At 65.3% G+C, this 112104-nt stretch carries 109 protein-coding genes and 1 tRNA gene; 60 read left to right on the forward strand and 50 right to left on the reverse strand.

Annotation, left to right across the window (positions count from 1 at the left end; genetic code table 11):
• Positions 1–854, forward strand: an 854-nt coding sequence (locus EKH81_RS08325) for a hypothetical protein (RefSeq protein ID WP_202935094.1), incomplete at its 5' end; no start/stop codon positions are given.
• A 19-nt stretch (positions 855–873) separates the two neighbouring features.
• On the opposite strand, the gene EKH81_RS08330 is transcribed toward EKH81_RS08325, so the two are convergent.
• Positions 874–1326: a hypothetical protein gene (locus EKH81_RS08330; protein WP_132059514.1), complete on the reverse strand. Its 453-nt coding sequence runs from the start codon at positions 1324–1326 to the stop codon at positions 874–876.
• A 405-nt stretch (positions 1327–1731) separates the two neighbouring features.
• Between EKH81_RS08330 and EKH81_RS08335 the strand changes: the two genes are divergently transcribed.
• The 4 genes from EKH81_RS08335 to EKH81_RS08350 all read left to right on the forward strand — a co-directional run bounded on the left by EKH81_RS08335 (position 1732) and on the right by EKH81_RS08350 (position 8284).
• Entirely contained in the window at positions 1732–2568 is an 837-nt protein-coding gene (locus EKH81_RS08335; protein WP_132059839.1) for an RAD55 family ATPase, read from the forward strand.
• Positions 2569–2670: 102 nt separating this feature from the next.
• Positions 2671–4482 carry an LEA type 2 family protein gene (locus EKH81_RS08340; RefSeq protein ID WP_132059512.1) on the forward strand — a complete coding sequence of 604 codons (1812 nt, stop codon included), beginning with the start codon at positions 2671–2673 and terminating at the stop codon, positions 4480–4482.
• 409 nt (positions 4483–4891) lie between these two features.
• Entirely contained in the window at positions 4892–6328 is a 1437-nt protein-coding gene (locus EKH81_RS08345) for an NAD(P)/FAD-dependent oxidoreductase (RefSeq protein WP_132059510.1), read from the forward strand.
• A 66-nt stretch (positions 6329–6394) separates the two neighbouring features.
• Positions 6395–8284, forward strand: coding sequence for a formate/nitrite transporter family protein (locus EKH81_RS08350; RefSeq protein ID WP_132059508.1), 1890 nt, complete (start codon positions 6395–6397; stop codon positions 8282–8284).
• A 10-nt stretch (positions 8285–8294) separates the two neighbouring features.
• Here EKH81_RS08350 and EKH81_RS08355 read toward each other — a convergent pair whose 3' ends face one another.
• Entirely contained in the window at positions 8295–8888 is a 594-nt protein-coding gene (locus tag EKH81_RS08355; protein ID WP_132059506.1) for a DUF6149 family protein, read from the reverse strand.
• Between the two features lie 104 nt (positions 8889–8992).
• Between EKH81_RS08355 and EKH81_RS08360 the strand changes: the two genes are divergently transcribed.
• From EKH81_RS08360 to EKH81_RS08365, 3 genes are all read left to right on the forward strand, one after another.
• Entirely contained in the window at positions 8993–10243 is a 1251-nt protein-coding gene (locus EKH81_RS08360) for an NAD(P)/FAD-dependent oxidoreductase (RefSeq protein ID WP_132059505.1), read from the forward strand.
• 199 nt (positions 10244–10442) lie between these two features.
• Positions 10443–10565, forward strand: coding sequence for a hypothetical protein (locus tag EKH81_RS19735; protein ID WP_274380487.1), 123 nt, complete (start codon positions 10443–10445; stop codon positions 10563–10565).
• Positions 10555–12213, forward strand: coding sequence for a Na+/H+ antiporter NhaC family protein (locus EKH81_RS08365; RefSeq protein ID WP_132059504.1), 1659 nt, complete (start codon positions 10555–10557; stop codon positions 12211–12213). The genes EKH81_RS19735 and EKH81_RS08365 overlap by 11 nt, the downstream gene beginning before the upstream one ends.
• A gap of 63 nt (positions 12214–12276) precedes the next feature.
• Here the strand turns inward: EKH81_RS08365 and EKH81_RS08370 are convergent, their stop codons facing one another.
• The gene (locus tag EKH81_RS08370; RefSeq protein ID WP_132059503.1) at positions 12277–12627 is read right to left on the reverse strand and encodes a hypothetical protein; all 351 of its coding nucleotides are present in this window, start codon (positions 12625–12627) and stop codon (positions 12277–12279) included.
• Between the two features lie 243 nt (positions 12628–12870).
• Here EKH81_RS08370 and dnaG point away from each other — a divergent pair, with 243 nt between their 5' ends.
• Positions 12871–14052 (forward strand): DNA primase DnaG, encoded by a 1182-nt coding sequence (gene dnaG, locus EKH81_RS08375; RefSeq protein WP_162224585.1) that lies wholly within the window; start codon positions 12871–12873, stop codon positions 14050–14052.
• Positions 13998–14462: a hypothetical protein gene (locus EKH81_RS08380; protein ID WP_162224586.1), complete on the forward strand. Its 465-nt coding sequence runs from the start codon at positions 13998–14000 to the stop codon at positions 14460–14462. Before dnaG ends, EKH81_RS08380 begins: the two co-directional genes overlap by 55 nt.
• Before the next feature lie 42 nt (positions 14463–14504).
• On the opposite strand, the gene EKH81_RS08385 is transcribed toward EKH81_RS08380, so the two are convergent.
• From EKH81_RS08385 to EKH81_RS08395, 3 genes are all read right to left on the reverse strand, one after another.
• On the reverse strand, positions 14505–14957 hold the full coding sequence (locus EKH81_RS08385; protein WP_132059493.1) for a GNAT family N-acetyltransferase: 453 nt from the start codon (positions 14955–14957) through the stop codon (positions 14505–14507).
• Entirely contained in the window at positions 14954–16264 is a 1311-nt protein-coding gene (locus EKH81_RS08390) for a DUF92 domain-containing protein (RefSeq protein ID WP_132059492.1), read from the reverse strand. The genes EKH81_RS08385 and EKH81_RS08390 overlap by 4 nt, the downstream gene beginning before the upstream one ends.
• Positions 16265–16379: 115 nt before the next feature.
• Positions 16380–16850 (reverse strand): DUF7384 family protein, encoded by a 471-nt coding sequence (locus EKH81_RS08395; protein WP_132059491.1) that lies wholly within the window; start codon positions 16848–16850, stop codon positions 16380–16382.
• 243 nt (positions 16851–17093) lie between these two features.
• Here EKH81_RS08395 and EKH81_RS08400 point away from each other — a divergent pair, with 243 nt between their 5' ends.
• The gene (locus tag EKH81_RS08400) at positions 17094–17972 is read left to right on the forward strand and encodes a homoserine kinase (RefSeq protein ID WP_132059490.1); all 879 of its coding nucleotides are present in this window, start codon (positions 17094–17096) and stop codon (positions 17970–17972) included.
• A 45-nt stretch (positions 17973–18017) separates the two neighbouring features.
• On the opposite strand, the gene pdxS is transcribed toward EKH81_RS08400, so the two are convergent.
• A complete protein-coding gene (gene pdxS / locus EKH81_RS08405) occupies positions 18018–18926 on the reverse strand; it encodes a pyridoxal 5'-phosphate synthase lyase subunit PdxS (RefSeq protein ID WP_132059489.1) in 909 nt (302 codons plus the stop codon).
• 159 nt (positions 18927–19085) lie between these two features.
• Between pdxS and EKH81_RS08410 the strand changes: the two genes are divergently transcribed.
• Positions 19086–20099: an N-acetyltransferase DgcN family protein gene (locus EKH81_RS08410; protein ID WP_132059488.1), complete on the forward strand. Its 1014-nt coding sequence runs from the start codon at positions 19086–19088 to the stop codon at positions 20097–20099.
• The gene (locus EKH81_RS08415; protein WP_132059487.1) at positions 20096–21136 is read left to right on the forward strand and encodes a dipeptide epimerase; all 1041 of its coding nucleotides are present in this window, start codon (positions 20096–20098) and stop codon (positions 21134–21136) included. Before EKH81_RS08410 ends, EKH81_RS08415 begins: the two co-directional genes overlap by 4 nt.
• Before the next feature lie 44 nt (positions 21137–21180).
• On the opposite strand, the gene EKH81_RS08420 is transcribed toward EKH81_RS08415, so the two are convergent.
• From EKH81_RS08420 to EKH81_RS08435, 4 genes are all read right to left on the reverse strand, one after another.
• Positions 21181–21675, reverse strand: a complete 495-nt coding sequence (locus tag EKH81_RS08420; protein ID WP_238392145.1) for an HVO_A0114 family putative DNA-binding protein — start codon at positions 21673–21675, stop codon at positions 21181–21183.
• 3 nt (positions 21676–21678) lie between these two features.
• Positions 21679–21999 carry a toxin-antitoxin system TumE family protein gene (locus EKH81_RS08425; protein ID WP_132059486.1) on the reverse strand — a complete coding sequence of 107 codons (321 nt, stop codon included), beginning with the start codon at positions 21997–21999 and terminating at the stop codon, positions 21679–21681.
• 90 nt (positions 22000–22089) lie between these two features.
• Positions 22090–23541, reverse strand: a complete 1452-nt coding sequence (arcD, locus tag EKH81_RS08430) for an arginine/ornithine antiporter ArcD (RefSeq protein ID WP_132059485.1) — start codon at positions 23539–23541, stop codon at positions 22090–22092.
• 229 nt (positions 23542–23770) lie between these two features.
• Positions 23771–25771 carry a threonine--tRNA ligase gene (locus EKH81_RS08435; protein ID WP_238392146.1) on the reverse strand — a complete coding sequence of 667 codons (2001 nt, stop codon included), beginning with the start codon at positions 25769–25771 and terminating at the stop codon, positions 23771–23773.
• Here EKH81_RS08435 and EKH81_RS08440 point away from each other — a divergent pair.
• Positions 25770–26210, forward strand: a complete 441-nt coding sequence (locus EKH81_RS08440) for a DUF7975 family protein (RefSeq protein ID WP_132059484.1) — start codon at positions 25770–25772, stop codon at positions 26208–26210. The genes EKH81_RS08435 and EKH81_RS08440 overlap by 2 nt on opposite strands.
• A 13-nt stretch (positions 26211–26223) precedes the next feature.
• Here EKH81_RS08440 and EKH81_RS08445 read toward each other — a convergent pair whose 3' ends face one another.
• The 9 genes from EKH81_RS08445 to EKH81_RS08485 all read right to left on the reverse strand — a co-directional run bounded on the left by EKH81_RS08445 (position 26224) and on the right by EKH81_RS08485 (position 37396).
• The gene (locus tag EKH81_RS08445) at positions 26224–28509 is read right to left on the reverse strand and encodes an amino acid permease (protein WP_132059483.1); all 2286 of its coding nucleotides are present in this window, start codon (positions 28507–28509) and stop codon (positions 26224–26226) included.
• Positions 28506–28940, reverse strand: a complete 435-nt coding sequence (locus EKH81_RS08450) for a universal stress protein (RefSeq protein ID WP_132059482.1) — start codon at positions 28938–28940, stop codon at positions 28506–28508. The genes EKH81_RS08445 and EKH81_RS08450 overlap by 4 nt, the downstream gene beginning before the upstream one ends.
• Positions 28941–29159: 219 nt before the next feature.
• Positions 29160–29390 carry an Lrp/AsnC ligand binding domain-containing protein gene (locus tag EKH81_RS08455; RefSeq protein ID WP_132059481.1) on the reverse strand — a complete coding sequence of 77 codons (231 nt, stop codon included), beginning with the start codon at positions 29388–29390 and terminating at the stop codon, positions 29160–29162.
• A 64-nt stretch (positions 29391–29454) separates the two neighbouring features.
• Positions 29455–30792 carry a Trk system potassium transporter TrkA gene (gene trkA, locus EKH81_RS08460; RefSeq protein ID WP_132059480.1) on the reverse strand — a complete coding sequence of 446 codons (1338 nt, stop codon included), beginning with the start codon at positions 30790–30792 and terminating at the stop codon, positions 29455–29457.
• A gap of 102 nt (positions 30793–30894) precedes the next feature.
• Positions 30895–31446, reverse strand: a complete 552-nt coding sequence (locus EKH81_RS08465; RefSeq protein WP_132059479.1) for a universal stress protein — start codon at positions 31444–31446, stop codon at positions 30895–30897.
• A gap of 48 nt (positions 31447–31494) precedes the next feature.
• Entirely contained in the window at positions 31495–32508 is a 1014-nt protein-coding gene (locus tag EKH81_RS08470) for an amidohydrolase family protein (RefSeq protein WP_132059478.1), read from the reverse strand.
• Positions 32509–32690: 182 nt separating this feature from the next.
• Positions 32691–34949, reverse strand: coding sequence for an NADP-dependent malic enzyme (locus tag EKH81_RS08475; RefSeq protein ID WP_132059477.1), 2259 nt, complete (start codon positions 34947–34949; stop codon positions 32691–32693).
• Between the two features lie 82 nt (positions 34950–35031).
• Positions 35032–36138 (reverse strand): M24 family metallopeptidase, encoded by a 1107-nt coding sequence (locus tag EKH81_RS08480; RefSeq protein ID WP_132059476.1) that lies wholly within the window; start codon positions 36136–36138, stop codon positions 35032–35034.
• Positions 36139–36439: 301 nt separating this feature from the next.
• Positions 36440–37396 carry a formate/nitrite transporter family protein gene (locus tag EKH81_RS08485; protein WP_132059475.1) on the reverse strand — a complete coding sequence of 319 codons (957 nt, stop codon included), beginning with the start codon at positions 37394–37396 and terminating at the stop codon, positions 36440–36442.
• A gap of 344 nt (positions 37397–37740) precedes the next feature.
• Here EKH81_RS08485 and EKH81_RS08490 point away from each other — a divergent pair, with 344 nt between their 5' ends.
• The 4 genes from EKH81_RS08490 (at position 37741) to EKH81_RS08505 (ending at position 40926) form a co-directional block, all read left to right on the forward strand.
• Positions 37741–38214 carry a COX15/CtaA family protein gene (locus EKH81_RS08490; RefSeq protein WP_238392147.1) on the forward strand — a complete coding sequence of 158 codons (474 nt, stop codon included), beginning with the start codon at positions 37741–37743 and terminating at the stop codon, positions 38212–38214.
• Between the two features lie 205 nt (positions 38215–38419).
• Positions 38420–39331, forward strand: a complete 912-nt coding sequence (locus tag EKH81_RS08495; RefSeq protein ID WP_368407705.1) for a basic amino acid ABC transporter substrate-binding protein — start codon at positions 38420–38422, stop codon at positions 39329–39331.
• 6 nt (positions 39332–39337) lie between these two features.
• The gene (locus EKH81_RS08500) at positions 39338–40165 is read left to right on the forward strand and encodes an amino acid ABC transporter permease (RefSeq protein WP_132059472.1); all 828 of its coding nucleotides are present in this window, start codon (positions 39338–39340) and stop codon (positions 40163–40165) included.
• Entirely contained in the window at positions 40162–40926 is a 765-nt protein-coding gene (locus EKH81_RS08505) for an amino acid ABC transporter ATP-binding protein (RefSeq protein WP_132059471.1), read from the forward strand. Before EKH81_RS08500 ends, EKH81_RS08505 begins: the two co-directional genes overlap by 4 nt.
• A gap of 10 nt (positions 40927–40936) precedes the next feature.
• On the opposite strand, the gene EKH81_RS08510 is transcribed toward EKH81_RS08505, so the two are convergent.
• Together EKH81_RS08510 and EKH81_RS08515 are read right to left on the reverse strand one after the other, a co-directional pair.
• On the reverse strand, positions 40937–41593 hold the full coding sequence (locus tag EKH81_RS08510) for a hypothetical protein (protein WP_132059470.1): 657 nt from the start codon (positions 41591–41593) through the stop codon (positions 40937–40939).
• A gap of 80 nt (positions 41594–41673) precedes the next feature.
• Positions 41674–42711, reverse strand: a complete 1038-nt coding sequence (locus tag EKH81_RS08515; RefSeq protein WP_132059469.1) for a helix-turn-helix transcriptional regulator — start codon at positions 42709–42711, stop codon at positions 41674–41676.
• Between the two features lie 263 nt (positions 42712–42974).
• Here EKH81_RS08515 and EKH81_RS08520 point away from each other — a divergent pair, with 263 nt between their 5' ends.
• Positions 42975–43346, forward strand: coding sequence for a HalOD1 output domain-containing protein (locus tag EKH81_RS08520; RefSeq protein ID WP_132059468.1), 372 nt, complete (start codon positions 42975–42977; stop codon positions 43344–43346).
• A gap of 19 nt (positions 43347–43365) precedes the next feature.
• Here EKH81_RS08520 and EKH81_RS08525 read toward each other — a convergent pair whose 3' ends face one another.
• Both EKH81_RS08525 and EKH81_RS08530 read right to left on the reverse strand, forming a co-directional pair.
• Complete coding sequence (locus EKH81_RS08525) at positions 43366–44856, reverse strand: replication factor C large subunit (RefSeq protein ID WP_132059467.1); 1491 nt, start codon at positions 44854–44856, stop codon at positions 43366–43368.
• A gap of 43 nt (positions 44857–44899) precedes the next feature.
• Positions 44900–45124 (reverse strand): AbrB/MazE/SpoVT family DNA-binding domain-containing protein, encoded by a 225-nt coding sequence (locus EKH81_RS08530; RefSeq protein ID WP_132059466.1) that lies wholly within the window; start codon positions 45122–45124, stop codon positions 44900–44902.
• 156 nt (positions 45125–45280) lie between these two features.
• Here EKH81_RS08530 and EKH81_RS08535 point away from each other — a divergent pair, with 156 nt between their 5' ends.
• The 3 genes from EKH81_RS08535 to EKH81_RS08545 all read left to right on the forward strand — a co-directional run bounded on the left by EKH81_RS08535 (position 45281) and on the right by EKH81_RS08545 (position 46771).
• Positions 45281–45877: a GNAT family N-acetyltransferase gene (locus tag EKH81_RS08535; RefSeq protein WP_132059465.1), complete on the forward strand. Its 597-nt coding sequence runs from the start codon at positions 45281–45283 to the stop codon at positions 45875–45877.
• Positions 45874–46104 carry a DUF7385 family protein gene (locus EKH81_RS08540; protein WP_132059464.1) on the forward strand — a complete coding sequence of 77 codons (231 nt, stop codon included), beginning with the start codon at positions 45874–45876 and terminating at the stop codon, positions 46102–46104. The genes EKH81_RS08535 and EKH81_RS08540 overlap by 4 nt, the downstream gene beginning before the upstream one ends.
• 67 nt (positions 46105–46171) lie before the next feature.
• On the forward strand, positions 46172–46771 hold the full coding sequence (locus EKH81_RS08545) for a DUF7978 family protein (protein WP_132059463.1): 600 nt from the start codon (positions 46172–46174) through the stop codon (positions 46769–46771).
• Positions 46772–47065: 294 nt separating this feature from the next.
• Here EKH81_RS08545 and EKH81_RS08550 read toward each other — a convergent pair whose 3' ends face one another.
• Both EKH81_RS08550 and EKH81_RS08555 read right to left on the reverse strand, forming a co-directional pair.
• On the reverse strand, positions 47066–47650 hold the full coding sequence (locus tag EKH81_RS08550; RefSeq protein ID WP_368407704.1) for a GNAT family N-acetyltransferase: 585 nt from the start codon (positions 47648–47650) through the stop codon (positions 47066–47068).
• Positions 47651–47674: 24 nt separating this feature from the next.
• Positions 47675–48337 (reverse strand): metal-dependent hydrolase, encoded by a 663-nt coding sequence (locus EKH81_RS08555; protein ID WP_132059462.1) that lies wholly within the window; start codon positions 48335–48337, stop codon positions 47675–47677.
• A 106-nt stretch (positions 48338–48443) separates the two neighbouring features.
• On the opposite strand from EKH81_RS08555, the gene EKH81_RS08560 reads away from it, so the two are divergent.
• Positions 48444–49157: a helix-turn-helix domain-containing protein gene (locus EKH81_RS08560; RefSeq protein ID WP_132059461.1), complete on the forward strand. Its 714-nt coding sequence runs from the start codon at positions 48444–48446 to the stop codon at positions 49155–49157.
• Positions 49158–49203: 46 nt separating this feature from the next.
• Positions 49204–49590: an Ig-like domain-containing protein gene (locus EKH81_RS08565; protein ID WP_132059460.1), complete on the forward strand. Its 387-nt coding sequence runs from the start codon at positions 49204–49206 to the stop codon at positions 49588–49590.
• Positions 49591–50167: 577 nt separating this feature from the next.
• On the opposite strand, the gene hmgB is transcribed toward EKH81_RS08565, so the two are convergent.
• The 4 genes from hmgB to EKH81_RS08585 all read right to left on the reverse strand — a co-directional run bounded on the left by hmgB (position 50168) and on the right by EKH81_RS08585 (position 56291).
• Complete coding sequence (gene hmgB, locus EKH81_RS08570) at positions 50168–51505, reverse strand: hydroxymethylglutaryl-CoA synthase (protein WP_132059459.1); 1338 nt, start codon at positions 51503–51505, stop codon at positions 50168–50170.
• A 92-nt stretch (positions 51506–51597) separates the two neighbouring features.
• Positions 51598–54678 (reverse strand): hypothetical protein, encoded by a 3081-nt coding sequence (locus EKH81_RS08575; RefSeq protein WP_132059458.1) that lies wholly within the window; start codon positions 54676–54678, stop codon positions 51598–51600.
• A 61-nt stretch (positions 54679–54739) separates the two neighbouring features.
• Positions 54740–55321 (reverse strand): DUF2150 family protein, encoded by a 582-nt coding sequence (locus EKH81_RS08580; RefSeq protein WP_132059457.1) that lies wholly within the window; start codon positions 55319–55321, stop codon positions 54740–54742.
• Between the two features lie 97 nt (positions 55322–55418).
• A complete protein-coding gene (locus EKH81_RS08585) occupies positions 55419–56291 on the reverse strand; it encodes a TatD family hydrolase (RefSeq protein WP_132059456.1) in 873 nt (290 codons plus the stop codon).
• Between the two features lie 414 nt (positions 56292–56705).
• Here EKH81_RS08585 and EKH81_RS08590 point away from each other — a divergent pair, with 414 nt between their 5' ends.
• Positions 56706–57134, forward strand: a complete 429-nt coding sequence (locus EKH81_RS08590; protein WP_132059455.1) for a DUF8009 family protein — start codon at positions 56706–56708, stop codon at positions 57132–57134.
• Here EKH81_RS08590 and EKH81_RS08595 read toward each other — a convergent pair whose 3' ends face one another.
• Positions 57135–57578, reverse strand: coding sequence for an NYN domain-containing protein (locus tag EKH81_RS08595; protein ID WP_132059454.1), 444 nt, complete (start codon positions 57576–57578; stop codon positions 57135–57137).
• A 186-nt stretch (positions 57579–57764) separates the two neighbouring features.
• Here EKH81_RS08595 and EKH81_RS08600 point away from each other — a divergent pair, with 186 nt between their 5' ends.
• Positions 57765–59402 carry a S8 family serine peptidase gene (locus EKH81_RS08600; protein ID WP_132059453.1) on the forward strand — a complete coding sequence of 546 codons (1638 nt, stop codon included), beginning with the start codon at positions 57765–57767 and terminating at the stop codon, positions 59400–59402.
• Positions 59403–59571: 169 nt separating this feature from the next.
• Positions 59572–59829 carry a hypothetical protein gene (locus tag EKH81_RS08605; protein WP_132059452.1) on the forward strand — a complete coding sequence of 86 codons (258 nt, stop codon included), beginning with the start codon at positions 59572–59574 and terminating at the stop codon, positions 59827–59829.
• On the opposite strand, the gene EKH81_RS08610 is transcribed toward EKH81_RS08605, so the two are convergent.
• Entirely contained in the window at positions 59805–60254 is a 450-nt protein-coding gene (locus EKH81_RS08610; protein WP_132059451.1) for a hypothetical protein, read from the reverse strand. The genes EKH81_RS08605 and EKH81_RS08610 overlap by 25 nt on opposite strands.
• 64 nt (positions 60255–60318) lie before the next feature.
• Here EKH81_RS08610 and EKH81_RS08615 point away from each other — a divergent pair, with 64 nt between their 5' ends.
• From EKH81_RS08615 to gcvPB, 6 genes are all read left to right on the forward strand, one after another.
• The gene (locus tag EKH81_RS08615) at positions 60319–60507 is read left to right on the forward strand and encodes a hypothetical protein (RefSeq protein ID WP_132059450.1); all 189 of its coding nucleotides are present in this window, start codon (positions 60319–60321) and stop codon (positions 60505–60507) included.
• Positions 60508–60601: 94 nt separating this feature from the next.
• Positions 60602–60781: a hypothetical protein gene (locus EKH81_RS08620; RefSeq protein ID WP_132059449.1), complete on the forward strand. Its 180-nt coding sequence runs from the start codon at positions 60602–60604 to the stop codon at positions 60779–60781.
• A 73-nt stretch (positions 60782–60854) separates the two neighbouring features.
• Positions 60855–61949, forward strand: a complete 1095-nt coding sequence (gcvT, locus tag EKH81_RS08625; protein WP_132059448.1) for a glycine cleavage system aminomethyltransferase GcvT — start codon at positions 60855–60857, stop codon at positions 61947–61949.
• A complete protein-coding gene (gene gcvH / locus EKH81_RS08630; protein WP_132059447.1) occupies positions 61949–62332 on the forward strand; it encodes a glycine cleavage system protein GcvH in 384 nt (127 codons plus the stop codon). The genes gcvT and gcvH overlap by 1 nt, the downstream gene beginning before the upstream one ends.
• A 142-nt stretch (positions 62333–62474) precedes the next feature.
• A complete protein-coding gene (gene gcvPA / locus EKH81_RS08635; RefSeq protein ID WP_132059446.1) occupies positions 62475–63809 on the forward strand; it encodes an aminomethyl-transferring glycine dehydrogenase subunit GcvPA in 1335 nt (444 codons plus the stop codon).
• Positions 63806–65254 carry an aminomethyl-transferring glycine dehydrogenase subunit GcvPB gene (gcvPB, locus tag EKH81_RS08640; RefSeq protein ID WP_132059445.1) on the forward strand — a complete coding sequence of 483 codons (1449 nt, stop codon included), beginning with the start codon at positions 63806–63808 and terminating at the stop codon, positions 65252–65254. The genes gcvPA and gcvPB overlap by 4 nt, the downstream gene beginning before the upstream one ends.
• Positions 65255–65279: 25 nt before the next feature.
• Here gcvPB and EKH81_RS08645 read toward each other — a convergent pair whose 3' ends face one another.
• From EKH81_RS08645 to EKH81_RS19305, 3 genes are all read right to left on the reverse strand, one after another.
• Positions 65280–65636 (reverse strand): response regulator, encoded by a 357-nt coding sequence (locus EKH81_RS08645; protein ID WP_132059444.1) that lies wholly within the window; start codon positions 65634–65636, stop codon positions 65280–65282.
• 88 nt (positions 65637–65724) lie between these two features.
• Positions 65725–67653, reverse strand: a complete 1929-nt coding sequence (thrS, locus tag EKH81_RS08650) for a threonine--tRNA ligase (RefSeq protein WP_132059443.1) — start codon at positions 67651–67653, stop codon at positions 65725–65727.
• 435 nt (positions 67654–68088) lie between these two features.
• Entirely contained in the window at positions 68089–68259 is a 171-nt protein-coding gene (locus EKH81_RS19305; protein ID WP_202935095.1) for a DUF7838 family putative zinc beta-ribbon protein, read from the reverse strand.
• A gap of 447 nt (positions 68260–68706) precedes the next feature.
• Here EKH81_RS19305 and EKH81_RS08655 point away from each other — a divergent pair, with 447 nt between their 5' ends.
• From EKH81_RS08655 to EKH81_RS08670, 4 genes are all read left to right on the forward strand, one after another.
• Positions 68707–68952, forward strand: a complete 246-nt coding sequence (locus EKH81_RS08655) for a glutaredoxin family protein (RefSeq protein ID WP_132059442.1) — start codon at positions 68707–68709, stop codon at positions 68950–68952.
• A 68-nt stretch (positions 68953–69020) separates the two neighbouring features.
• Positions 69021–69554, forward strand: coding sequence for a cob(I)yrinic acid a,c-diamide adenosyltransferase (locus tag EKH81_RS08660; RefSeq protein ID WP_132059441.1), 534 nt, complete (start codon positions 69021–69023; stop codon positions 69552–69554).
• A 327-nt stretch (positions 69555–69881) separates the two neighbouring features.
• A complete protein-coding gene (locus EKH81_RS08665; protein WP_132059440.1) occupies positions 69882–70433 on the forward strand; it encodes a hypothetical protein in 552 nt (183 codons plus the stop codon).
• A gap of 103 nt (positions 70434–70536) precedes the next feature.
• The gene (locus EKH81_RS08670) at positions 70537–70737 is read left to right on the forward strand and encodes a hypothetical protein (RefSeq protein WP_132059439.1); all 201 of its coding nucleotides are present in this window, start codon (positions 70537–70539) and stop codon (positions 70735–70737) included.
• A 56-nt stretch (positions 70738–70793) separates the two neighbouring features.
• Here EKH81_RS08670 and EKH81_RS08675 read toward each other — a convergent pair whose 3' ends face one another.
• Positions 70794–71747: a zinc-dependent metalloprotease gene (locus EKH81_RS08675; protein ID WP_132059438.1), complete on the reverse strand. Its 954-nt coding sequence runs from the start codon at positions 71745–71747 to the stop codon at positions 70794–70796.
• 1006 nt (positions 71748–72753) lie between these two features.
• Here EKH81_RS08675 and EKH81_RS08680 point away from each other — a divergent pair.
• The 6 genes from EKH81_RS08680 to EKH81_RS08705 all read left to right on the forward strand — a co-directional run bounded on the left by EKH81_RS08680 (position 72754) and on the right by EKH81_RS08705 (position 80429).
• Positions 72754–73983, forward strand: a complete 1230-nt coding sequence (locus EKH81_RS08680; RefSeq protein WP_132059437.1) for a Cdc6/Cdc18 family protein — start codon at positions 72754–72756, stop codon at positions 73981–73983.
• A 350-nt stretch (positions 73984–74333) separates the two neighbouring features.
• Entirely contained in the window at positions 74334–77087 is a 2754-nt protein-coding gene (locus EKH81_RS08685; RefSeq protein WP_132059436.1) for an AAA domain-containing protein, read from the forward strand.
• Positions 77088–77167: 80 nt separating this feature from the next.
• Positions 77168–78013 carry an NAD(+)/NADH kinase gene (locus EKH81_RS08690; RefSeq protein ID WP_132059435.1) on the forward strand — a complete coding sequence of 282 codons (846 nt, stop codon included), beginning with the start codon at positions 77168–77170 and terminating at the stop codon, positions 78011–78013.
• 121 nt (positions 78014–78134) lie between these two features.
• Complete coding sequence (gene mptA / locus EKH81_RS08695) at positions 78135–79064, forward strand: GTP cyclohydrolase MptA (RefSeq protein WP_132059434.1); 930 nt, start codon at positions 78135–78137, stop codon at positions 79062–79064.
• Positions 79065–79516: 452 nt separating this feature from the next.
• A complete protein-coding gene (locus EKH81_RS08700) occupies positions 79517–79723 on the forward strand; it encodes a hypothetical protein (protein ID WP_132059433.1) in 207 nt (68 codons plus the stop codon).
• 49 nt (positions 79724–79772) lie between these two features.
• On the forward strand, positions 79773–80429 hold the full coding sequence (locus EKH81_RS08705; RefSeq protein ID WP_132059432.1) for an HAD family hydrolase: 657 nt from the start codon (positions 79773–79775) through the stop codon (positions 80427–80429).
• On the opposite strand, the gene EKH81_RS08710 is transcribed toward EKH81_RS08705, so the two are convergent.
• Both EKH81_RS08710 and EKH81_RS08715 read right to left on the reverse strand, forming a co-directional pair.
• A complete protein-coding gene (locus EKH81_RS08710) occupies positions 80403–80798 on the reverse strand; it encodes a DUF7993 family protein (protein ID WP_132059431.1) in 396 nt (131 codons plus the stop codon). The two genes, EKH81_RS08705 and EKH81_RS08710, sit on opposite strands and share 27 nt — an antisense overlap.
• 24 nt (positions 80799–80822) lie before the next feature.
• The gene (locus tag EKH81_RS08715) at positions 80823–81275 is read right to left on the reverse strand and encodes a DUF2240 family protein (RefSeq protein ID WP_132059430.1); all 453 of its coding nucleotides are present in this window, start codon (positions 81273–81275) and stop codon (positions 80823–80825) included.
• Between the two features lie 126 nt (positions 81276–81401).
• On the opposite strand from EKH81_RS08715, the gene EKH81_RS08720 reads away from it, so the two are divergent.
• On the forward strand, positions 81402–81773 hold the full coding sequence (locus tag EKH81_RS08720; RefSeq protein WP_132059429.1) for a 30S ribosomal protein S8e: 372 nt from the start codon (positions 81402–81404) through the stop codon (positions 81771–81773).
• A gap of 14 nt (positions 81774–81787) precedes the next feature.
• On the opposite strand, the gene radB is transcribed toward EKH81_RS08720, so the two are convergent.
• A complete protein-coding gene (gene radB / locus EKH81_RS08725; RefSeq protein WP_132059428.1) occupies positions 81788–82483 on the reverse strand; it encodes a DNA repair and recombination protein RadB in 696 nt (231 codons plus the stop codon).
• 577 nt (positions 82484–83060) lie between these two features.
• Between radB and EKH81_RS08730 the strand changes: the two genes are divergently transcribed.
• Positions 83061–83828 carry a RuvC family protein gene (locus tag EKH81_RS08730; RefSeq protein WP_132059427.1) on the forward strand — a complete coding sequence of 256 codons (768 nt, stop codon included), beginning with the start codon at positions 83061–83063 and terminating at the stop codon, positions 83826–83828.
• Positions 83829–84049: 221 nt separating this feature from the next.
• Here EKH81_RS08730 and larC read toward each other — a convergent pair whose 3' ends face one another.
• Complete coding sequence (gene larC / locus EKH81_RS08735; protein ID WP_132059426.1) at positions 84050–85465, reverse strand: nickel pincer cofactor biosynthesis protein LarC; 1416 nt, start codon at positions 85463–85465, stop codon at positions 84050–84052.
• Positions 85466–85741: 276 nt separating this feature from the next.
• On the opposite strand from larC, the gene EKH81_RS08740 reads away from it, so the two are divergent.
• Complete coding sequence (locus tag EKH81_RS08740; RefSeq protein ID WP_132059425.1) at positions 85742–87967, forward strand: CDC48 family AAA ATPase; 2226 nt, start codon at positions 85742–85744, stop codon at positions 87965–87967.
• Positions 87968–88440: 473 nt separating this feature from the next.
• Here EKH81_RS08740 and phoU read toward each other — a convergent pair whose 3' ends face one another.
• The 5 genes from phoU to EKH81_RS08765 form a co-directional block, all read right to left on the reverse strand.
• Complete coding sequence (gene phoU, locus EKH81_RS08745; protein ID WP_132059424.1) at positions 88441–89118, reverse strand: phosphate signaling complex protein PhoU; 678 nt, start codon at positions 89116–89118, stop codon at positions 88441–88443.
• Positions 89119–89357: 239 nt separating this feature from the next.
• Complete coding sequence (gene pstB, locus EKH81_RS08750; protein ID WP_132059423.1) at positions 89358–90236, reverse strand: phosphate ABC transporter ATP-binding protein PstB; 879 nt, start codon at positions 90234–90236, stop codon at positions 89358–89360.
• A 3-nt stretch (positions 90237–90239) separates the two neighbouring features.
• Complete coding sequence (gene pstA, locus EKH81_RS08755; RefSeq protein ID WP_132059422.1) at positions 90240–91883, reverse strand: phosphate ABC transporter permease PstA; 1644 nt, start codon at positions 91881–91883, stop codon at positions 90240–90242.
• Between the two features lie 16 nt (positions 91884–91899).
• On the reverse strand, positions 91900–92820 hold the full coding sequence (gene pstC / locus EKH81_RS08760; RefSeq protein WP_132059421.1) for a phosphate ABC transporter permease subunit PstC: 921 nt from the start codon (positions 92818–92820) through the stop codon (positions 91900–91902).
• Between the two features lie 53 nt (positions 92821–92873).
• Positions 92874–93896: a PstS family phosphate ABC transporter substrate-binding protein gene (locus EKH81_RS08765; protein WP_132059420.1), complete on the reverse strand. Its 1023-nt coding sequence runs from the start codon at positions 93894–93896 to the stop codon at positions 92874–92876.
• A 318-nt stretch (positions 93897–94214) separates the two neighbouring features.
• Between EKH81_RS08765 and EKH81_RS08770 the strand changes: the two genes are divergently transcribed.
• Positions 94215–95213 (forward strand): phosphate uptake regulator PhoU, encoded by a 999-nt coding sequence (locus EKH81_RS08770; RefSeq protein ID WP_132059419.1) that lies wholly within the window; start codon positions 94215–94217, stop codon positions 95211–95213.
• A gap of 37 nt (positions 95214–95250) precedes the next feature.
• On the opposite strand, the gene EKH81_RS08775 is transcribed toward EKH81_RS08770, so the two are convergent.
• The gene (locus EKH81_RS08775; RefSeq protein ID WP_132059418.1) at positions 95251–96396 is read right to left on the reverse strand and encodes a CBS domain-containing protein; all 1146 of its coding nucleotides are present in this window, start codon (positions 96394–96396) and stop codon (positions 95251–95253) included.
• Between the two features lie 114 nt (positions 96397–96510).
• On the opposite strand from EKH81_RS08775, the gene EKH81_RS08780 reads away from it, so the two are divergent.
• From EKH81_RS08780 to EKH81_RS08790, 3 genes are all read left to right on the forward strand, one after another.
• A complete protein-coding gene (locus tag EKH81_RS08780; protein WP_132059417.1) occupies positions 96511–96804 on the forward strand; it encodes a lycopene cyclase domain-containing protein in 294 nt (97 codons plus the stop codon).
• Between the two features lie 199 nt (positions 96805–97003).
• Positions 97004–97672, forward strand: a complete 669-nt coding sequence (locus tag EKH81_RS08785; protein ID WP_132059416.1) for a DUF7344 domain-containing protein — start codon at positions 97004–97006, stop codon at positions 97670–97672.
• Between the two features lie 2 nt (positions 97673–97674).
• Complete coding sequence (locus tag EKH81_RS08790) at positions 97675–98241, forward strand: DUF7504 family protein (RefSeq protein ID WP_132059415.1); 567 nt, start codon at positions 97675–97677, stop codon at positions 98239–98241.
• 39 nt (positions 98242–98280) lie between these two features.
• Here the strand turns inward: EKH81_RS08790 and EKH81_RS08795 are convergent.
• Positions 98281–98354, reverse strand: a tRNA-Val gene (locus EKH81_RS08795).
• Between the two features lie 202 nt (positions 98355–98556).
• Between EKH81_RS08795 and trpD the strand changes: the two genes are divergently transcribed.
• The 4 genes from trpD to trpG are packed head-to-tail and all read left to right on the forward strand — an operon-like array spanning position 98557 to position 102444.
• Positions 98557–99561 carry an anthranilate phosphoribosyltransferase gene (gene trpD, locus EKH81_RS08800; protein ID WP_132059414.1) on the forward strand — a complete coding sequence of 335 codons (1005 nt, stop codon included), beginning with the start codon at positions 98557–98559 and terminating at the stop codon, positions 99559–99561.
• The gene (locus tag EKH81_RS08805; RefSeq protein ID WP_132059413.1) at positions 99558–100208 is read left to right on the forward strand and encodes a phosphoribosylanthranilate isomerase; all 651 of its coding nucleotides are present in this window, start codon (positions 99558–99560) and stop codon (positions 100206–100208) included. The genes trpD and EKH81_RS08805 overlap by 4 nt, the downstream gene beginning before the upstream one ends.
• Positions 100205–101866, forward strand: a complete 1662-nt coding sequence (trpE, locus tag EKH81_RS08810; protein ID WP_132059412.1) for an anthranilate synthase component I — start codon at positions 100205–100207, stop codon at positions 101864–101866. The genes EKH81_RS08805 and trpE overlap by 4 nt, the downstream gene beginning before the upstream one ends.
• Positions 101863–102444: an anthranilate synthase component II gene (trpG, locus tag EKH81_RS08815; RefSeq protein WP_132059411.1), complete on the forward strand. Its 582-nt coding sequence runs from the start codon at positions 101863–101865 to the stop codon at positions 102442–102444. The genes trpE and trpG overlap by 4 nt, the downstream gene beginning before the upstream one ends.
• 268 nt (positions 102445–102712) lie before the next feature.
• On the opposite strand, the gene EKH81_RS08820 is transcribed toward trpG, so the two are convergent.
• Positions 102713–102892, reverse strand: coding sequence for a DUF8029 family protein (locus EKH81_RS08820; RefSeq protein ID WP_132059410.1), 180 nt, complete (start codon positions 102890–102892; stop codon positions 102713–102715).
• 405 nt (positions 102893–103297) lie between these two features.
• Here EKH81_RS08820 and EKH81_RS08825 point away from each other — a divergent pair, with 405 nt between their 5' ends.
• The 4 genes from EKH81_RS08825 to EKH81_RS19960 all read left to right on the forward strand — a co-directional run bounded on the left by EKH81_RS08825 (position 103298) and on the right by EKH81_RS19960 (position 108121).
• On the forward strand, positions 103298–106414 hold the full coding sequence (locus tag EKH81_RS08825; RefSeq protein ID WP_132059409.1) for an adenosylcobalamin-dependent ribonucleoside-diphosphate reductase: 3117 nt from the start codon (positions 103298–103300) through the stop codon (positions 106412–106414).
• 96 nt (positions 106415–106510) lie between these two features.
• The gene (locus tag EKH81_RS19740) at positions 106511–106639 is read left to right on the forward strand and encodes a hypothetical protein (protein ID WP_274380488.1); all 129 of its coding nucleotides are present in this window, start codon (positions 106511–106513) and stop codon (positions 106637–106639) included.
• The gene (locus EKH81_RS08830; protein WP_238392148.1) at positions 106627–107928 is read left to right on the forward strand and encodes an aryl-sulfate sulfotransferase; all 1302 of its coding nucleotides are present in this window, start codon (positions 106627–106629) and stop codon (positions 107926–107928) included. Before EKH81_RS19740 ends, EKH81_RS08830 begins: the two co-directional genes overlap by 13 nt.
• Before the next feature lie 103 nt (positions 107929–108031).
• Entirely contained in the window at positions 108032–108121 is a 90-nt protein-coding gene (locus tag EKH81_RS19960) for an HVO_2523 family zinc finger protein (RefSeq protein ID WP_303646701.1), read from the forward strand.
• A gap of 50 nt (positions 108122–108171) precedes the next feature.
• Here EKH81_RS19960 and EKH81_RS08835 read toward each other — a convergent pair whose 3' ends face one another.
• Positions 108172–109656, reverse strand: coding sequence for a molybdopterin-dependent oxidoreductase (locus EKH81_RS08835; protein ID WP_132059407.1), 1485 nt, complete (start codon positions 109654–109656; stop codon positions 108172–108174).
• 76 nt (positions 109657–109732) lie between these two features.
• Positions 109733–110377: a TVP38/TMEM64 family protein gene (locus EKH81_RS08840; RefSeq protein ID WP_132059406.1), complete on the reverse strand. Its 645-nt coding sequence runs from the start codon at positions 110375–110377 to the stop codon at positions 109733–109735.
• Positions 110378–110506: 129 nt separating this feature from the next.
• Between EKH81_RS08840 and EKH81_RS08845 the strand changes: the two genes are divergently transcribed.
• Together EKH81_RS08845 and EKH81_RS08850 are read left to right on the forward strand one after the other, a co-directional pair.
• Entirely contained in the window at positions 110507–111010 is a 504-nt protein-coding gene (locus EKH81_RS08845; RefSeq protein WP_132059405.1) for a CBS domain-containing protein, read from the forward strand.
• Between the two features lie 71 nt (positions 111011–111081).
• On the forward strand, positions 111082–112005 hold the full coding sequence (locus EKH81_RS08850; protein ID WP_132059404.1) for a DMT family transporter: 924 nt from the start codon (positions 111082–111084) through the stop codon (positions 112003–112005).
• Positions 112006–112104 lie beyond the last annotated feature (99 nt).

Consider the following 112104-nt stretch of genomic DNA (forward strand, 5'->3'; position numbering starts at 1 on the left):
CGCGCCCGGCGCTTGGGGGGGGCGGCGCCGGCGCCGGGGCCGCCCGCCACGCGCCCGACCGCGTCACGATTCCCGAGTCGGGCGACCCCTCGTACCGTCGGTGGCTCCCGGCTCCGAGCGCGATGGACTCGTTCGATAGTGACCACTACCGGAGTCGATACCTCGACCTCGCCGCGCTACGGAAACACTCAGACCGGACCATCTCGACGTTCCACCGCGAGCGAGTCGGCGCTCACCTCGAATTTTTGGGCGTCGGCGACTCCGCCGAAGGGATGGTGAGTCTCTCCGGCGTCGGTTCGACGGAGGCCTACGTCGTGTTCGGGTCGTACGAAACCGACGCGGTCTTCGAGTCGGTTCGCGAGAGCGACTTCTCGGAGACCGGCACCGACGGGGAGTACCGGTTCCTCCACCGGAACGACCCCTCCCGGACCGTTGCGGTCGGCGAGGATGGGGTCGTGTACGCCCGTGACACCGACTCCGAATCGTTCGTAAAGGCGATTCTCGACGCCGAGCGCGGCGACGAGTTGCGATACCACGAGACCGACGAGGCGTTCGCGTCGATGACCGACGTTATGGGCGCACCGGCGGTCGCGACGGCGGAGACGACCGACCCTACATCTCGCCCGAACCCCGAAACCCTTCGGTTCGAGGGAAGCGTCGGCCACGCGACTGGGCGGTCGCTGGCGGACGGCACGGAGTACGTTCGACACGCGATTCGATTCGCTGACGCGGCCGACGACCGCACCGAAACCGTCCGCGAGACGGTCGGTGACGACGATTCGTTCGCGGAGGCGTCGGTGTTCGCCGAGGACGAGACGGTGTTTCTGGACGCCGAACTCGAATCCGAGGGCTGACGACCGAGCTCGCACCCAGTCAGTACGTGGACCGCCTCGCCCCCGGTTCGCCCCGGACGCGCGCTTTGAGGTAGTCTATCGCGACGATGGAGGCGGGAGCCGAGAGGCAGAACCCGGCCAGCAGGCTCCGGTCGTGGGCCGAGAGTTCGACGCCGAGCGCGGACATGACGACGACGAACGCCGCGACCGCTCCGGCGACCGCCCCGACCTTCCGGGTCGCTCGCTCGAAGTCGAACCGTTTGGCGGGCCGGTAGAGCAGATTCTCGGCCGCGACCGCGAGACCGACGCCCTCGGCGACCCCGACGAGGGCGTAGGCTCCGGCGGGGTACTCCGGAAGCGGGTGCGGGAGCGCGACGACGCCGAGGACGACCGCGATTGCGAGGACGCCCGCCGTGCGCGTGCGGATGGCCCCGAGCAGGCGCGCGAGGTGGGACGACTCCTCGCGGAACGGGTCAGTTGGCTGAGAGGGCATGGTGTCCAATCGTGCGGTTTGCGTTATCAATCTCTTGGACGCGACGGCGTTCGAAGCAGTTCGCGAACTCGACGAACGCGAATTCGGTGAGAGCTATCCCAGCGAAAGTCACAGCGACGAACGCGGATTCGGCGAAAATCACAGCAACGCTACCTACTCCCGGTACCTATGAGAGACCGCACCGCACAGCACCGCGCCCCGTGCCTCCCCGCCTGCGCGCTCGGTCGCGCCTACGGTGCGCGACCGAGCGCGCGGCGCATCCCGTGGTCGGTGTCGTCTTCGAAACCCCGTGGTCGGTCACACCTCCGGACCTCCGTGGTCGGTGTCGCCTCCGAGACCGCTCACACCGCGTTTCGCCAGACGAAAGACCCAAGCACCCCGCACGAGACGCCCAAGACGAAGCGCATGGACCGAATCCCCTTCGGCGTCTCTCGACTCGACTCCATCATCGGCGGCGGCGCGCCGCCCGGAAGCGTGGTCCTGCTCGTCGGCGAGACCGGAGCAGGTGCCCGCGAGTTCCTGTTCACCAGCGCGACCATCAACGGACTCGCCCGTACCGACGCCGAGCAGTTCGACCTCCACTACGGCGACGTGGACGACCGGGCCGCGATTCCCGACGAGATACATTACATTTCGTTCACCCACAGCGCCGACGAACTCGCGCGCGAAATCGCGTACACCATGGACGAGGAACTGGTCGGGGCGGGCATCGAGGCGGTGACGTTCGAGGACCTCAGTCAGGAGTACTTCCAACTCTCGACGATTCCGCGCGAGTGGTACACCCGCCGGACCCAGACCATCACCGACCTCGGGGAGGGCGGCGACCGCCGGGACGTGCTGGAGGCGCTCGGCGAGTACTTCAATCGTCACGCCGCGGGCAATCTCGTCCTGCTCGACTCGCTGACCGACCTCGCGCGCGCCCCGAACGAACACCTCGACTGGAACGACGTGACGCTCCTCGTCAAGGGTCTCCAGAAGGCCTCCCGCCAGTGGAACGGTCTCGTCCTCGTGTTGGTCAACGGGGACGCTCTGACCGACACCGAACTGGGGAGTCTGATGAGCGCGGCCGACGGCACCATCGCGTTCGAGTGGGAGACCGGCGGGAGCGAACGCGACCGGGCGATGTTCGTCCGGAACTTCCGGGGAGTCCTCCCGCGACTCGAAGCCGAGGACATCATCCGCTTCGAGACCGAGGTTCACGAGGGCGGGTTCGACATCTCCAACGTCCGGAAGATTCGGTGACTGCGGCCGGGTTCCGGCGTCGGGTTCGGCGCGGGAAAACTACTTAATGGTGGTAGCGAAACGCCACCGCATGGCACGCGAACAGCAGGGGCGGGTGAGGCGATGAGCGTCCTCGGCGGCACGCTCGGAAAGGTCGCGGCCGCCTTCGTGGTCGGAACGGTCCTCACGAGCGCGGGTCTCGGTGCGGCGTTCGCGACCGGAACGCTGACCCTCGACCCGCCGACGGTCGAATCGATACAGAACGAATGGGGCGAGGTGACCGACGAGACGACAGGCATCGAGACCCGACTTGTGGTGACCAACCCCAACGGGGTCGCCATTCCGGGGGTCGCTGGCGTCGAGTACGACGTGAACATGAACGACGTGACCGTCGCGTCCGGGTCGAGCGGCGGTATCGGTCTCTCGCCCGGCGAGAACGAGGTCACGCTCCGGACCGACATCGACAACGGAAAGATACCCGCGTGGTGGGCGACCCACATCAACAACGGCGAGGAGACCACGATTTCGATTCGGCCGTCGCTCGACGCGCCGCTTTTCTCCTCGGAGTTGCCCGCCCAGGACCGGACGTTCTCGACCGACCTGCTCTCGTCGTTCGAGAGCGACTCGGGCGAGTCGGTGACCGCTGGCGGTCGCACCCTCCTGACGGTCGAGTCCACTGACGCGTCGTGGGGCGAGGCGACTGCCGAGGAGACCCCGCTCCAGTTCTCGGGCACCGTGACGAATCCGAACGACGAACCCCTCGAATTCGCCGAAATCGGCTACACCGTCTCGATGAACGACGTGACGCTCGCGGAGGGGACCACCGGCGACCGCGTCGAAATCGGGGCGAACGAGACCGAGACCATCCGCATCGACTCCGCGCTCGACAATCAGCGCCTCGACGAGTGGTGGGTCAGCCACCTGAACCGCGGCGAGAAGACCGACCTCGAAGTCGAAGCGTTCGCGGAAGTCGAGACCGACGACGGGACCCAGCGCGTTCCCCTCTCGTTCCTCAGCAAGCGCGTCGTCTTCGAGACTGACATCCTCGGCGGCGGCGCGGCGACAACCCGCGCGGCCGATGGCGACGGTTCGGAATTCGAATCGCCCACGATAGAGTCGGTCGAGCGCGACTGGGCGAGCACGGATTCGGGCACCCGATTCGCGACGACCGTCGTCGTCAACAACCCCAATCCGGCGAACGCGACCCCCGGCGAACTCGCGCTCGACGCGACCTACCGCGTCGCGCTCAACGACGTGGGCCTCGTCAACGACAGCCAGCGCGCCACCCTGACGGAGGGCCGCAACGAACTCGGATTCGAGAGCGACGTCAGCGACCGAACCATCACGGAGTGGTGGGTCAGCCACATCGAGCGCGGCGAGCGAACCGACCTGACGACCGAGGCCGACGTGTCCGCGGACCTCGGATTCACGAGCGTCCCGGTCGAGGTCCCCGACCAGAGTCGGTCGTTCGAGACCGACGTGCTCTCGGGCTTCGACGACTCCGAGCAGGAAGTCAGCGTGCAGGGGCAGCATCTCGCCACGATGGACGACATGACTTCCGAGTGGGGCGACCCCACGATGAACAAGACTCCGATGGTCGTCTCGGGCGAGGTGACCAACGAGCGAACGTTCCCGCTCACCATCGAGCGGTTCGGCTACGAGGTCCGGATGAACGACGTGGTGCTGGCCGACAATGAGAGTCACGTCGGCACGACGGTCCCCGGACAGTCCACGCGCGACATCGAGACGACCGGCTACCTCGAAAACGACCGGATTCCCGAGTGGTGGGTCAGCCACCTCGACAACGACGAGCGCTCGGAGCTCTCGGTGTCGTACTACGCGGTCGTGTCGTTCGGCGGGCAGGAGTACACCGTCGAACTCGATTCGATGAGCTACGAGGACGTCATCGAGACGAACGCTTTCGGCGACGAGTGAGCGAGTCAGTCTTTTTGATGATTTTTGCGTCGAATCGAGTAACTGAGTGACGCCATTCTTCGAGGGTCGTTGTCCGGTCGGTACGAATCGCAGATGCTTGCAGCAGGAACAGCCAGAAAGCCCCCGCCCGGTCGCGGTCGCTGACCGACATATCCGCGCCTCACCGCAACGCACCGTATCGGCGCGGATAGAGGTCGGTCAGGCGACCAAGCGTTGCGCGACCGGGCGGCCCCTTTCAGTCCCACCCCGTGATTTGTGTCACCGGGCGAACTACCGTGATTTGTGTCACCGGGCGAATTACGGTGGACGATTCGCGTAAATAGCATCTCGCCAACGCGCGAACACGATTCACCAAACTGAGAACGTTCGAGTAACAAGGCATTTGCCGACCCATCCCGAATCGAGTCTCATGATAGGTGTCGTCGGTGGGGGAATCGCGGGTCTCGCGACCGCCCACCGCCTCCAGCAACACGGCCACGACGTGCAGGTGTTCGAAGCCAGCGACCAAATCGGGGGTCTCGCCGCGGTGTACGACACCGCGGGCGACCCCGTAGAGAAGTTCTACCACCACCTCTCGGCGTCCGAGGAGACAATCATCGACCTCATAGAGGAGTTAGGACTCGGCGACGACCTCGTCTGGCCCATCGGCAAGAACGCCTACTACATGGAGGGAACGGTCCACCCGATGGACAAGCCGTGGGAGATTCTGGCGTTCCCGTACATGAGCGCGTACGACAAATTCCGGCTCACGATGCTGACCCAAGAAATCGACGTGCGCGGCGGGGTTCCGAAGTTCGACACGTACGAGACCCTCGAAGATTTCGAGGACGTTCCCATCGAGGAGTTCCTGCTCGAACACACCTCTCGGGGCGTCTACGAGGGCTTTTTCGAACCCCTTCTCGACGCGAAGTTCGGCTCCCGGAAGGGCGACGTGAGCGCGGCGTGGCTGTTGGGTCGCATCAAATTCCGGGGCGAGCGCGACCTGCTCCGGGGCGAACCCCTCGGCTACTTGAAGGGCGGGTTCGGCCAACTCCTCGACGCCTTGGTCGAGTCAGTCGGCCGCGAGAACATCACGACGAACGCCCGCGTCGAGGAAGTCGGCATCGAGAATGGCGCGGTGGAGAATCTGACGGTCGCGGTCTCGTCGTCGGCGACCGCCGACGACGAGACCGAACGGACAGCGGCCGAAGCCGAGGCCGACGGCGGTCGCGAAGCGTCCGGCAGTGGTGCCGAGCAGTCCGACGGCGGCGTCACCACCGAGACCCACGACACCGACGGCGTGGTCGTCGCCGCGATGCCCAACGTCCTCGAAGCGCTCACGGGCTACGAGTGCGACATCGACTTTCAGGGCGCGGTCTGCGCGCTCGTGACGATGGAGGAGTCGCTGACCGACACCTACTGGCTCAACATCGGCCACGACGCGCCCTTCGGCGCGCTCATCGAGCACACCAACTACGTCCCGCCCGAGAACTACGGCGGCGACCACCTGCTCTACGTCGCGAGCTACATCCAGGACTACGAGGAGGACCTCTGGCAGATGGACGACGACGAAGTCGAGGACCGCTGGCTCGGCCACATCGAGGAGATGTTCCCCGACTGGGACCGCTCGCAAGTCAAGCAGTTCCGACTCGCGAAAAATCCCCGCGCCGCACCAATCTACGAACGGGGCTACCTCGACATGGTGGTTCCCTACGACCTCGCCGACGAAGTCGCCGAGGGCGTCTACTACGCAGGGATGGCGAGCAGGGCGCAGTACCCCGAGCGGAGCCTGAACGGCGGCATCGTCGCGGGCTACGAGTGTGCCGACAGAATCGCGGGCCGGAAGGAAGTCATCCGACCGGAGTGACCCGCCGGACGGCGACCCCGGCCGAGATGCCAAGGGTTTAGTTTTTCGGGCGAGGTACCCCGCATAATGTCCGACTCCGGCCCAAACTCCGACGCCGGCCCCACCTCCGACTCCGAGTTCGATTCCGGTCGCGAATCCGGCCCCGGACCGAACGCCGACGGCGACCCGAGCGAATCGGCGGAAGTCGTGCGGGAGGCGGTCGAACGCTCCCGGAGCGGCGCGCCCGCGGTCGGTGCGGTCGTCCGCGACCGTTTCTCGTCCGACGAGGTGTTCCAGCGAATCGTCGCCGCGGCCGACGAGGAGATAACGTCGGGAAGCCGCGAACTGTTCTTCAGCGCGCTCGCGGGCGGGTTCGCCATCACCATCACGTTCATGCTGTACGTCTCGATGACGGCCTCCACCGGGAACGACCCCGTGTTGAGCGCGCTGCTGTATCCGCTCGGATTCATCTACATCATCATCGGCGGCTACCAACTCTACACCGAGAACACCCTGCCCCCGGTCGCGCTGACGCTCGAACGGGTCGCCAGCATCCCGGCGCTGCTCCGGAACTGGACGGTCGTGCTGGCCGGAAACTTCACCGGCGGCGCGGCCGGTGCCGCCGCGCTCGCGTTCGGCGGCGTCCTCTCGCCGGAAGCCGCGACGGTGGCCGCCGACCTCGCCGAGAAGGGAGTCGCGACCGGGTGGTGGCCGCTGTTCTCGAAGGCGGCGTTCGCGGGCCTTATCGTCGCGGGCGTGGTCTGGGTCGAGTACGCCGCACGCGACACGATTTCCCGAATCGTCGTGGTCTATCTGGCGTTTCTGGCGATTCCGCTCGGCGGCCTGTACCACTCGGTCGTCTCGTTCACCGAGATGTTCTACCTCGTCCTGCTCGGCGACCTCGCCGTCCTCCCCGGACTGACCGATTTCGTCCTGCCGGTCCTGCTCGGGAACACCATCGGTGGCGTCGTGCTGGTCACGGTCGTCAACTACTTCCAGACGACCGAGGAGCGAATCGAGTCCGCGCGGTTCGAGGGTGCCGACCGACAGCTCTCGATGCGCGAGTGGTTCCTCGGCGGTCTGGCGGGCCGGTCGTACGTCCCGCTCGTCGACACCGCCGAGACGCACGGCGGAAGCGCGGACTTCCGCGTGGTGGTCCCCATCGACAACCCCCGGGCTGAGTCGAGGCTGGTGGACCTCGCGTGTACGGTCGCCGCCAGACACGACAACGCGAGCGTTCACGCCGTCCACATCGTCCAGACGCCCGCTCGGGCGTCTCGGGGGTACGGCGGTCGCCGGAACGAGCGCATCGTGGCCGAGTCCGACGAACTACTCGAAAACGTTCGCGAGACCGCCCGCGACTACGACGTGGCGTTCGAAACCTCGACGGTCGTCTCCCACCGGTCGTTCGAGGAGATTTTCGACATCGCCGAGCGAAAGCGGGCAGACCTCGTGGTGATGGGTTGGGGCGACGACCGAATCTGGTCGGCGGGTCGGGCCGAGCGCACGCTCGACGACCTCACCAGCGCGCTCCCCGCCGACTTCCTCGTGTTCAAGGACCGCGGACTCGACCCCTCGAAAATCCTCCTACCGACCATCGACAGCCCCCACTGCGGACTCAGCGCCGAAGTCGCCGCGGCGTTCCGCGACGCCATCGGGTCGGACATCACGCTCCTCCACGTCGTGGACGACCCCGAAGAGCGCGACGCGGCCGAGGAGTTTTTCGCCGACTGGGCCGCCGACAACGGACTCGACAACGCCGAAATCGTGGTCCACGACTCGGGCGACGTGGAGGGTGCAATCGCGAGCGAAGCCGCCGACAGCACGCTGTTGCTCCTCGGTGCGACCGACCGCGGACTGCTCTCGCGCCTCGCGACCGACTCGCTCCACCTCGACGTCGTCACCGAGGTGGACTGCTCGGTGGTGCTCGCCGAGCGAGCCACCCAGCGGAGCCTCCGGGAGCGTCTGTTCGGGTAGACCTCTCGACTTACGTCTCCTCGTCTCGCGCGCCGGGCGCGTGCGAGACATCTACGTCTTCGGGGTCGGGTTCGTCGCGGCCCCCGACGTGGACGTTCCCGTCGGCGTCCTCGACGTACACGTCGTCGGCGAACCCGCCCTCCGCGTAGGGGTGTTCGGGCTCTTCGAGCTTTTCGGGCGTTGAAGGAGCGTCGGGGATGCCGCCCGCGGGCGCGAACTCGCCGAGCGGGTCGTCAATGGAGATACCATGACGCTCGAAGAAGTCGCTGTAGCGGTCGTAGTGGTCGCCGAGTTCGTCGGCCGGGAACTCCATCATCTCGGTCCACCCGTGGTTGTAGAAGTCGAAGTTGGCCTGAATGTGGGTGATTTCGCGGGCCTCGGCTTCGGGCGCGCCTTGTTGGAGCGCCACGAGGTAGGTGTCCATCGTGGCGTCGAAGAAGGCGTCGAGGCGGTCGCGCCGGGCCTCGCGGTGTTCGGCGTCGGCCTTCCCGAGGAAGATGTCGGTGTGCATATCGACCAGTTTGTCTTTCACGAGGTCGGAGACGACTGGAAGTTCGAGCGCCTTGCGCGACGCGAAGTGACGGACGTTCTGGCGGATTTTCATGTGCGGGGGTTGGGGACGAACCGTGAAAAGCTCGTTCGTTCGTGAACCGCTAACACGATTGCGAGATAGCAATCCACTTTAACCCCGACGCAGAAGATTCGGTTATGAGCGAGTCGTACGTGATAATCGGTGACGGAATCGCGGGGAGTTCGGCGGCCGAAACCCTCCGCGAGGAGGCTCCGGACGCCGACGTAACCGTCATCACAGACGAAGGTGAGGCCCTCTATAACCGCATCCTCATCAAGGAGTTCGCCAAAGGCAAACTCCCGGAAGCACCGATTTCCATCCACGAACCCGAGTGGTACGACGACCGAGACATCGACCTCGAACTCAACACGTTCGTCACCGGCGTCGACCCCGATGCCCACGAGGTCCACACCCACGACAGCGGCACCTACGAGTACGATAAACTCCTCGTGGCGACCGGCGGCACGCCGACCAGTCTGTCGAGTTTCGGCATCGAGAACGCCGACGCCGAGGGCGTCCACCACTTCTGGACGTTCCAAGACGCCCGCAAGATTCAGGAAAACGCGAGCGAGGCCGACACCGGCGTCGTCGTCGGTGCGGGCCTCCTCGGTATCGACCTCGCGGCGGTCTGTGCCGCCCAGGAGGTCGACGCCAAGTACATCATGCGCGGCAACCGCTGGTGGCGCTACGGTCTGAGCCTCGACGGCGCGGAAATCATCCACGACGCGCTCGAAGAGAAGGGCGTCGAGTGCGTCTTCGAGAGCGGCGTGGACCACTTCGAGACCGACGCCGACGGGCGAGTCGTCTCGACCGTGGACGCCAACGGCGACGAGTTCGACAGCGAGTTCGTGGGCGTCGCGGTCGGCCTGAACTTCAACACCGAGTTCCTGCAGGGCGCGGACGTCGAGGAGGACAACGGCATCGTGGTGGACCAGTACATGCAGACGAGTACCGAGGACATCTACGCCGCGGGCGACATCACCCGGTACTACGACGTGATTCTCGACGAGTACGCCCAAAATGGCTCGTGGGGGTCCGCGAAAGAGCAGGGTCAAATCGCCGCCGAGAACATGGTCGCCGACGGCGAGGAGTCTGAGTTCCGGTGGGTGTCGTCGTACTCCATCACCCACTTCGACTTCCCGTTCCTCAGTTTCGGCTTCCCGACGCTGGGCGACGACGAATGCGAGGCCAAGTACAGCGACACCGAGTGGCGTCGGCTCTCGTTCAAGGACGGCAAATTGGTCGGCGGCGTCCTCATCGGTGACATCGCGCCGCAGGGCAACTACAAGGACCTCATCCGACGCGAAGTCGAGGTCGCCGACCAGAAGGACGTGCTGTTGGAAAAGCAGTTCGACCCCGAGGAACTCGCGATTCCCCAGGAGCAGTAGCGTCCGCAAATCGGCGTCGAGTATTCTCTGAGAATCGTTCTCCGCTGAGAGTTACGGTTGTCCGGAATCTTCGGTCTATTTGGAGCTGTATTTTAAATACATAGGGTAGAAATATGAATACTTACCAGTATGTGGAGTTTCGGTAGGTTTATTTATTACACCCGTAGATGACAGTTTGTAGCACGGCACAGGTGCACACATGTCATACGAATGCACGACAGACGGCGACTTCGAGACCGAAGACCGACCGATGCACACCCCGACTTCGGCCGGGTCCGGCATCGAATCGAACGCGGAGACGGAGGGTACCGATGGCTGCTGAGACGTTCGGCTTGATTTCGCTCGTGCCGCCGTTTCTCGCGATTGTCCTCGCGATAGTTACCCGCAAGCCCATTCTCTCGCTGTTCCTCGGAATCTGGTCGGGGGCGGTGATATTCACGGGCGGCCACGGCGTCGTTCAGACGCTCGAATGGGTCGCGGGGTCCATCGGGGACGAGAGCCTGTTCAATCCGAAGATAATGATGATTGTGCTGTTCCTCGGTGCGGGAGTCGCGCTCATTTGGCGACTCGGCGGCGCGGCCGCCATCGCGAACGCCGCGACATCGCGACTCGACACCCAGCGCAAGGTCGGACTCGGAACGTGGATATTCGGCATGCTGTGGTTCTTCGGCGACTACTCCAACACCGCCATCGTCGGAACCACGATGCGGGAAATCGCCGACGAGATGCGAATCTCGCGCGAAAAGCTCTCGTACATCATCGACTCGACCGCCGCGCCGGTCGCGACGTTCGGGATTTCGAGTTGGGTGGTCTACCAACTGAGTATGATACGCGAGGGGTACGACGCCGCCGGAATCGAGGCCGGGACCGACGCCCCCGCCGCGTTCGCGCTCTTCATCCAGAGCGTGCCGTTCAACATGTACTGCATCTTCGCGGTCGTGATGGTCGGCATCATCGTCATCACCCAGCGTGACTTCGGCGAGATGCTCGACGCAGAACACCGGTCGTGGAAGGAGGGGAAGGTCCTCCGGGACAACGCGGTCCCGATGCAGAGCGCCGAGGAGAGCCTTGGCGAGATGCTGACCGACTCGCCCCAGCTCCGGTACTTCCTCGTGCCGGTCGGGTCGCTCATCGTCGTCGTGTTCTCGGGTGCGATTTACACCGGGCTTCAAGCCGCTGAATCTAATGTATCTTTACTGGATGTCAACAGTATCTCCGGCTTCTTCAGTATGCTTTTAGATGTGGTGGGTAACGCCGACTTCGTCAGCGCGCTCCTCTGGGGCACGTTCACGATGGTCTCGGTCGGAATCGCGATGGGCGTCCTCGGTGGCCTCGCGGACCTCGACGAGGCGATGGACACCGTCATCGACGGCTTCAGCATGATGCTGACCGCGCTCTCGATTCTGGTGATGGCGTGGACCATCGGCACCGTCACGACCGAACTCGGGACGGGTGTCTTCGTCACGAACGTCGCCGAGCAGTTCGTGACTCCGCTACTCCTTCCGGTCGTCGTCTTGCTGGCATCGGCGCTCATCGCGTTCTCGACCGGCACTTCGTGGGGGACGATGGCAATCGTCACGCCCATCGCGGTGCCGCTGGCGTGGAGCGTCGCCGGTGGGACTCCCGAACTCCTGCCCGCCGCAATCGGTACGGTGTTCAGCGGAGCCATCTTCGGCGACCACTGTTCGCCCATCTCGGACACCACTATTCTGTCCTCGACGTTCACGGGGGCGGACCACATCGACCACGTCCGGACCCAGATGTACTACGCGGTGACGGTCCTGACCGTCGCCATAACGATGCTTCTGGTGTGGGGTGCGACCAGCGTCACACCGCTGGTGTTGCTCCCGGTCGGCGTCGTCGCGCTCTACGGACTGGTCTACGTCCTCTCGGAGTGGGACGCCAACCGCAAGGACGTGGTCCCGCAGGCCGCGCGCGCACCGCGCGAAGCGTCGGCGTCGGACGACTGAGCGATTTCGGCGAGTAATTTTTTTTTTGCGGCGTGACACTCGATTGCGGCCGGTGACTCGAAGCTACGAGTCCGCTCTCTCGCGCTCGAACGCGGCCCCGGCGACGAACCCGAACATGGCCAGGCCCCATCCGAGCGTCGCCACCGCGACGTTCGACCCGGATTCGATGCCCGAGAGGAGCGCGAATCCACTGAAGGTGAGAACGCCGACGAAGACCGCATTCATCCAGTTCGATTCGTCGGGTCCCCAGAACAGTTCGGGAACGTGAAATGCGATGGCGGTCCCGAAGCCGTACACCTGCGCGATTCCGACCAGTAGAGGGAGTACGCGCGAAACGGGCGAGACGAGCGCGACCCCGACAGTCACCGCGACACCGACGAGGGAGGCGACTGCGTAGCGGGCGAATCGGTTCATGGGCGACGTGTCTCGTGTCGGATAAAAAATCGTTCGTCACAGCTGACCGTCGTGTTTCGCGATGGACCGTCTCGCCGAGCGCGACATCTCCGAACGCAGATATATATGCCACCACCGTCCCGCGAGTCCCACTGGTGACGACAGGTATTTCAGTCGTGCTGTGTCATTTTAAGACATCCATGCCCGCGTTCACGCACATGGACACATCACCATCCAGCCCCTCACACGGGCAGTTCACCACACATGGACGATACAGCCAAATACGTCATCCACGCCGACATCACCGCGGACGGGGTGGTAGAGCGGAGTGACGTCGTCGGAGCGGTCTTCGGCCAGACCGAAGGCCTGCTCGGCGACGACCTCGACCTCCGCGACCTCCAACAGTCCTCGAAACTCGGTCGCATCGACGTGGATGTAGACAGTCAGAACGGACAGTCGTTCGGCACGATTACCATCGCGTCGAGTCTCGACAAAGTAGAGACCTCCATCCTCGCGGCCGCGCTCGAAACCATCAGCAGGGTCGGGCCGTGTCGCGCCAGCGTCTCCATCGCTGGCATCGAGGACGTGCGGGCCGCCAAGCGCCGGACGGTCGTGGACCGCGCGAAGGAACTCCTCTCCGATTCGTTCGACGAGGACGTGATGACCTCCCGCGAGATTCTCGAAGAGGTCAGACAGAGCGTTCGCGTCGAGGACATCGCGGAGTTCGAGGGCCTGCCCGCTGGGCCGCGCGTCGACGATAGCGACGCCATCATCGTGGTCGAAGGCCGGTCGGACGTGCTGAACCTCCTGCGCTACGGCGTCAAGAACGCCGTCGCGGTCGAGGGCACCAACGTCCCCGATTCGGTCGCCGAACTCACCCAGAACCGAACCGTCACGGCCTTTCTCGACGACGACCGGGGCGGCGACCTCATCCGGAAGGAACTCTCGCAGGTCGGCGACATCGACTACGTCGCGTTCGCGCCCGGCGGAAAGTCGGTCGAGGACCTCGCACGCCACGAGGTCATGTCGGCGCTCCGGAGCAAGCGCCCCTTCGAGGCGTCGATGGTCGAGGGCGAAGCCGACGCCGAGGACGACTCCGATTCGGACGCCGAACCGGCGTCTCGCTCGAACACCGGAACGGCGGCGGGGGGACCCCCGGGGGGGTGGGCCCCCCCCGGCCCCGCGTTAGAACCCCGCGAACCCCCCGGAGGGGGGGGGGGGCCCCGCGGGGGGCCCCCCCCCCCCCCCCCGACGCGACTTTCGACGCCGACGACGCCGGAGTCGAGGAGTCGGCGGGACCCGCCGCGACGGACGGGAGCGCCCATCCCGCGCCCGAGACCGACGACTCGGCGAGTCCCGAGACGCCCGAGACGCCCGAAACGCCCGACGACGTGGCCGAATCGCCCGACGCCGGTCCCGCGACCCCCGACCTCGAATCCGCGGTGAGAGCCGAGTCGGGCGTCGAATCGACCACCGCCGAAGCCGAGTCGCTGGCGTCGAACGCCGGTTCGGAGACCGCTTCGGAATCGGCGGACTCGGCCGCGTTCGCGGCCGAGTCCGCCGAGCCGACGACCCTTCGCGAACACGTCGAGCACATCGTGGACGCCAAAACCGGGGCCGCCCGACTCCTCGACGAGTCGCTCGGCGTACTCGCGGAGGTGTCCGCCGAGGAGACCTTCGACGCGGTCGAATCCGCCGACGAGGTGCCCTACGCGGTGGTCCTCGACGGCACGCTCGACCAGCGCGTCCTCGACGTGGCGGCCCAGCGCGGCGTGAGTCAGGTCGTGGCCGCCGAGTTCGGCGACTTCGTCAAACAGCCCGCGAGCGTCCGGATTCGGACCGCCGACCAGTTTTAATCCGCCGAGCGTCTCGGGCGCTGTTTTCGGGATACTCCGTTTTCAGGATACTCCGTTTTCGAGGTCCCGGTTCAGCACGCGGGCCTCGCTCCCGTCGGCGTAGAAATCTTCTTCGCGTCCGACTTCCTCGAAGCCCATCGACTCGTAGAGCCGTCTCGCGGCGTCGTTTTCGGGGTGGACGGTGAGCCGAGCGCGAGAACAGCCCTCGGCGCGGAGGCGGTCGAACGCCGCCGCGAGGAGTCGCCGCGCCCTCCCCTCGCGTCTGTAAGCGGGCGCGACCACGATTTCCGCGACGTAGGCGGTCTCGCCGTCGTGGAACGCCGTGAGGTAGCCAGCGAGGCCGTCGTTCGTCCCGGAGTCGTCGCTCGTCGTGGAAACGAGCAGGAGCGGCGGTCCCTCGACTGCGTAGTCGAGGAGCGGCGGATTCGGCTCGCGGAGATGGGCCTGAATCTCGCGGAGTCGGTCGCGGTCGTCGGGCGTTCCGTCGCGAATCACGGCAGGACGACCACCGCGAGTCCGGCACCCACGAGCGCGCCGGTCAGCGTGGCGAGGAAGTTGACCGCCTGATTCCCGAGTCGGTCGCCTTCGAGCGTCGCGCCGAGCAGGCTGTCGGCGGTCATGCCGCCCACGCCAGCGAGGACGACGACGACCCCGCCAAGCAGGGTCACGTCCTCGAACAGCACGACTGCGATGGCCGCCACGACCGCCGCACCCGCGATTCCGGCGAGCTCGCCCTGCCACGTCACCGCGCCGTCGGTGCCGGGTTCGACGCGTTCGAGCGTGGTGATGAGCCGCGGATTGTCGAACACGCCGCCGATTTCCGACGAGAGGGTGTCGCTCATCGCGGTCGCCATGCTCCCGGCGAACGCGAACAGGAACAGCGACTCTCCGACCGGAAGCTTCCCGTGGGCGGCGTACCCGAGGACGGCCGCCAACGCGACCGCGGCGTTCCCGAGGACGTTGCCGCTCCCGCGCGCGCCGTCGTTGTCCTCGGCGACCCCGCGGGCCGCCTTCTGCTCGTACCGGAACTTGGTCGAGAGGCTTCCGATGCCGAAGAACGCGATGAGGACCGCGAACCACGCGTACCCGCCCAAGACGATGGTGAGCATCGCGAGGAGTTCGCCCGTCAGCATGCCCGGAATCGAGGCGGCGTCGAGTGCCCACGAGATGTAGCCGAACAGCGCGGTCACCGCGATTGCGACCACGATGCTCTCGACGGTGACGACGACCGCGAGGTCGGCGAACAGCCACAGCAGGAACGCGACCGACAGCATCACCAGCGGGTCGTCGCGCGCGAAGAGGACCGACCGGAGGAGTCCCGCGGCGAGCGCGCCGCTCGCCGCGAGAAACACGATTTCGGGCAGGACCGGCGCGACCGCCTGTCCCTCGATTTCGAGCGCGACCGCCTGACCCGCGACGGCCGCGAGGAGTGCCCCGGCGACGAACGCGCCGGTCCGGAGTATCGGTTCGGCGTCGAATCGCCACGCGACCTGCTGGGCGAGGTTTCCGTAACCGACCACGAGAACTGTCGCCACGAACACCCGCGTCGGCAGGCCGAGCAGCGACGACAGCAGGGCGACCCCGGTCGCCGCGAACCCGAAGGCCGCAAGCCCGTAGAGGCGGCCTTCCTGGCGGTCCGCGGGTCTGGCGAACACCTCGAACGCCGGCCCGCTGGTGGTCGCCAGCCCCGCCACCGCGATGGCCGCGAACGCGACGGCGGTCGCCACCCCGAACACCGGGGCCGCGAGCGACACCGTCGCAATCGCGGCGTAGGCCGCCGCGCGCCCAACTCTCGTAGTCACGTTATCCCCCGTTTTCCCCGACGCCTACTTAATCTTCCCGAACCCGCGGGAAAAGGCGGCCTCCGCGTCAGACACGCGGCTGACGGCGTTGATTGAATCCACTGGACCCTCGAAGCTACTCCCGGGGGTCGCGGTCCGGTCCCGGATACTCGCCGCCTTCGACCGCCTCGTAGAGACTCGCGGCGTCGAACATACCGACGAACCCCTCCGGCGTCTTCACGCTCACGTTCAGCCGCGAGCCGAGCGCCGCCCCGGCCTTCGCGTTTCGCAGACTCTCGTCGTAGCTCAGCAGGTGGGCCGCCCCGCCGCGGTACGCGCTCGCCAGCGCCGGGTGGTCGCCCGCCGGATGCTCGACTTCGACTCGCAGGTCCTCGATTCGCTCGCGCCACGCGCTCGCGAGGTCGGGGTCGGCGAGGTCCGCAATCACGGCCTCCGCGTCGTCGAGCAGGTGGTCGCTGGCGACCAGTTCGACCCACGAGTGGGCGCGAACCGCATCGAGGGCGTCGCGGGCCGCCCCGGCCGCGAGGAGGTCGGCCGCCAGCACGTCGGCGTCCGCGACGATTCGGGCGGGGCTACTCTCAGTCATCGTCGCCCTCCGATTCGCTCGCGTCTTTCCGGCGTTCGGCCAGCGCCGCGCGTATCGCCCCCACGTCTGTTTCGTGCGCGTCGGCTCGCTCGAAGAGGTCCGCCCAGTTCATACCGACGTTCGGAGGCGGACACCCAAAAGGACTCCTCCCGAGGGTCGGGGTTCCGGAGCGAGTCGTAAATCGAGAGACAGTTTCGGGCGCTCCCCGGCAGATTTTTGCGGGGGCCTTCACTACCCTCTTGCATGCTAACGGTGCGGGCTCCGGCGACGAGTGCGAATCTGGGGAGCGGTTTCGACGTGTTCGGCGTGGCGTTGGCCCGACCGGCCGACGTGGTGCGGGTCGAGCGCGCGCGCGAGACGAGTATCGAAGTCACGGGCGCGGGCGCGGACTTCATCCCCACTGACCCCGCGAAGAACACCGCGGGCGTGGTCGCGCGCGAACTCGACGCCCCGGCTCGAATTCAAATCGACAAAGGGGTCCGGCCCTCGTCGGGGCTGGGGTCGTCGGCCGCGAGCGCGGCGGGAGCCGCGGTCGCGCTGAACGAACTCTACGACCTCGGCCTCTCGGGCGAGGACTTGGTGTGGGCCGCCGCCGAGGGCGAGGCCGCGGTGTCGGGCGACGCCCACGCCGACAACGTCGCGCCCTCGATTCTCGGCGGGTTCACCATCGTCACCGACCACGGAATCACGCGAATCGACGCCGACCTTCCGGTAGTCGCCTGCCTGCCCGAGACCATCGTCTCGACCCGCGAAGCTCGGGGTGCAGTCCCCGACTCGGCGACGGTCGAGCAGATGGTCGAGACGGTTGGCAACGCCGCCACGCTGGTCGCCGGAATGTGCAGGGACGACCCCGAACTCGTGGGTCGCGGGATGGACGACCCGGTGGTGACGCCCGCCCGAACCCCGCTCATCGACGGCTACGACGCGGTCGCCGGTCGCGCCCGCGACGCGGGCGCGACCGGCGTCACGGTGTCGGGCGCGGGTCCCGCGGTGCTGGCGGTGTGTCGGCCCGGAACCCGGCGCGAGGTTGCGAACGCGATGGTCAGCGGCTTCGCGGACGCTGGCGTCGAGGCGCGGGCGTACCAGACCGAAATCGGGCGCGGTGCGGAACTCTGTCGGTGAGAACGAAAACGGTTCGCTGAAAGAACGAAAAGAGTCGTTCGGAACTCAGTTCCCGCGGCCCTGAAGCTTCTCGTCTTCTGGCAGGTCCACGTTCGCTTCGCCCTTCATGCCCGAGCCGATGTTCTTGCTGATTTCGGCGAGTCGGTCGGGGTCGTCCCAGTTGTTGGTCGCTTCGACGATGGCGTTACCCATCTTGACCGGGTCCTCCGCGCCGAAGATGCCCGACCCGACGAAGATGCCGTCACAGCCGTGGTGCATCATGAGAGCGGCGTCCGCGGGGGTGGCGATGCCGCCCGCCGCGAAGTTGACGACCGGGAGGCGTCCGGCCTCGGCGGCCTCGTGGACGAGCGGCGCGGGGGCCTCGATATCGCGAGCGAACTCCTCGCGCTCCTCGTGGGTCATGCCCTCGATTTCTCGAATCGCACCCCGGATGGTTCGCTGGTGGTGGACCGCTTGATTCACGTCGCCCGTGCCCGCTTCGCCCTTGGTTCGAATCATCGCCGCGCCCTCCTCGACTCGGCGGAGGGCTTCGCCGAGGTTGCGCGCGCCGCAGACGAACGGCGCGGTGAAATCGCGCTTGTCGATGTGGAAGCGGTCGTCGGCGGGCGTGAGGACTTCCGATTCGTCAATCATGTCCACGCCGATGGATTCGAGGATTTGGGCCTCAGTCGAGTGACCGATTCGGGCCTTCCCCATCACCGGGATGGACACCTCGTCGATTATCTCCTCGACGTCCGCCGGGTCGGCCATTCGTGCGACGCCGCCGCGCTTTCGGATGTCGGCGGGGACGGCTTCGAGCGCCATCACCGCGACCGCGCCCGCGTCTTCGGCGATGCGGGCCTGCTCGGGGTTCACGACGTCCATGATGACGCCGCCTTTCTGCATCTGGGCAAATCCGCGCTTGACGAGTTCGCTACCGCGCTTGAGTTCCTCGATGTCGGTTGGCTCGGCCATGCGAGATGGTAGCGACGCGAGGGGTTAATGCGTACCGATAGGCAACGGGATTGCCGAGGGGAGTCGGTCGGATTGGCGCTCGACTCGCGTTAGACTGCCGATGGGAGCCTCGTTACCGAGACGCGGACTTTTAAGCCCCACTGTCGCCACGACTCAGGTATGAACGTGGCCGTACTCGCACACGAGAAGTTCCCAAACGCCGCGAAGACAGCAGTCGGCCTGCTTCGATACTCCGACTACGAGGTCGAGGCCGTACTCGACCGCGACAACGCCGGAAAGCGCGTCTCGGACTTCCTCCCGGACGTACAGGACGCGCCAATCGTCGCCGGGATGGACGACGTACCCGAGGTAGACGCGCTGGTAATCGGCATCGCGCCCATCGGCGGCGGATTCGACGAGTCGTGGCGCTCGGACGTGCGGACCGCGCTCGAACGCGGCACCGACCTGATTTCGGGGCTTCACTACTTCCTCGAAGATGACGAGGAGTTCGCGGCGCTTGCGGCCGAGAACGACTGTGACATCTGGGACGTGCGCAACCCCAGCGACGACCTCACGGTCGCACAGGGGGTCGCCGACCAGGTGGACGCGGAGGTCGTTCTCACCGTCGGCACCGACTGCTCGGTCGGGAAGATGACCGTGACGTGCGAACTCCTCGAAGCAGCAGAGGAGCGGGGCGTAGACGCCGGATTCATCCCCACGGGCCAGACCGGAATCATGATAGACGGATGGGGCAACCCCATCGACCGCGTGATTTCTGACTTCACCGCGGGCGCGGTCGAGGAGATGATTCTCGAACGCGGCGACGACTACGACTACCTCTTCGTGGAGGGCCAGGGGAGCATCGTCCACCCCGCCTACTCCGCGGTGACGTGTGGCATCCTCCACGGGTCGATGGCCGACAGCCTCGTGCTGTGTCACGCCGCCGACCGCGAGGCCATCCACGGCTACGAGCGCGTCGAGATTCCGCCCCTTCAGGAGTACGTGGACCTCTACGAGAACCTCGCCCGCCCGGTCCACGAGACCGAGGTGGTCGCGGGGGCGCTCAACACTCACTCCATCGACGACGACGCCGCGGCCCGCGATGCGGTCGCCGAGTTCGGCGACGAACTCGGCGTGCCTGCGACCGACCTCGTTCGATTCGACGCCGACGACGTGCTGGAGGCGATTCTATGAACCTCGAAACCGAGTTCGAGCGAGTCTCGCTCCCGCTCGAAGACGCCTTCACCATCTCGCGAAGCACCCAAGAGATGTCCGAAAACGTCGTCGTCCGGATTTCGGACGGCGGAGGCAACGAGGGCGTCGGGTCGGCCGCGCCCGCCAGCCACTACGGCGAGACGGCTGACACCGTGGAGGCCGTCCTTCCGGGCCTGCTCGACGTGGTCGAGGAAGTCGGCGACCCCCACCAGCTCGAACGCATTGAGGAGCGGATGACCGAGGTAGTCGAGCGAAACGCGGCCGCCAGATGCGCGGTCAGCATCGCGCTTCACGATTTGGTCTGCAAGCGCCTCGACGTGCCCCTCTACCGCTACTGGGGACTCGACCCCGAGGAGACGCTCGAAACGTCCTACACCATCGGCATCGACACCGTCGAGAAGATGGCCGAGAAGACCGAGCGCGCGGTCGAGCGCGGCTACTCCACGCTCAAGGTGAAGGTCGGCACCGACCGCGACGAGGAAATCATCGACGCGATTCGGGGGGCCGCGCCGGACGCCACGATTCGGGTGGACGCGAATCAGGCGTGGTCGGCCCGCGAAGCGGTCCGGAAAATCGAGGTGCTCGACGACTACGGCATCGAGTTCGTCGAACAGCCGATTCCGGCCGAGGACCCCGAAGGCCTCAAATTCGTCCGCGACCGGTCGGCGCTCCCCATCGCGGCCGACGAGTCGTGCATCACGCTCGAAGACATTCCCCGAATCGCGGACAAGGCCGACATCGCCAACCTCAAACTCATGAAGTGCGGCGGCCTCCGCGAGGCGATGCGGATGGTTCACGCCGCCCGCGCCCACGGACTCGAACTCATGCTCGGATGCATGATAGAGTCGAACGCCTCCATCGCGGCCGCGGCCCACTTTGCGCCCCTGCTCGACTACGCCGACCTCGACGGGTCGCTACTGCTGGCCGACGACCCCTACGTTGGCGTCGAGATGCCCGACGGCGAGATAGATTTGGCGGGGTCCGACCGGGCCGGGACCGGCGCGCGCCGAGAGTAGCCACCCGACTCTCACACCTCCGAGTGCCGACTCTCGGAGGACGATTACGAATCGTGGTCCGCAACTGCGCTCTTCGCGTCCGTGGCTCGTTCGGGGTCGTCTCGCCCAATCGGAACCGTAATCTGGAGTTCGTCGAATCGAACGACGGGTCGTTTGGCTCGGCCCTCCTCGGCGAGTTCGACCACTCCCATCGCCGCTAATTCCTGTAGATTCCGGTGGACCTCCTTGTGGTCGCGCTCGACTATCTGTTCGACTTCGCGCATACTCCTCGGTTCGTGGTCGGCGATTGCGCGAAGCAGTTCCAAATTCGTCTGACTCACGAGGCGCGCGAGGTCGGCTTCGTCCTCGAAATTGAGGACGTGGCGTGCGTCGAGGTCGTCGCCGCGTTCTGCGGCCGCGATTCGCTCGCGCGCTTCGCGGCGGGTCCGCTCGGCGTCACCGACGCGCACGGTGAGGGTTCGGGTCGGCGCGTCGGTTGGGGTGTTTCGGTCGTCCTCGGTAGCGTTCGGGTTGGTGTCAGGGTTGGAGTCTGGGCACATGCGTTATCGAACCTCCGGGTCGCTGGTGGCAGTGTGGCCGTCGCGGTAGGTCACGACCTCTCGTTGGAAACGGGCGAGCAGTTCGAACATCCCCGGAAACCCGATTTCCTCGACTCCGTCGGCGGTGTGGCGCTCGTGGCCTTTCGTCCGTTCGTGAGTGTTGTCGTAGCGCACGAGTAGGTCACCTTCGACGGAACCGAAGTGGAGCGAGTAGTCCCACCCGCACGGATACTTGGGGTCGTCCGTCTTCCGGACCGTGACCGACTCGACGAGGGTTCCGGAGTAGTAGTTCGTGTACTCCTCGACTTCCGTGTAGCCTGCCATCCGCAGAAGTTGGTTCCGTCTCCACTCAAATAAATATGGTGGGGCGAATACCACCAATCGGGGCGGTGCGGGTCACTCCGCCGACAGGAGTCAGTCGTCCGCGGGTGCGGCCGTCCGCGACTCATCAGTATCCTTCTTCGTGATTCCCCACCCGGTCAGCCCCATCGCGAACAGCACCGCGGGCGAGAGAAAGGCGAAGAAGTAGTACGGCGCGTACTCCAGCGTGGCGACGCCGAACACCGACGCCATGTAGACCCCGCCCGCGTGCCACGGCACGAGCGCACCCGTGGGCGTGCCCGCGGCCTCGACCGCTCGCGAGAGATTTTCGCTGTCGAGGTCGTACTCGTCGTAGAGATTCCTGAGAGAGAAGCCCGGAATCACGATTGCCATGTACTGCTGAGCAGAGAGAAGGTTCACTGCGAACGCCGAAACGCCGGTACTCACGACGAGTCCGCCCGCGCTCGTGACGCCGCGCGCGAGGTGGTGAGCGAGTACCGCGAGGATTCCCGTGCCTTCGAGCAGGCCGCCGAGCGCGAGCGCGGCGACCACGACCGAGACGGTCCACGCCGACCCCGAGAGACCGTCGCTCGCCAGCAGGTCGTTCACGAGCGCGGTGCCGGTCTCGGGTGCGGTGCCTTCGAGGAAGACGGTCCACGCCGCCGTGAACGGGACTCCCTGCACGAGTATCGTGGTGAAGACGCCCGCGAACACCCCGGCGACGAGGGTGGGAAGCGCGGGGAAGCCGTACAGCGCGAGACCGAACGTGACGACCAGCGGGAGGACGACGAGCGCCGAGAGGTCGTAGGTGCCCGCGAGCGCGCCCTGAATCTCGGCGACTCGGCCCGCCGGGATGGCACCGGCGGCGCGCAGGCCGAGCGCGGCGTAGAGACCGACCGAGAGACCGAGCGCGAGCAGGGTCCCCCAGCGCATCGCCCGGATGTGGTCGTAGAGGTCGGTGCCCGTGACCGCCGCGGCGAGGTTCGTGGTGTCCGAGAGCGGCGATTGCTTGTCGCCCGCGTACGCCCCGGTCAGAATCGCCCCGGCGGTCATCGGCGCGGGGATACCGAGTCCTTCGCCGATGCCGACGAACGCGACCCCGAGCGTTCCGGCGGTGGTCCACGACGACCCGATGGCGAACGCGACGACCGCGGCGAGGAGCGCCGCGGCCGGGAGGAACACCTCCGGGGTCAGCACCGACAGGCCGTAGTACATCAGCCCCGGAATCGTCCCGGCGCTGACCCACGTCGCGATGACCGCGTAGATTGTGAACAGGATGAGAATCGCCTGCAGGCCCATCAGCAGGCTCTCGGCGATGCCGTCGTAGAGGTCGTCCCACGACAGCCCCATCCAGTACCGACCGACCAGTCCCGTCAGGACGACGCTCCAGAGGAGTGGGCCGTGCGGGTCGAGTTTGAGGTAGCCCGACCCGACGCCGAGAAAGACGACGACGCCGAGGACGGGCACGAGCGCCTGTGCGAGCGAGGGACGGCGCTCGGGCGATAGCTCCGCGTAGCTGAGCGGTTCGTAGTCGAGTGACGGCATTCTCGTCGCGTCGTAATTCCCGAGAGTATTAAAATTCGGCGTTTTTATTCGTATAAGGAATATTCAAAATGCGCCCCGTTACCGCGAACCACGAGTCGGTTACCGCTGTCGGGCGGTTTTTCGAACCGACGGCGCTCGCGGAGCGAGCGCCGTCGGTTGCCGTCGTGGTCGGGGTACCGGTCGCAGTCGCGGTTACAGTCCCGGTCGCAGCCACAGTCCCGGTCGCGATTTATCGCCCGGTGAAGTTCGGGTGCCGACTCACGCGCCGGGGGAGATACCGGCGCGTCTTCGGCAGGTCGCCCACGTCGTCGAGAACCGTCTCCTCCAACTCCGCGAGCTTCATCTCGCGCTCGTCGTCCTCGGCCCGGACGTTCACGCCGAGTCGGTCGTCGTCGGCTTCGAGTTCGCGGTCGCCGACCACCGCGTAGTACGGTACCCAGTCGGTTTCCGCCTCGGCGATTCGCTTGCCGACCGTCTCGTCGCGGTCGTCCACGTCGGCCCGAATTTCGGCGGCTTCGAGGTCTGCGGCGAGCGACTCGCAGTACTCGACGTGTCCGTCCGCGACTGGGACGAATCGGACCTGCGTGGGGGAGAGCCACGTCGGGAGTCGCGGGGTCTCCTGAGACGCGGCTTTTTCGAGCAACGCGGCGACCACGCGCTCGATGCCGCCCGACGGCGAGAAGTGGAGGATGGGCGGGTGGTGACTTTGCTCGCCGTCGGTGTACTCGATGTCGAACCGCTCGGCGCTCTCGACGTCGATTTGGACCGTGGGGTTCTCGATGGGCCTGCCGAGGCTGTCGATGGCCGCGAAGTCCACCTTCGCCGACCAGTAGTGGTGGCGCTCGGGCAGGATTTCGAGGAGGGCGGGCGAATCGAACTCCGCCGCGAGGTTTTCGACCCACGCCTCGTTGTCGTCGTAGAACGCTCGGGTCACGCGAATCGTCGGGACGTAGTTCAGGCCGAGGTCGCCTGCGGTCTGTAGGGCGAGTTTCGCCTGCGCGCGAAGTTCCTCGCGGGCGCTGTCTATGTCCTCCGTCGCCGTGTGCATGTCGGGCATCGTGAACGCGCGCTGGCGTTTCAGCCCCATCACCTCGCCGCGCTGTTCGCGCCGGAACGAGTAGGTCGATAGCTCGTAGAGCCTGAGCGGCAAGTCGCGTTCGGCGATGTGCATGTCGCGCATGATGGAGAACTGGCCGAAACACGCCGCGAAGCGAAGCATCATCCGGCGGTCGCCCGACTCGAACCGATACTGGCGCTCGCCGAACTTCTCGGAGTGCTCGCGAATCGCGCGCACCCCGAGGTCGTACATCACGGGCGTCTCGACCGGCATCCCGCCGTACTCGACCGCGAGGTCGGTGACGTACGCCATCAGCGAGTCCCGTATCAGCTTTCCCCGGGGGTACCATCGGAGATTTCCAACGTCGCTGAGTTCGTCGTAGTCCGCAATCGCCTTCTCGCGCATGAGCTCGACGTGCGGGGGTTGCTCGCCCTTCCTCGCGGTTTCGCCCTCGACTTCGGCCTCGATGAAGGCGCGCATGTCGTCGCTCACGTCGCGGTTCGCACACTCGGCGTCCGTCGCCTCGCGGGGGTCGCGGGCCTCGCCGTCGGGAAAGAGGAGTTTCCACTCGCTCGGCGCGCGCTCGGTGGCCTCCTCGTCGCCTCCGCGCTCGGGCGTGACGTGCCGGGAGAGCTCCGAGAGCGGGTGACCCTTGCACGAGATTTCGAACGCCTTGTACCACCCGAAGGGTGCGCGCAGGACCTCGAAATCGGCTTCGAGCGCGGCTTCGAGCTTTCGGAGGACGGTCTTCGCGCTCTCGGGACCCGCGAGGTCGTCGCTCAGGTGGGCGTAGGGGTAGAGAACTACCTTTCGGGTGTTTAGCTGGCCCGCCACGTCGCGGAGTTCGTCGGCGGCGTTCGCGACCACCGCGTCGAGGTCGGTCTCGTCTTCGCTCTCGACGGTCACGAACGCGGTCACGCAGTCCTCCATTCGGCCTTCCATCGGGACGCCGTCGGTCTCGCCGAGACCGTCACCCGCTTCGGTCGTGGTCTCGAATTCGAGGTGGTCGGAGTGGACGAACAGCAGTCGCATTGTCGGACCCACCCCTCGCGGCGTAAAAAGCGTGCCGGGGGCGTGGGAGTCGGTGCCAGCGTCGAGCGCGAATCGCGTCCGAATCGCGCTCGAACTCGGCCCGGTGGCCTTTTTCAGGCCCGCCTCCCTACGGACGCCCATGACTCGATTCGACGCCGCGACTCCCGAGGAGCGCCGGAAACTGTTCGCCGACGCCATCGTCGCCCACCGCGAACGGGCGAGCGCGTTCTGCACCCTCGAAGCCGACGCCGACCCGTCCGCGACAACCAATCGAGACGGCGGCGAGAGCGAGGACGCCGAGACCGACGCGCCCACCGAGGCCCCGCCGTGGGTCCAGTTCGGCGACGGGACGCTCAACCTCGACTGCACCGACGCCGAACTCGACCGACTCAAGGACCTGCTCGCGGAGTTCCCGGCGTTCAAAATCGACACTCTCACCCGGCCCGAGGAGGCCGACGGCGTCAACGTCAAAGTGTCGGCGCTCGCCGACCCGAATCGGGTGGCTCAGTGTATCGACCGAATCTTTCGGGACGTGTACGACCGGCCCGAGGCGTTCCGGGCGTGGGTCACCGCGATTTGAGACGACCTCCGCCTCAGCGACGACCGAACAACCGGTCACGGAGAGACCGCGAGGACGGCCGCTCGGTCAACAGCGTCGGCGTGTCGAGGTCGTGGATGACGTCGAACACCAGCGAGCCGCGAACGATACGCGACAGCAGTCCCTGCTCCGTCGCTCCGATTATCACCAAGCTGTAGTCGTTGCCGATGCGTTTGAGTACCGCCTCAACGTCGCCCGTCTCGACGTGTACGTCCGCGTTCGTCAGTTGGTGGTCCGCCGCCCACTCGCGCATGAACTCGCGGCCGGACTCCTCTTCGCCCGCATCGACCACGTGAAGCAACGACACGTCTACGCCGACCGTTTCCTGTAGCGCGCGCGCCACTTCCGCGGAGAGGTCGGACGAGAACCCGCCAGCGGTCGGGAGAAGCACGTCCGACAGTTCGAGGGCTTGACCGTCCAGCACGAGGAAATCGCACGGGAGGTCGTACGTCAGTTCGTCCAAGGTGCCCTCGGCACGGCCGCCCGCCAACTGCGTGCCGCCGTAGCCCATCACGACGGTGTCGGCGTCGTTCGTCTCCGCCGCGTCGAACACCTCTTCGAGGCCCCGGTGGGAGAGAATCGTCTTCGTCTCGATGGGGACATCGAACGTCTCGGCGTCGCTTTTCGCGGCCGCGAGCAGTTCCTCCGAGGAGGCGTCGATTCGATTCCGCTGCTCGGCGGCGGTACTGAGCGACGTCTGGTCCGGCACGGTGACGATGTGAGTCGCGAGCACTCGACCGCCTTTGTGCTGGGCGAGCGCACCCGCGAGCGTTATCAGCGCACTTTCGGTTCGCGGGTTCGCCAACGCGACCATAATCGTCGGTCCCTCGGTTTCGGTCGGCGGCCCCCCCGCTCCGGTCGGCGCGACTGCATCGGCAGCATCGACGACCTGGTCCGGTAGTTCCTCTTCACGGCTCTGAATGTAGTTGGAGAGAACGCCCTCTTGTGAGGTGTTGGTCCGGGCGTAGATGAAGTACCACAGCAGCGCGGCGGCGACGAACGCCCCCGAGAGCGCGATTTCCTGTTGGTCCATAAACGCGACGAGTCCCAGCGACAGTATCGCGCCGAGTATCGGCGTGACGGGGTAGAGCGGAACCGTGAAATCCGGGTCGTACTCCGGAACGTCCGCCTCGCGAAAGACGATTAGCGCGACGTTCATGAGCGCGTACACGATGAGGTGGAGCACGCTGGCGGCTTTCGCGAGCACCTCGATTTCTCGGCCCAGAAGCGCGATGAAGACGATGATGAGTCCGCCCGTAACGAGAATCGACCGGTAGGGCGTCGCGTAGTTGGGGTGAATCTCGTTGAGCCAGTTGGTGACGATTTTGTCACGCCCCATCGCGAAGTTGATTCGCGCCGAGGCCAGAATCGACGCGTTCGCGGAGGACGCCGTCGCCAGAAGCGCGCCCGCGGTCATCACCGCCGCCGCCGCCGCGGCGACGCCACCGAGCGGACCGATGGAGGTGGGGAACGAAACCTCCGCGGCCTGTGCGACCGGCGCGTCTTGGCTCAGTTCGGGCCACGGGACCACCCCGAGCATCGTCGTCACGAGGACGGCGTAGATGACCGTGACGATAGCGACGCTCCCGATGATGGCGATGGGGAGATTCCGACCGGGGTCCTTGAGTTCCTCCGCCACGGTCGCGATTTTCGCGTATCCGAGGAACGAGACGAACACGAGCGCGGTCGCCGGGAGGATTTCGCCAGCACCGTACGGCGCGAGACCGCCGTCACCGACGAGCGTCGCGTAGTCGAACGACGCGAAGCCTGCGATAGCGAACACCGTGAGAATCGAGAGCAGAAGGAACACGATGACCGTCTGGATGCCGCCGGTCTCCTTGGCTCCGATGTAGTTGATAGCGACGAAGAGCACTCCCGCGACGAGCGCGCCGACCTGAACGGGATTGAGAAATGCGATTGTCGGCAGTCCGACGAAGACGGCCAAGTACTGACCGAATCCGATACAGTAGAACGCGGACGCGAAGGCCAGTCCCATCCAGTCGCCCATCCCGGCAATCGAGCCGAACATCGGCCCGAGCGACTTGTTGATGTAGTAGTATCCGCCACCGGCTTTCGGCATCGCCGTCCCGAGTTCGGAGACCGACAGCGCGTTCACCATCGCAATCAAGCCGCCGACGACGAACGAGACGACGACGATTGGCCCGGCCGCGTTCGCGGCGACTCCGGGGAGGACGAAAATCCCGGCGCCTATCATCGTCCCGATACCGATGGTCATCGCCGAGACGAGGCCCAGGTCCTTGGCGAGTTCTTCGTCGCTCATTTGTCGGAGTCCGTCCGGGGAAGCGCGATAACGGGACGGTTCGCATCAGTGACTAGCTGTAGAGAGATGTCGCCCGAGAGGAACTTCATAATCCGATTGCCGCCGCGAGACCGGTACGCGATGGCGCTCGCTCCGACTTCGTCGGCGGCGTCGAAAATCGCGTCGGCGACGTCTCGGGCGTACGCGGTGTGCTCGTCGGCGTCGGGGAACACCGAGCGGACGGCGGCGTACGATTCTGCCGCCATCTCCTCGGACTGTTCGACGGGCGTTTTGTCCGGAACGCCCTCGCCCTTCTCGACGACGTGGAGCGCCGTGACGTGTTTCGGCTGGTACGGTTCCAGCGCGGTCGCCGTGGCCTGTGCATCCTCCTCGTTGGCGACCGGTAAAAGAACGTGAGCAAGCAAATCGCGGTCGTCTGAGTCACTGTTCATACTGGCCACTAAGCGCACTGTCCCTTAAGCGTGTGTATATATACTGGTCTCCGTTGTCATGGAGAAACGTTCCCAGCAGACGGGTAGAAACCCGGCGAAATACGGGGAGCCGAATCCCCCGCCGTTCTTCTATAATTTTTACATGTGGTTGCGAAAGGCGATGGACAGAGTCGGTAAAACGGCCGCTCGGCCCGGACGCTTCACGTACCATCGAGAGCGTCAGTCCAACTGGACGTACGTCCGCGTCGTCCCCACACTGTCGATGTCGTGGATGCCCTCGGTCACTATCTTCTGGAGGTCCCGGACCGTCTCGCCCTCGATTTCCGCGACGACGTCGAAGTCCCCGGCGACGACGTGCGCCTCGGTGACGCCCGTCAAGTCCCGAACCGTGCCGACCGCGTCTTCGGACGCTCCCGACCCCGTGATGACCGCGACGTAGGCACGAACCATGCGGCGAGTACGACCGAATCCGTCAAAGGCGTTGTGCCGGGAGTTCGCCGAAAAATCGGTCCGCTCAGATTTTCGCGCTCACTTCGTCGAGGACCTCGGTGTCCACGAACACCACGACGTGGTCGCCGGGTTCGATGATAGTGTCACCCCTCGGGACGACGTACTCGCCGTCGCGAGTGATGGCCCCGACCACGAACCCGTCCGGGAGGTCGGCGACCGCCTCGTGAATCGGTCTGCCGACGAGCGCGCTTTCTGCATCGACCTCGATTTCGAGGACTTCCGCCCGGTCGTTCTCGATGAGCGCGATGTTCTCGGTGTGGGTCTCGCGGGTGAATCGAGTAATCTCCTCAGCCGTGACTTCGCGGGGATTGATGGCCACGTCGATGCCCACCGTCTCGAAGATGCCGACGTACTCGGTGCTCTCGACTATCGCGACGGTTCGCTTCACGCCGAGCTGTTTGGCGAGAATCGAGACGAGGAGATTCTTCTCGTCGTTTTCGAGCGCAGCGACCACCGCGTCGGCCTCGTCGATGTGTTCGCGCGCGAGGAAGTCGGCGTCGGTCGCGTCGTTTTTCATCACGACCGAGTTCGGGAGTCGCTCTGCGAGTTCGCGGGCCCGGTCGGGGTCGCGCTCGATGAGTCGCGGCCTGAGTCCCCGGTCTTCGAGCAGGCGAGCGGTGTGGTAGCCGATTTCGCTCCCGCCGATTATCACGAGGTCCTCGTTTCCGGAGGGGGTCTCGCCGGGCGCGATTTCGGCGGCGAACCCCTGGACGCTCTCGGGGCTTCCGATGACGACCACCTTGTCGCCCGCTCGGATGACGGTGTCACCGCGCGGAATCTCCACGTCGCCGTTCCGGAGAGTCGCGGCGAAGGTGAGCGAGTCGAAGCGGTCTGCCTCCCGCACGGTCTGGTCCACGACCGGACTGTCGGCGGCGACTTCGAACTCCGCCATCTGGACCGCGCCGCCCGCGAACGGGTCGACGTCGCGGGCCGCGGGAAGCCCGATGACCCGGACGATGTCCTCGGCTGTCAGGAGGTTCGTACACACCATGAAGTCCACGCCGAACGCGCGCTCGGTCTGCTCCCACGTTTCGAGATAGTCGGTGCTCTTGACCCGAGCGATGGTGAACGGGTCGTCGACAGTCTTGGCGGTGCCACACGCCACCAGATTCGTCTCGTCGTCGTCCGTGCTGGCGATGAGCATGTCGGCGTCGTCGATACCTGCGTTTCGAAGCGTCGAGAGCGACGTCCCGTCGCCTTGAATAGCGAGCACGTCGTGTGAGTAGGTCATCGACTCCACTCGTTCGCCGTCGATGTCCACGACGACGACGTCGTGGGCGCTCGCGAGACTCGCCGCGATGGACGACCCGACCTCACCTGCACCGACGATGACGACGCGCATCAGAACCCTCCGTAATCATTCCTGTGAGCGTAACAAGCCCGTCGGTAAGGGTATTTCCCTTCAGAGCGACCCGTTCGGTCGCGGGTTCGGCGGACCGAACACTTACTCGACCGGGACGTTACCGGTGTCCGACGCGACCTCCTCGCCGGACGGCGAGGAGGTCGCGTCGGCCGAGGATTCGATGTCCGAGGCCGCGATGTCGTCGGCGTCCGATTCGGCGTCGTCGCCGACTCGAACCGTCAGCACCGGGACCGAGCACGCCCGGACGACGCCCTCCGCCACGCTGCCGAGGAGCAGGCGGTCGATACCCCCTCGGCCGTGGGTTCCCATCACTACGAGGTCACACCCCTCCGACTCGGCGTACTCCACGATGCGCCTGCTCGGCGACCCCTCCACGAGTCGGGTCGTGACTGCCACGCCGTGTTCGGCCGCGATGTCCTCGACCCGCTCCAGCGCGGTCTCGCCCTCCTCGCGGAGCACGTCGTCGATGCCCTCCCACGAAGTTTCCATCGGAAGGCCCGCGAACGTCGCGGAGTTGACGACGTACACCGCGTGTAGCTCCGCGCCGTGGGCCGCCGCGAGTTCGACCGCGTGCGCGACCGCGCGCTCGGTGTCGGTCGAACCGTCAGTCGGCACGAGTATCCGCTCGTACATCTCTTGTGAGGTGATAGCACACGACGCGCCTTAACTGTTTCCAGCGTGCTACAGAATCACGTCCGCCACGTCGCTCGCTCCGGCCCGGCGAACGACCGCGCGAACGGGGTCCTGCGCTCCGGCGAGGTTGTCGGAGTCGCCGTCGAGCACGAGGAGCTTGCCGGGTCGTCCCTCCTCGACGAGACCGCAGTCGAGACCCGCGATTTCCGCGCCGTTCCGGGTCGCCATCCGCAGGACTTCGCGGGCGCTCACGTCGGCGAGTTTCGCGGCGAACTCCATCTCGCGGAACATCGACGGACTGTTGAGCATCACGTTGTCGGTGCCGAGCGCGACGGTCGTCCTGTCGAGGAGGTCCCGAATCGGCGGCACGCCGACCTTGGTGACGAGGTTCGACCGCGGGCAGACCACCACGGGCATCTCGCTGTCGCCGATTCTATCGAGGTGGAGGCGCTCGGGATGGACCACGTGGACGAGGAAGTCGGGGTCCAAATCGAGCGCGGGGTTGATGTCCGAGGGGTCGCGCTCGCCCGCGTGGATGCCGAACAGTTTCTCCTCGCGCGCGGTCGCGGCGCGCTCGCGCGAGAACTCGGCGTCGCGCGCCCCGCTCGCGCCGAACCCGTCGGCGGCCTCCATCGCTTCGACGGTCTCGCGCCCGAGAATCACCGGTTCCGCGTCGAGTCCGGCGACGGCCTCCCGGAGCGCGTAGACGCCCTCGACGCCGCCCTCCCGAAATTCGAGGAACGACGCGGTCCCGGTCTCCTGCATGAACCGAACCGACCGTTTCATCGCCGCGACCTTCTCCTCGCGGGAGGCCGCCCGGAGGAGTCGGTGTTTCAGGCCGTCCGGCGGCGCGACGAGTTCGTCGAGGCTCAGTCCGCCCCCGGCCTCCTTCGCGATGGAGTCGCCGATGTGGGTGTGGGCGTTGACGAACGCCGGGAGGACGACGTTCGAAGAGTCGACCGGTTCCTCCTCGATGGCCGTTATCTCGCCGTCGTTCACTACGACTCGACCTTCGACCGGTTCGAACTCGGGCCCGCGAAGGACGGTCCCCTCCACTATCATGTGTGTGAAACTCTCGGGGAGCCTCTTGAATGGACCTTTTTCGAGCGAGTGGTGTCCCCGCTCGCTCACACCGTTCGCTCGCGGGACGACTTCTCGTACAGTTCGGCTACCGCACCGCGAAAACCGCACCGACAGCAAAAATCGCGCTCCGAGGCGCTGTGCGCCTCGGAGCGCGAACGAATCTACTCGCTCTGCTGGGCGTCCACGACCGCAACGCCCGCGAGGTTCACGATGTCTTTGACCTCGTCGCCGCGCTGGATGACGTGGACCGGCTTGTCCATGCCGACCAGCATCGGGCCGATGGCCTCAGCGCCGCCGAGACGCTGGAGGAGTTTGTAGCCGATGTTCCCGGCTTCGAGGTTCGGGAACACGAGCACGTTCGCGGGTTCGTCGAGTTCCGAGAAGTCGTAGGTCCCGTTCAGAATCTCCTCGACGACCGCGGTGTCGGCCTGCATCTCGCCGTCCACCGGGAAGTCCACTTCGGGGTTGGCTCGAAGCTTCTCCGCGGCGTTCCGGGGCTTTCGCGTGCCCTCGTTGTCCACGCTCCCGAAGTTGGAGTACGACAGCATCGCCGCGCGCGGTTCGACGTTGAACCGACGCGCGAGTTCGGCGGTGTGCTGGGTGATTTCGGCCAGCACGTCCTCGTCGGGGTTCTGATTCACCGTGGCGTCGGCGCAGAAGATGACTCGGTTCTTGAACGTCAGCATGTACACCCCGGCGGCGTACTCGGCGTCCTCGGCGGTGCCGACGACCTGAAGCGGCGGCCGGAGCGCCGAGGGGTAGTGGTGGCTCAGGCCGGTGAGCATCGCGTCGGCGTCGCCGCGCTCGACCATCACGCTCCCGAAGTAGTTGCCGTCCTTCCGGACGAGGTCCTCGGCCTCGCTCCGGGTGATGCCCTTGCGCTGGCGGAGTTCGTACAGGCGGTCGGCGTACGCCTCGTGGTCGTCGCTCGCGGGGTCGGCGACCTCGGGGTCGAAGTCGAGTCCGAGGTCGGCGGCCGTCGCCTCGATTCTCTCGCGGTCGCCGATGAGGACGGGGTTCGCGATGCCCTCCTCGGCCATCTGGTAGGCCGCCCGGACCATCTTCTCGTCGTCGCCCTCCGCCAGGGCGACCCGCTTGGGGTCGGACTTGGCCTTGTTGAGAACCACGCGCATCATCTCGCGAGATTTGCCCAGGCGGGCTTCGAGCGTCTCGACGTACTCGTCGGTGTCGAGTTCGCTCCGGGCGACGCCGGAGTCCATCGCGGCGTCGGCGACTGCTGGCGCGACCTCGAACAGCACGCGGGGGTCGAGCGGCTTCGGGATGATGTAATCTGCGCCGAACTGGAGCGGCTGGTCGCCGTACGCCTTGACGACGGCGTCGGGCACGTCCTGCTTCGCGAGGTCGGCGAGCGCCTGGGCCGCGGCGACCTTCATCTCCTCGTTGATTTCGGTCGCGCGCACGTCGAGCGCGCCCCGGAAGATGAACGGGAAGCCGAGGACGTTGTTCACCATGTTGGGGTAGTCCGAGCGCCCGGTCGCCATGATGACGGTGTCGTCGCGGGCCGCCTTGGCCTCGTCGTAGCGGATTTCGGGGTCGGGGTTCGCCATCGCGAAGATGACGGGGTCGTCGGCCATCGACTGGACCATCTCCTGGGAGACGATATCGGCGACGGAGAGACCGACCAGCACGTCCGCGCCGTCCATCGCGTCGGCGAGGTCGCCTTCCGGCACGTCGCGGGCGAAGTCAGCCTTGTACTCGTTCACACCGCCGTCTTCGGCGCGGCTCTCGGTGATGATGCCCGACGAGTCGCACATCGTGATGTTCTCGCGGCGCGCGCCGAGCGAGACGTAGAAGTTCGCGGTCGCGATTGCGGACGCGCCCGCGCCGGAAAAGACGATATCGAGGTCTTCGAGGTTCTTCCCGTTGATTTCGACCGCGTTCAGCAGCGCCGCACCCGAGATGATGGCGGTGCCGTGCTGGTCGTCGTGGAAGACGGGGATGTCGATTTCCTCCCGGAGCGTCTCCTCGATTTCGAAGCACTCGGGCGCTTTGATGTCCTCCAGATTGATGCCGCCGAAGGTCGGCTCCATCGCCTTCACGGTCCGGACGATGTCCTTCGGGTCTTCCTGGTCGAGTTCGATGTCGAACACGTCGATGTCGGCGAACCGCTTGAACAGCACGCCCTTGCCCTCCATGACGGGCTTGGACGCCTGCGCGCCGATGTCGCCGAGTCCGAGGACCGCGCTCCCGTTCGAGACGACGCCCACGAGGTTGCCCTTCGCGGTGTACTGGTAGGCGTCGTCGGGATTGTCGGCGATTCTCCGGCACGGCTCGGCCACGCCGGGCGAGTAGGCCAGGCTCAAATCGCGCTGGGTGTTGGTCGGCTTGGTCGTCGAAATCTCTATCTTCCCCGGCGGCTCTTGTCGGTGGTACTCTAACGAGTCCTCGTCTAGTCCCATGGCGCGACAAATCGCGCCCGCCCTTAAAAAACTAACCGAACCCGTCGAATCTGACTTCGACAGGTGTCGAAAGAAAACGGGATTACGTCTCTTTCACGAACACGTCGGGCCGCGCGAGTTCGACATCGTACTCGTCGCTCGCCACGGTCGTCGTCGGCCACCGCCCGGTCTCGGTCAGCACCTCGAATCCCGAATCCTCGACCAGCACCGTGTCCTCGCTCTTCGCGCCCTGTACCGTCGGATTCCACGCGTAAGCCATCGGCGTCGTCACCGGGTCGTCGGCAGTCGGTGTCGCTATCCACTCCCGGCCCGCGAACCCGGCCGCACCGCCCTGATGATGCAGTTTCCATTCGTTGGGGTAGCCTTCGTCCTCGTACGCGTCCTGAATCGCGCCAAATACGTCACCCGCCTCACCGCCGCGCTCTGCCACGTCGCGCGTCGCACCGACCGCCGCCACCTCGACGCGCCGGGCCGCGTCGTGACGCTCGCGGAGTCGCTTCAGCGACTCCGCACCAATTTCGGAATCGAACGCCACCGTCCGGGTCGCGCTGGCGTGGAGACCGCCGCGCTGGGCCGTGACCGACACCAGCGCGTACCCGCCCAGCGCCTCCTCCGTGGGCGTGTAGTGGCGGTACGTCCCGGCGCGCTCGGCCCCGCCGACGAGCGCGACCGGGACCTCGATGCCCCGCGCCGACAGCGCGACCCGGAGCGCCGACGCCACTTCGCGCTCGGAGTCGCCGGGTTCGAGTTCGCGACAGACCGCTTCGAGCGCGGCGCCGGTCTCGCGGCCGAGGTCCCGATAGCTCTCGATGTCGTCGTCAGTGAGCGGGTGGCGGAGCGGCGAGGCGTCTACCGATTCGAACCCCGGCACGTCGAAGTCGGCCGCTGCGGGTTCGGGCGCGCGCTCTGCGACCGCGCCCGCGAGCGACTTCTCGTACCAGTCGAACTCGGCGACGTCCGCGCGGACGTCGCCGAGTTCCTCCTCGCGGACCCGGTCGGCTTCGATGTTGTCGGTCACGACTTCGAGGCTCTCGCCGTCGTAGCCCACCGCGGCCACACCCTCGTCGGTTTCGCGGTCCACGACGTTGTTCCCGCCGGTCAGCCACGCGAAGGCGTTCGGGCGCGCGAACCACACCGATTCGAGGTCGCGGTCGGCGAGATAGGCGTCGAGGCGTTCCTGCTTAGTCATGTGTGGTGGGTGGGAACCGACGGCCTTGAAAGGGGCGACTTCGGCGAGTCTTCCGCGCTCTCGGAAAGTCCATGGTTTCGTGAACTCTCGCAGACGACGCAATTTGTAAGCGTTACAGCCTGTGGAAGACATCGGAAGGCAGTTTCCAGGAGTGCTTATTCTGAGAAGCACGTCTCACTTGCTGGGAGTTTCAATATAGCCAGTCAGATGTGAGATGAGGCGGCTCATCACGTCGTATGCGGCGTCGTCCCGAAGGCTTGCCGGTTTTCAGTGGGCTTCTGTCATCGAATGAGTGGTTCCTTCATTCGTCCTCAGAGTTGGTGGTGTCTGACGCCAGTGACGGAGACGGTGTTTCTACCCCACCCTGCCAACTGAGCAGCACCTCGCGGAGCGTGAGTTCCCGAATGGCGGGATAGCGTGACTGTTCAGTCTGCGCGTAGTTCACCAGGGTGAGCAGAATCACCCCGCCAATAGTGTTGCCCAACAACACCGGAAGCCAGTACTCGAGGACGACGGCGAACGTCCCGGAATCGGTGATAATCAGGAAATAGAACACTTCGCACGCAGCCGTTATGACGTGGTAGAGGTCGGTTGCGGCGATCAGGTAAAAGGAGATATAGATGATGACCAGCCTGGAAATCGTATCTCTTGCCGCGTGATCGAGCCACACCACCCCGGCGACTAACCACCCGGCTACCAGCGCCCGGTTGAAGACGGCCCACCATCCGTGGTCGAGTCCGCCACTGACGAATGTTGTACCGGCCTGGAATGCTTCTGGGGAAAGTATGCTCCCGCGTGCCAGAAGGTATGCACCGAGTCCCGCTCCGACCACGTTGCCGACCAGTACGATACCCCAGACGCGAAGTAGCAACGGAATGCTGGCGAGCCGAGAAAGTACTAACGCAACAGGCGGTAGCGTGTTTTCGGTGTACAGTTGATAGTGACCGAGAATAATATAGATGAATCCAATCGGATACAGAATCGCGCCCAGAAACCGATTGTCGGGAAACATCTCTGTGCCGACAGTGTGTCCGAGGAAGGTGAGGACGATGGCGAATCCGGCCGCCAAGCCGCTGAAAAAGAGGCGCTGTTTGCTGGCCGCGATTTCTTCGGTTGCACTTGCCAGGATGCGTTCGTAGATTTCGTTCGCCGAGAAGCGGTCCCGAACGGCCCACCCGGCCGCCGGTGCGCCGGACGCGGCACGGTCGAGGGAATCACGAATCCCGTCGCCTGAATCCTCGTCCTCACGGTCACTCATCACTGGTACCTGCGCTTCGGAGGACAATCGTATTTACGCCCGCTGACGTCCACCGGATTCCATAATTGTTTATGCGGTAACCACGATATGCGCACACTTGCCTGACGGCTATCTCACCGTTGACATGGTGATATGAAGGACGGCCCGCTGCGGACTACAAGCTCTACATTCAGCACACGGTTCTCATCAGTTGACGAAGGCTTCAACAGAGTCAGATAAGTGGACATCAACCCCTCCCCACAATCGCAGTCGGACACACCTAAGTACGACCGGCCGAAATCTCGAACGAGGGGAGTTCCAACCGTGTACACCCACACATCCGAACCGAACGGAGGCTCGCGCTGATGGTCCGGTTCCGCCACCTCGCGGCCGTCACCACCGGCTTGACCTTCTCGCTCATCCTGCTCGGGGTCTACACCGCCGCGGTCGGCGCGGGGCTGTCGTGTTCGGCCCAGTGGCCGTTCTGCGACGGCGGCCTGATTCCGCAGTCGTTCCCGAGTTTCGTGGAGTGGTTCCACCGCCTCGTCGCGATGATTACCGGCTTCTTCATCATCGGCACGACGGTCGGCGCGTGGAAGTACCGCTCCGAGCGCCGGATTCGCGGCGCGGCCACGCTCGCGCTCGCGGTCACGCCGGTCCAGATGGTGCTCGGCGGCGCGACCGTCTTCGTCTACACGCCAGTCGTGCAGGTCGCCCACCACGCCGCCGCGCTGATAATCTTCGGCTCGCTGCTGGCGACGACGCTGTGGACCTTCGAGAATCCCGCGACCGACGCGGCCGAAACGGAGTCGGCGGCAGGATACCCGAGCGACGACTGATACTGTCGGCCGTACTTTTTCGAACGGGAGCGACACACAAGGCGAGAGAGCCGACCGGGATTTGAACGCCGGCAGAACGGGACAAACACACATCCGAACGCCGACGGACCCTGATTTTAGGCGCTCTACCGTCCGAATCTGGACGGTTCCCGACAACGATTATATACTTTCATCTTGCAGTAGTAGCGGGGGAAATCGCATGGACATCGACAGGCGGACGTTCGTCAAGGGGAGCGCAGGAATCGCGGGCGGTCTCGCGCTCGGGGGCATCGCGGCCGGGCAGGACGACGAAGTGGTTCGCATCGGGTCGGACATCCCGTACAAGCCGTTCGAGTACCGGACCGAGGAAGGCGACCTCGTCGGATTCGACGTAGACGTGGCCGAGGCCGTCTTCGCCGAGGAACTGGACCGCGAGTACGAGTTCGTCCAGACCGGGTTCGACACCATCATCCCGAGCCTCAACAACGGAAACTTCCGAATCATCATGTCGGCGATGACCATCACCGACGACCGGGCCGACCAAGTGGACTTCTCCGAGCCGTACTTCGTCGCGTACCAGACGGTGGCGATTTTGGAGGGGAGCGACGTGGGAAGCGTCGAGGACCTCCGCGGCCAGACCGTCGCGGTCCAGAAGGGGACGACCGGCGAGGCCGCGGCCCAGGAGCTACAGGAGGAGTTCGACGGCGAACTCACCATCGACAGCTACGACCAGATTCCGGGCGCGTTCAACGCCCTGCTCAACGGGCAAGCGGTCGCGGTAATCAACGACAACGCGGTCAACCTCCAGTACACCGCGGACAACGACGACATCGCGATGCTCGAAGGCGAGGGCGAGGCCGCCGAGGAGTTCGAGAGCGCCCCGCCGTACCTCACCCTCACGGTCGAGCAGTACGGTATCGCGTTCCGACAGGACGACGACGAGTTCCGTGAGGAGGTCAATCAGGCGCTCACGGCGGTCATCGAGGGCGGGCGCTACGACGAGATTTACGCCGAGTACTTCCCCGGCGAACCGCCGACCGACATCCTGCTCGACGCGCGGGCGGCCGAGGGAACCGCGACCACCGAAACTGACACCGAATCCGAAACCACGACCGGCGCAGAAACTACTACCGGGTAGCCCGCGATGGGCGAGACCGACACCCGAAAGCGGGGCGGCGAAGCCGCGGCGCGGGACGGACTGGTGACCGACGAGCGCGTCAAGTGGGCGGGCGTGGCGGTGTCGGTGGCGTTCACCCTCGCAATCGTCGGCTTCATCGCGCTCGTCCTGCTGGAGTACGTCGATTACGGCCTGCTGTTCGCGGTGGTGCCGCGATTCGTCGAGGCGTTCGTCCGGGTGCTCAGGGTCGTCGTCATCTCCAGCGTGCTGGCGGTCACCGCGGGCGTGTTCGTGGGTCTCGGGCGCGTCTCGCGAACCTCGGTGACCCACGCGATAGCAACCGCGTACGTCCAGTTCTTCCGGGGAACGCCGCTCTTGTTCCAGTTGTTCATCATCTACCTCGGGATTCCATCGCTGTGGCCGCCGGGAGAGTTCCCCGTCGGGAACTGGAGTTTCGCCACCGCGGTCATCGCGCTCACGCTGAACCACGCGGCGTACGTCGGCGAAGCGGTGAAGGGCGGCATCAACGCGGTTCCGGCGGGCCAAATGGAGGCCGCCCGGTCGCTCGGGATGTCGTACGTCGATTCGATGCGCGAGATAATCCTTCCCCAAGCGTGGCGCAACGCGCTAGCGGCCATCGGCAACGACCAGGTGATTCTGGTGAAAGACACCTCGCTCCTGACGGTCATCGCGTTCCCAGAGATTCTCACCGTGTTCCGCGAGATAAACTCGAATCAGTTCGACCCGTGGACGCCCATCGTGCTCGTCGCCATCACGTACCTCGCCATCACGCTCCCGCTGATGCGACTCGTCCAGTACCTCGAAGACAGAGCCGAGTGGGGGACGCAAGGATGAGCGACGGCGACGTGCAGGAGACTCGCACCGACACGCCCGAAGTCGAATTCGAGAAGGTGAACAAGTACTTCGGCGAAACCCACGTCCTCAAGGACATCGACCTCGCGGTCGAGAACCGCGAGGTCGTGGTGGTCATCGGCCCGAGCGGGTCGGGCAAGTCCACGCTCCTGCGGTGTGTGAACCGACTGGAGGAGATACAGTCGGGCGAGATTCGAATCGCGGGCGAGTCCATCACCGACCCCGAGGTGGACGTGAACCGCCTCCGCCAGCGCGTCGGCATGGTGTTCCAGCACTTCAATCTGTTCCCGCACAAGACCGCGCTGGAGAACGTCACGCTCGCGCCGGTTCGGGTCCGGGGGGTTCCGAAGAACGAGGCCGAGCAGAAGGCCGAGGACCTCCTCGCGGAGGTCGGCCTCGGCGACCAAGCCGACTCGTACCCCGCCGAACTCTCGGGCGGCCAGCAACAGCGGGTCGCCATCGCTCGCGCGCTCGCGATGGACCCGAGCGTGATGCTGTTCGACGAGGTGACCTCGGCGCTCGACCCCGAACTCGTCGGCGAGGTGCTCGGCGTGATGCGAAATCTCGCCGAGGAGGGGATGACGATGCTCGTCGTGACTCACGAGATGGGGTTCGCCCGCGAGGTGGGCGACCGGGTGGTGCTGATGTCGGAGGGCCGAATCGTGGAGACCGGTCCGCCCGCCGACCTGTTCGACAGTCCGAAGACCGACCGCGCCAAGCAGTTTCTCACGCGGGTCAAGTAGAACTCTCGATTCAGCTATCGGGGGCGTTCTCCCCGGCTATCGGAATCTCGGCGTCGTCGCTCCCGTCTTCGAGCGTCTCGTTCGCGACTTCCTGACCTACCTCGTCCTCGAACTGATACAGGTCGTGGGCGCGCTCCGAGAGCAGTTCGGCGCGAGTCGCATCGACGCCGTACTCCTCGCGCACTTCGGGCGAAAGGTCTTCGGCCGCGCTCGCGGTCCTGTTCGCCCGGCGTTCCACGAGGTGCGCCCGGACGACGAACCCGGACAGCGACGTTCGGTACTCGCCCTCCGAAATCTCCTCGCGCTCCCACGCGGTCGTGATGTTCTCCCGAGTGTCTTCGAGCGCCTCGACGTACGCTTCGATGGTGTCTAGCTCGTCGGCGACGACTTCCGCGCGCTCCTCGTCGGTGGTCGCGTCGTCGAGTCGGTCAGACAGGGTCCGATTCCAGAGTTCGCCCTCGACGGTCGCGCTCTGAGCGTCGAGCGCGCCCGCGAGCTGTTGGCCCGGCGAGACGGTGCTGTTGTTTTCGGTCGTGGTCTCCTCGCTCTGCCACGGGGGGTGTTGCGTTCCGGTCGAATCGGCCGCGGCCGCAACCGGGGCGGTCGCGGCCAGCGCGAACACGCCCGTCAGCGCGAACACGCCCACCAGCACGACTCCGAGTTTCATGGCTCGTTTCCACGACTTCCGTCGGCAATAAGCCGCCGTTACTGAACGCGAATCAATCCGAATTAACCCGATTTCACGTCTCATGGCTCGTCCTGCGGGAGCGCGAGGACGTTCTCGCGCCCGAGCCGAAAGCTCTCAATCTTCCCCTGTTCGCGGAGGCTCCCGACGACTTGGCTCGTCTTCGCCTCGGTCCATCCGAGTTCGTTCACGATTGCTCGCTGCTTGACCCGACCGCCCTGGTGTTCGAGGAGTCGAAGCACGCGCTCCTCGTTGCTCAGTAAGTCCTCGGGGAGTTCGTCTCCACTCTCGGTCGCCTCCGGCCGGTCCCGTCGTCGGAACAGCCACCACCCGCCGCCGAGTCCCGCGGCGAGGACGCCGAGCAGTCCGACCGCGGCGGCGACCGTCGGCCACGGAATTGCGGGTCCGCCCGCTGGCGGCGCGAGGACGACTCTGGGTTCGTTGCTCGCGAACTCCATCGGGCCGGTCCAAACCGCGGTTCCGTTGCGCTCCTCGTCGGGCGGCGGGCGCACCGTGGTCGCGTCGTACCCCTCGGGCCACGACACGAGCAGTTGGGTCTTGTCGTTGAGCGGAAGTCCCGAGAGTGCGTCACCCGCCCGAATCTCGCCGTCCGAGACCTCGGCGAAGTTCGTCCACTCGAACGAGTAGGTCACCACGCCGTACCGCTGTGGGAACGGCCGAATCTCGGCGTCCACGCCGAAGTCTTCGCCCGACATGTTTCGGCCGGTCGCTCGCTCGGCGCTCCCGATGGTGGCCTCCATCCGTCGGGTGAACTGGTCGGTGTACTCCGTGTCGTTCCGCTCGATGTCGTTTCGAAGCCCCCGGAAGGCCTCGCTCGTCTCGGCGTCGTCGAGTCGGGTGCGATACGCGACCTCCCACGAGGCGGTCCCGTTCTCGTGGACATCGACCCGCATCACGATGGTGTCGGGCGTGACGTTCTGTAACTGGGTCTGTGCCGTCCTCTCGTCGGCCGTAGGCGGGTCGGTCGCCGCGCTCTCGGCGGTCGCACTACCGCTCGCGCCGACCGCCGCCGACGCGCAGAGAACCGCCGACACGCAGAGGACCACCGCGAGGACCGCTCCGAGCTGTCGCGCCCCCATTCGTCGGATGCTCCGACGCCCAGCAAAAAATGGGTTGCGCCGTTTTGGGTCGTCCTATCCGATTGCTGTGAGTTCCACGTCGCGTTTCCGTGCGGTATCGGCTCGTTTCTCGCGCGTATCGCGTCGTTTCCGCGATTATCGCCGGGCTACGTCGCTGAACTCGGATTAAATCGGGTGCAAGCCGCCCCGAAGGCCGCCAATCGGGTTTCAGGGTTTCGGGGGTTGAAACGCCTGTCCGTGGAAGCCGAAATCGGCGAGACACCATGTCGAAGACCGAAACGCACACGCCGAACGCGACGACGTACGAACCCGAGAACGACGACGCACGCGCGAGCAACGACGCACACGAGCGCGACGAGAACCCTCCGAACGACGAGACTCCCTTGCGGGTCCAGGCCGACTGGTCGGGAACCGAGACGCTCGATTCCGCCATCACCTGCGCGATTTCGCGGGCCACCGGGGCCGCCGTGACCGACCTCGCGCCCCTCTACGAGTACATGGACCCCGACGCGCTCCACGAGTTCGTCGAGTCGATGCGCGACAGCGGGGCCGAGACGACCATCACCTTCGAGTACGAGGGCCACGACGTGAGCGTGCGCGCCGACGGCGAGATTCTGGTCTGGCCGTCGAGCTAAAAGAGGCCGTCGAGGCTATTTAGAAGAAGTCCTGGAGGCCCGCCTGGTCGTCCGACGACTCCTCGGCGTCGGCTTTGCCGTCCTTGCTGGCGTCGGCCTCCGAATCCTCGGCCTGCTCGGCTTTGTCGGTCGGTTCGTCGGCGTCATCCTCCCCGACTCCGCTGGCGTCGTCCGCCGACTCCCGAACCGCACCCTCGAACGCGCTCCCCGAGTGCTCGACCGCCTCTTTCTCCCGAAGCTCTTCGGCGTCCGCCACGACGCTCTGGACTTTGTTGGTGTCCTTCCCGCTTCCGGTCACGAACGAGACGTGGTCGGCTTCGAGGTCGTACTTGGCCGTCATCGCGACCGTTAGCTCGCGGTTCTTGCAGTGGTGGGTCATCGTCGCGAGGAACGGGAGAATGTCCCGGCGCGCGGTGGACATGCTCACGCCGTCGCTCTCGGCGATTTTCCGGGCGATGTAGTCGCGCTTCTTTCGGTTCGCCTTCGAACTCCCGAGCTTTCGCCAGTAACTCGGCGGGCCGTACCGGGTCCACCCGCCCTTCTTCTCGGTTCGGGCCGCCGCGACCCCGGCCGCGATGTTGTCGCCCGCGTAGCGCCAGTAGGAGTAGTTCTGTGACGCCCGGACGCGACCGAGCCACTTGTCGGCGTTCGAGAGGAAGTCGTAGGCGGTCGCGAGTTCCGCGCCCTCGTAGTCCTTCGGGACGTTGTCCTCGACCCAGTTCAGCATGTCGTCGGGCGTCTCGTCCACGTCGTAGGACTCCTGAAGCGCGCCCTGTGCGTCTTTCTCCTTGAACAGCGCGTCGAGGAAGTCGAAGATGCCGCTGGTGTTGTCCCGGTCGCCCGTGACCTCCACGTCGGCGGCGGTGAGGCGCTCGCTCGTCTCGGCGACGGCTTGGAGGTCGTTGACCGCCGAGCGCAGGTCGCCGGAGTTCTTGTCGGCGATGGCCTTCAGCGCGTCGTCGTCGTACTCGACGCCCTCCTGTCGGCAGATGTCCCGGAGCACCGGCACGATAGACCGGGCAGACACGTCCCGGAACTCGATGGTCTCACACGCGTTCCGGAGGGTGTTCGACATGTCGTAGAACTCGTTCGCGATGAGGACCATCGGCTGTCCGGCGTCCTTGACGATTCGGGTGATGGCGCTCGACCCACCCCTATCGACGTTGCCGTGGAGGTTGTCGGCCTCGTCCATGATGACGAGTCGGCGACCGATTTCGCCCTCCTTCTGCTGTGTCAGCGTCCCGCTCTTGGCGGCCTCGCCCGCGATTCGGTCCACCACGTCCGCGGTCCGGGTGTCGCTCGCGTTGAGTTCGATGGTCGGCCACCCCAAGTCGCTCGCCAGCGCGTGGGCCGCCGAGGTCTTGCCGACGCCGGGGCTTCCGTGGACGATGGCGGCGTCCCGGTGGTCCTCCCACGTCTCCGCCCATTTCTTGAGTTTCCCGCGGGCCTTGTCGTTGCCGCGGACCTCCGAGAGGGTACTCGGGCGGTACTTTTCCGTCCAGTCGCTCATTGGGAGTGGGTAGGGACGAACGGCGTTTAGTGGTTGCGGAGCGTCACGCGTCGTCCAATATCGATTCGCGCAGGCCCTTGCGAAGTCCGGTCGCCGTCTTCTCGACGCCTTCGAACTCGTCCCGGAGTGCATTGAGGGAGTCCTCCGCGACCGGAATCAATTTGATTCCGTCACGTACTTCGACGACTCGATAGTGGTCGCCGTACCGCTCTCGCATCTCCTTCGGGAGCGTCAGGCGACCGCGGTCGTCCACTCTCGCGTCAAGCATATCGGTACGTGTGACGGGGAGGAGCTATAATCTGCCTCACGAACCGTATTTTACCCATTGAAGGGTCGCTATCCGAATATAACTCGCTTCGCTCGGCTTGCCACCGAGTCCCACGGTCGGACAACGCTTTTCTCCCGAGACTTCGACACTTCGAGCATGTTCCCCGAGCGAATCGAGACCGAACGCCTCGTCTTCGAACCCCTCACGACCGAAAACGTGGACGTGCTAGAGTTCTACGAGTTCTGCTCGCACCACAATCCAAACATCGGGGAGATTACCGAATATCTCTCGTGGGACCCCCACGAGACGCCCAAGGAGACCGAGGAGTTCCTCGAATTGTGCGAGGAAGCGTGGAACGAGACCGAGGGCGCGAGCTACCTCGTCCGACCGAAAGAGGGCGAGGACGGCGCGGGCGAAATCGCAGGTGCGACCGGTCTCGACGTGAACTGGGACCGACGGACCGGCGTTCTGGGCGCGTGGCTCCGCAAGCCATTCTGGGGTCGGGGGTACTCGGGCGAGCGCGCCGCCGCGCTGATGGAGGTCGCGTTCGACCGCCTCGATTTGGAGGTCGTGGCGGTGACCCATCACGACGGCAACGACAAATCGCGGCGGGCCATCGAGAAGTACGTCGAGCGATTCGGCGGTCGCCACGAGGGCTTGCTCCGGAATTTCCACGCAGGGGAGGCCGACCCGGACCCCGTGGACGCCCATCGGTATACCGTCTCGCGCGAAGAGTGGGAACGAAACAGATGACCGACGACGGATTCGACGTTCACGAGGTGCGCCACGGGTTGAAACTCCACCGGGACACGGGCGACACGAAGCTGTTCGAGAATCGCAAGGAGGTGGCGTGTCCGGCCTGCGAGAAGCCCTTCTCGGACCTGCTCATCTCCGAGAAGCGACACAACAGCTTCAATCCGCCCGAGGGTCGGTTCTGCGTGGTTCGAGAGTCGGACCGGATTCTGGTGTTCACGCACTGACGAGTCCTGCGACGACGGACGACTGCCCGGCCACAAGGTATTCCCCACCGCGGTTGGACACCCGACCATGTCTGTCTCCGAAGACCACTCGACCGCCCGAAGCGGTGCGGTCACGTCCGTCGGGAGCCTCGCGCGCGGCGCGGTCGCGGGGGCCGCGACGTGGCTCCTCGGCTATCTGCTCGCGTACGTCTGGAAGGCAAGCGAAGTGTCGGAGGCGCTCGGCGGAATCGGATTCGTCTCCCAGCTGCTCGGCGGCGAGAGCGTCCCGGTCTGGAAGGGCGTCGGCTGGCTGTTTCTCAACGCCCACTTCGTGGACACCCAAATCCCGACCATCGCGGGCGGCACTCGCATGCTCAACTTCGTGACCGCCGACGAAAGCGGCGCGCTCGCGCTCGTCGTCGTCCCGCCGCTCGTCCTGTTCATCGTCGGATTGGCCGTCGCCTACGGTCGCCGAACGAACCCCCTCGAACGGGCGACGGCCGGGGCCACCGTCGCGCTCGGCTACCTCCCGCTGTCGGTCGGCGCGGCGGTCCTGACCGCCCACGCCGTCGGCGACACCGACGCCGCAATCGCGCCCGACCTCGTGACCGCGGTGTTGCTCGCGGGACTTCTCTATCCCCTCGTCTTCGGCGCGCTCGGTGGACTGGCGAGTCGCGCGTTGGAATAGCTGGCCGATTGTTTCTGTTGGCTGATTTTCCAGCGGCGGATGCGGTTGCGGTGCGGTTCTCATAGGTACCGGGAGTAGCTAGCGTCTCGCTGTCGGGTGGATAGTGACTTTCTCGAAAGCCCCCGCCCGGTCGCGGTCGTTGCGCGGCATATCCTCGGTCTCTCCGCACCGCCTGACCTCGGATAGGGGCCGCGCAAGCGACCACGGGCCTACGGCCCGCGACCGAGCGGCCCCTTTCAGTCCCACCCTCCGTCGGTTGTTCATCCGAGCGTCCGTCGTCGAACCCCAATCGCTCTACTCCAGTTTCCGAGCCACCATCTCGCCCCAGTGGTCGAAGCCGTGGCGGTCGTAGAACACCTTCGCGCGGTCGTTCTCGCGGTCCACGTCCAGCACCAATCTGTCGAGCGGAAGGTCCTGGTCGTCCGCGAGTTCGACCGCGGCGTCCATCAGGTCGTCGGCGACTCCTGTGCCTCGGAACTCGGGCCGGACGAAGAGTTCGTTTAGGACTGCTGCGTCCCAAATCATCGCCAACTGCTGGGGCAGGACGAACACGTAGCCCGCGAGGTTCGGGTCCGAATCGGCGCCGTCCGCGTCGGTGTCTTCATCCGCGACGTGGGTCCCTCCGCTCTCGGCGACCGTCAGACACCGCGGGTCGTGTTTCGTACACCAGAACACCCAGTCGAGGTATCGCTCGGCGTACTCGTCGGTGAGCTTCCCCTCGTATTTGCTCTGCTTGTCGTCGCCGCCCGTCCCGGACCCGAGTCCGAGTTCGAAGGCTCGCTTGAGGTCCCAGAGCGCTTCGGGGTCAGTCTTCGGGTCGTAGGGTCGAACCTCGATTTCCGCTTCGGCGTCCGCGTCGGTCTGCGTGTCGTCGGCCATACTCGGGCTTGGCGGGGCGAGGTGTTAGCTCCGGCGTTCCTGCCAGAGTCGGATGCCGACCACTGTGTAGCCGGTGAGCGCGAGCAGGAGTCGCTCGCCCGACATCGCGACGGGGAAGATTCGCTCGACGTTCTCGGTCTCTCGGCCCCTGCTCGGGTCCACGCCGGTCCGGTAGTGAGTGTTCTCGGTCGTCCGGACGGTCTCACCTTGGCCTCCGCTCGCGACCTCCTCGGTCAGGAAGTCGAACTCCACGAACGTCTGGACCAGCCCTCGCTGATTCGAGTAGAGGAGTTCGCCCGAGACGGTGTAAAAGCGGTCGTAAACCGGGTAGAAGAGGTTCACGCCGTTGAAAAACAGGTCGAGACCGATGCCCGCGAACGTCACGGCGACGAGGGTGACCCACCCGACTCGGACGCCGCGCCCGCCCCACCGTGCTCGCACTCGCGACCGCTCGGACCCGCGAACGCGAACGTCCCACGCCAGAATCGCACCGAGCGCGACCGGCAGTAGAAGGGTGTGAAACGCCGCGCGATGGGTGCCCGGTATTACGAGACCGACGAACACGTCGAGGTCGAGAAACGCAGTCGCCGCCATCACGACCAGAATAGACCGTCCGTCGAAGTCGTCCGCGAGCAGCGCGGTCCCGACGAGCCCCGCGAGCGCGACGTGGACCACCGTCGATGGCATGTGCGTGCATTGGAAGCCTATCGCATTATCTGTTTCCCGACGGATTCGACGTTTGCCGAACCCGGATTTCGATACGCTTTTCCGAATCAGTCGCACAGTCGGGACCATGACCGACCCCGACGACCCCCGCGGCCACCTCGCCGAGCGCATCGCGGGCGAGATAACCCTGAGTGACGACCCGGGCGCGACGCTTCGAAAGTGGCGGACCGACTTCGGCGTCTCCCAGACCGACCTCGCCGCCCACCTCGACGTGTCGTCGTCGGTCGTCAGCGACTACGAGAGCGGCCGCCGCCAGAGTCCCGGCATCGGCGTCGTCGCGCGCATCGTCTCGGGCCTGCTCGACATCGACGAGCGCCGGGGCGGCGACCGCATCCGCCAGTACGCTCGGGTCCTCTCGGCCGGGTTCGAGAGCGACATCGTGAACGACCTCCGGGAGTACCCGACCACGGTCCCGCTCTCGAAGTTCTACGACGCCGTGGGCGCGACTCAACTCTCGGGCGGCGACCACGACCACGTCACCGGCCACACCGTCATCGACAGCATCGAAGCCATCACCCGCCTCTCCAGCGAGGAGTTCTACCGCCTCTACGGCCAGTCCACGAGCAGGGCGCTCATGTTCACCAACGTCACGCGCGGCGAGTCGCCGCTGGTCGCGATGCGCGTCGTGAACCCGACGCCGAACGCCGTTGTTCTGCACGGTCTGGACCGCGATGATTTGTGGGAACACGCGCCGAAGTTGGCGCAGTTGGACGGCTTCGCGTTGGCGGTGACGAACGTGCCGATAGACGACGTGCTGGAGGCGTTGCGGGAGTTTCGGTGAGTCTGTCGCAAGAAAGCTTATCACGTACTATTCACCACGATGGGATGTGCAGACAAAGCAGTCCCGGCGTGCCATTATTACAACTGTAGCACTCACCGTACTACCAACAACGGGGTGTCTGTTCGGTAGTACGCACCCCAAGGAGGCAGAGAATCTCTCCATCGAGGTCGCGAACGAAACAACCACAGACCAGACTGTAACAGTTCAACTCCGTACCTCAGATGAGTCGGTCAATTTCGAACAAACAGAGGAGATTTCACCCAAGGACGCGGCCGATTTTCAGCTAGAAAATCCAGCGACCGAATATACACTCACTACGGACGTAGAGTCCGGACCGTCAAAATCCGAGGGGTGGGAAGTCAACAGTTGCACAAGTGCGATAAATGTCGAAATTTACTCCGATAGAGTTGACTATATATACAGTGCATGCTGACGATATCTTTCAAATTGAAATATTAAGCGGTGACTTGCGACGGTCAATATCCGGCTTCCCCTCAATTATAAGTATACACTTTTCTTTGAAGACACGCATGTAACGTGGTCTTCAATTGCCGTTCGCTCATTTGTTTTAGGCACGCTTGGGAGATTTGAGTACACGGAAGTGACGTAGCCGTCTAACTCACCAACAGGATCGTCGCAGTGGTTGGCATAGTACCATTGACTCCATATCACATCATTGAAGTATATTTAATTATAATATATTTATATAAAGCCACTTACTTAGTCTCCTATTTCATCTCCTATGGATAATTTCTCCACTTCCAGTCTGCCATGGTTCTTTATATGAATGTTTGGGACTGCTTTGACAGAGAGACGAACTTCCTTTTTTGGTGGTGATTGGATACGGCCTCACTTGTTCTACGCCTTCATTTTTATATCCAGTAAATGTCACGTTTTTGCTGGTAAACTGATGGTTATGGACCATAAGCTCTCGAACGCTCGCGGTCGCTCTGCGACCGCGAGCGTTCGATGCCAGCGTCGATAGAAGGAAAGAGGACTTTCGAACCGCGTTAGGCCACGTAGTCGTAGATTCGCTCGTTCATCCGACCGCGGCCGGTGAAGACGAACTCGCCGTTCGGCACGGTGAAGTCCTCCATCTCGATGGTCTTGTCGTGGTTGTGGCGGTCGTGGACGTTCTCGTACTCGGCGAACGAGAGGTCGTAGCGGTTCGCGATTTGCTCGTCCACGTTGAGCTGTTCGATTTCGTCCTTCCAGCCGTCGGCGACCGTCTCGGCGTGGATTTCGGCCTGCGCGCCCGAGCCGTACGAGCCGACGCCGAGCACCTCGCCCGCGAGGTCGCGACCCTCCTCGGCGGCGCGCTTGAGCGCGGCGGCCCGCGCGATGTGGACCGACCCGGTGTACCAGTTGCCGACTTCACGCGAGATGTCGAGCGTCGGCTCGATGACCTCGTCGTACCACTCGCGGTACGCGTCGGTGGCCTTGAGTTCGTCCATGTGGTCGCGGATGGCCTCCTCGTAGGCTTCGCGGTCCTCGAAGTCGTCCTCGCGCGGTTGGAATCCGATGTCCTCGGCGAGCGCCTCCTCGATGGGCGTGTCCCGAATCATGTGGCGGTAGGCCAGCACGGCGGCCTTCCGGACCATCCCGGGGAACGGCGTGTGGAACGGGACGTACGCGAAGTCGTCGGGGTGGGAGTCGCCCGCGACCGACTCGTAGTCTTCGAGCGCCTCGCGCATCCGGGCGAGGTACACCTGCATCGAGCGCTTGCCGTCCACGCTCGGGAACTGCTGATTCGGCTTGAGGAAGTCGGTTTCGTCGGCGCTCCCGTAGCCCTGCTCGGTCGAGAGTTCGACGAGGTCGGGGTCCTCGGTGATGAGCATCGCGACCGCGCCCGCGCCCTGCGTGGCCTCGCCGGGGTCGCCGCGAGCGTAGAGGGCGGTGTCGGTCGCCACGACGAGTGCCGCTCGGCCGCGATTCCGCCCGGCCTTAATCCAGTTGTAGGCGTCGTCTAAGCTCTGGGTTCCCGCGATGCACGCGAACTTTCGCTCGCCCTTGTTGGCGTGGTGGAAGTCCCCGTCGTACACCTGTTCGAGACAGCCCGCGATGTACGTCGAGACGGGCTTGGAGTTGTCGAACGACGACTCGGTCGCCACGTCGATGCGCCCGATGTCGTCGGGACGCAGGCCCTTGCGGTCCATCAGGCGGTGGGCGGCGTTCGCGCCCATCGTGACGATGTCTTCGTGTGCGTCGGGGAACGAACTGGCGTGCAGTCCGAGTCCCTTCGTGTACTTCTCGGGGTCCTCGCCCTTCTCGGGCGCGAACGTCTCCGCGAGGTCGAGTTTGAGCTTCCCCGTCCAGATTTCGATGGCGTCGATACCGACGGCTGTCATGTACGGGGATGCGGCGAGGAGCTATAAGATTTTGTCGATGAGGAGTTCGACGCGCGTCGAACTCCGGCTCCCGGGTGTCGCGGCGACCCCGCCTACTGCTGTTGGAAATAGAACTCCTGTTGGGTGCCGTCCGCCAGCGTGAGCGTCACGGTCACGTCGGCGTTCGCCGCCGAACTCGCGAACTGGAGCGTTCCGAGGTCGTCGGTGAATCCTCGGAAGTCGATTTCCGCGTCGTCGTCGTCCGAGGCGAGGACGGCCTCCGACCCGCCGTTGTTGCTGTCGCCGACCAGGTTGTACGAGGTTCCGTCCGCCTCGAACCGACCGTTCGACCCGCCGCCGCCCCGATTTGCCGCGCCGACTTGGGTCGCCCGGAGAATCGCGAGTTCGTCGCTGTCGCCGTTGTTTATCCGGACGTTGTTGGCGACGCCGGACGCATCGACCGCGAAGTCCGTGACGGTCACGGTTTCGCTCCCGGCGTTTTCGACGGTGAACGTGAGTTGCGTCCCGCTGTTCACGCCGTCTGACTCGACCGCCTGTATCGCCTGTCCCGACGAACCGCCGTCTCCGCCGCCGTCGTTCGTCCCGTCGCCGGTCTCGGTCACGCGTTCGATGTCCACGATGGTTCCCGATTCGTCGTACACCCGGACCGTGATTTCGAACTCGTCGCCGTTGTCCTGATAGGTGTCGAGTTGGTCCTGTCCGCTCGTCGTCTGGAGCGTGTTCGTCTCGACGGTTTCGCCCGTGTCGAGGTTCTTGTACTCGACCTCGACAGACCCGAACGTCCCGGACGGGTCGGACACGTCGTAATCAACCTCGAAGTCCGAGTTCCACGGCTCGCTCACGTCGGTCACATCGACGTTGGTGAGGGTCGGACTCGTCGCGTTCGCCAGGAGTTCGTTTCCGGTAGGCTCGTCGCCGTCCGCGACATCGGTGACGGTCACGTCGTCCACTTTCAGCCCGTCGTTGTCGTACACCCGGTAGATGATTTCGTAGTCCTGACCGTTTCCGTAGCCGGGTTCGTACGACGCGCGCCCTCGGGATTGGTTGAGTGTCTCGGTCCGGGTCGCCGAGTCGTCGTCGAGGTTCCGGAACTCGACCTCGACGCGCCCGAGCGCGTCGCGGTTCGTCACGTTGTACGAGGCGTCGTACACCGCGCCGTCCTCTTGGTCGCTCGCGTCGGTTATCCACCGACCCGCGAGTTCGGGGTCGGTCGGCGAGCCGAGGTCGTCGTCGTCGCCGGGGTCCACGCTGTCGGCCTCGTCGCGGAGCGAGCGCTCCGCGAGGACGCTCCCGTTCTCCGCTAGCGCGCGAATCGTGATGTCGTACGTGTCGCCCTCGCCGTATCCGGCGTCGTAGTTGACGGTTCCAACGGTCCCGTTGCTCGGTATCGTCTCGGTGAGTTCGGTGCTGTTGAGGTTCTCGAACTCGACTTCGACGCCGTCGTACGACGACCACGCGTTCGAAATCTCGTACGAGACGCTGTACTGGGGTTCGTTCCCGCTCACGTCGGTGTTGTCGGTCACCGACCAGTTCAGTCGGGGGTCGGGACTCGGACCGGGACCGGTCGGCGGGACCACCACATCGACCGTGAGGTTGTCGGCGTCACCGCCGCTCGCGACGTAGGCGGTGACGGTGCCGTTCCGCTCGGGCACGTCGAGTCTGGTGGTGTTCTCGCCGTCGTCCGTGACGCCGGCCGTCGGGGATAGCTCCCCGAAGGTGCTGTTGTTCAGTGCGTAATCGGCGGTCGCGCCGGTGAGCGGGTCGCCGTTCTCGGTCACGCTCGCGGTCAGGTTCGCGGTCGTTCCCTGACTCGCGTTCAGCGTACACCGCGTGAGTTCGAGGTCGCAGTCGAGTCCGTCTCCGGTCGCGTCGGCCCAGTTCACGTCGTACGCGCCGCCGCCTCCGCCGCCTCCCCCGTCCGTCCCGCTCCCGTCGGTGTTCACCACCGTCAGATTGAAACTCATGTTCTCGCGCGCGCCGGGCGAGAACGTCGCGCCGTCGGGCACGTCGTCGATGCTGACGTTCACCCGGACGTCCTCGTTCGGGCCGTCGATGTCGGTCGGGCCGTCGTAGCGAATCGTCGCCCGACCCTCGCCGTCGGTCGCGAGGTTCGTGAGGCCCCGTTGGCTTTCGGACCCCTGCGATGCGATGGTGTCGCCGGTGAGATTCCGGTTCGGACTCGCGAGCGTCGCGTTCAAGCGCGCGTCCGACACCGGATTGTTGTACCGGTCGCGCACCTCCACGACGAGCGACTGCCCGCTGTTCTCGGCCACGCTCTCGTCGTCGCCCGACGCGTCGGTGACGTAGTGGGCGCGCTCGCCGGTCACGTCCGACCCCACGCCCACCTTCGCGAGTTCGAGTTCGTAGCGTCCGGGTTCGAGGACGAGTCGGACCGCGTCTTCCCCGGTCACGTTCTCGACCGCTTGGACGCGGGCGTCGGGGTCCGTCCGGTCGGGGTCGAGTTCGCCGTCGAGGAGTTCCTCCCACTCTCCGGCGTGGCGACTCGTCGGAATCACGAGCGTCACGTTCTCGTCGGTCTCGTTTTCGACCGTGACGGTTCGCGTCGCGGCGCTCACCGCGCGCACGTCTACGCTCGCGGCGGCGTTCGACGTCCGCGAATAGCTTCCGTTCACTGCCACGAGCGAGATTCGGTTGCCGTCCACGAGTCGCTGGCCCGCGAGCGTCACGTTCGCGCTCGCGAACCGATTGTAGAGGACGCTGTTGTCGTAGACGGTCTCCGGTGCGTCCTGATAGCCGTTGTACCGCGGGTCGAAGGTCAGCCCGCGGGTCGAGAACCCCCGGGGGTCGCCGGTCCAGTAGTCGCCGACCTCGCCGCTCGCGACCGCGTTGTCCACGGTGAAGTTCGCGGCGGACGTGGTTTCGAGTCTGCCCGCGGTCGGCGGCGGATTCACGAAGAACGCGCGCTCGGGGTACCGGGTGCTGAGCGACACCACGGCCGACCCGTCGCTTCCGGTCGCCGCGGTCCCGAGGAGTTCGTCGCGCAGGTCCTGGAGTTCGCCCTGGACCTGCTGGTGGTGGTTGAACTCCACCTGCTCGTTCTGCTGTGGGACGACCGTGGCCTGGTAGGTCGAGAGGAGTACTATCAGGACCGCGAACAGTAACACTGTTCCGATCTGGACCGTCACCCCGCGGTCGTCCGTACGGAATCGCACTACCCGTTCGTTTCAGGGCAGACAGTTAAAAATAGCGTCTACTCGGCGTCGTGCCCTCGGTTCAGTCCTCGTCTTCCTCGACCACTTCGGGGTCGCTCATCGCGCTCTGGAGGCTGTCGAGACCGTTTACCCACTCGGTGACGAGTCCGTATTCGAGCTCTTCTGTCACCGCCATGTCGAGTTCGTCGCCGTCGATGATGCGCGTCCCGGCGGCCGCGACCAACCCGAGCGCGGAGTCGAGGTCCTCGGCCTCCTCGGCCCGGCCCGCTTCCACGACGTACTCCTCGACGGTCGCCTCGTCGGCGGGACCGTTCGCGACGTACTCCTCGGCGGCGTAGAAGACGCAGACGAGACTCGTCTGGACGCCGTCGATGAGCATCGCCTTCTCGTCGCTCTCGAACTCGACCTCCGAGAGGACGACCTCCCGGATGTCGGCGAGTTCGCCGAGCGCCTCCTCGTCGTCCACGTCGCCGTCGTCGAACGCGGTGACGATTTTAGCGACGGCGATAGCCACGTCGTCCTGTAGATTGAGCAGGAGACGGGCCGAGTCCTCGTTCTCCGGGTCGATGTCCTCCTCGCGGATGCGGTCGAGCCAGTTTTGCCAGCGTTCGTCGGAGTAGAACTCCTCCGGGGGCGCGCTCATATCATCTTCGAACGTTGCGCGACTCATAAATCCTGCGAGGCTGAGTTCGCCGTGTGAAACTGTCGCTTTGTGATATTCGGCCGTGTTCGGCGCTCTGCTACCGTTCCAGCGTCGATTCGGACCGGTTCAGTGTCGATTCGGTGTCGATGTCGTACACGCGCGCTGGCGTCTCGACGTGGGCGGTTCGAATCGCGTCGTCGTACCCTTCTTCGCGGAGCCACCGGACCCGACGGGGCACCGTCTTGGGCCCCATAACCGCACCGGGGCGGTCGGGGTCGTCCACGAAGTCGGTCTCCATCAGGAAGGGGTCGCCGCCCTCGGCGGCGACTTCGAGGCGGTCCCTTTCGCTCATCACGCTCGGGGTCGGTCCGGCGAGTCGCCCCCCGGCGTAGTGCTTGACGACCTTCTCGCGCGCGAGTCCCGCGTCGGCGGCCCAGTCGGCGATTTCGGTCAGGTCCTCGCTCGCCTCGGTGTGGAGTTGGACCGCACAGTCGTTCGCCGCGCCGAGCGCGAGGCCGTGCCGGAGGACCGCGTTCGACGCCTCCCACACCGACTCCGAGACTTCGTAGTGCGGGCGACCGGTCTTGAGCGCGAGTGCGTCACCCGCGGCAACGTACTCGGCCGCGCGGTCGAGTCCGGCCGCCATCAGGTCGCGGGCCTCGTCGGGCGCGAACCCCCGGTCGTCCACCAACTTCGAGACGAGACCGGGGTGGACGCCCAGCACGGGCCACGCTCGACCGTCTAAGATTTTGTTCGCGCGTGCGACCACGTCGAGCGTCGTCTCGAAGACCGGCCGGAAGTCGGCTCCCTCGTCGGGTTCGACGCCGAGAAGCCACGAGGGCTTGTTCACCACGAGCAGGTGGGTGCCGCCGCTCCGCGCGAAGTCCTTCACGGCCTCGACTCCCCGGCCGTGGTCGGGGTCGAGGTGGAGGTGATTGTCGAGGACGGGCGTTCCGAGGTCGTCGTTCATGCGCGTGGATTCGGGGTCGAAGGTGGAAAATTCGGTGGTTTCGATGTGGCGGTTCGCACGCCAATTGTAGATTCTCTTGCGAAAATTCGTGGTGAGTACGCACCGAAGACGGCGGAATTACCAACAGCCAGAAAGCCCCCGCCCGGTCGCGGTCGCTGTGCAGGATATTTGCGCCTCTCCGCACCGGAAGACAAACAACGTCTTCCGAGGTCACCCTCGCTTCGCTCGCGTGACCACCGCCCGGCGCAAATAGTGGCCTGCACAGGCGACTACATAAACGCGACCGGGCGGCCCCTTTCATTCCTCCCCACCGATTGTGTCATCGGCCGTTTCCGGCAGCCGTGTCACCGAGCGAAGTCGTCTGCAAATGCGACCAACGAGGCGCTCAAGAGCCTCGGGCACACAGATTCACGCATGGACTTCGAGGACACTGACCCCCGCCGGATTCGGTCGCTCGCGGTCACGACCGACGACGTGGTGGCGGCCTACGAGGCGCGCCAGCGGAGCGCGCGCCGGACGGTCCTCCGGGCGAATCCGCCGCTCTCGGGTCGGATGCGCGCCCGACTACACGTCGCGGACGCCGAGGTCGAGGAAACCGACGCCATCCACCTCGACCCGGCGCGCCTCGTCAGCTCGGACGTTCCGGCGTACCCCTCGCCCGACGACACCGAGGACGCGCTCCGGGCCGACCCCGACGCTGAGTTCTCTGTCGAGCGCCACCGCGAGCGCCACGTCGCAGCGGTCGAGGCGTGGCGCGAAGCGGTCGCGTCGTCGGTCGTCGAGTCGGTCGAACTCCGGGTCGGCGACGAGACCCACGCGGTCGAAATCAAGACGCTCGGGTGACTACTCCTCCAGCACGTACGCTTCGTGGGCCGCGTTCCTGAGAGCGTCCGACCGGCCGTGTTCGCCCGGCGCGATTGCGACCGTCTCGACGCCGTTCCGGGCCGCCTTTTCGAGGACCGGCTTGAAGTCGGTGTCGCGCGAGGCGATTGCGAGCACGTCGAGGCCGTCGGTGAGCGCGAACTCGGTGGCGTCCACCGCGAGCTTCACGTCCACGTCGCCGCTGGTCACGACGACTTCGAAGCCGCGGGCTTCGGCGGCCTGAATCAGTCCGGGGGTCGCGTGTTCGTCCACGTAGAGTCGCGTCACCGCCAATCGGCCGAGTTCCTCGGCCGCGGTGCGCACGTCGTCCAAATCCACGTCGAACTCCTCCCGGAGGACGTTCGGGCCGTCCACGAACAGCGCGACGGTCGTCTTCTCGGAGAAGAGCGAGCCCAACGGTTGCATGCGCGGACGTAGCGGGCGTTCGGCTATAGCCGTGGCGGTCCGCACTCGTCGTCGGTGTCGCACTCCGGTTCCCCGTTCTTGATTTTATGCCAACATATTTAAAATCAGTAAATTAGTATTGAAATAACATTTTATTTCGCAATAGATAAGATTTAAATAACTACGGTTGCATTCGTAGGATGTAGTATGTCAGACGACAGCACACAGCGGTTCAATCGCCGTAGTTTCCTGAAAGCGACGGGTGTGGCCGGTGCGGCTGCCGCACTCGGTGGCGTCACGGCAGCGACTCCCGGCCGAGACCCCGGCCCGAAAGAGAACGAGATTCTCGTGGGTGTTTCGGCTGGCGCAGGCGACATCGAGGGAAAAGTCACCTCGCACGTCCCCGGCAACGCCGAAGTCGTTCACAAGAACGAGAAGCTTCGGTACGTCGCCGTGAAGTTCCCCGAGCAGGCCCCCGAGACGGCCCAGGAGAACTTCATCGAGGCCATCACGAAGAAGGACGGCATCAAGTACGCGGAGGTCAACGAGACTCTCGAGGCCCAGTACACCCCGAGCGACCCCGACTTCGGTGACCAGTACGCGCCCCAGCAGGTCGGCTCCGACCAGGCGTGGGACACCACGCTCGGTGACTCGGACGTCACCATCGCGGTCGTGGACACCGGCGCGCAGTACGACCACCCGGACCTCGAAGCCAACTTCAAGTCCAACCCCGGTCAGGACTTCGCCGACGGCGACGACGACCCGTACCCGGACGCGCCCAACGACGAGTACCACGGTACGCACGTCGCTGGCTGTGCGGCCGCAGTCGTGGACAACGACACCGGCGTCGCTGGGCAGGGTAACTCCTCGCTCATCAACGGCCGCGCGCTCGACGAGTCCGGCGGCGGTTCGACCGCCGACATCGCGGACGCCGTCGAGTGGGCCGCAGACCAGGGCGCGGACATCATCAACCTCTCGCTCGGTGGCGGCGGCTACACCGACACGATGAAAAACGCCGTGTCGTATGCGACCGACAACGGCGCGCTCGTCATGGCCGCGGCGGGCAACAGCGGTTCGCAGGGCGTCAGCTACCCCGCGGCGTACGAGGAGTGTGTCGCGGTTTCGGCGGTGGACGACAGCGAGAACCTCGCGTCGTTCTCCCAGTACGGTTCGAGCGTCGAACTCACCGCACCGGGCGTGGACGTGCTCTCGACCACGACCGAGGAGCGCGGTTCCTACGAGACGCTGTCGGGCACCTCGATGGCGACTCCGGTCGCGTCCGGAGTCGCCGGTCTGACGCTCGCCCAGTGGGACCTCTCGAACGCCGACCTCCGCGCCCACCTCAAGGACACTGCGAAGGATATCGGACTGTCGGACGACGAGCAGGGTAGCGGTCAAGTCGATGCCTACGCCGCGGTCACCACTGAACCCGGCAGCGGCGGCGACGACCCGGACGACCCCGATGACCCGGACGACCCGGACGACCCCGATGACCCGGACGACCCGGACGACCCCGATGACGGCGACGAGACGAGCGAGACGCTCAGTGACTCGCTGTCGAGCTACTACGACTACGACGACTACACGTGGTCGTGGGAGTACAGCAGCCCGAGCCGAATCGAAGTCGTGCTCGACGGTCCGAGCGACGCCGACTTCGACCTCTACGTCAACGAGGGCACCACGCAGAACGCCTCGCCCGACAACTACGACTACCGCTCCATCAGCACGAACAGCCAGGAGACCATCACCATCGAGAACCCCGACACCTCGACGGAACTCCAGATCAACGTGGACTCCTACAGCGGGTCGGGTAGCTACGACGTGACCATCACCGAGACCAACTAATCGGGTTTCGGTTCGCGACGGTTCCCCACTTTTTTGCGGACTGAGTCGAGTCGTTCGAGCGGTATCGCCAAGCCCGGGTTCCACATCGGTGCCGTCCCAACGTTCAAGTACGAAACCGACCCCAACTCGGAGCGACCGGCGCGTAGAACGCACCTGCCGGTCCGATACCATGACGAACTGTCACAACTGCGGTCACGCCGGTCCGTTCGTACTGCTCGCCGAATTCGCGCTCGCGGTCCCGAGCGACCCGTCTGACATCGAAGCGTCGGTTCGCGCGCCCCCGAACGGCGGGGACGCCGCGCTCGCCGACCTCCGGAGTCGCGGCGACTGCTCGCTCGCGGTCCAGTGTCCGACCTGCGACAGCACCGCGGTGGGCGTCTCGGCGACCGAACTGCTCGCGCGCTACGGGTCGAGCACTACGTCGTAGCGGTCGGCGACCGCCCCACCACTCTCGTTGGTCCAGACCACCAGCGGCGCGTCCGCCTCGCGAGCGACTTCCGTGAGGCGGCGTTCGAGGCGGTCGGCGACCTCCTCGGCCCACCACGACGCGATTTGGTCGCGGTCGCAGAGCCACACCGTCGTCGGGTCGCGCTCGTGGGCCAACTCCGCCACGCAGTCGGCGGCACGACGGACATCTGCGCCGTCGTATCGCCGCACCGTCCGGCCGCTCGGAACCTCGGCGGTCACGTACAGCGGCGCGCGTCGCCGGGTCGCGCCGAGCGACGCGGCGACGCCCGGCGCGACCGTGACTGTGTTCGGCGGCCGGGGCGGCGCCGAACCCCGGACGAGCGCGGTTTGCCCGCCGCTTTCGTACAGCACACGCCTGAGTTGTTTCATAGTCTTTCCCGTCATTATCAACTATCTCGTCGGAATAGCTAAGAATCCATAACAGTACCGATTTCGAAATTATTCGTGAATGAGTTCCGACGAATCAACCCACTCCGACGACGAAATACTCGGCGTGACGACGATTTCGGACCGCTGGCGAATCAGCCTCATCAAAGACGTTCGAAACGCGTTCGCGGAGTCGGACGTCGAGGTAGAGGAAGGTGACAAGCTCGTGTACAGACTCAAAGACGGGCAAATCGTCATCGAATCCGCGTAAACTCCGTGAAACTGTCGGCGAACTGCCGACCGTAGTCTTGATAGTCGAAATAGCTAAGAATCCATAATAGTACCGCGGCCGAAGCTACTGGTAGATGTCCGACGACGAATCCGAAGAAAAGATACTCGGCACGACGACAGTGACCCAGCGGTGGCGAATCAGCCTTATCAAAGCGGTCCGCGAGGAGTTCGCCGAGAACGACGACCCCGTCGAAGAGGGTGACCGACTGGTGTACAAGCTTCGCGACGGCGAAATCGTAGTCGAACCCGCCTGAGCGGTCGGCTCACTTCTCCGTTCGACCACCCGGAAGACAAACCATTACGTGCCGGGCGTCCGAAGGTCGCCCCATGAGCCTTCGGAAGCCGCCACTCAGCGACGTACACGACGCGCGCGGCGCGTCGTTCACCGGATTCGGCGGGTGGGAGATGCCCGTCGAGTTCGACTCGATACAGGACGAACACCGCGCGGTCCGCGAGGAGGCGGGCATCTTCGACGTGTCCCACATGGGTGAGATAGAGGTGTCGGGGCCGGACGCCGAGCAATTGATGCAGAAGCTCACGACCAACGACGTGACCGCCCTCGACGCCGGTGACTCCCAGTACGCGATGATTACCGACGAGGACGGCGTGATTCTGGACGACACCGTGGTTTACCGGCTTCCCGAGGCCGAGGACGCCGAGTTCCTGTTCGTCCCCAACGCGGGCCACGACGAGGAGATGGAAGCCCGGTGGACCGACCACCGCGACGAGTGGGGCCTCGACGCCGAGGTGTCGAACGTGACCCACGACTACGCCATGTTCGCGGTCCAAGGTCCCGACGCGGTGGCCCTCGTGGGCGACGCGACCGCCGAGACGGTTCGGGACCTCTCGAAGTTCGAGGCCAAGTACGCCTCGGTCGCGGGCGTCCGATGCTGGGTCGCCCGAACGGGATACACCGGCGAGGACGGCTTCGAACTCCTCATGCCCGCGGCGGACGCCGAAACGGTCTGGTCGGCGCTCGACTGCCAGCCCTGCGGTCTCGGCGCGCGCGACACCCTCCGGATGGAGATGGGCTTTCTGCTCTCCGGGCAGGACTTCGACCCCGACGAGAATCCGCGAACCCCCTACGAGGCCCGGGTCGGCTTCACCGTGAAACTCGACACCGAGTTCGTGGGACGGGACGCGCTCGAACGCGTCAAAGAGGAGGGCGTCGAGGAGAAGTTCGTGGGCATCAAACTCGTGGACCGCGGCATCGCGCGCCACGGCTACGACGTGACCGACGCCGACGGCGAGGTCATCGGCGAAGTCACCAGCGGCACGATGAGTCCGACGCTGAACGAACCCATCGCGCTCGGCTACGTCCCGACCGAGTACGCCGACGCCGACACTAACGTCGGCGTCGTGGTTCGCGGCCAGTCCAAAAAGGCAAAGATAGCGAACACACCATTCATAGGTGAGAACTGATGAGCTTCGACGTACCCGACGACCGGAAATATCTAGAATCGCACGAGTGGGTCGCCGTGACCGACGGAACCGCAAAACTCGGAATCACCGACTTCGCGCAGGACGAACTCGGCGACGTGGTGTTCGTGGAACTCCCCGGGGAGGGCGACGACCTCACCGCGGGCGAGGAGTTCGGCGTGGTCGAGTCCATCAAGGCGGTGTCTGACCTCTACTCCCCGGTGAGCGGCACCGTCGTCGGCGTCAACGACGCGCTCGCCGACCAGCCCGAGCTCGTCAACGAGGACCCGTTCGGCGACGGGTGGATGGTCGAACTCGAACTCGACGACGAAGGCGAACTCGACGACCTCCTGAGCGCCGACGAGTACGGCGACCAGATCGCGTAGTCGGGCCGCACTCGCGGGGGCGTTCGCCTGCCGAACTCGACTGAGAGCGAGTCGGTCCGAGCGATGGCCGCCGACACCTCTCGCGGCAAGCCGCGACGAATTCCTCGCATGTTAAAAGGGTTCACTCCTTAGCTTCGGCCACATGAGCGGACGAAACGAGCGGGGAAGTCCGTACGCCCCCCACACTGCCGCCGAGACCGACGCGATGCTCTCGGCGGTCGGGGTCGAGGGCGTCGGCGACCTCTTCGACATCCCCGAGCAGGTCGCGTTCGACGGGGAGTTCGGCATCGAATCGAGAAGCGAGCGCGAGGCCGAGCGTCACGTCGCGGGCCTGCTCGCGCGCAACGACGACCTGACGGAGTTCCTCGGGCGCGGCCACTACGAACACTACGTGCCGTCGCTGGTGGACCACATCTCGGCGCGCTCGGAGTTTCTGACCTCCTACACCCAGTACCAGCCCGAGATTACGCAGGGGTTCCTCCAGGCGCTGTTCGAGTACCAGTCGATGCTCGTGGAACTGACGGGCCTCGAAATCGTGAACGCCTCGATGTACGACCACGCGACCGCGCTCGCGGAGGCCGCCCTCCTCGCGGCGCGCGTCCGTCAGACCTCCGGCGACCGCGTGCTGGTGCCCGAGTACCTGCTCGACGCCCGCCGGGACGTTCTCGAAAACTACACTGACGGCGCGGGTCTCTCGGTCGAGACCTACGCCACCGACGACGGAAACGTGGACCCCGACGCGCTCGCCGAGACCATCGACGACGACGCGGTGCTGGTGTACGCCGAGAATCCGACTGCGCTCGGTACCGTCGAGGAGAACCTCGACGCGGTCGGACGACTGGCCGACAACCACGACGCGCTGTTCTGTCTCGGGTCGGACCCCGTGGCGCTCTCGGTGCTTCAGGAACCCGAATCGGTCGGCGCCGACGTGGTTGTCGGTGACGCCGCCGCGCTCGGTCTCCCCACGGCGTACGGCATGGGACTCGGCCTGTTCGCCTGCCGCGACGACTTCGTCCGGCAGGTGCCCGGTCGGTTGGTCGGCGCGAGCGAAGACGACGCCGACCGCCGAGCGTACACCCTCACGCTCCAGACTCGCGAACAGCACATCCGCCGCGAGCGCGCCACCAGCAACATCTGCACGAATCAGGCGTGGGTCGCGCTCCGGACCGCCATCCACGCGGCGTACCTCGGACCCGGCGGTCTCGTGGACCTCGCGAACGACTGCGTGACTCTCGCGGCCGACCTCGCCGACCGTCTCGACGCAGTCAAGGGGGTTCAGGCCCCGGTCCACGACCGCCACCACTTCCGGGAGTTCGTGGCTCACACCGACCAGCCAGCCGTCGCAATCGCCGAAGACCTCGAAGCCGAGGGGTTCGCGGTCCACGCGGTCGGCGAACACCACGTGCAGGTCTGCATCACGGACGCGAACGAACACGCCGCCGACGCCCTCGTCGCGGCGTTCGAGGAGGTAGCATGAACTACGACCAAGCCCGGTGGACCCACGACGCGAACGGCGAATCGACCGCCGACCAGTACGAACCCCTGCTCTCGGAGAAGAACACCGAGGAAGTCGCGGTGGACTCGCCCCTGCCCGACGACCTCACGCGCGACAGCCTCGAACTACCGGACCTCTCGGAACCCGAACTCGCGCGCCACTACACCCGACTCTCCCAGATGAACTACGGCATCGACTCCGGACCGTACCCCCTCGGAAGCTGTACGATGAAGTACAATCCGAAGTTCACCGAGGACGTGGCCGCGCTCGCCGACGCCGCGGTCCACCCCGACCGGTCGGACCGGAGCGTGCAGGGCACGCTCGCGCTCCTCGACGGGCTTCAGGACTACCTCGCGCGAATCGGCGGGATGGACGCCGTGAGCCTCCAGCCCCCCGCTGGCGCGGCGGGCGAGTACACCGGCATCCTCGTCGCCAAGGCGTTCCACGAGCAGAACGGCGAGGGCGAGCAACGCGACGAAATCATCGTCCCCGACAGCGCCCACGGCACCAACTTCGCGAGCGCCGCGCTCGCGGGCTACGACGTGGTCGAACTCCCGTCGGGCGACGACGGCCGCGTCGATTTGGAGGCGCTCGAAGCCGCCGCGAGCGACCGGACCGCGCTGTTCATGCTGACCAACCCCAACACGCTCGGCCTGTTCGAGCGCGATATCGGGGAAATCGCCGGAATAGTCCACGACGCGGGCGGCCTGCTCTACTACGACGGCGCGAACCTCAACGCCCTGCTCGGGCAGGCCCGACCGGGCGACATGGGCTTCGACATCATGCACTACAACGTCCACAAGACGTTCGCTACGCCTCACGGCGGCGGCGGCCCCGGTGCGGGACCGGTGGGCGTGACCGAGCGACTCGCGGAGTTCCTGCCCGCACCGCGAGTGCGCGAGCGCGACGGCGGGAAGGAGTTCGAACTGTTCGACCCCGAAAACACCGTCGGCAAGGTCCACGGCTTCGAGGGCAACTGGCTCGTCCTCGTGAAGACCTACGCCTACATCGCGCGCCTCGGCGACGAGGGACTCCGTGACGCCTCCGCGAAGGCGGTGTTGAACGCGAACTACCTCGCGAGCCAAATCGACTACGACATCCCGTTCGGGCCGTTCCACCACGAGTTCGTCGCGAGCGCGGGCGACCAGGACGCCGCCGACGTTGCGAAACGGATGCTCGACTACGGCGTCCACCCGCCGACGACGAAGTGGCCCGAAATCGTGCCCGAGGCGCTGATGACCGAACCCACCGAAATCGAGGGCAAGGAGACGCTCGACCAGCTCGCCGACGCCTTCAATTCAGTCGCCAGCGAGGACGACGAGACGCTCGAATCCGCGCCGAACCGTACGACTGCCCGGCGCATCGACCAGACGAGCGCGGCCCGGAATCTGCGGCTGTCGTGGCACGCGCTCGAAGAAGAGGAGTGACCGCCCCGACAACCGACTCGGCCGCTCAGAGAACCGACGCGAGTTCCGATTGCACGTCTTCGGGTTCGAACGGCTTCGTGACGTAGCCGTCCGCGCCAGCCTTGATTGCCTGCTTCATTTTGCTCTGTTGGTCTACGCTCGTCACCATCACGATGGCTGGCGGATTCTCGCGGGACTTGATTTCGGCCGTCGCCGTCACGCCGTCCATCTCGGGCATCATGATGTCCATCGTGACGGCCTTGGGGGCGTGTCGGTCGAACTGCTCGACGGCTTCGTTGCCGTTCGCAGCCTCGCCGACCACGTCGAAGTCGTCTTCGAGGGCCTTCCGGACCATCGTGCGCTGGAACTCGCTGTCGTCTACTATCAACACGTCGGGTGCCATTCGTTACTGTAACGGGGCACCTATCGAGGCATAAATATTTCTCGTCCGAAAGTGGGGTCGACCTCGACCCGCCGGGGAGTTCGAACCCCTATTCGAGGAACGTCGGTTCGGTCGCCTTCGATTCGGTCTCCTCGGCGAGGTGGTCGCGGAACGCCTCCACGTCAACGTCCTTCTCCTCGCGCTCTTCGCGGTCGCGAACCGAGACGGTTCCGGCTTCCTCCTCGTTGTCACCGACCACGAGCATGTAGGGAACGTTGTCGTCGTGGGCCTGCTGAATCTTCTTGCCGACCGTCCACGACCGGTCCTCGATTTCGACCCGGAAGTCGCCGAGGTAGCGGTTCTGAAGCTGTTTCGCGTAACCGAGGTTGTCGTCGCTCACCGGGAGGATTCGGACCTGCTCGGGCGCGAGCCACGTCGGGAAGTTCCCGTTGAAGTGCTCGGTCATCACGCCCATGAACCGCTCGAACGACCCGAGGAGCGCGCGGTGGACCATCACCGGGCGATGCTCCTCGTTGTCTTTGCCGGTGTAGGTCAAATCGAGGCGCTCGGGGATGTTGAAATCGAGCTGGACCGTCCCGATGGTCCACTCGCGGCCGATGGCGTCGCGCGCGTCGAGACCGATTTTCGGGCCGTAGAACGCGGCTTCGCCCTCCTCGACGTCGTAGTCGAGACTCTCGGATTCGAGCGCCTCCCGGAGCGCGTCGGTCGCTTCGTCCCAGATTTCGTCGCTCCCGACCGCGTTGTCGCCCTGCGTTTCGAGTTTGTAGAGGATTTCGAGGTCGAAGTGGCCGTAGATGTCCTCGATGATTCGCAAGGTCTGGGTAATCTCCTCTCGAATCTGGTCCTTTCGGATGAACGCGTGGCCGTCGTCTTGGGTCAGGCCGCGCACGCGAAGCAAGCCCGAAAGCTCCCCGGACTGCTCGTTGCGGTACACCGTCCCGAACTCCGAGAACCGAACCGGGAGGTCCCGATAGGAGTACTGGTGGCGGTCGTAGATGTGAGCGTGGTTCGCGCAGTTCATCGGCTTCAGGCCGTACTCGGTGTCGTCCTGCTCCCACGCGAACATCTCGCCCGCTTTCTTGAAGTTGTCGTAGTGGCCGGTGGGCTTCCAGAGGTCGGCCTTGTTGAGTTCGGGCGTCCACACCTCGTCGTAGCCCAACTCGTCGTTCTTCGTCCGGATGTACTCCTCCAGTTCCCGGCGAATCGTCATCCCGTTCGGGTGGTAGTGAACGCATCCCGGCGAGTGGTCGGGGATGGAAAACAGGTCCATCTCTCGGCCGATTTTGCGGTGGTCGCGCTCCTCGGCCTGCGCGCGGCGTTCGAGGAACTCCTCTAACTCCGCCTCGGTCTCGAACGCGGTGCCGTACACGCGGGTCAGCATCTCGTTCTCCTCGTCGCCGCGCCAGTAGGCCCCCGAGATGGAGAGCAGCGCGAAGCCGCCGATTTCGCCGGTGGACTCGACGTGCGGTCCCTTACAGAGGTCCTCGAACTCGCCCTGCTCGTAGAACGAGATGGAGTCTTCGTCGGCCGCCTCGGTTTCGAGAATCTCGCGCTTGAAGCGGTTGTCCTCGTACGTCTCGGCGGCGTCTTCGCGCGAGCGCTCGAACCGCTCGATTTCGAGGTCTTCGTCGATGATGTCGTACGCTTCGTCCTCGATGGCCTCCAAGTCCTCCTCGTCGAGTTCGACGCCGTAGATGTCGTAGTAGAAGCCGTCGTCGGTCCACGGTCCGATAGTCAGTTTGGCGTCGGGGTGGAGTCGCTGGAGCGCCTGGGCGAAGACGTGGGCCGCCGAGTGTCGAAGCACGTCGAGATACTCGTCGCTCGACGGCGTGACGATTTCGAGGCGTGCACCATCCGGTAGCACGCTCGCTTTGTCCACGAGGTCGCCGTCCACGACACCCGCGACGGTGTCCCGGCCCAGACCGGGACCGATTTCGAACGCCGCGTCTTCGACCGTCGCACCCTCCGATAGCTCCAGTTCGGAGCCGTCGGGAAGGACGATAGTGATTTCGCTCATACTTCGTTTTCCGTCCCGGCAGACGGATAACGCTTTCTAAGCACGGGCTTTCGTCGCTCGGTGGCGCTCGTCGCCTTGCGGTCGATTCGCCACGCGAGCGGTCCGTTCGAGCGTGTCGCACGTCCGAGGAGATTTAGTATAGCGATATAGAATTTATTTGTCCTGCGAGGGTCGTTCAACTCCGAGAAACAGCGATTCGACAGCTGAGTTCCTTGGCGATACCCCGTAGTGTGGCCGTGTCGAGATACTCAGCCGCTCGTGACTCTCCGACGGACCGAGCGCCACCGCAGGCGTATCCGCGACTCGTCCGCGAAACGGTCGCTTCGCTCCGCGTCGCTATCGAGCTCGGTACCGACCGTCGAAATCCCCAGATGACTCGTCGCTCGATGGTGTGCGAGCAGGCGACGACCGCCAGTGAAAAGAAAACCGAGCGCGTTAGGCTTCGACCGAGGAGTCGATGTCGCCGTTGATGCGAACGAGGCGATAGTCGCATTCGGGGCACCCCCACTTGGTTTTCAGACCGAGGTGGAGGTTCGTGCTGGCCGTACAGTAGAAGGTTCGCTCCGTACCACACTGGGGGCACTCGTGGTCGAGTTCCTGACTCATACCTCGTTGTCGGGTCGCGTCACAATTTAAGATACTGGTTTCGACTTCCAAGGATGCAACGAATCCGAGCGTCCGCACGCCGCGAGTTCGACTGAGTCGCGGTTCGGCCGACGACCGTGTCGGCTGTCGCGGCCCTCGTTCGGTTTCGAGGTCGGAACTGAATAGATTTTTCTGCGCGCGCGTGCCCGCTCAACGATGGGCCGACCGTCCGAGACGGTTGCCAGCCGGGATTCGTGTCGGGTGAGTCCTCCGAGTCGCCTGTCGCTACCGGGGTCGTCGCTCGTTTTCCGCTACTCCGCGAGAGCGAACGGCCCTCTCCGCGTTCGATTCCGAGGTTCGGGGGTTCGACCAGCGTCTAATAAACCATACTTCGCGATACTAATTTCGAACCCTCGAGTGTGACGCCGGGACACCAACTACTTGGCACGCGGGGCCGTACCGGGCCGTATGTCCGTTATTCTGTACTCGCTCGACGGCTGTCCGTACTGCGAGAAGGCCGAAGCCGCGCTCGACGACCACGGAATCGACTACGAAACGCGCTGGGTCGAGGCGCTCCACTCCGAGCGCGACGAGGTCAAGCGCGTCAGCAATCAGCGGTCGGTGCCGGTCCTCGTAGACGAGGAGGCGGGCGTGACGATGGGCGAGAGCGACAATATCGTAAAATACGTCGAGACTTCGCTCGCCGAGCGGTGAGAAATCGCTCGGAAGCGAGAGAATCGTTCGGGGTCGGAATTAAGAGGAGTCGGACGAAAGACCCCGGTATGAAGATTTACACCGGTCGCGGCGACGAGGGACTGACCGACCTCCGGGACATGTCCCGCGTGTCGAAGGCCAGTCCCCGAATCGAGGCGTACGGCACGGTAGACGAGCTAAACGCCTTGGTCGGGCGCGTCCGACCCTGCGGTCACGACGACATCGACGGCCACCTCCGGGAGATTCAGAATCTCCTCCACGTCGTGCAGGCGGATTTCGCGAACCCGGACCCCGACGAGGGCGACCCGATGGTCCGCGAGGAACACGTCGATGAAATCGAGGCCGCGATAGACTCCTACGACGACGAACTCGAACCCCTCCAGTCGTTCATCCTTCCGAGCGGAAGCGAGTCCGGTGCGGACCTCCACCACGCCCGCACGGTGTGTCGGCGCGCCGAGCGCCGGGCGGTCGCACTGGAGAGCGCCGAGGAGATCAACGACACCGCGGTCACGTACCTCAATCGGCTGTCGGACGCGCTGTTCGTGTTCGCGCGCGTAGTCAATCAGCGCGAGGGTGTGGTCGAGGAGTCGCCGACGTACTGACGGTCCGTTTCGGCTGTGGACTGTTTCGGCCGTGATGCCGCGTTTCGGCCAGTTCGTTCGCGACTGGCGGTTTGTCTGACTGGGTGAGACTGGGAGAAGTCGCGCCGCCACGCGAGTAACCCCGACAGCAACCGCGACCGCCTCTACAACAGCAACCGCGACCACCTCTACAACAGCAACTGCGACCACCTCTATACTTGAGCCACTGAAAACCGCAACCGCGACAGCCACGGTGACGGTCAAAGCCACCACAGAACCCACCATCGCTTCGGAAGACCGACGAGACCGATACGTTCATTCTCCTTCAGTCGCTTGTCACACGTAAGCATGCGGATACGCGAATGGAAGGACATCGTCGAGGACGTTGTCGAGCGGGACACCGACCCCGACGACTGGCGCGCGGTCGGGGGCACCCGCTCGGGGGGCGTCGGCGAGGACCTCTACCTCGGACACCCGAGTGCGGGGGTCTACCTGCTCAAGACCTACGCCAAGAACCCCTACGAAGTGAAGGGCGTCGGCGCGCGAGTCGCGCGGAGCCTCGACGACGAAATCGGGTCGTTCCTCCCTGAGAAGGACTCCGGCGGCCGATTCGCGGTCCAGAACCCGCCCGAAGACGAGGGCGACGCCGAGCAGAAAGCGAAGCACTTGGAGGAGGTCGTCAAGGCCCACGCCGACGCGCCGACCACCCCCAACGACTTCTTCGACGACGTGATGGACGCCCTCGACAGTCCGGCGTTCGGTCCCATCGACTACGACCAGTACGGTCGGCCCGCCCCCGCCGACGAACTCTCCGAGCAGTTCGAGGAGGCCGAGGACCTGCTCAATTCGGAACTCGACGACCTCATCGACGAGGATTCGGTCGGGAGAGGGTTCCAATAGTGACCCCGACTCGATACCGGGCTCAGACTCGATACCGACGAGTGAGAGTGCTCGGATTCACGGCCACCGAACAACCGTGTCGAACCGCCTCCGGGGCGTAACGATGGTCGGACCACCGACATCGGAGGAAAATCGTGGAGCGAGAAATCTGCTCTGGGGGAGCATCGTCGCGCTCGTCGGCGTTTCGGCCGGTCTCGTTACGCTCTCGACCGGCGGAACGCTGGTCGAAATCGGAGTCGCAATCGTCGTCGGACTCGCGATTGGGGCCGCGCTGCTGGCGTATCTGATTCGGATTGCGGTCTGAGGGAGCGAGAGGGACGAGATTTTGGGCTCAGGGTTCACTCGCGAGAGCCTCTCCGCTCACGGATTCACTCGCGAAAGCCACCGCGCGGGGTCGTCGAGTTCCGCGTCGGTCGGCAGATTCTCGGGGCGGTCCCACACCGCGCTCGCGCCGTCGATGCCGCGCTCGGCCGCGACCACGTCGAAAAAGGCCTTTCCGCGCTCGTACTGTCGGCGTTTCAGTCCGAGTCCGAGCAGACGGCGGAGGAACTTCGAGACGGGGTCCCGGCCGCGTCGTCGCGCCTCCATTTTCTCGCGGAGGTCGGCGTACTCGTCGTCGAACGCGCCGTCCATCAGGAGCTCGGCGTACCCCTCGACCGCGGTCATGGCGGCGTCGAGGTCGCGGAACGCCTCGCGGTCGAGGTGGCCGTGGGCCAGTGCCTCGATACCGTCCTCCATCCGCGATTCGAGGTGCTCGGAGAGCCACGGGGCCGCGCCGAACTCCGCGGCGTGGGTCACCTCGTGGAACGCTATCCACCGCCGGAAGCGGTCGTACTCCACGTCGAGTTGGTCGGCGATGCGCCGGATGTTGGGCCGGACGAAGTAGAGGGCGTGGTCGTCGCTCTCGGCGAGGAGGAGCGGGTCGTACTGCCCGAGGACGTTCTTCGCGAGGACCGACAGCATCACTGACATCGTGCCGGTGTTGACGGTCCGGGCGACCCCGGGCATGACCGCGGGGCCGTGTTCCTCGACCGGTTCCATCACCCGCCGGAAAGTGTCGATGTTGGCGTCTATCCAGTGGTGGCGGTTCTGGACCTCAACGATGTCGGGCACGTCGAACTCCACGCTCGACACCTCGCGGACGCGGGTGCGGGCGTCGCGCACGTCGGTCGCGTAGCCCGCCCGCTCGGCGTCCGAGAGGGCGATGGAGCCGGGGTCGGTCACTGCCTTCGCGGCTTCGGCGACCGCGTCCCAGTCGATTGGGCCGTCGCCGGATGATTCGGCGATAGCCCGGACGCTACGATAGAGGCTCACGACGTACTGTTGGATGTCTCGGGTCAAAGTCCTTCCGCCGGGTATGGTGGCGTGTCCCGCTTGGAGACGATGGAAGCAATGTCGTGTTCGGAGACGGTGTCGCATTCGCACACACCGGTGTCGCGGATGTAACAGGAGGTGTGGTGGGTGGGTAGCCGGTGGTTAGGGTGGACAGTCGGTGGTTGGGGTGAGTAGTCGGTGGTCGGCGTAGGGGGTCGGTGGTTGGGGTGAGTAGTCGGTGGTCGGCGTAGGGAGTCGGTGGTTGGGGTAGGGAGTCGGTGGTTGGGGTAGGGAGTCGGTGGTTGGGGTAGGGAGTCGGTGGTTGGGAACGGAAGTTCGCCACCGAATTAGGAGTTACGTTGTACTCCAGTCATCTCAATCGGGTAGTAGACCCCCGAGGCCGGGACACCACTCTCGCGAATGTAATCGTCTACGAAGCAGGGTGAGGACACCGGAACCAACCGATTCCCAGGAAATTCACGAAGTGTAAAACGAAAATGTGTCTTAGAGGGGCTGAAAACACTAATTATTCCACAATTACATTCGCGACAGTGGTGTGTGTTCCATTTCTATCTAGTAATATAGTTACAAACGAGACAGTAGTGTGCCTGTATGTTATAAAATTAAGGTATTGCGTGGGAGTAGTATGTATGTGAATGTAGTTGTCTATAATTCGTTACAGACGCGATGGGGGTGTGTCCCGGTTTCCCATTCGCTTCTGCGTTCTGTTTTTCGCTCTGCCCCCTCCCCGGTTTTTTCCCTCTGTTCTTTCTCGCTCTCTGCTCCCCACCGCCAACTCCTTACATCCGCGACACTGGTGTCTGTCCACTCTGCAGTTCCCACTCGCCCTCTCTCGTCTCCGAAAAACATCCGCGAAGGTAGTTCACACCCTCGTTCGCTCCAAACTTCGGAGAAACCCGCGTTCCCCTCGCGTTCGGCCCCGAGATACATCCGCGACGTTACCCCCTATCTTTATGTCCGGCGGTGCGAAGCAACGTCCCAACTGATGCCTTCCGACGAGACTGTCGAACGCGACCCGCTCTTTCGCTACGACGAACCGATATTCGCCGACGAGGACCTGCTCCGAATCTCACACCTCCCCGGCCCGAACCGAATCGTGGGGCGCGACGAACACATGCAGAAGGTCGCCGAAGCCCTCAACCCCGCCATCTTCGGCCAAGAACCGACCCACCTGTTCATTTTCGGCAAGACCGGCACGGGGAAATCGCTCATCTCCCGGAGCGTCTCGAAGCGCGTCGAGGAGGAGGCCGAGCGGGAAGACGTGCGAGTCAAGACCGCGTTCATCGACTGCGGCGAGCAGACCACCGAGGCGTCGGTCATCAAGACCATCGGCCGGGAACTCAACGATTCGGTCGAGACGGGCATCACGGTTCCCCAGCGCGGACTCGGCACGGGCGACTACTACGACCGACTCTGGCGCATCATCGATATGTCGAGCGACGTGACGCTCGTCATCCTCGACGAAATCGACATGCTCGAAGACGACGAGGTGCTTCGAAAGCTCTCGCGGGCGGGCGAGAACCGACGCATCACCGACTCGACCATCGGCATTATCGGCATCTCGAACAAAATCGACTTCCCCGACGAACTCAACGAGCGCGTGAAATCGAGCTTCGCCCACGACGAACTCGTCTTCCCGCCGTACGACGCCCACCAACTCATCGACATCCTCCAGAACCGGGCCGACGCGTTTCGGGACGGCGTCCTCTCGGACGACGCCGTCCCGCTAACCGCGGCGCTCGCGGCCCAGGAACACGGCGACGCCCGGAAGGCAATCGACATCCTCCGGAACGCGGGCCGAATCGCGACCAAGCGCGACGACACCGAAGTCACCGAACAGCACGTCTACGCCGCGAAGGAGAAGACCGAGGCCGACCGGTTCGCCGAACTCATCGACGGCGCGCCCACCCAAGCCAAGGCAATTTTGCTCGCGCTCACCCTCCTGACCGAGAATCGCCATCAGGACCAGTTCCCGACCCAGCAGATATACAAGCAGTACGAGTCCATCGCGGGCGAACTCGACGTGAGCCCGCTCTCGGAGCGCCGCGTCCAGGAGATTCTCCAAGAGCAGGACTTCCTCAACGTCATCGACTCCGAGACGAAGGGCCGGGGTCGAGGTCGCGGGGTTCACACCATGCACCGCCTGCTTGAGGAGCCGGAAATCGTGAAGAAGGTGCTAAATCGGGATTCGCGAATCGCTGATTTGGGAATCTGAGTCCCTCCCGCTCTCGACGCGAGAGTGCCTTTCGACTGGAGAATGCAGACGACTAATTGGGAGAATTCGACTAGCTACTACTTGAGCCAATTATAACCGCAACCGCGACAGCACCGCAGGCCACATTCCTCCCCAACCGACTGTGCTTCTCGTTCACTCCCTCCGGTCGTTTACTGCGATGCTCATCCCTCGCGCGCTTTGGGCGCAACGTCAAACCGCGACGTTTCGCCAGCGCGCGCCGGGTGGGTGATCCACCTTCTCTGCGAAATTCCGCTGAAATCTGCTCCACCTTCATCCTCGGTCCCCCAAACCGACGGGGTTTTTCTACCGGCGGACGCTACGAGTGTCCCGTGAACGTACGGGGACCGGTCGTGGACGCGGGCGAAGTTCGGACCGTCAGCACGCAGTACGGCGAGCGCGACCTCGCCGAGGTCACGGTGCGCGAGGACGACGGACCCAAGACGGTGACGCTCTGGGGCAAGTGGACCGAATCGGCCGACCTGCTCGAAGAGGGCATGGAACTCCTCGTGACCGACGTGGAGGAGAGCGAATACCGAGGCGAGACGACCTACTCGACCGGCGGCGACTCCTACGTCGTGGTCGAACCCTCCTTCCTCGTGGACGTGACCGATATTCGGTCGTGGGTACAGTGTCCCCGGATGTACTACCTCAACAAGCTTTCGGGGTTGCCGGTGGCGTACCCCGTCGTCAAGGGGACCATCGTCCACGAGGTGTTCGGGGACCTGCTCCGTGGCCGCGACTTGGACGAGAGCATCGACGAGCGCGTCGAGGAGGCCGGACTCGAACTCGGCCTGCTCGGGCGCGAGCGCGAAGAGGTCACCGAGGAGGTCCGCCAGAACGCCGCCGCAATCGAGGGCTGGCTGGCGCAGGGTGCCCTCACGGAGGACACCGCTGAGCAAAGCTCAGCGAGCGATGCGACGTGGTCGCATAATGACGACTGGCGAAGCGAGCAGACCCTCATCAGCGAGCGATTCGGTATCAAGGGCCGGGCCGACGCGCTCCGGCGCGGGATGCCGGTCGAGTTGAAGACCGGCAAGAACCTCAAGCGCGACCCCCGATTTCAGGACAAGATTCAGGCCGCCTGCTACGCGCTCTTGCTCAAGGAACGCGGCGTCCCGGTCAACACCGGAACCCTGCTCTACACCAAGAACTCCGCGCTCGACCGGAGCGAGGAGTCGGGCGACCTCTCGCCCGCCAAGGAGTTCTCGGTCGGCGACGGCCTGCTCGACTTCGTGGTCCGAACCCGGAACGAAATCGCGGCGATGGAGTACGATTCGAGCGTTCCCACCGGCTACGAGGCCGACGCCAAGTGCGAGTACTGTTTCGAGCAGGACACCTGCATGGTGGTCTCGGGCCGACTCGACCAGGAGTCGAAAGCGGGCCAAATCGGGAATCCTGTCCCCGAAGAGGAACGCGACTACTTCGACCGATTCTACCGACTCATCGAGGAGGAGCGCAAAGCGACCCACGCCGAGTACGCCAAACTCTGGGAGCAGACGCCCGAGGAACGCGCGGACGACGACCGGGCGCTCATCGACCTCGAACCCACAGGCCGCCGCCAGCTCGACGGCGGCCGGTGGGAACTCCGCGCGACTCGAACCGATAGCGCGGTCTCCAAAATCCGAGAAGGCGACGTGGTGCTCGCGAGCGACGGCGACCCGGTCTCGGGCCACGCCGAACTCGGCCGCGTCGAGCGACTCGGACGCGAGTCGCGAGACGACGAAGTCGTCGTCACGACGGACGAACCGGTCGAACTCCGGCGACTCGACGTGTACCCCTCGGAACTCTCGGCCGACCGGATGCTCACGGCGCTCCACGACTTCGTGCTGAAGGGCAGCCCTCGCCGGAAGGACGTGCTGTTCGGGCGCGCCGACCCCGAGTTCCGCGACGACAGCCACACCTTCATCGACAACAACGAGGCCCAAAATGAGGCGGTGAACCTCGCGGTCAACGCCGAGGACTTCGCGCTTGTCCACGGCCCGCCCGGCACGGGAAAGACCTACACCATCGCGCGGACGATTCGGGCCTTAGTCGAACGCGGGAATCGTGTCCTCCTCTCGGCGTTCACGAACCGGGCGGTGGACAACGCGCTCGAAGCCCTGCGTGCGCAGGGCTTCGAGGGCGTAGTGAGAGTCGGAACCGAAAGCGGCGTCCGCGAGGACATGCAGGACCTCCGACTGGAGCGCGGCGGCGACCCCGGCGAGCGCGCGGCCGAACTCCAGAACGCCAGCGTCGTGGCCGCGACGACTTCGACCTGCGCCTCGCGCATCATGCGCGAGCAGGCGTTCGACGTGGCGTTAGTGGACGAAGCCTCCCAACTCACCGAACCCAACACGCTGGCGGCGGTCAACCTCGCCGAGCGGTTCGTGCTGGTGGGCGACCACCAGCAGTTGCCCCCGGTCGTCCGGACGGAGAGCGAGGCGCAACGCGCCTCGGAAACGCAAGCGGTGGAACCGCGAGCGAACGACCTCGCCACGTCGCTGTTCGAGCGTCTCATCGAACAGTCCCCCGAGGCGGGCGTGATGCTCGACCGCCAGTACCGCATGAGCCAGCGGATTCAGGCGTTCTCGTCCCGGGAGTTCTACAATGGCGACCTGCGGCCCGCATCGGGCGAGGTGGCGGGCCAGCGACTCGCGGACCTGCCGGGCGTCGATGCCGAGGTGCTGCCGCCGGAACTCCGCGGGGGCGTCTCGTTCGTAAATCCGGAGGGCGGAACCGAGGGCAACACGAACCCCGCAGAGGCCGACCGCGTAGCCGAGGTGGTCGAGGCGTTCGCCGACGCTGGCGTCCCTCGGATTGATATCGGCGTCATCGCGCCGTTCCGCGCGCAGGTCGCGGAAATCGGTCGCAGGCTCCCCGACGACGTGACCGTGGACACCGTGGACCGATTTCAGGGGTCGAGCAAGGAGGTCATCGTGGTCTCGTTCGTCGCCACCGGCGACCTCGAAAGTCCAATCTTCGAGGACTACCGCCGGGTGAACGTGGCGCTCTCGCGGGCGAAGAAGGCGCTCGTGCTGGTGGGCGACGAGACGGCGCTCCGGACCGACGACCTCTACTCGCGAATGGTCGAGTGGGCAGGCTGATTCGACTTCCGTACCCGGAAAACTGTTCTCGACCGGTCTTCGTCGGCGGATTTTTAGCACGGGAGCGAGAACCCCGAACGATGAGAGTCGGCATCGTCGCCCAGAAAGGCAACTCTCAGGCCGCCTTTCTGGCCGGACAGATACGCGAAACGTTGCCCGAGGACGTGGAGGTTCGACTGGACGCCGCGACCGCCGAGGAGTTCGGCGAGGAGGGGTATCCGGTCGAGGAGATGGACGAGTCGGACCTGGTGGTCTCCATCGGCGGCGACGGCACCTTCCTGTTCGCGGCCCGGGGCGCGGGACCGACGCCGATTCTGGGCGTGAATCTGGGCGAAGTCGGCTTCCTCAACGGGGTCGCACCGAGCGCCGCGGTCGAGACGGTCGAAGCCGCGGTCGCCACGCACCGGGAGAACGGCGAGATTCCGTCGCGGGAGGTGCCCCGCCTGCGCGCTACAGGCGGAGGTGCGGGCGCGAGCGGAGACGAAGGCGAGTGGGACCTCCCGCCCGCGCTGAACGAAATCGTCGTGCAGGGACCCCAGCGCGGCCACGGAAACGGACTCGACTACGAAATCCAAGTGAACGGCCGCGAGTTCACGGCGGGCCACGCCGACGGCGTGCTGGTCTCGACGTCGACCGGAAGCACGGCCTACAACCTCAGCGAGGGCGGGCCGCTGATTCACCCCGAGGTGGACGCGTTCGTGGTCACGGAGATGTGCGCCGCCGAGTCGATGCCGCCGCTGGTGATTCCGGGCGACAGCGTCGTCGAGATTCGGGCGTCGGGTGCCGACCACGGGTTCGTGAGCAGCGACAGCACCCGCGAGCGGTTCGAGATGCCTGACCGGGTCACGGTCGGACCGACCGAGGAACCGACCCACATCGCCGAACCGTCGAGCGACTTCTTCCGGGCGCTCGGAAAGCTGGACTGATTCTTCGGGGGAACGCTGACGTGACTCGCAGAGAGAACGTTGGCCCAATTCGCGGAGAGAAAGCTGGCTCGATTCGCCGAAAGGGAAAGTCCTAATCCGACGCGCTCGCTACAATTCGACAATGGACGAACAGCTACCGGACGTGCAGGCCTCCGAGCCGGACGTAACGGTCGGTCTGAATCGCGTCGGCGTGACGGGCGTGACCAAACTGGTCGAACTCGCCCGGCCCGAGAAGCGGCCCATCGTGCTGACCGCGGAGTTCGAGGTGATGGTGGACCTCCCGAGTTGGCGGAAGGGCGCGGACATGAGCCGAAACATGGAGGTCGTCGACGAAATCCTCGAAGACGCGGTGAGCGAACCCACCTATCGAATCGAGGACGTGTGCGGCGAGGCCGCAGAGCGCCTGCTCGAAAAACACGACTACACCACCAAGGCCGAGGTTCGGATGGAAGCCGAGTACATGCTCAAGGACCGGACGCCCGCGAGCGACCGGCCCACGCAGGCGACCGCCGACGTCATCGCTGGCGCGACAGCCACCGACGAGGGCACCCGCGAGGAAATCGGCGCGCGCGTCACCGGCATGACGGTGTGCCCCTGCTCGCAGGGCATGATGAGCCAGACCGCCCGCGAGAAGCTCGAAGACCTCGGTGTAGGCGAGGCAGAGGTCGAGGAGTTCCTCCGCGAAGTGCCCCAAGCGGGCCACTCTCAGCGCGGCCACGCCACCCTCACGGTCGAGAGCGACGGTGCGCCCGAGGCGAACCTGATGGACCTCATCGAGGTCGCGCGCGACTCGATGAGCGCCCGCATCTACAACCTCGCCAAGCGCCCCGACGAGGACCACATGACCTTCGAAGCCCACGCGAACGCGAAGTTCGTGGAGGACTGCGTGCGCGACATGGCCGAGGGCGTCGTGGAGTCGTTCCCCGACCTCCCCGACGACGCCACGGTGACGATGAAACAGAGCAACGACGAGTCCATCCACCAGCACAACGCCCACGCCGAGCGCGTGGCCGAGATGGAGATGCTTCGGGAGGAAGTTTCCGAGGACTGAGGCCGGATATCTGGGGAATCTGGGGTCCTATCTGCTTTCTCTGTTGTCGTGAGGGGGAGTATGATTCTTGACGTGAAGCTCGCTACTCCCGGTATCTATGAAACCGCGACCGCCCAGCACCGCACAGCACCGCCCAGCACCGCCCAGCGACCGCACCGCGCCCCCGTTCCTCCCCGCGTCTCGCTGAACAGCGTGAAGCGAGGCTCGGAAGACGCGGTTTGTCTTCCGGCGTCTCAGCGAGCGAAGCGAGGTGAGGCTCGTCGGAGCGTGCTCCGACGGCGTGCGTCTGCGCTCGCACAGCGAGCGCAGACGCGGCGCGTCCCGTGGTCTGTGTAGCATCCGAAACAGTGGTTGTTCAGCCTCCGGAATGTTCGTCTTCAGATGATTCCGAACCTTGAGACGGACGCCCACAGACACTTGTTCCCCGAAACCCAATCCACCCAACACGAACCATGAGCGTCACCGGCCTCTGCCAGATTTGCGAGCAAAAGGAAGCCAAGCACTCGTGTCCCAACTGCGGCACGCTCGCCTGCGACGAACACTGGGACGAGGGCCTCGACCTCTGCGCGCAGTGTGCGTCCACGGTCGAGCGGGGCGGGACCGACGAGGGGGGCGTCCGGCCCGACGACCTCGACGACGATGACGTGATGCGGTTTTAGCGGGCGTCGCTCCGCAGGTATCAAGTCGCCGTCGTTCCAACGTCGGGGCGTGACAGTCGCCGCAGTCGTCTTCGACTTCGATTACACGCTGGCCGTGCCCGACCGCCCGCGCGAGGAGATACTGACCGACGCGACCGAATCGGTCGGCGCGCGAGACATCTCCCGCGACGAGTATCAGGCGGTCCACGCCCGCTACCTCGACGCCGAGTCGCGCGAGCCGATTTTCGCGGAGTTGCTCGGCGAGGACTCCGAGGTAGACCCCGCCGACCTCGCGGCCGCCTACCGCGAGGCCGTCGGCGAATCGCTCCGACCGGTCGCGGGCGTGCCCGACCTGCTCGCATCGCTCGGCGCGGAGTACCGACTCGGCCTGCTCACCAACGGGTCGGTCCGCGCCCAGCAGAGCAAACTCGACCAGTTCGACTGGGTAGGCGAGTTCGACGCGACTCTCGTGACCGGCACGCTCGAAGCCGGAAAGCCCGACAGGCGCGCGTTCGACGCGATACTCGACGCGCTCGGCGTCGAACCCGGCGAGGCGGTCTACGTCGGCGACGACCCCGAGGCTGACGTGGTAGGCGCGAAAGGCGTGGGAATGTACGCCGTGCAGGTCCTCTACGATGGCGGTCCGGACCCCGCGCCCGAAGCCGACGCGCACGTCGCCCAGGAGTCGCTCGCGGCGGAGCTACCCGGTATCCTCGACAGCCTGTAGCGCCGCCACGACGACGTCGGTGGCGCGCTTGACCTCCGCGCCGTCCTCGGCGAACACGATAGTTCGCGGGGGTTCGACAGCCTTCGGTCGAACTCGGAGTCCGACATCTTCGGCGGCGCTCGCGGCGGTCTCGACGCCCTCACGGAACTCGATTCGGGCGCGGTCGTCGTGGACGTACACCTCGGCGAAGGTCTCGTCGTCTTCTCCTCGCGCGACCTCGTAGGCGAGTTCGCCCGCCGCCGTCCCCTCGGCGTCGGGGTCGGGGTTGACGACCGCGAGCGCGTCGAGACCCGAGTCCTCGCGGCCGTCGAGTTCGGAGGAGAGCAGTTGTGCGATGCGCTTGCCGTCGGTGGTTCGCTCCTCGACCATACGCCCGATACGAGGTCGAGCGGATTATCCTTCGCCTTTCAGTTCCTCGCGGGCGTCGGCGGCCTCCCCGCTCGCGTCGATTCCCCGGCGTCGAGCGTACACCACCGCCGCGGCCTCGATGGTCACGCCGAGGTGACTCTGGAGTTCGTTTATCTCTGCGACTGCGGTCTGTTTGTCGGTGCCGTCGGCGACCACCTTGTCGAGCAGGCGCTCGAACGTCGATTGCTCTTGGAGGATGGACTCGTCGGGCACGAACCCCTCGGGAATCTCGACCTCGCTCGGGTCGAACGTCGTGCGTATCTCGTCGTCTGCGCGTTCGAGCAGGCCCTGTCCGGTCGCCACGTCCACGAGGCGCTCGGCCTGGTCGGGCGAGAACCAATCGCGGTCGAGCGACAGCGCGACCACGAACTCGCTCTCGGGCATCGACTCCCTGCCCTTCTGCTGGAACGGCGCGGCCACGGCGCTTCGCAGGCTCATCGAGTACAACCGCGTGAGTGGACGGCCTAAATGTGGTGGTTTCCGGGCCAAACCGCGCGCGACCCCCCGGAAAATTCCCGACACCGAAACGAGCCATTGAAGTACGCCCTGACCGATTTCACGGGTATGAAAGACCAAGGAGGCTCCACGCGCAAGCGAACCGGCGGCCGACTGCGACCGTCCCACAAGAAGAAGAAGCACGAACTGGGCCGTCAGCCCACCGAGACCACGGTTGGCGAACCCAAGTTCCGAACCATCGACGCTCGGGGCAACACCGAGAAGGTCCGCGCGCTCGCGACCGACGTCGCCAGCGTCGCCATCGACGGCGAGACCATCAAGGCCGAGATTCAGGACGTGACCGAGAACGTCGCGAACCCCAACTACGTCCGGCGGAACATCGTCACCAAGGGCGCGCTCATCGAGACCAGCGAAGGGCAGGCCCGCGTCACCTCCCGTCCCGGACAGACCGGCAACGTGAACGCGGTCCTCGTCGAATAGCGTTTCTCCGCGTTTTACGCCGCGTCGTCTACCCCTTCCAGCCCTGCGTCCGTGATTCGGAATCGGGCCTTCTCGCCGGCGGGCTTCGCGCGGTGCTTTTCGAGCGTTGCGCGCCGATTGCCGCCCCGGAAGCGGTCGATGCGGACGACCGTCCCGGTCCAGTGTTCGAGGGTGTGGCCGCCGAGCGCGCGCGCCCGGTCGCCGTCTGGGTCGGTGTACACCTGATTCGTTAGCACGACCGCGAGGTCGTGCTTGCGCGCGAGCGAGAGGAGGTGCGTCACTTGGTCGGCGACCTGCCGAAGCGCCTCGCCGCCCTCGGTGTCCTCCGAGCGCTTGAGTCGGTAGAATCCGGTGGCGCTGTCGAGCACCACGAGGTCGGCGCGCTCGGCGAGTTCGGCGGTGTCCCGGACCGCCTCCTGCTGTTCTTCGAAGTCGTAGGCCTCCTTGATGACGATGCGGGAGGTGAGGTCGGGCACGTCGTCGGTCCGGGCCGACGCGACCTGCTCGAATCTGTCTAGCGACAGTCCCTCGGTGTCGATGTACACCGCGGTCCCGTCCGCGTCGGCGACTTCGACCGCCGCGCCGAGCGCGACGTTGGTCTTGCCAGCGGCGGGCGGGCCGTACACCTGCGTGACGGTGCCGCGTTCGAACCCGCCGCCCAGCAGGTCGTCGAGCGGCCCGCACCCGGTCGGAATGGCGTCTGCGTTCACACCCCGCGGTTGGGCCTACCCGGTCAAAAGGTTCGGGTTTCACCACCACCTTTTTTCTTCGTCGGGTGTCCTCGGGCGACGGCGCAAAGCGCCGGTCGCCCTGCGGACACCACTCCTCGAAAAAATCTGGACCAAAAAAGGGCCGCTCGCTCGTCGCTTCGCTCCTCGCTCGCGGTACAACCACTTGACGCCGGTGACGCAGACCACCGGGAAACGGCCGGTGACACCACCTTCGGGGTGGGACTTCCGAAAGACACGTCTTTCGGCTTCCCGCTCGGTCCCCTCGCGGGAATGAAAGGGGCCGCCCGGTCGCGCTCGTCTTGGTCGTCTCTGCGGGCCAGTATTCGCGCCGAGCGTTGCGGAGAGGCGCGAATATCCCGCAGAGCGACCGCGACCGGGCGGGGGCTTTCGATGCCGTCATCGTTCCAAATGTTTTCGCGGTCACTGTTCAGAGCAGACGGGGCTTTCTGGCTGTTATTGACTTTGCTACCTCCGGTGATTCGAAACGACCGAAGATACTCTCAAAACACCCATCTCACCGCCTGTATTTTTCACCCCCGACCGCCAATTCCGAACAGTGACAGTCGTCGTCGCCACCGAGAACTTCGAGCTGTACCACGGCGTGGTCAACGAACTCCGGGACCGCGGGGTGACGTTCACCACCGTCGAACCCGGCGACGACCTCCCCGAGTCGGCGACGGTTCTCATCAGGGCCGAGACCGACGCGGACGAGGTCGAAACCGGCGTAGACGAGGTCGAATCCGACGCGCGGACGGTCGTCGCCGACCCCGAGGACCCCCGGCGCGCGGTCGAGGAGGCGCTCGCGTTCATGCGCGGGGGCGAGGGCCGAACCGTCGTCGGAATCGACCCCGGAACGCGACCCGGGATCGCGGTGCTGTCGGGCGACCTCGTGGTGGCGGCGTTCCACGTCCCGCTCGCCGACGTGACCGAGACTGTTCGGCAGGAAATCGCGGACGCGGTGGACCCGGTGGTCCGAATCGGCGACGGCGCGCGCCTGCAGGGCGCGCAGTTGGTTCGAGAACTGGAGGACGCGCCGGTCGAACTCGTGGACGAGACCGGGACGACGCCCTACCTCGGGACCGGCGCGCGCGGCATGGGCGACGTGCTGGCGGCGGTCAACATCGCCCGACTGGAGGGCGAGCGCGTGGAGGGTCGGGAAGTCGAACCGACCGCCGGGGAACTCAAAGTGATTCAGAATCGGTCACGCCAGCGCTCCGACGAGAATCGGGAAATTGACGAGGAACTCGCTCGCCGGGTGGCGGCAGGGGATTTGACGCTGGAGGAAGCGATGGACGAACATCGGAATGGTGGGGAGGATAGGTAACATCCTGCTGTCGTTCGAGACTTTCGGAAGCCGAACTACGAACCGGAAACGTGTCATCGAGAACGCCTCGAAAGCCCCCGCCCGCTCGCGGTCGCTCAGACGACTGAACTGAACGCGACCGGGCGGCCCCTTTCAGTCCCGTGAGGCACGAACGGGATGTCGAAAGACGAGTGAAACGAAGTCTTTCGGAAGTCCCGCCCACGGCGGTTGGTCGAGACCATTCAGATGTTCTTTCTCGCTTCACTCTCCGCTAGCCGCATCACCTCGCGCACCGCCGCGTCCGCCTCTCGCGCTACCTCTGCGCAGTCGTCGTACTCGGCGCTCACGTCGTACACTGCGCCGTCCTCGTCGCTCGCGATTTTCACAGCCACCTCGTAGCGGTCGCCGTCGAACTCGACGGCGACCGTCTCGAACGCTCGCTGGGCTATCCAGCGGTGGGTCGCGCCCGCCTGCCTGATTCCGAGGGTGCCGGTCTCCTCGGCGAGTCGGCGGGCGACTCGCTCGGCGTCTTCGGGCTTGCAGATGACCTTCACGAGGTGGCCCGGTCGGGACTTCTTCATCGTGAGCGGGACGACGGACACGTCGCGCGCGCCGACCTCGGAGAGCGATTCTTGGAGACCGCCGAGAATCTCGGGCGGCGCGTCGTCGAGATTCGTTTCGAGAATTGCGATGTCGTCGCGGGTCAGTTTTCCGCTGCCCTCGCCCTCGCTCTTTCCGACCATCGCCCGGAGGACGTTCGGATGGTCCGGGAAGTCGTACCCGCCAGCGCCGTAGCCCGACGAGTCGATTCGGATGGACGGCAGGTGCTCGACGCCCTCCGCGAAGTGCGCAAGGATGGCCGCACCCGTGGGCGTGAGCAGTTCGGCTTCGACCGGGCCGCCCCGGAGCGACCAGTCGGCGCGCTCGGCGATTTCGACGGTGGCGGGTGTCGGGACCGGGTAGACGCCGTGACTCATCTCGACCTCGCCGCCGCCCGTGGCGAGCGGCGTCGTGACGATGCGGTCGGTTGCGAGGTCGTCCACGAGGAGCGTCGCGCCCACCACGTCCGCGATGGCGTCGTCCGCGCCGACCTCGTGAAAGTGGGTCGATTCGAGGTCGGTGCCGTGGACGCTCGACTCGGCTTCGCCGAGGCGCTCGAAGATAGCGAGCGCGTCGGCCTCGACGCGCTCGGGGAGGTCCATCGATTCGACGATTTCGACGACTTCCGGATACGTTCGGAGCGCCCCGGAGCCTTCGGCGTGGGTGTGTGAATGGCTGTGGTCGTGGCTGTGGGCGTGATGATGGTCGTGGTCGTCGTGAGTATGGCCGTGCGAGTGGGCATCGTCGTTGTCGTGACTGTGGCCGTCGTGAGAATGACCGTGTTCGTGGTCGTGCGAATGGTCGTGACCCTCGTGGGAGTGGTCGTGGTCTGCGCTCGGGTCTTCGTCGTCGGTCCCTCCCTCTTCCTCGTCATCCAGCAGGACCGCCACTGTCGTCGCCGAAATTCCGTTCTTGTCGGTCGTGCCGACCTCGTAACGAATCGGCAGGGCGTCCTCCACGGGCGCGAGCGCGGAGCGGTCCGCGCCCGCCGCGAGCAGGGCGGCGAGTATCATGTCGCCGCTCGCGCCCATCCGACCGTCGAATGCGAGCGTTTGCATGGAGAACCGTGAGTGATTCGCGGCGAAAAAGGCGGTGATTCCGGCGATGCCGATTTAGAGGACGTTCGCGGAAACGAGAAATTACTCTGACTTGAGGGTGGCCGAAAGATTCACACAGGCACCAAACGGCTTTGTAGCGCGAACGCGTATGCAAACCCATCGCATGCACGTGCACGTAACGGCATCCTCCGCGGTCTCGACGGTGGATTTCCCCGACAGCAAAGGACTTATCCCCCGCGGGCGCGGACGCACAAACAACTCCCGCATTCCCTAATCATGAACGAAGTCCAACTAGAGGTGGCAAAGGCGTACCCGAACGACTCGGGGCGCGGTATCGCTCGCCTTGACCCGGACACCCTGCTCCATCTGAAGCTGAGTCCCGGCGACATCATCGAAATCGAGGGCGGTGACACCACCGCCGCGAAGGTGTGGCGCGCCGACCGACAGGACTGGAACACCGACACGGTTCGCATCGACGGTTTCACGCGCCAGAACGCCGACGTGGGTATCGGCGAGCGCGTCGAGATTCGAAAGGCGGACGCCGAGAAGGCCGACAAACTGGTTCTCGCACCCCCGGAAGAGGCCAGCGTCCAGTTCGGAAGCGACGCGGCCGGGATGGTCAAACGCCAGATTCTCAAGCGTCCGGTGGTCGAACGCGATATCGTGCCCGTGATGTCGAGCACGAACCACCCGTTCATGCGGTCGCCCGGACAGGCGATTCCGCTCATCGCGGTCGAGACGGACCCCGACGGAGTGTGTCTCATCACCGAGGACACCGAGGTCGAGTTGCGAGAAGAACCCATCTCGGGCTTCGAGAAGACCGGCGGCGGCATCACCTACGAGGACATCGGCGGCCTCGAAAGCGAGATTCAGCGGGTGCGCGAGATGGTCGAACTCCCGATGAAGCACCCCCAGATTTTCAAGAAGCTGGGCATCGAACCGCCGCAGGGGGTTCTGCTTCACGGCCCGCCCGGTACGGGTAAGACCCTGCTCGCGAAGGCGGTCGCCAACGAGACGTCCGCGAGTTTCTTCTCTATCGCGGGACCGGAAATCATCTCGAAGTACTACGGCGAGTCCGAACAGCAGCTTCGAGAAATCTTCGAGGACGCGACCGAGGAGTCGCCCTCTATCATCTTCATCGACGAACTCGACTCCATCGCACCCAAGCGCGAGGACGTGACCGGCGAGGTCGAACGCCGCGTCGTGGCCCAACTGCTCACGATGATGGACGGGCTGGAATCGCGCGGACAGGTCATCGTCATCGCGGCGACGAATCGCGTGGACTCGGTGGACCCCGCGCTCCGGCGTCCGGGTCGGTTCGACCGCGAAATCGAAATCGGCGTCCCGGACGAGACGGGTCGCGAGGAAATCCTGCAGATTCACACCCGTGGGATGCCCCTCAGCGACGACGTGGCGCTCGACTCGCTGGCGAACGACACGCACGGCTTCGTCGGTGCCGACATCGAGAGCCTGACGAAGGAGGCTGCGATGAAGGCGCTCCGGCGCTACCTCCCCGAAATCGACTTGGACGAGGAGGACATCCCGCCGAGCCTCATCGACCGGATGATAGTCAAGCGCCAAGACTTCAACGGCGCGCTCAACGAGGTCGAACCCTCGGCGATGCGCGAGGTCCTCGTGGAACTTCCGAAGGTGTCGTGGGACGACGTGGGCGGTCTCGAAGACGCCAAAAACCAAGTCAAAGAGAGCGTCGAGTGGCCGCTGTCGTCGCCCGAGAAGTTCCAGCGGATGGGCATCTCGCCGCCGAGCGGCGTCCTCCTGTACGGCCCGCCGGGGACCGGTAAGACCCTGATGGCGAAGGCTGTCGCCAACGAGACCAACGCCAACTTCATCTCGGTCAGGGGGCCGCAACTGCTGTCGAAGTGGGTCGGCGAATCGGAGAAGGCCATCCGCCAGACGTTCCGGAAAGCCCGGCAGGTCTCTCCGACCGTCATCTTCTTCGACGAACTCGACAGCCTCGCGCCCTCGCGGAGCCAAGAGGTCGGCTCGAACGTCTCCGAGCGCGTGGTGAACCAACTCCTGACCGAACTCGACGGACTGGAGGAGAAGGGCGACGTGATGGTCATCGGCGCGACCAACCGCCCGGACATGATTGACCCCGCACTCATCCGGTCGGGGCGGTTCGACCGCCTCGTGATGATAGGCCAGCCAGACCAGGAGGGCCGCGAGCAGATTCTGAAGATTCACACGGACGACACGCCGCTCGCTGCGGACGTGAGCCTCCGAGAGGTCTCGGAAATCACCGACGGCTACGTCGGAAGCGACCTCGAATCCATCGGTCGCGAGGCCGCAATCGAGGCGCTCCGGGAGGACGACGACGCCACCGAGGTCGAGATGCGCCACTTCCGGCAGGCGCTGGAGAACGTCCGGCCGACCATCACCGACGACCTGCTCGACTACTACGAGCAGATGGAAGACGAATTCAAGGGCGGCACGTCCAGTCCCGAGCAGGGTCGGCGCGGCGGACGGATTGGCTTCCAATGAAACTTTTGCTGCGGTCGAGCGCGCCGTAGGCGCGCTCTCCCTGGCAAAACTTTCATGAAAAACGCGGCGTCACCCCCTCCGTCACAGGGCGGTGCGCGAAGCGCACCGCCCGCTCCGTCGAGGGTTCCTTGGTCCGCTCGCTACGCTCGCGGTACGACTGTTGGTACTTGACCGCAAGCGGATGTTTCGCCTGCTGTACTTCCCCCTTTGACGTAGCTCGGTGCGTCGTCCGACCGGCACGCCGTAATCCACCGCGAGGGAGCGAAGCGACCGAGCGGACCAAGGAACCTTCGAGGGAGCAGTGCGGCGGCTTCGCCGCCGCGCTCAGCGAACGGGGAGGTGATGCCGTGTCGTCGGGAGCAAAGCGACCGACGGCTCGGAGGACGCGGTTTGTCCTCCGGTGTTTTTGGTCGAGCTTTTACCAGTGAGAAAATTCGCCGCAGGCGAATTTTCGAGTGCAGTAAAAGGTCGTTCTAATAGATAAGTTCGTCGTCGTTCTCGACCATGTAGAGGGTGCGCGCGGCGATGTTGACGGCGTGGTCGCCGATGCGTTCGAGGTCGCGAACGGTCAGCAAGAGTCGCGATACGTCCTGAAGCAGGGTCTCGACTTCCTGTTCGGTGTTGTTTTCGAGTTCGGTCTCGATGAGGTCGCGGACGACGATTTCGCTCGCGCGCTCACACAGCGCGTCGAGGTCGTCGTCGCGGTCCGCAATCTCGTAACAGCCGTCGGCGCTCTCCTCGTCGTAGGCCACCATCGCGTCCTCAATCATGTCGAGAGTGAGCGACCCGAGTTCCTGAATATCGACCTCCGGGAACACGTCTTGGTCGGCGTCGAGCGAGTACTCGCCGAGATTAGTCGCGAGGTCGCCGATGCGTTCGAGGTCGGTGATTATCTTGAACGACGCCGCAATCATCCGGAGGTCGCTCGCGACCGGCTGTTGGAGCGCGAGCAGGTCGATGCACTCCCCTTCGAGGTCGAGATAGAGCTGATTGACCTCCTCGTCGCCCTCGATGACCTCCCACGCGAGTTCGTCGTCTTTCTGTTCGAGGGCGTCCAGCCCCATTCGAAGCCGTTCCATCACGACTTCGCTCATGTAGAGGACGTTCTCGCGAAGGTCCGTGAGTTGAGTTTGGTAGTCCTTTCGTGGCATAGTTCGATTTTCGTGTGTTCGGGTGTTGTAGTTTTCCCTCGTGCTGTTTCGCCTTCCACGCGGCGCACCAGCGATTCTACCGCGAGCGACCGAAGGGAGCGAGCGGACCAAGGAACCCTCGACGGAGCGGGCGGTGCGCGAAGCGCACCGCCCTGTGACGGAGGGGGTGACGCCGTGTTTTTCATGAAAGTTTTGCCAGGGAGAGCGCACCTACGGCGCGCTCGACCGCAGCAAAAGTTTCATCCGAACTTCCCGGTGATGTAGTCCTCGACGCGCTGGTGTTCGGGGTTCTCGAAGATTTTCTGGGTGTCGTCGAACTCCACGAGTTCGCCGCCGGTCAGGAACACCGCGGTCTTGTCCGAGATGCGCGCGGCCTGCTGCATGTTGTGGGTCACGATGACCACCGTGTAGTCCTGCGCGAGTTCGTCGATGAGGTCTTCGATTTGGGAGGTGGCGACCGGGTCGAGCGCCGAGGCGGGTTCGTCCATCAGGATGACCTCGGGGTCCACCGCGATGGCGCGGGCGATGCAGAGTCGCTGTTGCTGGCCGCCCGAGAGTTCGAGACCCGACTCGTCGAGTTGGTGGCTCACCTCGTCCCAGAGCGCCGCGCCCTTGAGCGCCTCCTCGACTTTCTCGTCCAAATTCTCGGTCTTGTTCTGGAGTCGAAGGCCGTAGGCGACGTTGTCGTAGATGCTCTTGGGGAAGGGGTTCGGTTGCTGGAACACCATCCCGATGCGTCGGCGGAGCGCGACCGGGTCCACGTCGTCGTCGTAGACGTTCTTGTTCTGGAACAGCAGGTCGCCCTCGACGCGCGCGGCGTCGATGAGGTCGTTCATCCGGTTGATACACCGGAGGAACGTGGACTTCCCGCATCCGGACGGCCCAATCATCGCCGTGACCTGTCGCTCGGGAATCTGGATATCGACGCTCTGGAGCGCCTGTTCGGTGCCGTAGTACACGTCGAGGTTCCGGGATTCGATGACCGTGCGCTCCGAACCCGACGAGCGCGACGGCGAACTCTCTTCGACGGCCTCCGACCCCGGCGTCGGCGAGGCGAGCGAATCGTCGTCTTCAGTCTCGGTTCCGGGGTTCGAAGTCGTCATTGTCTCTTTGCTCATTGTTTATGACCTCCGTTGATACCGATTTCGGATGAGAATCGCGGCGGCGTTCATCGAGAGGAGGACGACCAGCAGCGTCACGACGCCCGCCGCGAGGACGCCGTACCGGAACTCCGCCGCGGGTTCGTGCGACCACGCGAAAATCTGGCGCGGCATCGCGCTGAACTTCTCGGTGAACGCGTTGGGGGGATTGAACACGACCGCGGCCGCCCCAATCATGAGGAGCGGCGCGGTCTCGCCGATAGCCCGACCGAACGCGAGAATCGTGCCGGTCAGGATGCCCGGAATCGCCTCGGGCAGGACGACGGTCCGAACCGTCTGCCACTTGGTCGCGCCCATGCCGTAGGAGGCTTGCCGCATCGAACTCGGGACCGCTCGGACCGCCTCCTGAGCCGAGATGATGACGATGGGGAGGATGAGCAGGCCGACGGTTAGTCCGCCCACGATGACCGACCCCGTGTTCATGTCGGCGTAGCGGATGAACAGCGCGAGACCGAGCAGGCCGTAGACAACCGACGGGACGCCCGCGAGGTTGGCGATGTTCATCTCGATGAGGTTCACCACGCGGCCCACGCGCCCGGTGTCGGGCGCGTACTCTTCGAGGTAGAGCGCGGCCGCGACGCCGACCGGAAACGCCGAGACGACGATGACGAGCATCATCATGATGGAACCGACCAGCGCGGGGTAGATGCCCGCCTCGTCGGCGAACCGCGAGTGAGAGTTCGTCAGGAACTGCCAGTCGAGCCACGTCTCGGGTCCGGCGAAGCCGAATGCTTGGACCGCCGTTGCGCCGACGAACACACCGCCGTACACCACGACCGGGAGCGCGAGTCCGACGAGATGCTCGCGCTTTCGGACGACGTTCTCGGCGTAGAGCGCGGTCGGCACGCCCACCGACAGCACGAGAACGACGAGCAGGTAGTCGTCGATGCCGACCGTCGGAGCCCCGACAACCGCGACGACGGCCAAGACGAGCGTGAGACCGGCCGCAATCGCACCGGCGCGTCTGCTCTCGCGGCGGCGGGCGACGGTCGCGCCAGCTAGCAGGCCGACGGGTGCCGCGAACGAGTAGAGCATTATGGTCGCACGATTGAGCGCGAGCGGCGCATTCTGAAGGAGACCGCTCAGACTCGGAATCGCGCCCGGTATCCCGACGAGTCCGAGCAGGAGCGCGACCACTGCGACCGCCGCGCCTTCGAACGCGACCGGGTCGGGTCGGAGTCGGCGGTGGACGTAGATTGCGCCGATGACAGCGACGAGTGCGAGCGTCGTTCCGAACCACTCGATTGGCTGGAACACCTCGACCAGCAGGAGCGCGATACCCGACCCGACCAGCAGGGAGAACGCCGGAAGCGCGGTGGCGGTTCCACCGACCCATCCAGCGGTCCTGTCCCGGCGGGCGTAGTAGCCGACCAGTAGGCCGGTCGGGACGACCAGCGTGAGGAAGAACGTGAGGAGCCACTCGGTGTCGGCGGTCAGCGGTCGAATCGCGTCGAGCGCGACGTACGCCAACAGCGCGAACACCATCGCGATGCCGAACAGCATCGCGCTCAGACAGCCCCACTTGAACACTGCGCCGCGAAGCTGACTCACTCCCTCGTCGGACCCGTACCACGACTCGCCGCGGTCGGGGTTCTCGGTTGCCATTATCGAATCACCTCTGTCATTCGTACTCCTCCCGGTAGCGCGAGGCCACCCAGTTGCTCGCCACGTTCATCGAGAACGTGATGACGAACAGCGTCAGTCCGATGGCGAACAGCGAGTAGTAGGCCGCGGTGCCGCCCGCGAGGTCGCTCGTCGAGAGCTGGACCATCGCGGAGGTCATCGGCTGAATCGACTCGAACGCGCTCGGGAACAACTGCGGACTCATCCCCGCGGCGACGACCACGATCATAGTCTCGCCGATGGCGCGCGAGAGCGCGAGGATGAACGACGAGAAGATGCCCGACACCGCTGCCGGGATGACGACGCTCGTCGTCACCTCGTACTTCGTCGCGCCGAGTCCGTACGCGCCCTGTCGGAGCGAGTCGGGAACCGCGCTCATCGCGTCCTCGCTCAGGCTCGACACCATCGGGATTATCATCACGCCCACCATAATGGACGCGCTGAGCAGATTGAACGTCCCGACCGGAACACCGACCCCTCGGAGCGCGGGCGTGACGTACACGAGCGCGAAGAACCCGTACACGACCGTCGGGATGCCCGCCAGAATTTCGAGCGCGGGCTTGAGCACCGACCGGGTGCGGTCGGTCGCGTACTCGCTGAGGTACGCCGCCGAGGCGGTCCCGACGGGAATCGCTACGAGCGCCGACAGTACGGTCACCGCCAGCGTGTTGGTTACGAGCGGGAGGACGCCGAACTCCTCGCCGATTTTGGGACTCCAGTTCGTGCCGGTGTAAAACGCCACGGGCGAGACTCGCGTGAAGAACTCGATGGCGTCTACCAGCAGCGTCGCCACGATGGCGACGGTCACGAGCACCGAAAGCGCCGCGCACACGAACAGGAACCACTTGATGGATGCCTCCTTGGCCGACCGGGTGCGGTTCTCGCCCGCGAAATCCGGCCGCGCTGGTTCCTCGCTCATCGGTTCGTTGTTCACGGTAGGTGTGGTAAAGGTGGGTGGTTTGGCGCGCGGTGCTACTCGTTTCGAATCTCTTCGAGCCTATCGAGGTTCTCGTCGCGGAGGTCGGCGTTTGTGGGCACGTAACCGATTTCGCTCACAATGTCGGTCTCGGCCTGCTCGACGTAGAAGTTCATGAACTCGTACACCTGCGTCTTCTCCTGAATCGCGCCAGCGTCCGGGTAGACGAACAACGGGCGGGCCATCGGGTAGTCGCCCGACTTCGCGTTTTCGAGGCTCGGCTCGACCGCGTTCGAAACATCTTCCTCGGCCACGCTGACCGCCTTCACGCGGTCGCTGTTCTCCTGATAGTAGGAGAAGCCCAGATACCCCATCGCGGTTTCGGACCCCTCGACGCCCGCGATGATGTTGTTGTCGTCTTCGGTGGCTTCGTAGTCCTCGCGGTGGGCACCCACCTCACCGACGACGTTCTCGGTGAACCAATCGAACGTGCCGGAGGTCGAGGCCGGGCCGTACAGCTCGAACTCCTCGTCCGGCCAGTCGTCGCGCACGTCGCTCCACGTCTCCGCGCCGTCGGGTTCCCAAATCTGGGCGAGTTCGTCGAACGTGATGCTCTCGATATCGAATTCGGTGTTGACAACGACCGTGAGCGCGTCGCTCGCGATTTGGAACTCCCGCGGGTCAACGTCGTTCTCGGCGCAGTTCTCCTCCTCGGCCTCGGTGATGGGCCGTGACGCGCCGTTGATGTCGGAGTTACCCGGACAGAAGTGGTTCTCGAACCCGCCACCGCTCCCCGTCGGGTCAACCGAGATATCGACCGCGTCGTGCATCTTCTGGAACTCTTCGGACATCGCGACCGAGACCGGGTACACCGTACTGCTCCCGGTGACGGTCACGTCGCCGGAGATATCTTCGCCACCGTCGGTCGTGTCGGAGCCGTCCCCGTCCTCGTTCGAGTCGTCGCCACCGCCGCCCCCGCTCTCGCCGATGCAGCCAGCGAGCGTGGCGACACTGACCCCACCCGCACCGACGAGGAACTTTCGCCGCGATTCGAACGTTGGTCGCTCCTTTTCTGCCATCGTGTGTGGGTGGTGGCGTTTCGGGTAAATACCCTGCTATTACGACTATATAGAGAAACGTATTCACGCGGAGTCGACGTCCGACCGGTCGTTTCCGCCGCGAGGCTCGGTCTAAAGCCGAGGGAGGACGGTTGGAACGTGAATATAGCATACTCTTGAGAGACGGTTGGCTTCGAATCTGGAGTTCAGTCTCCCGAGAAACGCTCGAAAAAGCTCGAATCGCGACCGATTCTCCCGACCTACAGGAAAATGGTTACTTGATGGCCAGAATATATAGATATGGAAAAATTTATTGGTGGTCCGAGGTGCTACACACGTATGGAAACCCGGAAGGTGCAGGTCACGGGCGGCTCGACGTTCACGGTCTCGATACCGAAGGACTGGGCGACCGAGAACGGCATCGAGGCCGGTGAGCGTCTGGCGTTCTACCCGCAAGACGACTCGCTCGTGGTCACGCCCCGCGACTCCGACGAGAAATCCGAGGGCACCCTCGACATCACCGACCTCTACGGTGAGAGCCTGACTCGGACCGTGATGACGATGTACGTCAGCGGATTCGACGTCATCGTCCTCGAATCCGGGCGCGTCGATGCCGAACAGCGCCAGGCAATCAGGACCGCGACCCAGAGCCTCGTCGGGTTGGAGGTCATCGAGGAGACCGGCAATCGCGTCGTGATTCAGGACCTGCTCGACTCCTCGGAGCTGTCGGTTCACAACGCGGTCACGCGCATGCGACTCATCGCGCTCAGTATGCTCGAAGACGCAGTGACCGCAGTGTGCGAGAACGACGACTCGCTCGCCGACGACGTTATCGAGCGCGACGACGACGTGGACCGACTCTGGTTCATGGTGTCGCGCATCTTCCGAGCGACGCTCAGGACGCCGAAGGCCGCCGAGGAACTCGGAGTACCTCGGGAAGTCTGTTTCGACTACCACTCCAGCGCGCGACAGCTCGAACGCATCGCCGACCACGCCGCGAAGACGGCCCAGCACGCCCGTCAGTTGGGCGAAGTCCCCGAGGAGGTCGCCGAATCGCTCCGCGCGCTCCACGACGACGCTGCCGAAATCGTCAACACCGCGATGGACGCGCTCCTGCTCGACGACAGCGCGCAAGCGACGACGCTCGCGAACGAAGCGCGCGAACACGTCCGGGAGATAGACCAGCACACCCGCGCCGTGGACGACCGCATTCGCGACCTCGACGCCCAACAGGCACAGCTTCTGGGTCTCATCGTGGACTCGCTCTCGCGGACCGGGGACTACGGCGGTAACATCGCGGAAACCGCGCTCCAGAAGGCCGCACCGCGGCCGGAGTGACCGGAAAAATCTGCTTTTCGGAGTTTCGCTTTTCGGGCTACAGTTTGCCGAGCTTTCGGAGGAGTTGGCCCTCGTACTCGCGGTCGCTCTGGATGCCCTTTATTTCGAGGACGTTGCGTTCGAGTTTGTCGCGCGCGACGCTGAACGCCTGGTCGGCTCCGTACCCCTCACCGGTGCCACCGGCCTGCCCGCGGTTCGTGCGGAGTCGAATCGTACACTGCATCAGCGGCGTCCCGCGGAGCTTCTCTTTGTGCTCTTGGAAGCGGACGTGGGCGTGGCGGACCTGCATCTTCTGGTACTTGTCGGAGATTTCGGAGATGGACGACCGGATGTCGTCGCGGCCGAGCGTTTCGAGCAGATTGATGTTGGTGATTTGGACGTCCATCACGTCCTCCTCGGTGTACGACAGCGCGCGCAGCACGTCGGTTTTGGTGAGGACGCCGCCGACTACGCGGTCGTCGTCCTCGGGCGTGACGACTAGCCCGGCGTAGTCGTGGTCGAACATCCGCTCGACCGCCTCCCGAACCGTCTCACCGAGCGAAGCGGTTTCGACCGGACTCGACATCACGTCGTACACCGGCAGGTCGAGCATCCGGTCCAGGTCGCCCGCGCGGTCGCCCTTGCCCGTGATTCGCTGTTCGTTTCGGGTGGCGAAGTCCACCACGTCGTGGGTCGTGACGACGCCGGCCAGGAAGCCGTCGTCGTCCACGACGGGGAGCCGCGAGACGCCGTGTTCGCGGAGTCGGTTGATGGCCTGCCCGAGCGTGGCGTCCTCGGTCACGGTGATGACGTTCTCGGTGAATATCTGCTCGACGGTCAGCGCGTCGAGATTTTCGAGGACGGCTTCGAGGATGAGGTCCTCGTTGATGACGCCCCAGAGGTCACCCGACTCGAAGACGGGCGCGACCTTGGTTCCGCCTTCCACGAGCGACCGGGCAACGTCTCGGACGTCGTCGGTTCGCTCGATTTTCGGTGCGGACTTGGCGAGCGTTTCGACCTTGGTGTGGTCCTCGATGTGCGACCGGAGGAGTTGCTTTTGGGTCAGCACACCCACGTACTCGCCCGCGCGCGTGACGATAATTCCCTTCGGGTTTTGTTCTTCGAATATCGAGCGTGCCTTCCCGAGATTCGATTCGGCTTCGAGTTCGACGTACTCGGTCGTCGCAATATCAGAGATGTCCATCTTCACTCGAAAGTAGACGTCCGACGCTCTTGAAAGTTGCCGAGTGCGCGTGAGACGGATGGACTCGCCGCGTCGGCGAGGGGATTTTTGACGCCGCCGCCCGAACTGGCGTGTGTGATACCCGATATCGGCGCGGCGTTCGGCGAGTACACGTACCTCGCGACCGAGGTGGTGTGGGGCGCGGTCGCGTTTGCCCTCCTCTACCGGGCCGGGGCGCTCGCCCGCGCCGCGCGTACCATCGTCGTACTCTACCCCATCGCGTACGTCTGGGACTGGTACACGCTCCATATCGGTGTGTTCTCGATTCAGCTTCGGACCGGTATCGACGTCCTCGGTATCCCGCTCGAAGAACACATCTTCATGGTCGTCGTTCCGGCGCTCGTCCTCGGAATCCACGAGAACTTGTGACACCCCTTCTCTCTAGCAGGATTCCTGAACCGCCGAGAGAGCCGAGTAAGGAGGTATTACCGCGAGATGGCGGCGGGTTCGAACGCGAGTGCAACGGTTCGTAAGCAAGGGTTTCCGAGAGGTAAATGGTGAATAACAAAGGCTAATCCCGGCGATGTGTTGAATCCATGCTGGGTTACGAGCAAGGGGTGGCACAGTAATGAGCACCATTGGTGACTCATCCGGAACCGGAAGCACCGAACCGGAGGAGACTCCGGACCAGCGGGGGGCGGCCGTCGCCACGGAGGGGGTCTCCGACGCGGCCGACTCCGACGAGGGCGAAGCGCAGGTCGCGGACCTCTCGCGGGACCTGGTCTTCGACGTTCTCAAGAACCGACGGCGGCGCTACGCGCTCCACTACTTACGACACGCGGACGGGTCGGTTCAGTTGTCCGAACTCGCCGAGCAGGTCGCGGCGTGGGAGAACGACACGACCGTGGACGCGATTTCGGCCGCCGAGCGAAAGCGCGTCTACACCGCGCTGTATCAGTCCCACCTTCCGAAACTGGACGACGCGAGTATCGTGAACTACAATCAGAATCGCGGTATCGTCGAACTCTCGGGCGCGGCCGAACAGCTCGACGTGTATCTGGACCTCGACGCCCAACCCGACATCTCGTGGTGTAATCTGTACCTCGGCGTCGCCGTCGCCGGACTCGGACTGGTCTCGGCCGCGTGGCTCGGTCTCCCGCCGTTCTCGCTGGTCGCGGACGCGCTCCTCGCGACGGTACTCGTGGTCGCGTACGCTGGCGTGGCGCTCGCACACACGTACTTCACCCGTCACGCTCCCGGCGGAGGCGAGACGCCGCCCGAGGTACAGGAGTCGTAGCGATGGACGACGCGGCCGGTTCGGTGTCCGGCGTCTTCGACGGCGAAACCCGGACCCGAGAGAGATTCGGTCCCGCGGGCACGCAGACGCTGCTGCGGACGCCAGCCAACGCGTTCCCGCTCGCGGACCTCCCCGAGCGTGCGTACGAGAACCTCCTCGTCGTCGCGGCCCGCGACCATCCCGCCAAAATCGAGCGCCGACTCGCCCGCGACGGTCGCGACCTCGCGACCGTCGGCGTCGTGCCAGTAATCCCTGCGATGGGCGAGTACGACGGCGACCTCTGGACGGCCGACTCGGTTCGCCCCGGCGACCTCACCGGAATCGGAATGCGGTTTTCCGACGCGCTCGGACACGTCGAGTCCGAAACCGGGTGGGTCGTGTTCGACGCGCTCGGCATTCTACTGATGTACTCCGAGGAAAATCGCGTGTGTCGATTTTTCCAGACGTTGGTGAATCGAGTTCGCGTGAAAGGGGTCCGGGGCGTCTACTGTGTGAACGCCGAAGCGATTTCGGACGAGATGTACGAGCGATTCCGGAGTTTGTGTGACGCAGAGTACGAAATGCGGTGAGACTAGTCGCTGTCCAAGTTAGCGTCGGCAAAAGTGTAGTGGGTTTGGGCAGATTTGAACTGCCGGCCTCCTCCATGTCAAGGAGGTGTCATAACCAACTAGACCACAAACCCATGCGGTCTCTTGCGAGTGCATTTCTTCGTTTGCCGCGGGTGTAATTGAACCTTTCGGATTACGTCGCGGTCCGGCGATTCGATGAGTCGGGGTGCGAGCGAACCCGTGTGCTTTGTTAACGGAGGTTCGAAGCCCCGACACGCTTAAGTCGATGTACGATTTTGTTCATTGTAAGACGAAGACGTACATTGGTGATTCAAAATGCAGGACTACATCGAACGCGTCACTGACGGTCGGGACCTCTCGCTCGACGAGGCCCGAGAGGCCGCCGCCGCCGTCTTCGAGGACGCGACCGAGGCCCAAATCGGCGCACTGTTGACCGCGCTCCGCGCGAAAGGCGAGACCGAGACCGAAATCGCGGGGTTCGCGCAGGGCATGCGAGACGCCGCCCGGACCATCGACCCCAACCGGTCGCCGGTCGTGGACACCTGCGGGACCGGCGGCGACGACTACGACACCATCAACGTCTCCACCACGAGCGCCATCGTCGCCAGCGGGGCGGGCGTTCCGGTCGCCAAGCACGGCAACTACTCGGTGTCCTCGTCGTCGGGGAGCGCCGACGTCCTCGACGTGGTCGGCGTCCAAATCGACGCCGAACCGCCCGCGGTCGAGCGAGCTATCGAGGACGACGGCATCGGCTTCATGCTCGCGCCCGTGTTCCACCCCGCGATGAAGGCGGTCATCGGTCCCCGGAAGGAACTCGGGATGCGAACCGTGTTCAACGTCCTCGGCCCGCTCACGAACCCGGCTGGTGCCGACGCCCAAATCGTCGGCGTCTACGACCCCGACCTCGTGCCCGTCCTCGCTCGCGCGCTCGCCCGGATGGACGTCGAGCGCGCGCTGGTCGTCCACGGCTCTGGCATGGACGAAATCGCCATCCACGACGAGACGGTCGCCGCGGAAGTCCGGGGCGACGAAATCGAGGAGTACACCCTCGAACCAGCGGACTTCGGTCTCGAACGCCACGACGTGGCCGACGTGTCGGGCGGCACCCCGGAAGAGAACGCGGCCGACCTCCGCGGCATCGTCGAGGGCGAAGTGACCGGTGCGAAGCGCGATATCATCCTCGCCAACGCCGGTGCCGCCATCTACGTCGCCGGGGAAGCCGAGTCGCTCGAAGACGGGGCTGAGCGCGCCGCCAAGGCTATCGACGACGGCGGCGCGGCCGAGCAACTCGAACAGCTTTGTCAGGCCGTGGAAGCATGACGCGAGTGAAAATCTGCGGTATCACCAGCCGCGAGAACCTCCAGGTCGCGGTCGATGCGGGTGCCGACGCAATCGGTCTGCTGGTGGACGTGCCGGTCGATTCCCCGCGGGAAATCGACTCCGGTCTCGCGGCCGACCTCGTCGCTTCGACCCCGCCGTTCGTGACCACTGTACTGGTGACGATGCCCGAGACGCCCGACCGCGCGGTCGAACTCGCTCGCAGGGTCGAACCCGACGCGATTCAGATTCACGGCGAAACGTCGGCTGGCGACCTCGCGTATCTGTCCTCGAACGTCGATGCACACGTCCTCGTGACAGTCGATGCGGAACGTCCCGAGCAGGCACGGCGCTACGACGACATCGCCGACGCCCTGCTGGTCGATTCGGTGGACGACGACGGCGCGGGCGGGACGGGCCGGACCCACGACTGGGAACGGACCCGGAGCGTCACCGCGGACCTCGATTCGCCGGTCGTCCTCGCCGGAGGTCTGGCGGCCGGAAACGTCGGGGAAGCGGTCCGAACGGTCGAACCGTTCGCGGTCGATGTGGCGAGCGGCGTGGAATCGTCGGGCGGGACGAAAGACCCCGACGAAGTGACCGCGTTCGTCGCGAACGCGAAACGCCTCTCTCGGAGTCCCACGCCATGAAACCCGAACGAACGCGATTCGTCGAACTCGCCGGAACCGACGACCGCACCGTGGTCCGCGTCTCGACCGAACTCGACGCGGACGCCACGCCGCTGTCGGCGTACGCCGCGCTCACCGGTCGCTCGACCGAGGCCGACGCCTCCGACTACGCCTTCCTGCTGGAAAGCGCCGAGAAAACCGCCTCCAGCGACCCCGACGGCGCGTTCTCCGCCGACGCGTCGGGCGACCGCCACGCCCGCTACTCCTACGTGGGGTACGACCCGGAAGCGGTCGTGACGGTAGACCCCGACGAGGTGCGGGTCGAGTCGCTCGGCGGCCGGGCCGCCGAGTACGTCTCGCCCGAATCCGGGGGCGATACGCTCGATGCGCTCCGAACCGCGATGCCCGACGCCGAGCGCCGGGGGTTCCCCGGCCAAGGCGACGCCGACCGCCAGCACTTCGAAGGCGGTCTGGTCGGCTTTCTGGCGTACGACGCGGTGTACGACCTTTGGCTCGACGAGGTGGGTCTCGAACGCCCCGAATCCCGGTTCCCGGACGCGCAGTTCGTCCTCAACACGAAGACGTTAGCGTTCGACCACCTCGCAGGCACCGTCTCGCTCGTCTTCACTCCCGTCGTCGGACCGGACGACGACCCTGAATCGGTGTACGACGACCTCGAAGCGGAAGCCGACCGGGTGGCCGACCTGCTCGCCGGGACCGAACCGCCGGAAACGGGTGGGTTCGTCCGCGAGAGCGAGACCGCGGGACCGCGAGACGAGTACGAGGACGCGGTTCGAACCGCGAAGGAACACGTCCTCGACGGCGACATCTATCAGGGCGTCATCTCCCGAAAGCGCGAACTCCGCGGCGACATCGACTCGCTCGGATTCTACGAGGCGCTCCGGGACGTGAACCCTTCGCCGTACATGTATCTGCTCGGCTACGGCGACCTGACGGTCGTCGGTGCGAGCCCCGAGACGCTGGTGTCGGTCCGGGGTCGCGAAGTCACGGCCAACCCCATCGCGGGCACCTGTTCGCGAGGGTCGAGTCCGGTCGAGGACCGTCGCCTCGCGGGCGAGATGCTCGCCGACGGCAAGGAGCGCGCCGAACACACCATGCTCGTTGACCTCGCGCGCAACGACGTTCGCCGGGTCAGCGAACCCGGAAGCGTCGAAGTCGCGGAGTTCATGAACGTCCTCAAGTACAGCCACGTCCAGCACATCGAGAGCACCGTCCTCGGCCGACTCGCCGAGGACGCGAACGCCGTCGAGGCGACCTCGACGAGCCCGGAGACGCGGTCTCCGGACGCGCTCGACGCCACTCGCGCCGCGTTCCCCGCCGGGACGCTGTCCGGCGCGCCGAAGATTCGCGCGATGGAGATAATCCACGACCTCGAACGCTCACCACGCGGTCTGTACGGCGGCGGCGTGGGCTACTACTCGTGGACCGGCGACGCCGACTTCGCCATCGTGATTCGGACCGCAACCGTCGAGTCCGAAGCGGGGAGCGAACCCGCGGTGGACGACGGTACCGACCGCATCACGGTGCAGGCCGGTGCGGGCATCGTCGCCGACAGCGATCCCGCCGCCGAGTACGAGGAGACCGAAAAGAAGATGGACGGCGTGCTGACCGCGCTCAGACGCATCGAGACCTCACCCGCACCTGAGGTGAGTCGATGACGGAAGTCCTGTTCGTGGACAACTTCGACTCGTTCACGTACAATCTGGTGGAGTACACCAGCGAACACGCCGACACCGAGGTCGTCCGGAACACCGCCTCGCTCGCGGACGTGCGAGACGCCGACCCCGACGCAATCGTCATCTCGCCGGGACCCGGCCACCCGGAGAACGACCGCGACGTGGGCGTCACGAACGACGTGCTTCGCGAGGTGAGTCCCGAAGTGCCGACCCTCGGCGTGTGTCTCGGTCTCGAAGCCGCGGTGTACGCCTACGGCGGGTCGGTCGGTCGCGCGCCCGAACCGATTCACGGCAAGGCGTTTCCGGTGTCCCACGACGGGCAGGGCGTGTACGCCGGACTCGAACAGGGGTTCCGCGCCGGGCGATACCACTCGCTGGTGGCAACCGAAGTGCCCGACTGCTTCGAGGTGACGGCGACGACTGACCACGCCGGGACCGACCTCGTGATGGGCGTGCGCCACCGCGAGTATCCCATCGAGTGCGTTCAGTTCCACCCCGAGAGCGTGCTAACCGCCGTCGGCCACGACGTGATTCGGAACTTCCTCGGCGCAGTTGCGTGACTCGACTCCGTTTTTGGCTCAGCCGTATTTCAGGTTAGTCGGACTGGCGGTTACGAGGTGGGGCGGTTTCGCCGCCGGACGGCGGCGAAACCGCTTTACGACACTGCTGACTGACTCGCCAGCTATCTGCTCGCAACCCCGCGAGGACATGGATTGTCCTCTCGCGGTCACGCTCGCACCGTCGGAGCGTGACCACGCGAAACGTCCGGGCGAAGTTGGTTCCGGCTTCGTATTTAAAAGCTCGCGTCGGGAGCGTTTCGAGCCGATTCTACAGCAGGACGCCCGCGGTGTAGAGCGCGCCGACGACCACGATGGCGACGAGGAGGAGTTTCCACGCGACGCTTAGCACGATTCGTCCCACGAGAACCACGACTGCGAGGACGACTAATCCGGCGAGTAGCTTCCCGAGCGGCGTCGCGACCACTTCGGTGAACAGGGGGAGCAGCATACCTCATCACGACAGCCACGGACCGTAAACGTATCGGCTGATACGCATCGGAAGAACCGGCGAAACGGCTCCGTTTCGCCGTCTCTGGCGTCGATTCCCGAGTTCCATCCTCTCTATCTGACCACTTTCAGTCCGGTCTGCATACTCTTATTACCCTCTGGAACGAAACTTCTGATGACCATCGAGAGCCGCGAATGTCGGCCGATGTTTCGGCGATCAGGACGTTCGCGGCACCTATCATCTCACGGCAGAGGCATCACAATTCAAGTTGATTTGTTGTAGTGAAACTAAAAAAGCAAAGCATTATTTGGGAGGCCTTAGAATGGAATCTCCGTCACGAATGAACCGCACAACCCAACCTGAAGGGGCCCGAATCGACAGACAGACGCACGAGGTGACCCGCGAATGAGCGGTGCGGGCGAACTCACCGCCGACGAACTCACCCTCCCCATCAAGCGCACCGAGGGCGAGACCTTGGCCGACAGACTGACGGACAACGCGTACCACAACATCCTCCCGGCGCGCTACCTCCGGAAGAACGCCGACGGCGACAACGTCGAGGCACAGGAGGACCTGTTCGTACGCGTCGCGAAGAACATCGCGCTGGCCGAGGCGGTCTACGAGGCCGACAACCGCGACGAGGAGATTACGGTCACGCCCGACCAGCTAAAGCCCGACCACCCCCGGCGCGACGAACTCGCCGCCGAGGTGTTCGGCACGGGCACGACGGCCGACGACGACGCCGAGACGCAGCTCTCGGTCTACAACGTCAACAAGTTCGCGTACGACACGGTCGTTCCCGAACTCCCCGACGAGATTCGGGGCCACGTCCTCGACGTTCGCGAGGAGTTCCAGGACCTGATGGAGGACCTCTCGTTCATGCCGAACTCGCCCACCCTGATGAACGCGGGCGACGAACTCCAGCAGCTTTCGGCCTGCTTCGTGGACTCACCGGACGACGACATCACCGACATCCACCAGACCGCCAAGGAAGCCGCGGAGGTCTTCCAATCGGGCGGCGGGATGGGGTACGCCTTCTGGCGACTCCGACCCTACGGCGACGCCGTCGGTAGCACGGGCGGCATCGCATCCGGCCCCATCACGTTCATGCGAACGTACGACCAGATGTGCGAGACCATCGCACAGGGCGGCGCGCGCCGCGGCGCGCAGATGGGCGTCATGCGCGTCTCGCACCCCGACGTGATTCAGTTCATCCACGCGAAGAACAAGGACGTGAGCCTCGCCGAGACGCTCCGACTCAACGACCCCGACGACTACACCCACAACTCGTTCGCGGAGGCGTTGGAAGAGGCTCGCGAACTCATTGACGACGAGGGCCGGGTGCCCAAGCACCTCCGGAACGCCGCCGAGGGCCACCTCTCGAACTTCAACATCTCGGTCGGCGTCACCGACGACTTCATGGAGGCGCTCAAGAACGGCGAGGAGTTCACCTTCACGAACCCCCGAACCGAGGAGCCACACGTCGCGACCGAGCAGACCAAGGAACTCTACGAGATGTTCGACCTCGGCGAGCACGTCGAGGTCGGCGAGGAACTCTCGATTCGCGCGGACCTCATCTGGGACCGCATCGTGGACGGTGCCCACGAGAACGGCGAACCCGGCGTCATCTACCTCGAACGGGTGAACAAGGAACACTCGTTCGACGTGGACGAACACCCCGACCACCGGATTCTGGCGACAAACCCCTGTGGGGAGCAGCCGCTCGAAGAGTACGAGGCCTGTAATCTCGGCCACATCAATCTCTCGACGCTCGCCGCCCAGGAGGCCCCCGACTGGCGGGTCTGGTACGGCGAGCACGGCGACGAGTACGACGACTTCTCGGAGGCCGTCGATGCGTTCCTCGCCGACGCGATGGCGTGGGACGAGTTCGACCACCGCATCGCGTACGGCACTCGCTTCTTGGAGAACGTCGTCACGATGTCGGATTTCCCGGTCGAGAAGATAGAGCAGAAGGTCCGGGACATGCGGAAAATCGGTCTCGGCGTGATGGGTCTCGCACAGCTCTACATCCAACTCGGCGTCGAGTACGGGAGCGAGGCCGGAAACGAAATCGCGGGCCAGTTGATGGAGTACATCAACCACGAGAGCAAGTGGACTTCCCACGAACTCGCCGAGGACCGCGGGGCGTTCAACGACTGGGACGACTCGAAGTACGCGAACCCGACCGAGTACCGCGAGTGGTTCGAGAAGCAAACCGGCCTGAGCGCCGACGACTGGGCCGACGGCTTCGCGATTCGGAACCACAACACGACCACCATCGCGCCGACCGGCACCACCTCGATGGTCGGCAACACCACGGGCGGGTGCGAACCCATCTACAACGTCGCGTACTACAAGAACGTCTCCGACGACGTGCAGGGCGACGAGATGCTCGTGGAGTTCGACGACTATTTCCTCCGGGTGCTGGAGGACAACGACATCGACGTCGAAGAGGTCAAGCGCGAGGCCCAAGACCAGATGGCCAACAACGAGTTCGACGGCGTCGAGGGTCTCGACACCGTGCCGGATGCCATCGGCGAACTGTTCGTCGTCACGAGCGACCTCACCGGCAAGGAACACGCCGCGGTTCAGTGTGCCTGCCAGCGCGGCGTTGACTCCGCCATCTCGAAGACCTGCAACTTCCCGAACTCCGCGAGCAAGGACGACATGCGCGAGGTGTTCGAGTACATCTACGACAACGGCGGCAAGGGCGTGACCGTCTACCGCGACGGCACCCGGAGCAAGCAGGTGCTCACGACCCGCGCCGACAACAAGGAGTTCGCCGACGAGTCCGAGGCCGCGGAGACGCTCGTCGAGCAGATTCGCGAGGTGTTCGGCGGAATCGAGGGCTTCGTCGAGAGCGACGAGGTGCAGGCCCACCTCGACCAGCAGGTCGAGTCCATCCTCGAAGCCGCAGACGGCGAAGACCCGTCCGGAGCCTACGCCGAGAAGCGCCCGCGTCCCGATGTGCTTCACGGCATCACCCAGCGCATCGACACGGGCTACGGAAAGCTCTACGTCAACATCAACGAGGACGACCGCGGTCGGCCGTTCGAACTGTTCGCAAACATCGGCAACTCCGGCGGCTTCACCGCGTCGTTCACCGAGTCGCTCGCCAAGACCATCTCGACCGCGCTCCGGTCGGGCGTGGACCCCGAGGAAATCGCCGACGAACTCCAGGGAATCCGGAGTCCGAAGGTCGCGTGGGACAAGGGCGAGCAGATAAACTCCATCCCGGACGCCATCGGCACCGCGATGCGCCGGTATCTCGACGGCGAAGTCGAGAAGGCCTACCCCCAGCAGAAGAACCTGACCGAGGTCGAAGAGGAGGTCGGCGAAGTGGGAGCGACCGATGCCCGAACTCCCGAACCGACCGACGACGGTCAGACCAGCAAGGAGGCCGACCAGCAGGACATCATCGACTCGGGCGAGAGTCCGGAGTGCCCGACGTGCGGGTCGCTGTCGCTGTACTACTCGGAGGGCTGCAAGACCTGCGAGTCGTGCGGTTGGAGCGAGTGCTGACCTCGGACGTGCCGAACTGACGCGAATCCGGTTCTTCTTTTCTCGGCCCGCTGACCAGAGACGTTACGGTGGTCGGTAGTGTACCGACGGTCGAGTATGGGTTCCAACGACGGAGTTCGGCCGCGAGTGGGCCGTAGACGAACGCCGGACGGTCTCGCCGTTCGCACGGATAGCGCCGAGACGCAGACCGACGCCGACCGGGGGGCGCTGGCGTGTCGGACGTGACGCCCTCTCGCCGAGGCCTCGTCTTTTTGGCCGCTGGCTTGCTTCTCGTCGTAGCCGCATTCGGCGGAAGCTGGGCACTCGCGCCCGATACCGAACGTATCCCGGAGTCCGGTACTCCCGACGACACGACCATCCTCGTGGGCGTGCAGGGTCCCGGCCCGAACGGAAACGTGACCGCGCTAGACGGCCACGGGAACGTCGAGTGGAGCATCGGCGACATCATCAGCTATCAGAACGTCCAGATGCTCGACAACGGCACGGTGCTCGCGACGTACGCCGCCGGAGGATACGAGCGATGCGGTCCGTACGACCCGCCGTGTAAGCGAACCGGGGTTCGAATCATCGACCCCGACCCGGACTCGAACTCGACGACCGGCGAGGGGTCGGTCGCCGAACCCGAAATCGTCTACGACTGGAGCTATCCGGTCCAGACCCGGAAGGACAGCGAGGTCCACGACGCCGAGATGCTCCCGAACGGCGACGTGCTCGTGGCCGACATGGAGTGGGAGAGCATCTTCACCTACGACCCCGAGACCGGCGAGCGCAACTGGACGTGGAACGCCAGCGACTACTACGACCCGCCCGACGACCCCCGGAGCGAGGACTGGCTCCACCTCAACGACGCCGACTACATCGGCGACGACCGGTTCCTCGTCTCGATTCGGAACGAGAACCAACTCCTCGTGGTCGAACGCGGCGAGGGCGTCGTCGATGTCATCAACGAGGACGGCGACGAGGACGTACTGAACCAACAGCACAACCCCCACTGGCTCGGCGACGGGGCGGTCGTGGTGGCCGACTCGGAGAACCACCGCGTGGTCGAACTCCACGAGAACGACGAGACCGGCGAGTGGGAGGTGGCGTGGTCGGTCGCCAAGGTCGGTGGCATCGCGTTCGACTGGCCGCGCGACGCCGACCGCCTGCCGAACGGCAACACGCTCGTGACCGACAGCCGAAACAACCGGGTGGTCGAAATCACTCGGAACGGAAGCGTGGCCGCGAGCTACAGCGTGCCGTCGCTCCCCTACGAGGCCGACAAGCTCCCCCACGGGGAACAGCCGGCCGACACCGAGGGTCTCGAACCCTACGACACCGACACGGAGAGCGACATCGGGCTGTTCGACCGCAAGATTCCGGTGCTGTGGCTCCTGCTCGCGGGCGCTCGCGACGTGCTGGCGCTCCCCTACTGGGTGTCGGAGATTCACGTGCTGGCCGTCCTCGTCGCGGTCGGTCTCTGGAGTTGGGGCGGCTACCTGCTGATGCGGTCGGGCCTGCGTGGGAAAGGGTGATTACGCGCGAGGACCCACACGGAATATGAGCGAGGAACCCGGCGAACGCGGTGGCGAAGGTGGGGCAGGGCCGACCGCCGAGGTCGGCGGTCGGCCCTGCCCAATCTGCGAGGAACCGATGTACCACCGCCACTGCAAGTACGTCTGTCCGAATCACGGTACGATTATGGACTGTTCGGACACGTTTTACTGAGTACATTGTCCTTTTCGCATCGAACCGTAGGTCCCGTCCGCCGGACGGGACTACGGTTCGACGCGCTCTGTCACCCATCCCGTCGCGCCGTTCGGGAACGCATCGCGCTCCTCGCGGGGCTGGAGGGTCCCCTCGCTGTCGGTCGCGCGCACGACCACCTCGTGCGCGCCGGACGGTTCGTAGGTGTGTTCCCACTGTCGCCACACGTCGTCGCCGGGCAGTTCGTCCGAGAGGTGGGCGTCGGTCCACGTTTCGCCCCCATCGGTCGAGACCTCCACCGTCTCTATTCCTCGCGTGCCCGCGTAGGCGTGGCCGCCCACCTGCACGCGACCGTCCTCGAGGTGGTTCACGGCGTGCAACTTCGCTACCGTCTCGACCGGACCGGTGCCGTTCCACCCGCGCTCTTCCCAGTACCCCTCGACTTCCTGTTCCAGCACTTCGAGTTCGGTTATCCACTTGACGTTGATTTCGCCCCAGTGGCCCGGCACGAGCAGGCGGACCGGATGCCCGTGCCCGCGAGGAAGCGGTCGGCCGTTCATCTCGTAGGCGAGGAAGGCGTCTTCGAGCGCGGACAGCGGGAACTCCTGGAAGTAGTCGTCCACAGCGCGTGCCATCACGCAACACTCCTCGGGGAGGTCGCCCAGCAGGTCGGTCACCGCCACGCCGGTCCAGAGCGCGTTGTCCATCTTCTTCCCGTTGAGCGGTTCGCCGACACACCGAAGGGTCACGAATCGGTGTTCCGACTCCATGCCGGTGAGGTCGTCGTAGTCGAAATCGCGCTCGTCCTCGACCGCACCCGTCACGCGGAGTGACCACGAATCGGCGTCGATACTCGGGTCCACGCCGTTGATGTCCACCTGATAGAACTGCTGGCTGACCAGCGGCTCGATTCCCGACACGTCGAGCGACCGCTCGGCTGCCCCGCCGAGTAAACCTTCCACCTCGGGACTGATGTCCACGTCTTCGGCGTCGGTCCGCTCGGACTCGCCTCCCTGTCGGCTTCCGAGGACGCCGCCGACGCTGCCGACCGCGGCAGACGCTGCGACCGCGCGCAGGATTCGGCGTCGGACCGCGGAGGGGTCTGTCGGCCCGCGACGCTGGACGCCCGCCGCGGCGATGACCACGCTCGCCCCGACGCCCGCCGCGAGTCCGGCGACCACCGCGCCGGTCAAGCCGAACGCCACCGCGGCGCAGGCGAGTCCGGCGACCGTCCAGTTCGAAATCCCGACGCGTTCGGCGAGTCGGGTGCCGACGCTTGCTGCGACCGCGAACGCGCCGACTGTGAGCGCGACAGCGAGAGCGAACCCGAGCCGAGCGCCGAGGTCGCCGAGCGTCCCAATCGACCACGCGACGACCGCGTCGGGCGTGGCCGCCACGACCAGTCGGCTGACCGGCGCGGCGACGAACTCGGGCGTGAATCCGGCCACCGCATACGACCCCGCGAGCGCCGCGACTCCGGCCGCGAGCGCGACCGCGGTCTCTCGGAGTCCGACCCGAAGACGCGAGTCTGTTGTAGTCGTGCTATCGTGGCTCATACCGTTCTCAAGGGGAGCCACGGTGAAAACCGTTGTTCGAACTGCGACCGGAGTTGTCGAATCCGTCAGGTCGCGTCTACCGGTCGGCCAACACGCGGTGGGCCGGTCCCGCGAGGAGCGTGACCGCGACCGCGAGTCCGGCGACGAGCAGTTCCCAACTGACCGCGGTGAGTCCCTCGACCGAGAGGCGTTCGAGCGAACTCCCCGCCAGCACTGCGGCGACGGTCCACGGAATCTCGCCGACCGCGGTTCCGACGACGAACGCGGGGACCGAGACGCCCGACAGCCCTGCCGCCACCGAGACCGGGTCGGAGGGCGCGGGCACGAGTCGGGAGGCGACCATCCCGCGGAGGTCGCCGGCCGCCGCGAAGAATCGCTCGCCCGAGTCGCCGAGGCGACCGACGAGTCCGGTCCCCGCGCCGACGTATCGGGCGACGAGGAAGGGCAGGCACGCGCTCGCGGTCGTGCCCGCGAGCGCGACCGGGAAGCCGACCGCCGGGCCGAAGCCGTAGCCCGCGAGGACCGCGACCAGCGTGGTCGGCCAGACGAACACCGGCCGGACGAGGTACGCGCCGACCAGCAGGCCCGCGAACAGCGCGGGCCGGTCGGCGACGGCTTGGGCCGTCTCGAACAGGTGTTTCGGCCCGGCGAGTAGGCTCGCGGCGGCGACGACCGCGAGGAGCGCGACACCCGCGGCCTGCCGTCGAGCGTATTCGGCCATCGCGCCGGGCTTTGGGTCGGGGGGCTAACTTCTTTTTGGGTCGGAGTCGAACCGCCTCGGAACCGAATCGCGTGTCTCGGAGCCGATAGGACCGGAAACGATACGGGGCGCGGCCCCCTCGTCTCCGATATGAACGCTCGCGACCTGATGACGACCGACGTCGAAACCGTCCACCCCGACGACGAAATCAGCGAGGTGCTGACTCGACTCGCCCGCGTGGACTTCAACGGCTTTCCGGTCGTGGACGACGACGGCCGGGTCGTCGGCATCGTGACCCAGCACGACCTCGTCCACATCTTCCAGCCGAGCGACCGCACGCTCTGGATTCCGGTCGGCTTCCCCCCGTTCCTCGAAACGCTGGAGTACGCCATCGACCTCTCGTGGGACGAACTCGACACCGAACTCGACCTGCTTCGCCACGCGGGCAAGCCCGTCCGGACCATCATGTCCGAGGACGTGGTGACGGTCGGCCCCGACGCCGACATCGACGAACTCCTCGACCTGCTGACCGGCGACGACCGCGACATCAATCGGCTTCCGGTCGTCGAGGACGGCGAACTCATCGGTATCGTCGCCCGACAGGACGTGTTGCGCGCGCTCCGCGACGAGCGCCGGTCGGCCGCGAACGCCTGACTCGGTTCGCATCCGTCTGACTTGTTTCCGGTTTCGAAACGTTCAGGCCCGACCGGCGAGGAACTCCCGAGGTGAGCCGATACCGGAACTTCGGGCTGTTCGTCGTGCTGGCCGCGGTCTGGGGGTCGGCGTTCATGGCTATCAAAGCCGGACTCGACTACTTTCCGCCCGTCCTGTTCGCCGCGATTCGCTACGACGTTGCGGGCGTGCTGATGCTCGGCTACACGGTGTACGCCACCGAGCGATGGCGACCCCGGACCCGCGGCGAGTGGCACCTCGTCGCTGTCGGCGGGACGCTGATGATTGCGGCATACCACGCCTTCCTATTCGTGGGCGAACAGCACACCACGAGCGCAGTCGCCGCCGTTATCGTGAGTCTGAGTCCCGTACTGACCACCGGGTTCGCACGCGCCTTCCTCCCGAGCGAGCGCCTGACCACCCTCGGCATCGCGGGACTCGCGCTCGGACTCGTCGGCGTCGTCGTCCTGAGCGACCCCGACCCCGACAATCTGCTCGCGGCGGGAATGGTCGGCAAGGCGTTCGTGTTCGTCGCCGCCGCGGCGTTCGCGCTTGGGGGCGTGCTCACCAGCCGAATCGAGGCCCAACTCCCCATCGAGACGATGGAAGCGTGGTCGATGCTCCTCGGCGCGGCGCTGATGCACGTCGCGAGCGCCGCCCTTCCGAACGAGTCGGTCGCCGCGGTCGAGTGGACGCCCGAGGCCATCGCCGCGCTCGCGTACCTCGCCATCCCGGCCGGTGCGCTCGGCTTCCTCATCTACTTCGACCTGCTGGAGCGTCTCGGCCCGATAGAAATCAATCTCATCTCCTACGTCTCGCCCATCTTCGCGGCGATTTCCGGCTGGTGGTTCCTCGACGAGCAGGTCACCCCCACGACCATGGTCGGCTTTCTCATCATCTTCGCGGGGTTCTGCCTGCTGAAACGCCGGGCGCTCGCCCGAGAGCTTCCCCGAATCCGGGCGGTCGTCTCCCGGTAATTGCGTCGTCCGTTCCGTCCTCGACACCCACCCCCCGGGGGGGCGCCCCCCCGGGGCGGGGCCCCCCCCATGTCCCCCCACGGGAAAGGCGCCCCCCCC

The organism is Halorussus amylolyticus, assembly GCF_004143485.2.
In the GTDB taxonomy this organism is placed as follows: Archaea; Halobacteriota; Halobacteria; order Halobacteriales; family Haladaptataceae; genus Halorussus; species Halorussus amylolyticus.

Excerpts from the sequence above, each read along its gene's own strand:
- trpG (WP_132059411.1), top strand. The coding sequence starts at position 101,863 with ATGACGGAAGTCCTGTTCGTGGACAACTTCGACTCGTTCACGTACAAT.
- trpD (WP_132059414.1), top strand. The coding sequence starts at position 98,557 with ATGCAGGACTACATCGAACGCGTCACTGACGGTCGGGACCTCTCGCTC.
- EKH81_RS08415 (WP_132059487.1), top strand. The coding sequence starts at position 20,096 with ATGAACCTCGAAACCGAGTTCGAGCGAGTCTCGCTCCCGCTCGAAGAC.
- EKH81_RS08345 (WP_132059510.1), top strand. The coding sequence starts at position 4,892 with ATGATAGGTGTCGTCGGTGGGGGAATCGCGGGTCTCGCGACCGCCCAC.
- EKH81_RS19305 (WP_202935095.1), bottom strand. The coding sequence starts at position 68,259 with ATGAGTCAGGAACTCGACCACGAGTGCCCCCAGTGTGGTACGGAGCGA.
- EKH81_RS08400 (WP_132059490.1), top strand. The coding sequence starts at position 17,094 with ATGCTAACGGTGCGGGCTCCGGCGACGAGTGCGAATCTGGGGAGCGGT.
- EKH81_RS08595 (WP_132059454.1), bottom strand. The coding sequence starts at position 57,578 with ATGCAACCGTTGGGCTCGCTCTTCTCCGAGAAGACGACCGTCGCGCTG.
- EKH81_RS08645 (WP_132059444.1), bottom strand. The coding sequence starts at position 65,636 with ATGGCACCCGACGTGTTGATAGTAGACGACAGCGAGTTCCAGCGCACG.
- EKH81_RS08530 (WP_132059466.1), bottom strand. The coding sequence starts at position 45,124 with ATGCTTGACGCGAGAGTGGACGACCGCGGTCGCCTGACGCTCCCGAAG.
- EKH81_RS08605 (WP_132059452.1), top strand. The coding sequence starts at position 59,572 with ATGACGAACTGTCACAACTGCGGTCACGCCGGTCCGTTCGTACTGCTC.
- EKH81_RS08820 (WP_132059410.1), bottom strand. The coding sequence starts at position 102,892 with ATGCTGCTCCCCCTGTTCACCGAAGTGGTCGCGACGCCGCTCGGGAAG.
- EKH81_RS08700 (WP_132059433.1), top strand. The coding sequence starts at position 79,517 with ATGAGCGTCACCGGCCTCTGCCAGATTTGCGAGCAAAAGGAAGCCAAG.
- EKH81_RS08535 (WP_132059465.1), top strand. The coding sequence starts at position 45,281 with ATGTTCCCCGAGCGAATCGAGACCGAACGCCTCGTCTTCGAACCCCTC.
- EKH81_RS08600 (WP_132059453.1), top strand. The coding sequence starts at position 57,765 with ATGTCAGACGACAGCACACAGCGGTTCAATCGCCGTAGTTTCCTGAAA.
- EKH81_RS08690 (WP_132059435.1), top strand. The coding sequence starts at position 77,168 with ATGAGAGTCGGCATCGTCGCCCAGAAAGGCAACTCTCAGGCCGCCTTT.
- EKH81_RS19735 (WP_274380487.1), top strand. The coding sequence starts at position 10,443 with ATGTCATACGAATGCACGACAGACGGCGACTTCGAGACCGAAGACCGA.
- EKH81_RS08475 (WP_132059477.1), bottom strand. The coding sequence starts at position 34,949 with ATGGGACTAGACGAGGACTCGTTAGAGTACCACCGACAAGAGCCGCCG.
- EKH81_RS19740 (WP_274380488.1), top strand. The coding sequence starts at position 106,511 with ATGGGTTCCAACGACGGAGTTCGGCCGCGAGTGGGCCGTAGACGAACG.
- EKH81_RS08470 (WP_132059478.1), bottom strand. The coding sequence starts at position 32,508 with ATGATAGTGGAGGGGACCGTCCTTCGCGGGCCCGAGTTCGAACCGGTC.
- EKH81_RS08510 (WP_132059470.1), bottom strand. The coding sequence starts at position 41,593 with ATGAAACTCGGAGTCGTGCTGGTGGGCGTGTTCGCGCTGACGGGCGTG.
- phoU (WP_132059424.1), bottom strand. The coding sequence starts at position 89,118 with ATGCCACGAAAGGACTACCAAACTCAACTCACGGACCTTCGCGAGAAC.
- EKH81_RS08360 (WP_132059505.1), top strand. The coding sequence starts at position 8,993 with ATGAGCGAGTCGTACGTGATAATCGGTGACGGAATCGCGGGGAGTTCG.
- EKH81_RS08845 (WP_132059405.1), top strand. The coding sequence starts at position 110,507 with ATGAACGCTCGCGACCTGATGACGACCGACGTCGAAACCGTCCACCCC.
- EKH81_RS08790 (WP_132059415.1), top strand. The coding sequence starts at position 97,675 with ATGGACGACGCGGCCGGTTCGGTGTCCGGCGTCTTCGACGGCGAAACC.
- hmgB (WP_132059459.1), bottom strand. The coding sequence starts at position 51,505 with ATGACAGCCGTCGGTATCGACGCCATCGAAATCTGGACGGGGAAGCTC.
- pstC (WP_132059421.1), bottom strand. The coding sequence starts at position 92,820 with ATGAGCGAGGAACCAGCGCGGCCGGATTTCGCGGGCGAGAACCGCACC.
- gcvPB (WP_132059445.1), top strand. The coding sequence starts at position 63,806 with ATGAACTACGACCAAGCCCGGTGGACCCACGACGCGAACGGCGAATCG.
- EKH81_RS08660 (WP_132059441.1), top strand. The coding sequence starts at position 69,021 with ATGAAGATTTACACCGGTCGCGGCGACGAGGGACTGACCGACCTCCGG.
- gcvT (WP_132059448.1), top strand. The coding sequence starts at position 60,855 with ATGAGCCTTCGGAAGCCGCCACTCAGCGACGTACACGACGCGCGCGGC.
- dnaG (WP_162224585.1), top strand. The coding sequence starts at position 12,871 with ATGGACGATACAGCCAAATACGTCATCCACGCCGACATCACCGCGGAC.
- EKH81_RS08410 (WP_132059488.1), top strand. The coding sequence starts at position 19,086 with ATGAACGTGGCCGTACTCGCACACGAGAAGTTCCCAAACGCCGCGAAG.
- pdxS (WP_132059489.1), bottom strand. The coding sequence starts at position 18,926 with ATGGCCGAGCCAACCGACATCGAGGAACTCAAGCGCGGTAGCGAACTC.
- EKH81_RS08435 (WP_238392146.1), bottom strand. The coding sequence starts at position 25,771 with ATGGGCGTCCGTAGGGAGGCGGGCCTGAAAAAGGCCACCGGGCCGAGT.
- mptA (WP_132059434.1), top strand. The coding sequence starts at position 78,135 with ATGGACGAACAGCTACCGGACGTGCAGGCCTCCGAGCCGGACGTAACG.
- EKH81_RS08775 (WP_132059418.1), bottom strand. The coding sequence starts at position 96,396 with ATGGACATCTCTGATATTGCGACGACCGAGTACGTCGAACTCGAAGCC.
- EKH81_RS08525 (WP_132059467.1), bottom strand. The coding sequence starts at position 44,856 with ATGAGCGACTGGACGGAAAAGTACCGCCCGAGTACCCTCTCGGAGGTC.
- EKH81_RS08545 (WP_132059463.1), top strand. The coding sequence starts at position 46,172 with ATGTCTGTCTCCGAAGACCACTCGACCGCCCGAAGCGGTGCGGTCACG.
- EKH81_RS08590 (WP_132059455.1), top strand. The coding sequence starts at position 56,706 with ATGGACTTCGAGGACACTGACCCCCGCCGGATTCGGTCGCTCGCGGTC.
- EKH81_RS08765 (WP_132059420.1), bottom strand. The coding sequence starts at position 93,896 with ATGGCAGAAAAGGAGCGACCAACGTTCGAATCGCGGCGAAAGTTCCTC.
- EKH81_RS08785 (WP_132059416.1), top strand. The coding sequence starts at position 97,004 with ATGAGCACCATTGGTGACTCATCCGGAACCGGAAGCACCGAACCGGAG.
- EKH81_RS08420 (WP_238392145.1), bottom strand. The coding sequence starts at position 21,675 with ATGTGCCCAGACTCCAACCCTGACACCAACCCGAACGCTACCGAGGAC.
- EKH81_RS08520 (WP_132059468.1), top strand. The coding sequence starts at position 42,975 with ATGTCGAAGACCGAAACGCACACGCCGAACGCGACGACGTACGAACCC.
- EKH81_RS08450 (WP_132059482.1), bottom strand. The coding sequence starts at position 28,940 with ATGAACAGTGACTCAGACGACCGCGATTTGCTTGCTCACGTTCTTTTA.
- gcvPA (WP_132059446.1), top strand. The coding sequence starts at position 62,475 with ATGAGCGGACGAAACGAGCGGGGAAGTCCGTACGCCCCCCACACTGCC.
- EKH81_RS08480 (WP_132059476.1), bottom strand. The coding sequence starts at position 36,138 with ATGACTAAGCAGGAACGCCTCGACGCCTATCTCGCCGACCGCGACCTC.
- EKH81_RS08550 (WP_368407704.1), bottom strand. The coding sequence starts at position 47,650 with ATGGCCGACGACACGCAGACCGACGCGGACGCCGAAGCGGAAATCGAG.
- EKH81_RS08500 (WP_132059472.1), top strand. The coding sequence starts at position 39,338 with ATGGGCGAGACCGACACCCGAAAGCGGGGCGGCGAAGCCGCGGCGCGG.
- EKH81_RS08715 (WP_132059430.1), bottom strand. The coding sequence starts at position 81,275 with ATGAGCCTGCGAAGCGCCGTGGCCGCGCCGTTCCAGCAGAAGGGCAGG.
- pstB (WP_132059423.1), bottom strand. The coding sequence starts at position 90,236 with ATGAGCAAAGAGACAATGACGACTTCGAACCCCGGAACCGAGACTGAA.
- EKH81_RS08710 (WP_132059431.1), bottom strand. The coding sequence starts at position 80,798 with ATGGTCGAGGAGCGAACCACCGACGGCAAGCGCATCGCACAACTGCTC.
- EKH81_RS08740 (WP_132059425.1), top strand. The coding sequence starts at position 85,742 with ATGAACGAAGTCCAACTAGAGGTGGCAAAGGCGTACCCGAACGACTCG.
- EKH81_RS08370 (WP_132059503.1), bottom strand. The coding sequence starts at position 12,627 with ATGAACCGATTCGCCCGCTACGCAGTCGCCTCCCTCGTCGGTGTCGCG.
- EKH81_RS08490 (WP_238392147.1), top strand. The coding sequence starts at position 37,741 with ATGGTCCGGTTCCGCCACCTCGCGGCCGTCACCACCGGCTTGACCTTC.
- EKH81_RS08555 (WP_132059462.1), bottom strand. The coding sequence starts at position 48,337 with ATGCCATCGACGGTGGTCCACGTCGCGCTCGCGGGGCTCGTCGGGACC.
- EKH81_RS08355 (WP_132059506.1), bottom strand. The coding sequence starts at position 8,888 with ATGAAAATCCGCCAGAACGTCCGTCACTTCGCGTCGCGCAAGGCGCTC.
- EKH81_RS08350 (WP_132059508.1), top strand. The coding sequence starts at position 6,395 with ATGTCCGACTCCGGCCCAAACTCCGACGCCGGCCCCACCTCCGACTCC.
- EKH81_RS08560 (WP_132059461.1), top strand. The coding sequence starts at position 48,444 with ATGACCGACCCCGACGACCCCCGCGGCCACCTCGCCGAGCGCATCGCG.
- EKH81_RS08445 (WP_132059483.1), bottom strand. The coding sequence starts at position 28,509 with ATGAGCGACGAAGAACTCGCCAAGGACCTGGGCCTCGTCTCGGCGATG.
- EKH81_RS08620 (WP_132059449.1), top strand. The coding sequence starts at position 60,602 with ATGTCCGACGACGAATCCGAAGAAAAGATACTCGGCACGACGACAGTG.
- EKH81_RS08440 (WP_132059484.1), top strand. The coding sequence starts at position 25,770 with ATGACTCGATTCGACGCCGCGACTCCCGAGGAGCGCCGGAAACTGTTC.
- EKH81_RS08340 (WP_132059512.1), top strand. The coding sequence starts at position 2,671 with ATGAGCGTCCTCGGCGGCACGCTCGGAAAGGTCGCGGCCGCCTTCGTG.
- EKH81_RS08615 (WP_132059450.1), top strand. The coding sequence starts at position 60,319 with ATGAGTTCCGACGAATCAACCCACTCCGACGACGAAATACTCGGCGTG.
- EKH81_RS08720 (WP_132059429.1), top strand. The coding sequence starts at position 81,402 with ATGAAAGACCAAGGAGGCTCCACGCGCAAGCGAACCGGCGGCCGACTG.
- EKH81_RS08335 (WP_132059839.1), top strand. The coding sequence starts at position 1,732 with ATGGACCGAATCCCCTTCGGCGTCTCTCGACTCGACTCCATCATCGGC.
- EKH81_RS08485 (WP_132059475.1), bottom strand. The coding sequence starts at position 37,396 with ATGAGTGACCGTGAGGACGAGGATTCAGGCGACGGGATTCGTGATTCC.
- EKH81_RS08455 (WP_132059481.1), bottom strand. The coding sequence starts at position 29,390 with ATGGTTCGTGCCTACGTCGCGGTCATCACGGGGTCGGGAGCGTCCGAA.
- EKH81_RS08395 (WP_132059491.1), bottom strand. The coding sequence starts at position 16,850 with ATGACTGAGAGTAGCCCCGCCCGAATCGTCGCGGACGCCGACGTGCTG.
- EKH81_RS08670 (WP_132059439.1), top strand. The coding sequence starts at position 70,537 with ATGGTCGGACCACCGACATCGGAGGAAAATCGTGGAGCGAGAAATCTG.
- gcvH (WP_132059447.1), top strand. The coding sequence starts at position 61,949 with ATGAGCTTCGACGTACCCGACGACCGGAAATATCTAGAATCGCACGAG.
- EKH81_RS08465 (WP_132059479.1), bottom strand. The coding sequence starts at position 31,446 with ATGTACGAGCGGATACTCGTGCCGACTGACGGTTCGACCGACACCGAG.
- pstA (WP_132059422.1), bottom strand. The coding sequence starts at position 91,883 with ATGGCAACCGAGAACCCCGACCGCGGCGAGTCGTGGTACGGGTCCGAC.
- EKH81_RS08805 (WP_132059413.1), top strand. The coding sequence starts at position 99,558 with ATGACGCGAGTGAAAATCTGCGGTATCACCAGCCGCGAGAACCTCCAG.
- EKH81_RS08540 (WP_132059464.1), top strand. The coding sequence starts at position 45,874 with ATGACCGACGACGGATTCGACGTTCACGAGGTGCGCCACGGGTTGAAA.
- EKH81_RS08515 (WP_132059469.1), bottom strand. The coding sequence starts at position 42,711 with ATGGGGGCGCGACAGCTCGGAGCGGTCCTCGCGGTGGTCCTCTGCGTG.
- arcD (WP_132059485.1), bottom strand. The coding sequence starts at position 23,541 with ATGCCGTCACTCGACTACGAACCGCTCAGCTACGCGGAGCTATCGCCC.
- EKH81_RS08770 (WP_132059419.1), top strand. The coding sequence starts at position 94,215 with ATGGAAACCCGGAAGGTGCAGGTCACGGGCGGCTCGACGTTCACGGTC.
- trkA (WP_132059480.1), bottom strand. The coding sequence starts at position 30,792 with ATGCGCGTCGTCATCGTCGGTGCAGGTGAGGTCGGGTCGTCCATCGCG.
- EKH81_RS08825 (WP_132059409.1), top strand. The coding sequence starts at position 103,298 with ATGAGCGGTGCGGGCGAACTCACCGCCGACGAACTCACCCTCCCCATC.
- larC (WP_132059426.1), bottom strand. The coding sequence starts at position 85,465 with ATGCAAACGCTCGCATTCGACGGTCGGATGGGCGCGAGCGGCGACATG.
- EKH81_RS08655 (WP_132059442.1), top strand. The coding sequence starts at position 68,707 with ATGTCCGTTATTCTGTACTCGCTCGACGGCTGTCCGTACTGCGAGAAG.
- EKH81_RS08610 (WP_132059451.1), bottom strand. The coding sequence starts at position 60,254 with ATGACGGGAAAGACTATGAAACAACTCAGGCGTGTGCTGTACGAAAGC.
- EKH81_RS08585 (WP_132059456.1), bottom strand. The coding sequence starts at position 56,291 with ATGAACGACGACCTCGGAACGCCCGTCCTCGACAATCACCTCCACCTC.
- EKH81_RS08580 (WP_132059457.1), bottom strand. The coding sequence starts at position 55,321 with ATGAGCGCGCCCCCGGAGGAGTTCTACTCCGACGAACGCTGGCAAAAC.
- EKH81_RS08840 (WP_132059406.1), bottom strand. The coding sequence starts at position 110,377 with ATGGCCGAATACGCTCGACGGCAGGCCGCGGGTGTCGCGCTCCTCGCG.
- EKH81_RS08425 (WP_132059486.1), bottom strand. The coding sequence starts at position 21,999 with ATGGCAGGCTACACGGAAGTCGAGGAGTACACGAACTACTACTCCGGA.
- EKH81_RS08505 (WP_132059471.1), top strand. The coding sequence starts at position 40,162 with ATGAGCGACGGCGACGTGCAGGAGACTCGCACCGACACGCCCGAAGTC.
- EKH81_RS08330 (WP_132059514.1), bottom strand. The coding sequence starts at position 1,326 with ATGCCCTCTCAGCCAACTGACCCGTTCCGCGAGGAGTCGTCCCACCTC.
- EKH81_RS08680 (WP_132059437.1), top strand. The coding sequence starts at position 72,754 with ATGCCTTCCGACGAGACTGTCGAACGCGACCCGCTCTTTCGCTACGAC.
- EKH81_RS08835 (WP_132059407.1), bottom strand. The coding sequence starts at position 109,656 with ATGAGCCACGATAGCACGACTACAACAGACTCGCGTCTTCGGGTCGGA.
- EKH81_RS08365 (WP_132059504.1), top strand. The coding sequence starts at position 10,555 with ATGGCTGCTGAGACGTTCGGCTTGATTTCGCTCGTGCCGCCGTTTCTC.
- trpE (WP_132059412.1), top strand. The coding sequence starts at position 100,205 with ATGAAACCCGAACGAACGCGATTCGTCGAACTCGCCGGAACCGACGAC.
- EKH81_RS08665 (WP_132059440.1), top strand. The coding sequence starts at position 69,882 with ATGCGGATACGCGAATGGAAGGACATCGTCGAGGACGTTGTCGAGCGG.
- thrS (WP_132059443.1), bottom strand. The coding sequence starts at position 67,653 with ATGAGCGAAATCACTATCGTCCTTCCCGACGGCTCCGAACTGGAGCTA.